This window comes from Corynebacterium occultum (assembly GCF_009734425.1).
GTDB lineage: Bacteria > Actinomycetota > Actinomycetes > Mycobacteriales > Mycobacteriaceae > Corynebacterium > Corynebacterium occultum.
The window spans coordinates 1,888,499-2,003,841 of sequence record NZ_CP046455.1 but is presented as its reverse complement, the minus strand read 5'-3'; the positions used below and the strand labels follow the sequence as shown (position 1 = coordinate 2,003,841).

General features: G+C 63.3%; 102 protein-coding genes, 1 pseudogene and 1 riboswitch (2 of these 104 running past the window's edge). Of the genes and pseudogenes, 68 read left to right on the top strand and 35 right to left on the bottom strand.

Going from position 1 to position 115,343, the window contains the following annotated elements; translation table 11 throughout:
* The 5 genes from ileS to COCCU_RS09270 all read left to right on the top strand — a co-directional run.
* Positions 1 to 2,332: the 3' portion of an isoleucine--tRNA ligase gene (gene ileS, locus COCCU_RS09290; protein ID WP_156231239.1), read on the top strand. It extends 860 nt beyond the left edge of the window; the window shows 2,332 of its 3,192 coding nt (coding positions 861-3,192); its start codon lies off the left edge, out of view; the stop codon is at positions 2,330 to 2,332.
* Between the two features lie 108 nt (positions 2,333 to 2,440).
* Positions 2,441 to 3,295 carry an EamA family transporter gene (locus tag COCCU_RS09285; RefSeq protein ID WP_231598727.1) on the top strand — a complete coding sequence of 285 codons (855 nt, stop codon included), beginning with the start codon at positions 2,441 to 2,443 and terminating at the stop codon, positions 3,293 to 3,295.
* A gap of 42 nt (positions 3,296 to 3,337) precedes the next feature.
* Positions 3,338 to 3,988, top strand: coding sequence for a HEAT repeat domain-containing protein (locus tag COCCU_RS09280; protein WP_156231238.1), 651 nt, complete (start codon positions 3,338 to 3,340; stop codon positions 3,986 to 3,988).
* A gap of 3 nt (positions 3,989 to 3,991) precedes the next feature.
* On the top strand, positions 3,992 to 4,984 hold the full coding sequence (locus COCCU_RS09275; protein WP_156231237.1) for a MerR family transcriptional regulator: 993 nt from the start codon (positions 3,992 to 3,994) through the stop codon (positions 4,982 to 4,984).
* Positions 4,985 to 4,991: 7 nt separating this feature from the next.
* A complete protein-coding gene (locus tag COCCU_RS09270; protein WP_156231236.1) occupies positions 4,992 to 6,377 on the top strand; it encodes a DNA polymerase IV in 1,386 nt (461 codons plus the stop codon).
* 36 nt (positions 6,378 to 6,413) lie between these two features.
* Here the strand turns inward: COCCU_RS09270 and COCCU_RS09265 are convergent, their stop codons facing one another.
* Positions 6,414 to 6,662, bottom strand: a complete 249-nt coding sequence (locus tag COCCU_RS09265) for a hypothetical protein (protein ID WP_156231235.1) — start codon at positions 6,660 to 6,662, stop codon at positions 6,414 to 6,416.
* 13 nt (positions 6,663 to 6,675) lie between these two features.
* Positions 6,676 to 7,665: an asparaginase gene (locus COCCU_RS09260; RefSeq protein WP_156231234.1), complete on the bottom strand. Its 990-nt coding sequence runs from the start codon at positions 7,663 to 7,665 to the stop codon at positions 6,676 to 6,678.
* Between the two features lie 183 nt (positions 7,666 to 7,848).
* Here COCCU_RS09260 and COCCU_RS09255 point away from each other — a divergent pair, with 183 nt between their 5' ends.
* Entirely contained in the window at positions 7,849 to 8,448 is a 600-nt protein-coding gene (locus tag COCCU_RS09255; RefSeq protein ID WP_156231233.1) for a hypothetical protein, read from the top strand.
* Between the two features lie 66 nt (positions 8,449 to 8,514).
* On the opposite strand, the gene COCCU_RS09250 is transcribed toward COCCU_RS09255, so the two are convergent.
* Both COCCU_RS09250 and COCCU_RS09245 read right to left on the bottom strand, forming a co-directional pair.
* A complete protein-coding gene (locus COCCU_RS09250) occupies positions 8,515 to 10,203 on the bottom strand; it encodes an ABC-F family ATP-binding cassette domain-containing protein (RefSeq protein WP_156231232.1) in 1,689 nt (562 codons plus the stop codon).
* Positions 10,204 to 10,367: 164 nt separating this feature from the next.
* The gene (locus tag COCCU_RS09245; protein ID WP_231598726.1) at positions 10,368 to 11,408 is read right to left on the bottom strand and encodes a hypothetical protein; all 1,041 of its coding nucleotides are present in this window, start codon (positions 11,406 to 11,408) and stop codon (positions 10,368 to 10,370) included.
* Between the two features lie 58 nt (positions 11,409 to 11,466).
* Between COCCU_RS09245 and lspA the strand changes: the two genes are divergently transcribed.
* The 4 genes from lspA to COCCU_RS09225 all read left to right on the top strand — a co-directional run bounded on the left by lspA (position 11,467) and on the right by COCCU_RS09225 (position 14,536).
* Positions 11,467 to 12,030, top strand: coding sequence for a signal peptidase II (gene lspA, locus COCCU_RS09240; protein ID WP_231598725.1), 564 nt, complete (start codon positions 11,467 to 11,469; stop codon positions 12,028 to 12,030).
* Positions 12,030 to 12,956 (top strand): RluA family pseudouridine synthase, encoded by a 927-nt coding sequence (locus COCCU_RS09235; RefSeq protein ID WP_197088328.1) that lies wholly within the window; start codon positions 12,030 to 12,032, stop codon positions 12,954 to 12,956. The genes lspA and COCCU_RS09235 overlap by 1 nt, the downstream gene beginning before the upstream one ends.
* The gene (locus COCCU_RS09230) at positions 12,953 to 13,540 is read left to right on the top strand and encodes a hypothetical protein (protein WP_231598724.1); all 588 of its coding nucleotides are present in this window, start codon (positions 12,953 to 12,955) and stop codon (positions 13,538 to 13,540) included. Before COCCU_RS09235 ends, COCCU_RS09230 begins: the two co-directional genes overlap by 4 nt.
* Before the next feature lie 285 nt (positions 13,541 to 13,825).
* On the top strand, positions 13,826 to 14,536 hold the full coding sequence (locus tag COCCU_RS09225) for an 8-oxoguanine DNA glycosylase OGG fold protein (protein WP_331457802.1): 711 nt from the start codon (positions 13,826 to 13,828) through the stop codon (positions 14,534 to 14,536).
* Here the strand turns inward: COCCU_RS09225 and sucD are convergent.
* The 3 genes from sucD to COCCU_RS09210 form a co-directional block, all read right to left on the bottom strand.
* Entirely contained in the window at positions 14,520 to 15,404 is an 885-nt protein-coding gene (gene sucD / locus COCCU_RS09220; RefSeq protein WP_156231229.1) for a succinate--CoA ligase subunit alpha, read from the bottom strand. The genes COCCU_RS09225 and sucD overlap by 17 nt on opposite strands.
* 80 nt (positions 15,405 to 15,484) lie before the next feature.
* Positions 15,485 to 16,654, bottom strand: a complete 1,170-nt coding sequence (gene sucC, locus COCCU_RS09215; RefSeq protein WP_156231228.1) for an ADP-forming succinate--CoA ligase subunit beta — start codon at positions 16,652 to 16,654, stop codon at positions 15,485 to 15,487.
* A 97-nt stretch (positions 16,655 to 16,751) separates the two neighbouring features.
* A complete protein-coding gene (locus COCCU_RS09210; protein ID WP_156231227.1) occupies positions 16,752 to 16,955 on the bottom strand; it encodes a hypothetical protein in 204 nt (67 codons plus the stop codon).
* Between COCCU_RS09210 and dnaE the strand changes: the two genes are divergently transcribed.
* Both dnaE and COCCU_RS09200 read left to right on the top strand, forming a co-directional pair.
* Entirely contained in the window at positions 16,954 to 20,517 is a 3,564-nt protein-coding gene (dnaE, locus tag COCCU_RS09205) for a DNA polymerase III subunit alpha (RefSeq protein WP_156231226.1), read from the top strand. The two genes, COCCU_RS09210 and dnaE, sit on opposite strands and share 2 nt — an antisense overlap.
* Before the next feature lie 252 nt (positions 20,518 to 20,769).
* Entirely contained in the window at positions 20,770 to 21,978 is a 1,209-nt protein-coding gene (locus tag COCCU_RS09200) for a cobalamin-independent methionine synthase II family protein (RefSeq protein ID WP_156231225.1), read from the top strand.
* Between the two features lie 131 nt (positions 21,979 to 22,109).
* Here the strand turns inward: COCCU_RS09200 and COCCU_RS09195 are convergent, their stop codons facing one another.
* On the bottom strand, positions 22,110 to 22,595 hold the full coding sequence (locus tag COCCU_RS09195) for a hypothetical protein (RefSeq protein ID WP_156231224.1): 486 nt from the start codon (positions 22,593 to 22,595) through the stop codon (positions 22,110 to 22,112).
* Between the two features lie 58 nt (positions 22,596 to 22,653).
* A complete protein-coding gene (locus COCCU_RS09190) occupies positions 22,654 to 24,516 on the bottom strand; it encodes a choice-of-anchor I family protein (protein ID WP_156231223.1) in 1,863 nt (620 codons plus the stop codon).
* A 198-nt stretch (positions 24,517 to 24,714) separates the two neighbouring features.
* On the opposite strand from COCCU_RS09190, the gene ilvA reads away from it, so the two are divergent.
* Complete coding sequence (gene ilvA / locus COCCU_RS09185; protein ID WP_156231222.1) at positions 24,715 to 26,019, top strand: threonine ammonia-lyase IlvA; 1,305 nt, start codon at positions 24,715 to 24,717, stop codon at positions 26,017 to 26,019.
* Between the two features lie 116 nt (positions 26,020 to 26,135).
* On the opposite strand, the gene treZ is transcribed toward ilvA, so the two are convergent.
* Positions 26,136 to 27,893, bottom strand: coding sequence for a malto-oligosyltrehalose trehalohydrolase (gene treZ / locus COCCU_RS09180; RefSeq protein ID WP_156231221.1), 1,758 nt, complete (start codon positions 27,891 to 27,893; stop codon positions 26,136 to 26,138).
* 54 nt (positions 27,894 to 27,947) lie between these two features.
* On the opposite strand from treZ, the gene COCCU_RS09175 reads away from it, so the two are divergent.
* Genes COCCU_RS09175 through COCCU_RS09165 form a run of 3 tightly spaced genes read left to right on the top strand, consistent with a single transcriptional unit; the run spans position 27,948 to position 29,213 of the window.
* On the top strand, positions 27,948 to 28,580 hold the full coding sequence (locus COCCU_RS09175) for an IMPACT family protein (protein ID WP_156231220.1): 633 nt from the start codon (positions 27,948 to 27,950) through the stop codon (positions 28,578 to 28,580).
* A gap of 14 nt (positions 28,581 to 28,594) precedes the next feature.
* Positions 28,595 to 28,822, top strand: a complete 228-nt coding sequence (locus COCCU_RS09170; protein ID WP_156231219.1) for a hypothetical protein — start codon at positions 28,595 to 28,597, stop codon at positions 28,820 to 28,822.
* Positions 28,823 to 28,832: 10 nt separating this feature from the next.
* Positions 28,833 to 29,213, top strand: a complete 381-nt coding sequence (locus COCCU_RS09165; RefSeq protein ID WP_156231218.1) for an RNA-binding S4 domain-containing protein — start codon at positions 28,833 to 28,835, stop codon at positions 29,211 to 29,213.
* A 60-nt stretch (positions 29,214 to 29,273) separates the two neighbouring features.
* Here COCCU_RS09165 and COCCU_RS09160 read toward each other — a convergent pair whose 3' ends face one another.
* From COCCU_RS09160 to glgX, 7 genes are all read right to left on the bottom strand, one after another.
* Entirely contained in the window at positions 29,274 to 30,323 is a 1,050-nt protein-coding gene (locus COCCU_RS09160) for an LLM class flavin-dependent oxidoreductase (RefSeq protein ID WP_156231217.1), read from the bottom strand.
* A 218-nt stretch (positions 30,324 to 30,541) separates the two neighbouring features.
* Entirely contained in the window at positions 30,542 to 30,673 is a 132-nt protein-coding gene (locus COCCU_RS14830) for a hypothetical protein (protein WP_269434454.1), read from the bottom strand.
* A gap of 45 nt (positions 30,674 to 30,718) precedes the next feature.
* Entirely contained in the window at positions 30,719 to 31,732 is a 1,014-nt protein-coding gene (locus tag COCCU_RS09155) for a GTP pyrophosphokinase (RefSeq protein ID WP_156231216.1), read from the bottom strand.
* Between the two features lie 14 nt (positions 31,733 to 31,746).
* The gene (treY, locus tag COCCU_RS09150) at positions 31,747 to 34,263 is read right to left on the bottom strand and encodes a malto-oligosyltrehalose synthase (RefSeq protein ID WP_156231215.1); all 2,517 of its coding nucleotides are present in this window, start codon (positions 34,261 to 34,263) and stop codon (positions 31,747 to 31,749) included.
* Between the two features lie 122 nt (positions 34,264 to 34,385).
* Entirely contained in the window at positions 34,386 to 35,180 is a 795-nt protein-coding gene (locus COCCU_RS09145) for a hypothetical protein (RefSeq protein ID WP_156231214.1), read from the bottom strand.
* Positions 35,181 to 35,348: 168 nt separating this feature from the next.
* Positions 35,349 to 36,791 carry an exonuclease domain-containing protein gene (locus COCCU_RS09140; RefSeq protein WP_197088327.1) on the bottom strand — a complete coding sequence of 481 codons (1,443 nt, stop codon included), beginning with the start codon at positions 36,789 to 36,791 and terminating at the stop codon, positions 35,349 to 35,351.
* A 374-nt stretch (positions 36,792 to 37,165) separates the two neighbouring features.
* Complete coding sequence (gene glgX, locus COCCU_RS09135; RefSeq protein ID WP_156231212.1) at positions 37,166 to 39,688, bottom strand: glycogen debranching protein GlgX; 2,523 nt, start codon at positions 39,686 to 39,688, stop codon at positions 37,166 to 37,168.
* Between the two features lie 243 nt (positions 39,689 to 39,931).
* Here glgX and nadC point away from each other — a divergent pair, with 243 nt between their 5' ends.
* The gene (gene nadC / locus COCCU_RS09130) at positions 39,932 to 40,804 is read left to right on the top strand and encodes a carboxylating nicotinate-nucleotide diphosphorylase (protein WP_231598723.1); all 873 of its coding nucleotides are present in this window, start codon (positions 39,932 to 39,934) and stop codon (positions 40,802 to 40,804) included.
* Positions 40,805 to 40,895: 91 nt separating this feature from the next.
* On the opposite strand, the gene COCCU_RS14705 is transcribed toward nadC, so the two are convergent.
* Positions 40,896 to 41,141, bottom strand: a complete 246-nt coding sequence (locus tag COCCU_RS14705) for a hypothetical protein (RefSeq protein WP_231598959.1) — start codon at positions 41,139 to 41,141, stop codon at positions 40,896 to 40,898.
* A gap of 489 nt (positions 41,142 to 41,630) precedes the next feature.
* Here COCCU_RS14705 and COCCU_RS09120 point away from each other — a divergent pair, with 489 nt between their 5' ends.
* Together COCCU_RS09120 and COCCU_RS09115 are read left to right on the top strand one after the other, a co-directional pair.
* Positions 41,631 to 42,344 (top strand): hypothetical protein, encoded by a 714-nt coding sequence (locus tag COCCU_RS09120; RefSeq protein ID WP_156231210.1) that lies wholly within the window; start codon positions 41,631 to 41,633, stop codon positions 42,342 to 42,344.
* 26 nt (positions 42,345 to 42,370) lie between these two features.
* Positions 42,371 to 42,907, top strand: coding sequence for a hypothetical protein (locus COCCU_RS09115; RefSeq protein ID WP_156231209.1), 537 nt, complete (start codon positions 42,371 to 42,373; stop codon positions 42,905 to 42,907).
* Positions 42,908 to 43,030: 123 nt separating this feature from the next.
* Here the strand turns inward: COCCU_RS09115 and COCCU_RS09110 are convergent, their stop codons facing one another.
* Positions 43,031 to 44,410 carry a YbjN domain-containing protein gene (locus COCCU_RS09110; RefSeq protein WP_156231208.1) on the bottom strand — a complete coding sequence of 460 codons (1,380 nt, stop codon included), beginning with the start codon at positions 44,408 to 44,410 and terminating at the stop codon, positions 43,031 to 43,033.
* 264 nt (positions 44,411 to 44,674) lie between these two features.
* Between COCCU_RS09110 and hisD the strand changes: the two genes are divergently transcribed.
* From hisD to glgP, 15 genes are all read left to right on the top strand, one after another.
* Positions 44,675 to 46,006 carry a histidinol dehydrogenase gene (hisD, locus tag COCCU_RS09105; RefSeq protein WP_156231207.1) on the top strand — a complete coding sequence of 444 codons (1,332 nt, stop codon included), beginning with the start codon at positions 44,675 to 44,677 and terminating at the stop codon, positions 46,004 to 46,006.
* Positions 46,007 to 47,137, top strand: coding sequence for a histidinol-phosphate transaminase (locus COCCU_RS09100; protein ID WP_156231206.1), 1,131 nt, complete (start codon positions 46,007 to 46,009; stop codon positions 47,135 to 47,137).
* Between the two features lie 15 nt (positions 47,138 to 47,152).
* Complete coding sequence (hisB, locus tag COCCU_RS09095) at positions 47,153 to 47,755, top strand: imidazoleglycerol-phosphate dehydratase HisB (RefSeq protein WP_156231205.1); 603 nt, start codon at positions 47,153 to 47,155, stop codon at positions 47,753 to 47,755.
* Between the two features lie 3 nt (positions 47,756 to 47,758).
* The gene (locus COCCU_RS09090; RefSeq protein WP_156231204.1) at positions 47,759 to 47,968 is read left to right on the top strand and encodes a hypothetical protein; all 210 of its coding nucleotides are present in this window, start codon (positions 47,759 to 47,761) and stop codon (positions 47,966 to 47,968) included.
* Positions 47,969 to 49,393 carry an MFS transporter gene (locus COCCU_RS09085; RefSeq protein ID WP_231598722.1) on the top strand — a complete coding sequence of 475 codons (1,425 nt, stop codon included), beginning with the start codon at positions 47,969 to 47,971 and terminating at the stop codon, positions 49,391 to 49,393.
* A 19-nt stretch (positions 49,394 to 49,412) separates the two neighbouring features.
* A complete protein-coding gene (gene hisH, locus COCCU_RS09080) occupies positions 49,413 to 50,048 on the top strand; it encodes an imidazole glycerol phosphate synthase subunit HisH (protein WP_156231203.1) in 636 nt (211 codons plus the stop codon).
* Between the two features lie 31 nt (positions 50,049 to 50,079).
* A complete protein-coding gene (gene priA, locus COCCU_RS09075; RefSeq protein WP_156231202.1) occupies positions 50,080 to 50,817 on the top strand; it encodes a bifunctional 1-(5-phosphoribosyl)-5-((5-phosphoribosylamino)methylideneamino)imidazole-4-carboxamide isomerase/phosphoribosylanthranilate isomerase PriA in 738 nt (245 codons plus the stop codon).
* A gap of 76 nt (positions 50,818 to 50,893) precedes the next feature.
* Positions 50,894 to 51,688 carry an inositol monophosphatase family protein gene (locus COCCU_RS09070; RefSeq protein ID WP_407924138.1) on the top strand — a complete coding sequence of 265 codons (795 nt, stop codon included), beginning with the start codon at positions 50,894 to 50,896 and terminating at the stop codon, positions 51,686 to 51,688.
* Positions 51,689 to 51,739: 51 nt separating this feature from the next.
* Positions 51,740 to 52,516 carry an imidazole glycerol phosphate synthase subunit HisF gene (gene hisF / locus COCCU_RS09065; RefSeq protein WP_156231201.1) on the top strand — a complete coding sequence of 259 codons (777 nt, stop codon included), beginning with the start codon at positions 51,740 to 51,742 and terminating at the stop codon, positions 52,514 to 52,516.
* An 11-nt stretch (positions 52,517 to 52,527) separates the two neighbouring features.
* Positions 52,528 to 52,893 carry a phosphoribosyl-AMP cyclohydrolase gene (gene hisI, locus COCCU_RS09060; protein WP_156232757.1) on the top strand — a complete coding sequence of 122 codons (366 nt, stop codon included), beginning with the start codon at positions 52,528 to 52,530 and terminating at the stop codon, positions 52,891 to 52,893.
* A 49-nt stretch (positions 52,894 to 52,942) separates the two neighbouring features.
* A complete protein-coding gene (locus tag COCCU_RS09055; protein ID WP_231598721.1) occupies positions 52,943 to 53,620 on the top strand; it encodes a TIGR02234 family membrane protein in 678 nt (225 codons plus the stop codon).
* Positions 53,621 to 53,810: 190 nt separating this feature from the next.
* On the top strand, positions 53,811 to 54,647 hold the full coding sequence (locus COCCU_RS09050) for an indole-3-glycerol phosphate synthase TrpC (RefSeq protein WP_156231200.1): 837 nt from the start codon (positions 53,811 to 53,813) through the stop codon (positions 54,645 to 54,647).
* A 44-nt stretch (positions 54,648 to 54,691) separates the two neighbouring features.
* The gene (gene lgt / locus COCCU_RS09045; RefSeq protein ID WP_156231199.1) at positions 54,692 to 55,735 is read left to right on the top strand and encodes a prolipoprotein diacylglyceryl transferase; all 1,044 of its coding nucleotides are present in this window, start codon (positions 54,692 to 54,694) and stop codon (positions 55,733 to 55,735) included.
* Between the two features lie 324 nt (positions 55,736 to 56,059).
* Positions 56,060 to 57,487 (top strand): pyruvate kinase, encoded by a 1,428-nt coding sequence (pyk, locus tag COCCU_RS09040; RefSeq protein ID WP_156231198.1) that lies wholly within the window; start codon positions 56,060 to 56,062, stop codon positions 57,485 to 57,487.
* Positions 57,488 to 57,710: 223 nt separating this feature from the next.
* Complete coding sequence (gene glgP / locus COCCU_RS09035; RefSeq protein WP_156231197.1) at positions 57,711 to 60,257, top strand: alpha-glucan family phosphorylase; 2,547 nt, start codon at positions 57,711 to 57,713, stop codon at positions 60,255 to 60,257.
* 76 nt (positions 60,258 to 60,333) lie between these two features.
* On the opposite strand, the gene COCCU_RS09030 is transcribed toward glgP, so the two are convergent.
* The gene (locus tag COCCU_RS09030) at positions 60,334 to 61,587 is read right to left on the bottom strand and encodes an amidohydrolase (RefSeq protein ID WP_156231196.1); all 1,254 of its coding nucleotides are present in this window, start codon (positions 61,585 to 61,587) and stop codon (positions 60,334 to 60,336) included.
* A gap of 181 nt (positions 61,588 to 61,768) precedes the next feature.
* Positions 61,769 to 63,094 (bottom strand): DUF4921 family protein, encoded by a 1,326-nt coding sequence (locus tag COCCU_RS09025; protein ID WP_156231195.1) that lies wholly within the window; start codon positions 63,092 to 63,094, stop codon positions 61,769 to 61,771.
* 30 nt (positions 63,095 to 63,124) lie between these two features.
* Here COCCU_RS09025 and COCCU_RS09020 point away from each other — a divergent pair, with 30 nt between their 5' ends.
* Positions 63,125 to 63,523 carry a hypothetical protein gene (locus COCCU_RS09020; protein ID WP_156231194.1) on the top strand — a complete coding sequence of 133 codons (399 nt, stop codon included), beginning with the start codon at positions 63,125 to 63,127 and terminating at the stop codon, positions 63,521 to 63,523.
* On the opposite strand, the gene COCCU_RS09015 is transcribed toward COCCU_RS09020, so the two are convergent.
* Positions 63,493 to 64,626 (bottom strand): glycerate kinase, encoded by a 1,134-nt coding sequence (locus tag COCCU_RS09015; RefSeq protein WP_156231193.1) that lies wholly within the window; start codon positions 64,624 to 64,626, stop codon positions 63,493 to 63,495. The two genes, COCCU_RS09020 and COCCU_RS09015, sit on opposite strands and share 31 nt — an antisense overlap.
* A gap of 448 nt (positions 64,627 to 65,074) precedes the next feature.
* On the opposite strand from COCCU_RS09015, the gene gdhA reads away from it, so the two are divergent.
* The 8 genes from gdhA to COCCU_RS14695 all read left to right on the top strand — a co-directional run bounded on the left by gdhA (position 65,075) and on the right by COCCU_RS14695 (position 72,123).
* Positions 65,075 to 66,418, top strand: a complete 1,344-nt coding sequence (gene gdhA / locus COCCU_RS09010) for an NADP-specific glutamate dehydrogenase (RefSeq protein WP_156231192.1) — start codon at positions 65,075 to 65,077, stop codon at positions 66,416 to 66,418.
* Positions 66,419 to 66,560: 142 nt separating this feature from the next.
* Entirely contained in the window at positions 66,561 to 67,337 is a 777-nt protein-coding gene (locus tag COCCU_RS09005; protein ID WP_156231191.1) for a DivIVA domain-containing protein, read from the top strand.
* 181 nt (positions 67,338 to 67,518) lie between these two features.
* On the top strand, positions 67,519 to 68,040 hold the full coding sequence (locus COCCU_RS09000) for a YceD family protein (protein ID WP_197088326.1): 522 nt from the start codon (positions 67,519 to 67,521) through the stop codon (positions 68,038 to 68,040).
* Positions 68,037 to 68,780, top strand: a complete 744-nt coding sequence (gene rnc / locus COCCU_RS08995) for a ribonuclease III (RefSeq protein WP_156231189.1) — start codon at positions 68,037 to 68,039, stop codon at positions 68,778 to 68,780. The genes COCCU_RS09000 and rnc overlap by 4 nt, the downstream gene beginning before the upstream one ends.
* Positions 68,781 to 69,719: a bifunctional DNA-formamidopyrimidine glycosylase/DNA-(apurinic or apyrimidinic site) lyase gene (gene mutM, locus COCCU_RS08990; RefSeq protein WP_156231188.1), complete on the top strand. Its 939-nt coding sequence runs from the start codon at positions 68,781 to 68,783 to the stop codon at positions 69,717 to 69,719. It begins immediately after the preceding gene.
* A gap of 119 nt (positions 69,720 to 69,838) precedes the next feature.
* On the top strand, positions 69,839 to 71,317 hold the full coding sequence (locus COCCU_RS08985; RefSeq protein WP_156231187.1) for an alanine/glycine:cation symporter family protein: 1,479 nt from the start codon (positions 69,839 to 69,841) through the stop codon (positions 71,315 to 71,317).
* Positions 71,271 to 71,597: an acylphosphatase gene (locus COCCU_RS08980; RefSeq protein WP_407924136.1), complete on the top strand. Its 327-nt coding sequence runs from the start codon at positions 71,271 to 71,273 to the stop codon at positions 71,595 to 71,597. The genes COCCU_RS08985 and COCCU_RS08980 overlap by 47 nt, the downstream gene beginning before the upstream one ends.
* The gene (locus COCCU_RS14695; RefSeq protein ID WP_269434453.1) at positions 71,584 to 72,123 is read left to right on the top strand and encodes an NUDIX hydrolase; all 540 of its coding nucleotides are present in this window, start codon (positions 71,584 to 71,586) and stop codon (positions 72,121 to 72,123) included. Before COCCU_RS08980 ends, COCCU_RS14695 begins: the two co-directional genes overlap by 14 nt.
* Positions 72,124 to 72,201: 78 nt before the next feature.
* On the opposite strand, the gene COCCU_RS08970 is transcribed toward COCCU_RS14695, so the two are convergent.
* Positions 72,202 to 73,368: a suppressor of fused domain protein gene (locus tag COCCU_RS08970; RefSeq protein ID WP_197088325.1), complete on the bottom strand. Its 1,167-nt coding sequence runs from the start codon at positions 73,366 to 73,368 to the stop codon at positions 72,202 to 72,204.
* Positions 73,369 to 73,802: 434 nt separating this feature from the next.
* Here COCCU_RS08970 and COCCU_RS08965 point away from each other — a divergent pair, with 434 nt between their 5' ends.
* The 7 genes from COCCU_RS08965 to COCCU_RS08935 all read left to right on the top strand — a co-directional run bounded on the left by COCCU_RS08965 (position 73,803) and on the right by COCCU_RS08935 (position 86,891).
* Positions 73,803 to 77,435 (top strand): hypothetical protein, encoded by a 3,633-nt coding sequence (locus COCCU_RS08965; protein ID WP_156231185.1) that lies wholly within the window; start codon positions 73,803 to 73,805, stop codon positions 77,433 to 77,435.
* Between the two features lie 60 nt (positions 77,436 to 77,495).
* Positions 77,496 to 79,388 (top strand): signal recognition particle-docking protein FtsY, encoded by a 1,893-nt coding sequence (gene ftsY, locus COCCU_RS08960; protein ID WP_156231184.1) that lies wholly within the window; start codon positions 77,496 to 77,498, stop codon positions 79,386 to 79,388.
* 228 nt (positions 79,389 to 79,616) lie between these two features.
* Complete coding sequence (locus COCCU_RS08955) at positions 79,617 to 81,098, top strand: ammonium transporter (RefSeq protein ID WP_156231183.1); 1,482 nt, start codon at positions 79,617 to 79,619, stop codon at positions 81,096 to 81,098.
* 1 nt (position 81,099) lies between these two features.
* Positions 81,100 to 81,438 carry a P-II family nitrogen regulator gene (locus tag COCCU_RS08950; protein WP_156231182.1) on the top strand — a complete coding sequence of 113 codons (339 nt, stop codon included), beginning with the start codon at positions 81,100 to 81,102 and terminating at the stop codon, positions 81,436 to 81,438.
* Complete coding sequence (locus COCCU_RS08945; RefSeq protein ID WP_407924135.1) at positions 81,425 to 83,605, top strand: [protein-PII] uridylyltransferase; 2,181 nt, start codon at positions 81,425 to 81,427, stop codon at positions 83,603 to 83,605. Before COCCU_RS08950 ends, COCCU_RS08945 begins: the two co-directional genes overlap by 14 nt.
* Positions 83,606 to 83,658: 53 nt before the next feature.
* Positions 83,659 to 85,314 carry a signal recognition particle protein gene (gene ffh / locus COCCU_RS08940; RefSeq protein ID WP_156231181.1) on the top strand — a complete coding sequence of 552 codons (1,656 nt, stop codon included), beginning with the start codon at positions 83,659 to 83,661 and terminating at the stop codon, positions 85,312 to 85,314.
* A 110-nt stretch (positions 85,315 to 85,424) separates the two neighbouring features.
* The gene (locus COCCU_RS08935; RefSeq protein WP_331457787.1) at positions 85,425 to 86,891 is read left to right on the top strand and encodes an MFS transporter; all 1,467 of its coding nucleotides are present in this window, start codon (positions 85,425 to 85,427) and stop codon (positions 86,889 to 86,891) included.
* Between the two features lie 5 nt (positions 86,892 to 86,896).
* Here COCCU_RS08935 and COCCU_RS08930 read toward each other — a convergent pair whose 3' ends face one another.
* The gene (locus tag COCCU_RS08930; protein ID WP_156231180.1) at positions 86,897 to 87,352 is read right to left on the bottom strand and encodes an ankyrin repeat domain-containing protein; all 456 of its coding nucleotides are present in this window, start codon (positions 87,350 to 87,352) and stop codon (positions 86,897 to 86,899) included.
* 221 nt (positions 87,353 to 87,573) lie between these two features.
* Here COCCU_RS08930 and rpsP point away from each other — a divergent pair, with 221 nt between their 5' ends.
* Complete coding sequence (gene rpsP, locus COCCU_RS08925) at positions 87,574 to 88,077, top strand: 30S ribosomal protein S16 (protein WP_156231179.1); 504 nt, start codon at positions 87,574 to 87,576, stop codon at positions 88,075 to 88,077.
* Positions 88,078 to 88,260: 183 nt separating this feature from the next.
* On the opposite strand, the gene COCCU_RS08920 is transcribed toward rpsP, so the two are convergent.
* Together COCCU_RS08920 and COCCU_RS08915 are read right to left on the bottom strand one after the other, a co-directional pair.
* On the bottom strand, positions 88,261 to 88,611 hold the full coding sequence (locus COCCU_RS08920) for a cupin domain-containing protein (protein ID WP_231598719.1): 351 nt from the start codon (positions 88,609 to 88,611) through the stop codon (positions 88,261 to 88,263).
* Between the two features lie 5 nt (positions 88,612 to 88,616).
* Positions 88,617 to 89,414: a class I SAM-dependent methyltransferase gene (locus tag COCCU_RS08915; protein WP_156231178.1), complete on the bottom strand. Its 798-nt coding sequence runs from the start codon at positions 89,412 to 89,414 to the stop codon at positions 88,617 to 88,619.
* A 148-nt stretch (positions 89,415 to 89,562) separates the two neighbouring features.
* On the opposite strand from COCCU_RS08915, the gene rimM reads away from it, so the two are divergent.
* Together rimM and trmD are read left to right on the top strand one after the other, a co-directional pair.
* A complete protein-coding gene (gene rimM, locus COCCU_RS08910) occupies positions 89,563 to 90,066 on the top strand; it encodes a ribosome maturation factor RimM (RefSeq protein WP_156231177.1) in 504 nt (167 codons plus the stop codon).
* Complete coding sequence (gene trmD / locus COCCU_RS08905) at positions 90,067 to 91,290, top strand: tRNA (guanosine(37)-N1)-methyltransferase TrmD (protein ID WP_156231176.1); 1,224 nt, start codon at positions 90,067 to 90,069, stop codon at positions 91,288 to 91,290.
* Between the two features lie 278 nt (positions 91,291 to 91,568).
* Here trmD and COCCU_RS08900 read toward each other — a convergent pair whose 3' ends face one another.
* Complete coding sequence (locus tag COCCU_RS08900; RefSeq protein ID WP_156231175.1) at positions 91,569 to 93,221, bottom strand: HNH endonuclease signature motif containing protein; 1,653 nt, start codon at positions 93,219 to 93,221, stop codon at positions 91,569 to 91,571.
* A gap of 174 nt (positions 93,222 to 93,395) precedes the next feature.
* On the opposite strand from COCCU_RS08900, the gene COCCU_RS08895 reads away from it, so the two are divergent.
* Entirely contained in the window at positions 93,396 to 95,729 is a 2,334-nt protein-coding gene (locus COCCU_RS08895) for a Tex family protein (RefSeq protein ID WP_156231174.1), read from the top strand.
* Here the strand turns inward: COCCU_RS08895 and COCCU_RS08890 are convergent.
* The 5 genes from COCCU_RS08890 to COCCU_RS08870 are packed head-to-tail and all read right to left on the bottom strand — an operon-like array spanning position 95,726 to position 99,821.
* A complete protein-coding gene (locus tag COCCU_RS08890; protein WP_156232743.1) occupies positions 95,726 to 96,874 on the bottom strand; it encodes a ThiF family adenylyltransferase in 1,149 nt (382 codons plus the stop codon). The genes COCCU_RS08895 and COCCU_RS08890 overlap by 4 nt on opposite strands.
* Positions 96,875 to 96,876: 2 nt before the next feature.
* Positions 96,877 to 97,662 carry a thiazole synthase gene (locus tag COCCU_RS08885; RefSeq protein ID WP_156231173.1) on the bottom strand — a complete coding sequence of 262 codons (786 nt, stop codon included), beginning with the start codon at positions 97,660 to 97,662 and terminating at the stop codon, positions 96,877 to 96,879.
* Positions 97,663 to 97,670: 8 nt separating this feature from the next.
* Complete coding sequence (gene thiS, locus COCCU_RS08880) at positions 97,671 to 97,877, bottom strand: sulfur carrier protein ThiS (RefSeq protein ID WP_156231172.1); 207 nt, start codon at positions 97,875 to 97,877, stop codon at positions 97,671 to 97,673.
* A 52-nt stretch (positions 97,878 to 97,929) separates the two neighbouring features.
* Positions 97,930 to 99,108, bottom strand: coding sequence for a glycine oxidase ThiO (thiO, locus tag COCCU_RS08875; protein WP_231598718.1), 1,179 nt, complete (start codon positions 99,106 to 99,108; stop codon positions 97,930 to 97,932).
* A gap of 20 nt (positions 99,109 to 99,128) precedes the next feature.
* Complete coding sequence (locus tag COCCU_RS08870; protein ID WP_156231170.1) at positions 99,129 to 99,821, bottom strand: thiamine phosphate synthase; 693 nt, start codon at positions 99,819 to 99,821, stop codon at positions 99,129 to 99,131.
* Between the two features lie 76 nt (positions 99,822 to 99,897).
* Positions 99,898 to 100,012, bottom strand: a riboswitch (TPP riboswitch).
* A 324-nt stretch (positions 100,013 to 100,336) separates the two neighbouring features.
* Between COCCU_RS08870 and rplS the strand changes: the two genes are divergently transcribed.
* From rplS to xerA, 8 genes are all read left to right on the top strand, one after another.
* Complete coding sequence (rplS, locus tag COCCU_RS08865) at positions 100,337 to 100,678, top strand: 50S ribosomal protein L19 (protein WP_156231169.1); 342 nt, start codon at positions 100,337 to 100,339, stop codon at positions 100,676 to 100,678.
* 217 nt (positions 100,679 to 100,895) lie between these two features.
* A complete protein-coding gene (gene lepB, locus COCCU_RS08860) occupies positions 100,896 to 101,759 on the top strand; it encodes a signal peptidase I (protein WP_231598716.1) in 864 nt (287 codons plus the stop codon).
* 30 nt (positions 101,760 to 101,789) lie between these two features.
* Complete coding sequence (locus COCCU_RS08855) at positions 101,790 to 102,488, top strand: ribonuclease HII (protein WP_197088505.1); 699 nt, start codon at positions 101,790 to 101,792, stop codon at positions 102,486 to 102,488.
* Positions 102,485 to 102,790: a DUF2469 domain-containing protein gene (locus COCCU_RS08850; RefSeq protein ID WP_156231168.1), complete on the top strand. Its 306-nt coding sequence runs from the start codon at positions 102,485 to 102,487 to the stop codon at positions 102,788 to 102,790. Before COCCU_RS08855 ends, COCCU_RS08850 begins: the two co-directional genes overlap by 4 nt.
* 168 nt (positions 102,791 to 102,958) lie before the next feature.
* Entirely contained in the window at positions 102,959 to 103,333 is a 375-nt protein-coding gene (locus COCCU_RS08845; protein ID WP_156231167.1) for a YraN family protein, read from the top strand.
* 1 nt (position 103,334) lies between these two features.
* A complete protein-coding gene (locus COCCU_RS08840) occupies positions 103,335 to 104,861 on the top strand; it encodes a YifB family Mg chelatase-like AAA ATPase (RefSeq protein WP_156231166.1) in 1,527 nt (508 codons plus the stop codon).
* Positions 104,858 to 106,021 carry a DNA-processing protein DprA gene (gene dprA, locus COCCU_RS08835; protein WP_156231165.1) on the top strand — a complete coding sequence of 388 codons (1,164 nt, stop codon included), beginning with the start codon at positions 104,858 to 104,860 and terminating at the stop codon, positions 106,019 to 106,021. Before COCCU_RS08840 ends, dprA begins: the two co-directional genes overlap by 4 nt.
* A 296-nt stretch (positions 106,022 to 106,317) precedes the next feature.
* Entirely contained in the window at positions 106,318 to 107,226 is a 909-nt protein-coding gene (gene xerA / locus COCCU_RS08830) for a site-specific tyrosine recombinase/integron integrase (protein ID WP_197088324.1), read from the top strand.
* Here xerA and COCCU_RS14690 read toward each other — a convergent pair.
* A complete protein-coding gene (locus tag COCCU_RS14690) occupies positions 107,189 to 107,611 on the bottom strand; it encodes a M23 family metallopeptidase (RefSeq protein ID WP_231598934.1) in 423 nt (140 codons plus the stop codon). The genes xerA and COCCU_RS14690 overlap by 38 nt on opposite strands.
* Before the next feature lie 731 nt (positions 107,612 to 108,342).
* Here COCCU_RS14690 and rpsB point away from each other — a divergent pair.
* From rpsB to COCCU_RS08800, 5 genes are all read left to right on the top strand, one after another.
* A complete protein-coding gene (gene rpsB / locus COCCU_RS08820) occupies positions 108,343 to 109,233 on the top strand; it encodes a 30S ribosomal protein S2 (protein ID WP_156231163.1) in 891 nt (296 codons plus the stop codon).
* A gap of 250 nt (positions 109,234 to 109,483) precedes the next feature.
* Positions 109,484 to 110,311, top strand: coding sequence for a translation elongation factor Ts (gene tsf, locus COCCU_RS08815; RefSeq protein ID WP_156231162.1), 828 nt, complete (start codon positions 109,484 to 109,486; stop codon positions 110,309 to 110,311).
* Positions 110,312 to 110,672: 361 nt separating this feature from the next.
* Positions 110,673 to 111,359 carry a UMP kinase gene (pyrH, locus tag COCCU_RS08810; RefSeq protein ID WP_407924170.1) on the top strand — a complete coding sequence of 229 codons (687 nt, stop codon included), beginning with the start codon at positions 110,673 to 110,675 and terminating at the stop codon, positions 111,357 to 111,359.
* A gap of 134 nt (positions 111,360 to 111,493) precedes the next feature.
* Positions 111,494 to 112,051, top strand: a complete 558-nt coding sequence (frr, locus tag COCCU_RS08805; protein ID WP_156231160.1) for a ribosome recycling factor — start codon at positions 111,494 to 111,496, stop codon at positions 112,049 to 112,051.
* A gap of 232 nt (positions 112,052 to 112,283) precedes the next feature.
* Positions 112,284 to 113,165, top strand: a complete 882-nt coding sequence (locus COCCU_RS08800) for a phosphatidate cytidylyltransferase (RefSeq protein WP_231598714.1) — start codon at positions 112,284 to 112,286, stop codon at positions 113,163 to 113,165.
* Between the two features lie 208 nt (positions 113,166 to 113,373).
* Here COCCU_RS08800 and COCCU_RS08795 read toward each other — a convergent pair whose 3' ends face one another.
* Positions 113,374 to 113,865, bottom strand: a complete 492-nt coding sequence (locus COCCU_RS08795; RefSeq protein ID WP_156231159.1) for a lipopolysaccharide assembly protein LapA domain-containing protein — start codon at positions 113,863 to 113,865, stop codon at positions 113,374 to 113,376.
* Between the two features lie 104 nt (positions 113,866 to 113,969).
* On the opposite strand from COCCU_RS08795, the gene rlmN reads away from it, so the two are divergent.
* A complete protein-coding gene (rlmN, locus tag COCCU_RS08790; RefSeq protein ID WP_156231158.1) occupies positions 113,970 to 115,079 on the top strand; it encodes a 23S rRNA (adenine(2503)-C(2))-methyltransferase RlmN in 1,110 nt (369 codons plus the stop codon).
* 127 nt (positions 115,080 to 115,206) lie between these two features.
* Here the strand turns inward: rlmN and COCCU_RS08785 are convergent.
* A pseudogene (locus tag COCCU_RS08785) lies at positions 115,207 to 115,343 on the bottom strand (IS6 family transposase) (it continues 576 nt past the right edge of the window).

Sequence of the window (115,343 nt, the reverse complement as noted above, 5' to 3'; positions counted from 1 at the left end):
CCAGGTCCTGATCCTGGCTGATGCCCTGCGTGGGGCACACACCAAGGAACTGGGTGAGGACGCCGAGGTGCTGCTGACCTTCCCGGGCGCCGAGCTCGTGGGCTTCACCTACCAGCCGGTCTTCGACTACTTCGCCGAGGAAGCCGAGAACAACGCCTTCCGTGTGCTGCCGGCGGCATACGTCACCACCGAGGACGGCACCGGTGTCGTCCACCAGGCCCCGGCCTTCGGTGAGGATGACATGAGCATCTGTAAGGAACACGGCATCGGCGTGGTCATCCCCGTCGACATGGACGGTAAGTTCACCTCCCTGGTCCCGGACTACCAGGGCCAGCTGGTCTTCGATGCCAACAAGGACATCATCAAGGATCTCAAGACCAACGGCCGGGTGGTCCGCCACGCCACCATCGAGCACTCCTACCCGCACTCCTGGCGTTCCGGTGAGCCCCTGATCTACATGGCGCTGCCCTCCTGGTTCGTCAACGTCACCGAGATCCGGGACCGCATGGTCAAGCTCAACCACGACCAGATCGAGTGGATGCCCGGCCATATCCGGGACGGCCAGTTCGGCAAGTGGCTGGAGGGTGCCCGTGACTGGAACATCTCCCGTTCCCGCTACTGGGGTTCCCCGATCCCGGCCTGGGTCTCCGACAGCGAGGAATACCCGCGCGTGGACGTCTACGGCTCCCTCGATGAGCTGGAGGCAGACTTCGGGGTACGCCCGAAGTCCCTGCACCGCCCGGACATTGATGAGCTGACCCGCCCCAACCCGGATGACCCGACCGGCAAGTCCACCATGCGTCGTGTCACCGATGTCCTCGACGTCTGGTTCGACTCCGGCTCCATGCCTTTCGCCCAGTTCCACTACCCCTTCGAGAACAAGGAGTGGTTCGAGTCCCACGCCCCGGCGGACTTCATCGTGGAGTACATCGGGCAGACCCGCGGCTGGTTCTACCTGCTGCACGTGCTCTCCGTGGCACTTTTCGACCGCCCCGCCTTCAAGAAGGTCGTCGCCCACGGCATCGTGCTCGGTGATGACGGCCAGAAGATGTCCAAGTCCAAGGGCAACTACCCCAACGTCAACGAGGTCTTCGACCGCGATGGCTCGGATGCCATGCGCTGGTTCCTGATGAGCTCCCCGATCCTGCGCGGCGGCAACCTGATTGTCACCGAGCAGGGGATCCGCGATGGGGTGCGCCAGGCGCTGCTGCCGATGTGGAATGCCTACACCTTCCTGCAGCTCTACTCCTCCAGGCCGGCGGAGTGGTCGGTGGACTCCACCAACGTCCTGGACCGCTACATCCTGGCCAAGCTGCATGACCTGGTGGCCAATGTCTCCGGTGCCCTGGACGCCACCGACATCTCCCGTGCCTGTGATGAGGTCCGCTCCTTCTCCGATGCCCTCACCAACTGGTATGTGCGTCGTTCCCGTGACCGTTTCTGGGTCGGCGATGACCAGCACCCCGAGGCCTTCAACACCCTCTACACCGTGCTGGAGACCCTCACCCGGGTCGCCGCCCCGCTGCTGCCTTACCTTTCCGAGGTCATCTGGCGTGGTCTGACCGGTGGTCGCTCCGTCCACCTGACCGATTTCCCGGCAGCCGAGGCCTTCCCGGCTGATGCTGACCTGGTCTCCGCCATGGACGCCATCCGTGGGGTCTGCTCCGCGGCCTCCTCGGTGCGTAAGGCGCATAAGCTGCGCAACCGTCTGCCGCTGCCGCAGCTGACCGTCGCGCTGCCGGATTCCGCCAAGCTGTCCGAGTTTGCCGACATCATCCGCGATGAAGTCAACGTCAAGGAGGTGCTGTTGACTGATGATGTCGACTCGGTGGGCACCTTCGAGGTTGTCGTCAACGCCAAGGTCGCCGGCCCCCGGCTGGGTCGTGATGTGCAGAAGGTGATCAAGGCCGTGAAGTCCGGCAACTACACCCGCGAGGGGGAGATGGTCATCGCCGATGGCATCGAGCTGCAGGAGGGTGAGTTCACGGAGCGCCTGGTGGCCGCCAACCCGGACTCCACCGCCCAGATTGACGGTGAGGAAGGTCTCGTCGTCCTGGACATGAACCTGACTGAGGAGCTCGAGGCTGAGGGTTGGGCCGCGGATGTGATCCGTGGTCTGCAGGACGCCCGCAAGGCCTCCGGGTTCGAGGTCTCCGACCGCATCAGTGTGAAGCTCGCTGTTCCGGCGGATAAGCAGGAGTGGGCCAAGCGCCACGCCGCACATATCGCTGCAGAGGTTCTGGGCACCTCCTTCGAGGTGACCGAGGGCGATCTGGGCGAGGGTGCGCATGACATCCTCAAGGGGGTCACCGCGACCGTCGCCAAGGTCTAGTTGGCTTCGTAGCGGTGAAGCTGCCCAGCCTGTTTCTTCCCCCTGGGGTGAGGGTGAGCAGGCGACAACCCCCGGGGTGAGGGGGGAGTGCAGATAGCATTGGCTCCCATGAATACCCTGCGCTCCGGCAGATCCGAGAACCGCCTGCTGGCCCCGGCCGTCATGGTGGTTTCCGGACTGTCCCTCTATGCAGGTGCCGCCATCGCGGTGGGCCTGTTCGAGATCTTCCCACCGGTGTTGGTCGCCTGGTTCCGGATCGCGGCGGCCGCCGTCATCCTGCTGCTCTTCAACCGCCCCAGACCCCGGGCCTTCATCGGGGAAGTGGGTTTCCGGGCGGCGGTCTACGGGGTGCTCACCTTAGGCATGAACATGACCTTCTATGAGGCGATCGCCCGGTTACCGATGGGAACTGCCGTGGCCATCGAATTTCTCGGTCCCATCCTGGTGGCGGCCTGGGGGTCGCGCTCCGTGCGGGACTGGGTGGCCCTGGCGCTGGGTGGTGTCGGGGTGCTGGTGATTTCCGGGGCGAGCTGGTCCGCCTCCGCCACGGGCATTCTCTTTGCCCTGGCCGCGGGATTGTTCTGGGCGGGTTATATCGTGGCCGGTTCCCGGATTGCCGGGGACGCCGGTTCCTCCCGTTCCTCCATCGCCGTCGGTTTCACCTGGGCTGCGGTGCTGACACTGCCGTTGATGTTCTGGTTGTGGCCGAACCAGGTGGAACTCCCGCTGATCCAGATGATCGGCCTGGCTGCCGGCCTGGGGTTGTTGTCCGCGGCGATTCCCTACAGCCTGGATCAGGTGGTGCTGCGACTGGCGGGCCCGGCCTATTTCGCCCTGTTGCAGGCCATCCTGCCGCTGGTGGCCGCGCTCGTCGGGGCGTTCGCCCTGGGGCAGTGGCTCTCCGGGGTGGAGATCATCGGCATTGTGCTGGTGGTCGCCGCAGTTGCTTTGCGACGCCCCTGATAAACTCCCTGGCTTGACCTTGACACGGTGTCAGGCGGTGTCATGGCAGACATGAACACCGAGAAGCTGAACCAGGCCCTGTCCGCAACCGATGCCAGCATTCGCCTGCGCGCCGCCCTGACCGCCGGCACCCACCCTGACCTTGCCCTGCCTGAGGTGCTTCTGGAGCGCTGCGCCGTGGAGCCGGACTTCTTTGTCCGGGACATGCTCACCTGGGCGATCACCCGGTTGCCCACCGAACTCACTTTTCCTGCCCTGGTGGCACAGTTGGCTGATTCCCGCCCCCAGGCGCGCAGCCAGCACCTCCACACCCTCTCCAAGCTCAGGGAGCCGGCCACCTGGCAGGCCCTGCCGTTGGCTCTGCTCCATGATCCGGAGGTGGAGGTGGCCCGGGCAGCCTGGCGTTGCGCTCTGAGGGTGGTCCCTGCCGAGGAGCAGCCCCGCCTGGCCCGGGAGCTCCTGGGGGAGCTGGGCCGCGGCACCCCGGAGATCCAGCGCAGTCTCAGCCGCGCGCTGGCGGAACTGGCAGATGAGGTGACAGCACTGCTGCACCAGGTGGACACCCCGGATGCGGCGGTGGCCGCCCACGCCAGGGCCACCCTGCACCTGATTGAGGACCCCGAGAGTGATTTCCTCGCTGATCTGGCCGCCGCCCAGAGGGTTGCCGTCCTGGGTTCGGCGCAGGAGAATTAGGAAATGCGGATTGGCGAGTTCTCAGCGCGCAGCGGGGTCAGCGCCCGCATGCTGCGCCACTATGAGAAGCTGGGCCTGATTGAGGCTGCGGAACGCAGCTCAGCCGGTTACCGGGAGTACCGGGAGACCGACCTGGCCCGGATCTTCCACATCGAGAGCCTGCGCACCCTGGGGATGTCGCTGAGTGAGGTCAAGGAGGCCCTGGATGACCCGGATTTCCGCCCCTCGGAGCTGCTCTCTGAACTGATCCGGGACACCCGGGACCGACTCCGCCGGGACCGGGAACTGCTCAGCAGGTTGCGGGCGGTCCAGGAGGTGGGCCCCGCCGACTGGGATTCGGTGCTGGAGCTGATCGGGATGCTCCGCCAGTTGCGTTCCCCCGAAGCCGCACAACGACAACGGGCGGCCTTTGATGCCGGAAGTGGGCAGCACCCCCCGGTGGAGACCTTGGCGGAGGCGGCCCTGCGGGAGGAGAACCTCAATGTGGCGGGCGCCCTGCGCTGGGCGCTGCGCCAGAGCGGGGAAGCCGGCTTGTCGGCCATCGCCCGCCGCAGCAATCACCCCGAGCCACGCATCCGACGCCAGGTGATGCGGATCCTGGGGGAGGAGGCGGCGTCGCCAAGCGCGCGGGTGGGGTTGCGCCACGGCCTGGTGGACCCGGATGAGCAGGTGCGGCAACTGGCGGCCCTGGCCCTGAGGGAACCCGCGGCGGCACCACTGCTGGTGGAGATGATTCTCGCAGGTCACCATGATGTCGAGGCCGCGGAAACCCTGGCCGCACTACCTGATTCAAAGGTGTACCTGAGACGCCTGCAGGTGGAAGTGGAACAACGCACCGCAGGAGACCCGGCGCGGGCACGCCTGACCCAGGCCCTGGCGGAATTCCGGGGCCCGGAGGTCACCGAGGTGCTTCGCGGGTTGTGCGGGGATGCGGAGCGGCAGGTGGCGTTGACCGCGGCCGCCATCCTGAAACAGCGGGGGGAGGGGATACCCTGAGAGGGACATGGAACGCTGGGTACTGCATATCGACATGGACGCCTTCTTCGCCTCCTGCGAACAGCTAACCCGACCGACCTTGCGGGGCCGCCCCGTTCTGGTGGGTGGGGTCAGCGGCCGCGGAGTGGTCGCCGGTGCCTCCTATGAGGCCCGGAAATTCGGGGCGCGTTCCGCCATGCCCATGCATCAGGCCCGGGCACTGGTGGGGTTTTCGGCGGTGGTGGTCTCCCCCCGCAAAGAAGTCTATTCCGCCGCCTCTCAGCGGGTTTTCGAGATCGTCGCCCGGGAGGCGGGGGTCATTGAACAACTCAGTATCGATGAGGCCTATCTGGAACCGGAGGAACTGGTGGGGGCCAGCCCGGCGGCGGTCACCGAATGGGCGCATCATCTGCGGGGGGTGATCCGCGCGGAAACCGGCCTACCGGCCTCCATCGGGGCGGGCAGCGGAAAGCAGTACGCCAAGATCGGCTCCGGGGAAGCGAAACCGGATGGGGTGTTCGTCCTGCCCCGTGCTGAACAGGAGAAGGTGATCGGCCCCATGGCGGTGGAGGCACTCTGGGGGGTGGGCCCGGTGACCCGCAGCAAACTCAACCAGATCGGGGTGGAAACCATCGCTGATCTGGCGGCGTTGAGCCAGAAAGAGGTGGAGATCAGTTTGGGACCCACCCTGGGCGCAGAACTCTGGCTCCGGGCCCGGGGGGTGGATGAACGCCCCGTGGTGCCCCGCGCTGAGGCGAAGCAGATCTCCGCGGAGCACACCTACCTGGCGGACCTGCAGACCCGGGCGCAGGTTGATGCGGCCGTCACCCGCGCCGGGGAGGGAGCCCACCGCAGGTTGCTTATCGACGGCCGGGGTGCCCGCACCGTGAGTGTCAAGCTGCGGATGGCGGACTTCCGCATCGAATCCCGCTCCTTCACCCTGCCCTATGCCACCGATGAACTGGACACCCTCATGGCCACCGCCTTCCGGCTGGTTCGCTACCCGGAGGAGATGGGTCCGATCCGGCTGGTGGGGGTGTCCTTCTCCGGGTTGGAGGAGGCCCGTCAGAATATTCTCTTCCCGGAACTGGATCAACAGGTGGTCACCCCACCACCGGCGGACAGTGACTATGAGTCGGGAATGCGGGCCAGTAGCGACCCAGAGCCGGAGATCAGTGTCAGTGAGCTCAGCGGGGCGGTGGGCTGGCGGGCCACCCAGGATGTCCGGCACCCTGAGTACGGCCATGGGTGGGTACAGGGGGCGGGACATGGGGTGGTGTCGGTGCGTTTCGAAACACGCAGCACCACCAGGGGAATCACGCGTTCCTTTGCCGCCGATGATCCGGATCTGCAGCTGGCGGATCCGGTGGACAGTCTGGACTGGGCTGAGTGGTTGGCAGACCGGGAGGAGTAGAACCCCTGCCGGGGTTCTCAGGGGGGAACAGGCGGGTTATTCCCCCGGGTTTTCCGGATCGCCCTCCACCTCCGGGTGACCGGCCTTGAACACCAGCCAGTAGAACGACACCGCCAGCAGCACCAGTGGAGGAAAGAGAAAAACCAGGCCCGCCATGATCAGGGCCACCAACAGCAACCAGGGCTCCCGGGCACCACGCCGCCAAACACTGATGGAGACCGCGATGATCACCGCCACCACCAGATAGGGGGCGAGGTTCTGGTAGAGCTCACTGAGCAGATCCACGACAGCTCCCCCCTCACATGCCGGAATCCTGGAACACCGCTGCCGGATCCACCCCGGCGGCCAGCGCCGCGGCGAGCAACATCCGGGCCTGGCCGGGACGGTAGTGGGCCGACCCCAACGCCCCCTTCGCCGCCAGGGTGGCACCACCACCGGCACCACCGTAGGAACCATGCACCTCACCCTGGGCAACCCGGGTGCTGATCACCACCGCCACCCCGGCATCCAGTGCCTCACCCAAGGCCACACCAAGTTCGGTACCCACATTTCCGGCACCGAGGGCAGCGACCACCAACCCCTGTGCCCCCTCCGCCAGGGCGGCATCCACCTGGGTGCGGGGCGCGCCGGGCCAGGCGGCGATGATGTCGACGCGGACGTCGCGAAGCGGCACCTGGGTGGGAAGTGGCCGGGGCCGGGGATGTGCTGCCGGGGCGGTGCTGCCAAAACCGTTCAGGGCACTGGTGTGCACCTTTGTGGCACCCCGGGCCGGCAGCACCGCATGACCGAAGACGATCAGGGTGCCGATACCCCGGGCGGCGGGATCGGCGGCAACCACGGCGGCCTCGAAGAGGTTTTCCGGACCATCACCCTCCGGATGATCGAAGGGGAGCTGGGAACCGGTGAAGACCACCGGGCGGGGATCGGTGTGGAAGACATCGACCGCCACCGCGGTCTCCTCCATGGTGTCGGTGCCGTGGGTGACCACCACCCCGGACACCTCCGGATCCTCATATACGCGGTGCACCGCGGTGATGATCTCATCGACATCCGCGAGCGTCATGGAGGAGGAATCCAGCCGGTTCAGTTCCCGAACCTCGAAGGTGGTGCTGGCCGGATCAAAACGGCTCCGCAACCCGGACACCAGTTCCTCGCCACTGACCGTGGGGATCAGGGAACCCTCTGGTCCGCGGGTGCAGGCGATGGTGCCACCGGTGCTCAGAACCACGATCTTCACCGCCGCCGGAGCAGGGAGGGAAGCCTGGTTCAGGGTGGGGGAGGTACTCATGAAACCCAGAATGCCATAGCGTGGGGCGGCGGCGTGTTCGCCCCAGGATATGAAATCGTTACTTCATAACGTGTACGATCACTGTGATCCATCGGCGCCGCCCCAAAACAGCACCCACACGCATCTCAGCTGAGCACTGCACTGCACCGAATTAACCGGGCGTCGAGAATGCGAGGAGATAACGTGAAGCTTTCCAAGATCACCGCCGCCACCGCCGTTCTGGCGGCCGGGCTTTCCCTGGCTGCCTGCGGCAACGGGGAGGAAGAGACCGATACCGGCAGCAGCACCACCGCTGCCTCGTCCTCAGCGACCGCCGCCGCCCCGGAGCTGCCCAGCGCCGCCGATCTCAATGAGGTCATTGCCGTGGCCTCCGACCCGAACCTGCCGACCGAGCAGAAGGTCTACACAGTGCAGGGCGGTGAGACTGCGCCGGAACTCTTCGAGACCATGGCGCTCTCCAAGCAGGAGTCCGGCGCTGATTTCCAGGTCGTTGACCCGGTGCTGCCCGGCTTCACCCCGGACTCCGTCCTGGCGACCGTGAACTTCAGCCTCCCGGAGCGTGACCCCCAGGTCGCCGAGAACGTCGAGTTCATCTACGAGGAAGACACCTGGAAGCTCTCCCAGTCCTGGGCCTGCTCCCTGATCACCAACACCGTCGACCCCGCCCAGGTGCCGGAGATGTGCCTCGCCCAGACCCCGGCGGAAGGTGCCCCCGCAGAAGAAGCCCCGGCTGAGCTCGCTCCGGCCGAGGAGATGCCGGCGGAAGAGATGCCGGTCCAATAAACACAACCGCAGGGGGCCCTGATACCGGGAACCCCCTGCGAAATTGTTCTGCTACGCGGCAGGTCCTTAAACCGATTGCAGGGTGAGGATCCTGCCGCGTTCGTGTTTCTCCCAGCGACGCCGGATCCACCGGTCATGGGTGGCGAGGATCAGGGTGCCGGGGAATTCCAGCAACGCCTGCTCCAGCTCCTCCGCCAAGGCCAGGGAAAGATGGTTGGTCGGCTCATCCAGCAGCAGCAGATCCGGCGGACTGGCCAGGATGATGCCGAGCGAGACCCGGCGACGCTGCCCCAGGGACAACGCCCCGATCGGACGATGCACACTCTCCTCATCCAGCAGACCCATTCCCACCAGATCCGGGCTCTGGGCCGCAGCGCCGGCTTTCTGGGTGTTCTGGGCGGCAGCCTGAGCGGCGTCCTGGGCGGCGGTGAAGATCTCCGCCGGGGTGAGAGAAAGATCCGGCCATTGATCATCCTGGGCCAACCGTGAAATCTGCACCTCCTCCGGAATCAGCAGTTCCCCAGAAGTGGGCTCCAACCTTCCCTCCAGCAGGGAGAGGAAGGTGGACTTGCCGGTGCCATTGGGGCCCTCGATGAGCAGATGCTCACCGGGCTGCAACTTCAGATCCAGGGGGCTGAGTCTTCCCTCCAGCGTGAGCTCCCCGGCCACCACCATCGGAACCCCCAGCGCAGCCAGATTCTGGTGCGGCGGGATGCCATGGAAACGTAACCGCTCCGGGGGAGCGGGGATCTGGTTGCGTTCCAGGTCAGCCAGGCGGTTACGGGCCGAACGCAGCCGATTACCCAACGTCTTGGCAGCCCGGTCGGCATAGAACTTCTGGCTGATCCGTGACTCCGACTTCGGGGCTGAGGAATGGAAGATATCCGACTCCCCCTGACCGGCCTTGCTCCCCAGACGTTCCCGCTCCTGCTCCTGAGCCGCATAGTCGTCGGCCCAACGGCGGCGGGCATCCTCACGGGCGGCCAGATACTCCGAGAAGGCACCACCATAAACCGAACCCTGACGTAGCGGATCCCCCGCCCCACCCTCCGGGCCGAGCGCAGGATCCAGATCCACCAGCCCATCGGCCACCTGATCCAGGAAATGACGGTCATGGCTGGCCACCAGCACCGGGCCACGGTAGGAACGCAGCTCAGCAATCAGAAAATCAACCGCCGCATCATCCAGATGGTTGGTGGGCTCATCAAGCACCAAGGCATCCACCGGGCGCAACAGCAGGGCAGCCAACGCGAAACGACGACGCTGCCCACCGGACATCGCCCCCAGCTCAGTGGCAGGATCAACCTCAGCCAACCCCAACCCGGCCAGGATCGTGGAGATCCGGGAGTCCAGCTCCCAGAGCCCGGACTCCTCCGCCCGGGCCAGCGCCGCATCAAACTCATCCGCGGCACCCGGCTCCTCCAGACGCGCGGCCAGCTCCTCGATCCGGGTTTCAATGGCACGCAGCTCAGCCACCGCCTGCTCAATCAGTCCACTGGCGGGGGAGTCAAAGGGAAGTTCAGTTTCCTGGGCAATGAAACCGGTGGTGGGAGGCGTGGTGATCACACCCCCATCAGGAGTCAGCGTGCCGTCGATCAGATGCAACAGGGTGGACTTACCGGCCCCGTTCTCACCGATCAAACCGATCACCCGACCCGCGGGCACAGAAAAATTAATGTCGGTGAGCACCCTGCGGTCCGGGTAGGAGAAGCTGATGCCATCCAGCTTGAGGTGATGGGAAGAAGAGACAGACATGAAAAAGATCCTTCGGAGGGGGGTGCAGCAGGCAGCGAGTCAAGAGGACTCCAGCCACCGCTACGAAACGAACCGAGCCAGACATCCCCGGTCAGGGAGGGGCTCAGTGAGGGTCGCGTTAATTACCGAAAGATCTTCATGAATGTAAAATCTAGTGCACAGCCTTAACCGAAGTCAAGGACAGAAGAGGAGTCCTGCACCACCCGAACCTCAGAATCCTCACCGCCGTAAATCACCCGGGTGGTGAACTCCACCCGACCCGCCACCGGCAGTGACTGCCCCAGATCAACGCTCAGGGAACCGGTACTGGTGGTGTTGGAGTTGAGCACATTCAAGGTACCTGCCTCACCTTCCGCCATCCCCTCCTGACCCTCCAGGGACAGTGCACCCAGGGCAGGGCGCTGCGTGACACTGACATCCAGCTCCACCCCCTGCCCCGACACCTCCTTCAAGGTATAGGTGGTGGTCTGCAGGAGTGTCGCCTCACCGGTGACCCGGCTGTCCACACTCCAGATCGCGCCGGGGCCCACTGCCTCATCGGGGAAGACCACCGGCAGGGAAAGCACCTTCATCAGGGCCGACTCCGCGGTCTGTCGGCCGACATCGGTGGCCTCGACCGGGGCAGCCAGCTGCACCGTGGTGGCCTGGCCGTTGAAGTTGCTGCGCAGCCCCAGCCGGAAACCGGTGGCCGAGGCCAGATCCTCATTCTGGCTGATATCGCTGTGGGTGGGGGTGCCCAACTGCCATCTCACGTTGCGGTCCGCCTCGACCTCATTTTCATTGTCGGGCTCATCAGCGGCCGCGGCCGTCGCGCTCAACGGCAGGGTGATGGTATCCATCTCGCCTTCCCCGAAGTCCGTGACCGTAGGGGCAGCCGGGTCCACGGCATCCCCGGTGGCCACACTCTGCTGGAAACCCTGGGAAACTTCGATGGTGGTTTCCTGGGGGCTGGCCCCATCCTCATCAGCGGGGATGTCATTGAACTCCAGCACCCGGCCAGGGCCGGCACCGGTGGACTGCAGCATCACCCGGGAGGGATCAACCTCCAGGGCGACAGCTTGTTCCACTTCCGCGCCTTCCTCCTCCTCGGTGCTGCCGCAGGCGCTGAGCACCAGGGCAGAGGTGGTGAGCAGCACCGCCAGGGAACGGCTCAGCTTCCTTCGGGAAGGGCTGCTGTGGGGACGGAAAATCGGGTTAAGACGCACAGGTCCCAAGATACCGTGCCGGTGGTCGGGTGGAGTTTTGAGGTGTTCATGGTGGAAGATGGGAACCGTGCGAACTAAAGGTAGGAGCTATATCCCGATGATGGCCCTGGTGGTCATCGTCATTGCGGTAGTCGATCAGATAACAAAGACCATCATGCTGAACTGGCTGGAACCGGGGGTGCCGGTCAATGTCATCGGAGACTGGTTCCGCTTTTACCTCCTGTTCAACCCCGGCGCGGCCTTCTCCATGGGGGAAGGCTCGACCTGGCTGTTCACCTGCATCCAGATCGCCTTCATCCTCGGAGTCGCGATCTACTCGCCCCGGGTCACCGACCGGTGGACCGGTTTCGGCCTGGCACTGATTGCCGGCGGTGCCGCCGGAAACCTCATCGACCGTCTCTTCCGGGAGCCACAGTTCTTTCTCGGCCATGTCGTGGACTTCATCTCGGTGGGGAACTTCGCGGTGTTCAATATCGCCGACAGTGCGATCACCGTCGGCGTGGTGGTCTTCATCATCGCCATGTTTGTTGAGGAATTCCGCGAGAATGCCAGGGCCCGTGCGGCTGAGGCTGATGGGGATGGCAGCATCGAATCTGTGGTAACCACCGAAGGGGGTAAATAATGAGTCGTGATTCCCGGACTTTAAGTGTTCCCGAGGGTTTGGAGGGCATGCGTGTCGACGCCGCGCTGGCCAAGCTGCTCGGTATCTCCCGCACCGTGGCAGCTGAGTTGGCCACCGCGGGTGATGTGGAGGTCAATGGTGTTGCGGTGGGTAAATCCGAACGCCTGAATGCCGGTTCCTGGCTGGATGTGCTCCTGCCGGAGCCGGAGGTTCCCCTGGTGCCCAAGGTGGAACCGGTGGAGGGCATGGACATCCTCTACTCCGACAATGACCTGATCGTGGTGGATAAGCCGGTGGGTGTGGCTGCCCACCCGACCGTTGGCTGGGATGGTCCGACCGTGATCGGCGGATTGGCTGCCGCCGGTTTCCGGATCTCCACCTCCGGCCCGCCGGAGCGCAAGGGTATCGTCCACCGGTTGGATGTCGGCACCTCAGGTGCGATGGTCGTCGCCGCCTCGGAACGCGGTTATACCGTGCTCAAGCAGGCTTTCCGGGAGCGGACGGTGCTCAAGACCTACCATGCCCTGGTGCAGGGTCACCCGGATCCTTTCAGCGGCACCATTGAAGCCCCGATCGGCCGACACCCCTCCGCCGGTTGGCGTTTCGCGGTGACCTCTGACGGCAAGCCGGCGGTCACCCACTACGAGACCATCGAGGCATTCCGTCAGGCCACCCTGCTCAAGGTTCATCTGGAGACCGGCCGCACCCATCAGATCCGCGTTCACATGTCCTCCCTGAATCATCCCTGCTGTGGCGACCCGATGTACGGCTCAGATCCGGAGCTGGCCAAACGCCTTGGTCTGATCCGTCAGTGGCTGCACGCCGAGACCCTCGGTTTTCATCACCCGGTGGGTGGCCGTTGGATGGAGATCAGCTCGCCCTACCCGGATGATCTGAAGCATGCCCTCGAGGTGCTGCGGGGGTGAGTGAGGATACAGAGGTGAGCGTGGATAAGTGGCGCAAGATCATCGCCATAATCTGTGTGCTTGGTCTGGTGGCGGTGCTGCTGGTGCTCTCCTTCTCGGACCGGACCGCAAAACCGATGAGCCTCAACGGTGACATGCTCGGCCAGGATGTCTCGGAGTCCCTGGCGGACTACCGGGGTCGGGCCGCTGATTCCTTGGCTGCCGCCCCGGCTGATGAGCCGGGTTTCGGGTTGATCACCTTCACTGGGCCAGCCACCCCTGCGGTGGCCGCTGAGGTGCTGGCTGGGCTGGGACGGGTCAACGCCATGATCATGCTCTCTGCCCCTCCGATCTCACTACCGGAGCCGGTGTCGGGGGAGACCCGGGAGGATGTGTTCAACCGGGAGCTTGACCGCATCGACTACAGTCTCGCCGGGGTCGGGGACATCACCGCACCCCGGGAGATCAACTCCATCGTCGCCTGGGATGATGGGGAGGCTTTCCGTGCTGTCGCGGAACATGAGTCGGTCCTGATCGTGGAGGTACTTCCTCCCGACGCATCCTGGGGTCGCTTCGGGATACGCCCCGTGAATCTCAGCTCCTGAGGAAGCAGCCCCCAGGGGGCTGAGAGTGACACCAAAGGCCGGTTCTTTCCTTGATCTGGAGGAAAGAACCGGCCTTCTGCCTCGGGTTGCGCTGCCTACGTCAAGGGCGGTGGGAAGAAGTCGGGTATGAAGCCCCACCGCAGATAGGCGAAAACCGCGTAGACCATGGGTGGAATCCTGCCCCGCGGCCCTGGCATGGTGGGTTGTCAGGTAGGGACTCAGCCCCTATTTCCCTGCGGGTCGCGGAGTTCGGGGATCAAACGTATCCTCGCGGGTGTGGACAGCATGCGGAATCTGGATCCGCCGATCTGGTTGGTGGAGTGGCTCACTGGAGCCAATCCTTCCGTTGACATTTTCCACCAGGGGGTGTGGGTCAACCGGGAGGCGATGGAGGAGGAACTCCGGCGCAATGGTTTCGAACACCGCATCTTGGGGGACTACATCAGCCGTACCCAGCTCTTTGAGCTGGCTGACTGGGCCCGGGAATCCCGGGAGGGGGCCCTGACGCTGCTGTGGAACTCCATGGCCTGGGCGGAAGGGCGGGCCAACCGGAATAACCGTCGGCGTATCCGACGGATCTCCGATGATGCGGAACGTATCGCGGACCTGCTCAGCGCTGCCTCCCGCCTCTCGCTTCTCGACGCCGAGGCGGCCTACACCCGGCTCCTGCATGGTGCTCGCACCCCGGCGATCCCCACCGTGGGGGCTGCGGTGTTCAGCAAGTACCTCTACTTCAGTGGGGGAGGCCGCCCCGGGCACCGGAACCTGATGATGGACGGAGCGGTGGCTGCAGGTCTGGTGGAGGCCGGGTGGGAGGGTTTCCGGCGGAACAACTGGTCAACGACTGAATATCATGAATATCTTGAGCTGCTGGATCGTTGGCAGCAGGTGCTGAAGCCGGAGTTCCCGCGGTTACGGGGAGACATGGTGGAAAGAGCGTTGTGGTTCCGGGGCGCGGGGGAGACCCGCCGCAAGAAGGTCAGAGCGCCGCAATAACGCGTTTCATCAGATCCGCGGTGTCGGTGGGGGTGGTGCCCACCTGCACTCCGGCCGCCTCCAGGGCCTCCTTCTTGGCCCGGGCGGTGCCGACTGAGCCGGTGACGATGGCGCCGGCGTGTCCCATGGTCTTGCCTTCCGGGGCGGTGAATCCGGCGACATAGGCGACCACCGGTTTACTCACCTGCTCCTTGATGAATTCCGCGGCCCTTTCCTCGGCATCCCCGCCGATCTCCCCGATCATGACGATGGCGCTGGTGTCAGGGTCGGCTTCAAAAGCTGCCAGGGCGTCGATGTGGGTGGTGCCGATGATCGGGTCACCACCGATGCCTATGGCGGTGGAGATGCCGATCTCGGCCAACTCGTACATCATCTGGTAGGTCAGGGTGCCCGACTTTGAGATCAACCCGATGGGTCCGGGGCCGGTGATGGTTGCCGGGATGATCCCCGCCAGGGAAACCCCGGGGGTGATGATGCCGGGGCAGTTCGGCCCGATGATGCGGGTACCACCCGCCTGCTTCGCGTGGGCCCAGACCTCGGCGGTGTCCCGGACCGGCATCCCCTCAGTGATGATGACCACCAGGGGCATCCTGGCATCGACGGCTTCGACTACGGCATCCCTGGTGAAGGCGGGGGGCACGAAGATCACCGAGACATTCGCCCCCGTGGCCGCCATTGCCTCGGCGACGGTACCGAAGACGGGGAGCTCGCGTTCATGGATGGTGATGGTCTGCCCGGCCTTACGCGGGTTGGTGCCACCGACCACCTCGGCACCGGAGGCCAGCATGCGGTGGGCGTGTTCGGAGCCCTCTGAACCGGTGATGCCCTGGATGATGATCCGGGAGTCTCCATCGAGGAAGATCGCCATGGTTTCTACACCTCATTCTTCTGTGCCTGGGATTAGGTTGCTGGGTTAGGGTGCGGTGTTCACTCAGGTGCGGTGTTGACTCAAGTATGGTGGGCGAGCTCGGCGGCCTTGTCGGCGGCTTCATCCATGCTGGAGACCAGCGTGAGCAGGGGGTGGGCATAATCCGTGAGGATCGCCCGGCCCTGTTCGACATTATTGCCGTCCAGGCGAACCACGATCGGCTTGGTGGCGTTGTCCCCGAGAGCCTCCAGGGCCCCACGGATGCCCCGGGCGACCACATCGCAGGCGGTGATGCCTCCGAAGACATTGACCAGGACACTGCAGACCTGCTCATCACCTAAGACGACATCCAGTCCGGCGGCCATGCTTTCCGCAGAGGCACCGCCGCCGATATCGAGGAAGTTGGCGGGTTTCTGCCCACCGTGGCGCTGGCCTGCCTCAGCGACGATGTCGAGGGTGGACATCACCAGGCCAGCCCCATTGCCGATGATCCCCACCGTTCCCGCCAGGCGGACATAGTTGAGGTCATGCTCCCGGGCCTTGAGTTCCAGGGGACCCAGGCCATCTGCGATTTCAGCGATGTCCCCCCAGTTCTCGTGGCGGAAGTCTGCGTTGTCATCGAGGGTGATCTTCGCATCCAGGGCGATGATCTCACCCCTGGCGCTCAGCACCAGGGGGTTGACCTCCACCAGGGTGGCATCCTCCTCCCGGTAGACCTCATAGATGTGCTGCAGCACCGGAATGATCTTTTCCGCGGTGTCTGCTTTGAAACCGGTTGCCTTCACGATCTCCCGGGCCTTGGCTTCATCAATGCCCCGGAGGGGATCAACCGCCACCCGTGCCAGGGCGTCGGGTTGTTCCGCGGCCAGCTGCTCGATGTCGACCCCACCCGACATGGAACAAATGGCCAGGTAGGAACGCTCCGCGCGATCCAGTAGTACCGAGAAGTAGAATTCCTCGGCGATGTCCATGGCCGGGGCGAGCATCACCTGCTCCACCCGGTGGCCCCTGATGTCCATGCCCAGGATATCGGCAGCCACCTTGGCGGCCTCCTCCGCACTGTGGGCCATCTTGATGCCCCCGGCCTTGCCGCGGCCACCAATCTTGACCTGGGCCTTGATCACGACGCTACCTCCCAGTTCGGCGGCTGCTGCCGCGGCTTCCGCCGGGGTGGTGGCCACCACCCCGGGTAGCACCGGGACACCGTGATCCTCGAAAAGTGAGCGTGCCTGGTATTCAAAGAGATCCACGTTTAATCCCATCCCTGGTCGGGAGTTCGACCACTTGATCTGGCTCCGATATCAGATGCCGCCGCCCACGATGCCCATGGCTTCGCACCAAACGTCATCAGGAAAAGTGACTCCCATCACTATAGCGTTCGGGGGCTGAGGGTGTCGCGGTGCCGCAGGCCCCGGTTCCTGGCCCCCACTCACCTTCGGGCCTGAAGGTGGGCGTGGCCACCCCGGCGTCGATAAGCGCTTCTTCCTGCCGGAAGTGGGCGACAGCGGTGTAATTTACCTTGTCGAAGGTGCGGGCTAGACTTGCCCGCATGGCCAAGAAATCCTCCTTCGTACATCTTCACAATCACACCGAATTCTCCATGCTGGACGGCATGGCCAAGGTGGATTTGCTGGCGGAAGAGGTCTCGCGGCAGGGGATGCCAGCGGTGGGAATCACCGACCACGGCAATATGTTCGGCTCGGATGCCTTCTACCGGAAGATGACCGGGGCCGGCATCAAACCGATCATCGGCATCGAGGCCTACCTGGCACCGGAGTCGCGCTTCAACAAGCAGCGGGTGCGCTGGGGTGAGCCCCACCAGAAGCGGGATGATGTCTCGGCCTCCGGTGCCTACCTCCACCAGACCATGCTCGCGGAGAACGCCACCGGCCTGCGCAACCTTTTCTACCTCTCCTCCATGGCCTCCTATGAGGGCCAGCTGGGCAAGTGGCCCCGCATGGACGCCGAGTTGATCGCCGAGCACGCCGACGGCATCATCGCCACCACGGGTTGCCCCTCCGGCGATGTGCAGACCCGCCTGCGTCTGGGACAGTTCGACCAGGCCCTGGAGGCTGCGGCGATGTGGCAGGACATCTACGGCCGGGACAACTACTTCCTGGAACTGATGGACCACGGCCTCGACATCGAGAACCGGGTGCGTGCTGAACTGCTGGAGATCGGGCAGAAACTCAACCTCCCCCCGCTGGTGACCAATGACTGTCACTATGTGCTGGAATCCCAGGCCAAGGCCCATGAGGCGATGCTCTGTGTGCAGACCGGTAAAACCCTGAACGACCCGGACCGTTTCAAGTTCGACGGTTCCGGCTACTACATCAAGACCGCCGAGCAGATGCGGGAACTCTGGGATGACACCGTCCCGGACGGCTGCGACAACACCCTCTGGATCGCGGAGCGGGTCCAGCCCTATGACGAGATGTGGGAGTCGCACCCCCATGACCGCATGCCGGTTGCGGAGGTGCCTGAGGGACACACCCCCACCACCTGGCTGCTGCATGAGGTCAAGGAGGGACTGAAGGAACGTTTCAACGGTGGGGAGGTGCCCCAGGAGTACATTGACCGCGCGGAGTATGAGGTCGAGGTCATCGACATGAAGGGCTACCCCTCCTACTTCCTCATCGTCGCCGAGATCATCAGGCATGCCCGCTCCATCGGCATCCGGGTCGGTCCGGGCCGTGGTTCCGCGGCCGGCGCGCTGGTGGCCTACGCCCTGACCATCACCAATATCGACCCCATCGAGCATGGCCTGCTCTTCGAGCGCTTCCTCAACCCGGAACGACCCTCCGCACCCGATATCGACATCGACTTCGATGACCGTCGTCGCGGCGAGATGATCCGCTACGCGGCGGAACGCTGGGGAGAGGACAAGATCGCCCAGGTGATCACCTTCGGCACCGTCAAGACCAAGCAGGCGATCAAGGACTCCGCCCGCGTGCAGTACGGCCAGACCGGCTACCAGATGGCGGACCGCATCACCAAGGAACTGCCGCCGCCGATCATGGCCAAGGACATCTCGCTCTCCGGCATCACCGACCCTGGGCATGAGCGCTACGGCGAGGCCGCGAATGTCCGCGCCCTGATCGAGACCGACCCGGACGTGGCCAAGATCTACGAGACCGCCCGCGGTCTGGAAGGTGTGGTCCGCCAGGCCGGCGTGCACGCCTGTGCGGTGATCATGGCCTCGGTGCCGCTGCTCGACCATGTCCCGATGTGGAAGCGCCCCGCTGACGGTGCGCTGATCACGGGTTGGGATTACCCGGCCTGTGAGGCCATCGGCCTGCTGAAGATGGACTTCCTGGGACTGCGTAACCTCACCGTCCTCGGTGACGCCATCGACAACATCAGGATGAACCGGGGCGAGGAGATCGACCTGGAGAACCTCGACATCGTCGATGAGGAGACCTACCGGTTCCTGGGCCGCGGCGACACCCTGGGTGTCTTCCAGCTCGATGGTGGCGGCATGCAGGAACTGCTCAAGCGCATGCAGCCCACCGGCTTCAATGACATCGTCGCCGCCCTGGCGCTGTACCGACCCGGCCCGATGGGCGTCAACGCGCACCTGAACTACGCGGACCGTAAGAACGGCCGCAAGCCGATCGAACCAATCCACCCCGAGCTGGAGGAACCGCTCAAGGAGATCCTGGGTGAGACCTATGGTCTGATCGTGTACCAGGAGCAGATCATGAAGATCTCCCAGAAGGTGGCCAACTACACCGCCGGTCAGGCCGATGGTTTCCGTAAGGCCATGGGTAAGAAGAAACCGGAGGTGCTGGAGAAGGAGTTCGTGGCCTTCGAGGGGGGCATGCAGGACAACGGCTTCTCCAAGGAGGCCATCAAGACCCTGTGGGACACGATCCTGCCCTTCGCCGGTTACGCCTTCAACAAGTCCCACGCCGCCGGTTATGGCCTGGTCTCCTTCTGGACGGGCTACCTCAAGACGCACTACACCCCGGAGTACATGGCGGCCCTGCTGACCTCGGTCTCGGACAAGAAGGACAAGTCCGCAATTTACCTCGCGGACTGTCGCCACCTGGGCATCAAGGTGCTCTCTCCGGACATCAACGAGTCCTACAATGACTTCATGGCCGTGGGCGAGGACATCCGCTTCGGCCTGGGTTCGATCCGTAACGTCGGCTCCGAAGTGGTGGAATCGATCGTGGCCAGCAGGAAGGAGAAGGGGAGGTTCAAGGACTTCTCCGACTACCTGGACAAGATCGACACCCTGCCCTGCAATAAGCGCATCACCGAATCGCTGATCAAGGCCGGTGCCTTCGACTCCCTGGAGCACCCCCGCAAGGGCCTGATGCTCATCCATGAGGATGCGGTGGACTCGGTGATCACCACCAAGAAGGCTGCCGACAAGGGGCAGTTCGATCTCTTCGCCGCCCTCGGTGGGGAATCCGCCGAGGTGGCCAATAACGCCTTCGCACTGACCATCCCGGATGAGAAGTGGGATCTTAAGCATGAGCTCGCCCTGGAGCGTGAGATGCTCGGTCTCTATGTTTCCGGCCACCCCCTCGACGGTTTCGAGGAGGCACTGAACATGCAGACCGACACCGCCCTGACCACCATCCTCGGCGGGGAACTGCGTCACGGTGCCGAGGTGACCATCGGTGGCATCATCTCCGGCGTGGACCGTCGCTTCTCCAAGAAGGACGGTTCCCCCTGGGCGATCGTCACGGTGGAGGACCACAACGGCGCCTCGGTGGAACTGCTGGTCTTCAACAAGGTCTATGCCCTGGTCTCCTCCCAGATCGTGGAGGACAACATCATCCTGGCCAAGGCCCATGTCTCCATCCGGGATGACCGGATGAGCCTTTTCTGTGATGACATGCGGATCCCCGAGCTGGGCCCGGGCCATGGTGCGGGCCTGCCGCTGCGGCTGTCCATGCGCACCGACCAGTGCACCCCGGGCAACATCAAGAAGCTCAAGGATGTGCTGGTGGCCAATAACGGTGATTCCGAGGTCTACCTGAACCTGGTCAACGGGGAGGAATCCACCGTGATGATCCTCGGCGAGCATCTGCGGGTGAAGCGCTCCGCTTCCCTGATGGGTGATCTCAAGGCGACCCTGGGCCCGGGAATCCTCGGTTAGACAGACGCTTATCGACGCTCCCCGCCCACCAGGCACTGCCCGCCCCCGGCTTTCCCGGCGGCGGGCAGTCCTGCCTGGTATACCGTGCGGTTCAGCCAGGGGGTGGGGGAGTCCGGAATCCCCGGGGTGAGGGGTAAGGCAGGCGATGTCGGGTCGGTATCGGTACTATAGACCACACAGTCTAGATCAAGCCGTCCGGAGCCCCGGGAACGAAGTGCAAGCAGGCTGCGTACATACCGACCGAAAGGGAGCATCTTGACCGATCACATCCGCACCACTCACGTGGGTTCGCTGCCGCGCACCCCCGAACTGCTCGACGCCAACCTCAAGCGCGCCAATGGCGAGATCGAGGATGAGCGTTTCTTCGAGATCCTCGAGAAGTCCGTCGACGATGTCGTCAAGCGCCAGATCGAGCTCGGCCTGGACATCATCAACGAGGGCGAGTATGGCCACATCACCTCCGGCGCCATCGACTACGGTGCCTGGTGGAACTACACCTTCACCCGCCTGGGCGGACTGACCATGACCAATGAAGACCGTTGGGATTCCGCTGAGATCAAGCGCTCCTCCCCGGGCAACATCCAGCTGACCTCCTTCGTCGACCGTCGCGACCGCGTCAAGTTCGACGCTGCCTACAATGACCCGGACTCCGGCATTTTCACCGGCCGCGCCAAGGTCGGCAACCCCAAGTTCACCGGCCCGGTCACCTACATCGGCCAGCAGGAAGTCGACACCGACGTCAAGCTGCTCGCCGATGCACTGAAGAACAACAACCACACCGCCGGTGGTTTCGTCGCCGCCATCTCCCCGGGCTCCGCGGCACGTCTGAAGAATGAGTTCTACGAGACCGAGACCGAGCTGGTCTACGCCTGCGCTGATGCCCTGCACCACGAGTACAAGGCCATCACCGATGCCGGCCTGACCGTGCAGATCGATGCCCCGGACCTGGCTGAGGCCTGGGACCAGATCAACCCGGAGCCCACCGTGGAGGACTACAACGAGTGGCTCTCCATCCGCATCGACGCCATCAACCGCGCCGTCAAGGGCCTGCCCAAGGAGCAGACCCGTCTGCACATCTGCTGGGGTTCCTGGCACGGCCCGCACACCACCGACGTTCCCTTCGGTGACATCCTGGCGACCGTCCTCAAGGCTGAGGTCGGCGGCTTCACCTTCGAGGGTGCCTCCCCGCGCCACGCCCATGAGTGGCGTGTCTGGCAGGAGCACAAGCTGCCCGCCGGTTCCCTGATCTACCCGGGTGTCATCTCCCACTCCATGAACGCCGTGGAGCACCCCCGCCTGGTCGCTGACCGCATCATCCAGTTCGCCGAGGTCGTCGGCCCGGAGAATGTCGTCGCTTCCTCGGACTGTGGCCTGGGTGGCCGTCTGCATCACCAGATCGCCTGGGCGAAGCTGGAGTCCCTGGTTGAGGGCGCCCGCATCGCCTCCAAGGAGCTCTTCTAACCCCCACCTTCCCGCTGCCCCGGTCCCCCCGGGGTGGTGAGGGAAATGAAGGCGGGGCCCACGGTGTGAAAACCGTGGGCCCCGCCTTCGGGCATGTCCGGCCTCAGCTGCTGAGTGCCGGTGAGAACCAGTTAGAGGTTGATGCCGAACCGGTCCAGAAAGCCCCGGAGCTGGTCAGCGCCACCCGGCACCACCTTCGCGTAGGTGCTCAGAGCGGTGATGACGGCGGTGCCGAGGGTGAAGAAGACCTCGAAGCCCAGGAACACCCACTCCATCTCCTCGGTCATCTCCAGCGAACCCAGCGCCACCTCAGGCTCGCAGTCCACCACCTCATCCGCATCGGCGTTCTCGGCGGCGGGCTCATCATCCACCGCATCCTCGCACTCCTCGGGGAGCGGGGGCACCGTGGTTTCCGTGCCCGGTGCAGCCGTCTCCGTGGGGGTTTCGGTGGGGGTTTCAGTCTCTGTGGGAGAACTGGAACCCAGGACGGAACTACCGGCACTGAGCTGGCTGGAGAGCCCGTTGTCCTCGGTGGTGGCGGCCTGAGCCGGTGTCACCAGGGCCAGGGTGGTGGTGGCTGCGGCGATGAGGGCAAGCGAGATGCGGCGACGGGTCACAGAGGACTCCTTCGGGGTAGAGGCAAAAGTCGTCAGTCAGTGTAACCCCTGACGGTAATTAGGGGGTGAATAGCTTCTGGATTTCGGCCTGCAGCTGGGGAATCGTGCCGGAGAAGAAGGCGGCGACCCCACCGATCAGGGCTGCCACCCCGGCCAGGGCAACCAGCGGGCCGGCGGAAGAACCCTGCTGGAAACCGGTGGCACCGCCCGGGGTCTGGTCCTCGACCAGTGAGTCGATCTCGAAGATGGTGGTGGTGCCGGAGACCTCATTGCCCACCGCGAGCAGGTTCTTGCCATTGGGGGAGTCAGCGGCCGGGATGAAGACCAGACCCTCTGGGCCCAGGTCACCGGATTCAGCCCAGTTGTCGACCAGTTCCTCGCTCTCCTCATCGAGGGCGCTGACATCGAAGTCGCGGTTGTTGACGTAGGTGACGTACTCCGCGGACTCCGGGTCACTGACGTCGTAGACGAAGACGCCACCGATGCGCTCCAGGCCGATGAAGGCGTAGGTCTTGCCGTTGATGTCGCCGAGTGCCACACCCTCCGGCTCCGGGCCCTTGTTGTCGGAACGGTTGTCGAACCAGCCCTCATCATGGGAGGCGTTGAAGATCAGCTGGCCGGTGCTGTGCAGTTCCGCGAGCTTCTGCTCGAACTGTTCACCGGAGTTGAAGACCTTGTTGCCCTCCGTGTCGAAGATGGAGAAACCGCGGGCGCCGAAGCTGTAGAGCTCGGTGTAGCAGGAACCGTCCCCGGAAAGCCCCAGGGTGGTGGTGATGTTCAGGCGGCCGAGGTTCTCGTCCTCCTGCAGCTGCGCAATGCTGAGCTCGGAACCGGTGTCGAAGTCCTCACAGATCGGGGGCAGTCCCTCATCCTCATCGCCGAGGTCCTTGATGCGGGCTTCCTCGGAGTAGGCCTCCCAGTCGCGGGCGTCTCCTTCATTGGCCATGACGAGGTAGTTCTTGCCGTTCACGGAGTAGGCCTCAATCGCATCCGGCATGGGGATGGCCTTCAGCGGCCAGTTCCGGATGTTGATTTCTCCGTCCCGGTCGGAGGTGTCGATGCCGAACTCGGTGGCCAGGTCGAAGAAACCGAGGGGGAAGATATTCTCGACGGCCGCGGTGGCCAGGTCGACCACGGCGATGGCGTTGTTCTCCTGCAGGGTGACATAGGCCTTGCCGTCGATCTCGGTGATGTACTCCGGTTCCAGGTTCTGCGCCACGGTGGTGGAGTCACCGACCTGGCCGAAGACGCGGACATCCTCATGCAGGGCGCCGGGGGCGTTGAAGGCCTGGAAATCAGCGACCCGGACATCATCCTGGGTGGGGGCCACAACGGTTCCGAGGGCAGGCAGGGTGACCACGGTGACCGAACCTTCCGGATCGTAGGAGTAGTCCTCGGCGGGTTCACCCTCATTGGCGGTGAAGGCGTACTTGCCGTCAGCGCTGATACCGACCATGTCCGGCAGCGCACCACCGATATTGACCCGACCCAGCTCTTCGCCGGTGTCGGCGTTGAAGAAGAGCATGGCGCCCTCATCGGTTTTGTCCGCCGGTTCAACATTGGCCACCGCCAGGCCATCTTCACGGACGGTGACGGAGTTGATGCCATTGCCGGCACCGGCCTCGATGGCACCCACCTTCTTCGGGGTGGTGGGGTCGGAGATGTCGAGGATGTCGATATTGCCGGAGAGGGCGTTGACCACCAGCAGCTGCTCGGTGGCGGCATGGTAGGCGAGGATCTCGGCGGCGGATTCCTCGAACTGGCCGGAGTCATAGGAGCCGATGGGCTTCATGGCGATCTCGGCGCCCGGGGCGGAGTCAATGACCGGGTTGGGGACAACCACGGCATTGGCGGGGGTGACCAGGGTGAGACTGGTCGCGACAGCGGCACAGAGAGCGATGGCGCTCCGGCGGATAGACACGATGGGAGATCTCCTAGACAGTGGTTTCGGGGCAGGTATGCTCCGGACCTTATGGATTCAGGTGTGGAAATCATCATGCTCCATATAGGTAATATTTTATCCACTTACAGGGGTTTCTCAGGTGTCTGGGCGGTGAATATTGGGTAAACCGGGTTGTGTCTGTGATCGTGTCGCAGGGAGGGACTAAACTCCTGATTCATGAGCGAATCCCCGAACACCGACTCCACTGCCATCTCGGTATCCTCCGAGCCGATCCACGCCGCCGATGTGCAACTGGCTCAGGCCCGAATTTCCTCGGTGATCGCTCCGACCCCGCTCCAGTACTGCCCGCGGCTCTCCGAGGAACTCGGCGTGGAGGCCTACCTCAAACGGGAGGATCTGCAGGATGTCCGTTCCTACAAGATCCGCGGCGCCTACAACGCCATCAGTCAGCTCAGTGCTGAAGAGCGTGCTGCCGGCATCGTCGCCGCCTCCGCCGGCAACCATGCCCAAGGCGTGGCCTACGCCTGTAAGCAGCTGGGCATCCAGGGGCGGATCTACGTTCCCGCCAAGACCCCGAAGCAGAAGCGGGACCGCATCCTCGTCCATGGTGGGGATCAGGTGGAGCTGGTGGTCACCGGGGCCAGCTTCGATGAGGCCGCCGCAGCCGCCCGCGCCGATGCCGCAGAGACCGGCGCCGTGGTGGTCGAGCCCTTCGACGCCCGCGACACCATCGTCGGTCAGGGCACCGTCGCCGCCGAGATCCTCAGCCAGCTGACCTCAATGGGAAAGTCCGCCCACACCGTGGTGGTCCCCGTCGGTGGTGGCGGTCTGCTGGCCGGGGTGCTCAGTTATTTCGCGGACATGGCCCCGCGCACCGCCATCGTGGGTGTGGAACCCTCCGGCGCCGCCTCGCTCCGGGCTGCCCTAGACAACCATGGCCCCATCACCCTGGATGAGGCGGATGGGTTCGTCGATGGTGCCGCCGTCAAGCGCACCGGCGATCTGACCTACGAGATCATCGAACGCAACCTGGGACGGCTGCATCTCCTGGATGTCTCCGAGGGTGCGGTCTGCACCGAGATGCTAGACCTCTACCAGTCTGAGGGCATCATCGCTGAGCCGGCCGGGGCGTTGTCGGTGGCTGGCCTGCGCGAACTGCACCTGACCCCGGGTGAGGTCGTGGTCTGCATCATCTCCGGTGGTAACAATGATGTGCTGCGCTATGGCGAGGTGATGGAACGCTCCCTGGTCCATCGCGGCCTCAAGCACTACTTCCTGGTGAACTTTCCCCAGGAGCCGGGGCAGCTGCGTAATTTCCTGGAGAATATCCTCGGCCCCGATGATGACATCACGCGCTTTGAATACCTCAAGCGCAACAACCGGGAGACCGGTGCCGCCCTCGTCGGCCTCGAGCTCAGTGCCGCCGCGGACCTGCAGCCCCTGCTGGAGCGCATGGAAGTCTCCCGCATCGACTGCCAGCAGCTGCATCCCGGCACCCCGGAGTACTCCTTCCTGATCTAGCCTGGGGGAGAGCACGTCATCCCGGCCACGGCAACAGTTGAAGGCCCCGGAACCCCCAGCCCGGGGTTCCGGGGCCTTCCTCATTTCCGCCTTCCCCCTCGTGGTCCCGGGGAAGATCAGCGGCGTAGCAGCGCAAAACCCCAGGCATCAAGCAGGGTGCGGTCCGGGTGCACCTCCGGGGAGGTGAAACTGTAGATCAATTCTCCGCCCTGGGGGATCTCCACCGGGGTGGCGGAGAGGTTGGCCAGCAGGGTGACATCCTCATGCCCCATCAACAGCCAGGGCTCCTCCTCACTGCCCCCCTGCACCTGCAGCTGATCCAGCCGGGGTCGGGCCAGGCCCCATTCGGTGCGCAGCCGCAACAGGGTGCGGTAAGCCCCGTGGATGCGCTGGGCCTGCTCATCGAAGTCCCAGTCCAGCTTGGCGGATTCGAAGGTGGCCGGATCAGCCGGGTCGGGCACCTGAGATACGTCCCAGCCGGAACGGGAGAACTCCCGGGTGCGCCCCTCCCTGGTCAGTCGGTTGAGTTCCGCATCGGTATGGGAGACGAAGAAGGGGAAAGGGGTACGCGCCCCGAACTCCTCACCCATGAAAAGCATGGGGGTGTAGGGGGAGCAGTAGATCACCGCCGCCTTGAGCACCTGCTGCTCCGGAGTCAGCGTCATGGAGGGGCGGTCACCGCCCGCCCGGTTTCCGGTCTGGTCATGGGTGGTGGTGTAGGTGACGAAGCGGTGCGCCGGGATCAGCTCCCGGTTCACGGCCCGACCGTGGTGCCGACCCCGGTAACTGGAGTAGTCCCCGGTGAAGAAATAGGCCCCCCGCAGGGTCTTGAGCAGGGCCTCCAGCGAACCAAAGTCCGCGTAATAAGCGTGATTCTCCCCGGAGATCAGGGTGTGCAGCCCATGGTGGATGTCATCGGCCCACTGGGCCGCCAGACCATGGCCCCCGGCCTCCGGCGAGCTGATCACCTTCGGGTCATTGAGATCGGATTCGGCGATCAGGCTGCGGGGCACCCCGGTGGTGGCGGTGATCTCATCGGCGATCTGCTGCATCTGCGCCAGAATGGACGGCGCCCCATTGTCATCCAGGGCGTGGATGGCATCCAGCCGCAGGCCGTCGATGTGGAATTCGCTGAACCACTGGCGCACCGTGTCCAGGATGAAGGCGCGGACCTCATCGGAGTCAGGGCCGGAGATGTTGACGACCTCACCCCAGCCGGTGGAACCCCCTGAGGTGTAGGGGCCGAAGAAACCGTTGTAGTTGCCATCCGGTCCGAAATGGTTGTAGACGACATCGAGGTAGACCGCGATGCCGGCGGCATGCGCGGCGTCGACAAGCTTTTTCAGGCCCGCGCGGCCACCATAGCTTTCCTGCACCGCCATCCAGGCCACCCCGTCATAACCCCAGTTCCTTTCCCCGCCGAAGGGCTGCACCGGCATCAGTTCGATGGCGCTGACCCCCAGATCCTTCAGGTGGGGAAGCTTATCGACGACCCCCTCAAAGTCGCCGCGGGCACTGAAGGTGCCCACATGCAGCTCATAGAGCACCGTGCCGGGCAACACCCTGCCCCGCCACTGATCATCGGACCAGTCGAAGGTGGGATCATCGACCCGGCTCAAACCGTGCACCCCATCCGGCAGGGAGGTGGAGCGAGGATCGGGCAGGGTGATGGAGAAACCCTCCCCGGCATCAACCTGGAAGCCGTAGCGTTGCCCGGTCTCCGCTGATATCTCAGCCACCCACCAACCACCTTCGGTGCGGTTCATGGGATGCAGCTGCTCTTGATCGGGGGTTTCCCGGAGAACCAGGCGGACGTCGCGGGCATGAGGTGCCCAGACACTGAACGAAGGGCCCTGGGGGCGAAGCGAAATCATGTGCCCCAGCGTAGGTAAGGGGAGCGGACCCCGCCATCGGTAGAATCCACATCCATGTATCAATTACCCGCCGCCGGAGTCACCACCGCCCACGAATGGGAGATCAAGCGTTCTCGCTTCATCACCCTGATCAGGCGGGTGCGTTCCGAGGCGGAGGCCCGCGACTTCATCGCCGAGGTACGCGGCGACTACCCGGATGCCAGGCACCACTGCAGCGCCTACCTGCTGCATGTCGAGCACGCCAACCCGATCGAACGTTCCAGTGACGATGGTGAACCCTCCGGCACCGCCGGAAAACCCATGCTGGACATGCTGCGTGGCTCCGGAATGCTCGACATCGCCGCCGTGGTGGTGCGCTACTTTGGGGGCATCAAACTCGGCACCGGTGGCCTGGTGCACGCCTACTCCAACTCGGTGGGCGAGACCCTGCCCCTGGTCCAGCGTGTCACCCGGGCGGAACGCGAACTCTACACCGTGGAATTCCCCCATTCCGATGCCGGCCGCTGGGAGGCGGACCTCCGGGCCCGCGGGGTCGATGTTGTGACGATGGACTACGGGGCTACCGTGACCTACACCCTGGCGATTGATCCCGGGGAAGTGGCCGAACTGACCGCCCTGCTGGCGGCGGTGACCTCAGGTCGGGTGACGCCAAAGGAAGCTGGTTCCGCATGGGTGGAAGGCAACTGACTAGACTGTCTCCCATGAGTATGCAGCAGTACCCCCGAAACCCCATCGAGCAGCGCAAGATGGCCGTCCGCAAGTACACCCGAAACGGCGTCATCGCAGTCGGTGGTGGCCTCGTGGGCGGTACCGCACTGGCCATCCTGGCCGGCAGTTCCTTCTTCCTGATCCTCGGCCTGATCATCGCCGTGGTCGGTGGTTTGATGAACTACCGCAAGATCAACCGGATCATCAACCACAAGGACTAGGATCGGAGCGATGTCTGAATCCACTGGCACCCCGGTACGGGTGGACGCCTGGGTATGGGCGGTCCGCCTCCTCAAGACCCGTTCCCTGGCCGCCGAGGCCTGCCGCGCCGGGCATGTCAAGGTCAACGGTGTCTCGGTGAAACCCGCCCAACAGGTCGCCCCCGGTGATCGGGTGCGGGTGTGGAAGGATCACCGCGAAATGGATGTGGAGGTGCTGGACACCCCTCGCAAGCGGCTCGGGGCTCCGGAGGCCCGGCGCTGCTACGCCGATCATTCCCCGCCGCCCCCGCCGAAGGAGATCCTGGCCTCCCAGCCACGCCGTGACCGGGGTGCCGGGCGGCCGACGAAGCGGGAACGCCGTCAACTGGATCAGTTGCGGGGGCGTCCTTAGACGAACGCGGGCCGCGGAGACCAGAGACGGTCTCCGCGGCCCGCGTTGTTAATGAGCTTTCTAGCGCTGCCCGAGGATGCGGCGTACCCGGGGGATGACTTCCTCGCCGTAGAGACGGATGGTGTCCATGGCATGTTCATGCTGCACCGGCCCATTGGAGTACTTCAGGGTGAAGCGGTCCAGCTCCAGTGCCTCGATGGCGTCAACCATCTTGGCGGCAACGGTGTCCGGGGAACCGACATAGAGGGAACCGGAGTTGATCTCCTGGAGGAAGCGTCCCTTGGTCGGCTCCGGCCAGCCCCTCTCGGCACCGATGCGGCGCTGCATGGCCATCCACTGGTAGTAGAGCCTTTCCTGGGCCTCGGCATCGGTGTCGGCGATCAGGCCGGGGGAGTGGATACCCACCGGCAGCTGGGGGTTGCCCAGCTCATTATTGGCCCGTTTGTAGAGGTCGACGAAGGGACGGAAGCGGCGGACCTGGCCCCCGATGACGGCGAGCATCAGGGGCATCTTCTGGCGTGCGGCGCGTACCACGGACTCCGGGGAACCACCCACGGCCACCCAGGGCCGCAGGCCATCGGCGGTCGGCGGGTAGAGCTTCTGGTTCTCCAGGGAGCTGCGCGTGGTGCCCTCCCAGGTGACTCCGGTGCCGGCCTGATCGGCGTCAAGAATCTTGCGCATCAGGTCCAGTTTCTCCTCGTAGAGGACCTCGTACTTGTCCAGGTCGAAACCGAAGAGGGGGAAGGACTCGATGAAGGATCCCCGGCCCAGGATCATCTCGGCACGGCCGGAGGAGATGGCGTCGATGGTGGAGAAACGTTCGAAGACACGCACCGGGTCATCGGAGCTCAGTACCGTGACGGAGGTGGTGAGGATGATCTTCTTGGTGCGGGCGGCGATGGCGGTCAGCACGATGTCGGGGGCGGAGACCGCATAATCATCGCGGTGGTGCTCGCCCACGCCGAAGACATCCACGCCCACCCGGTCGGCGAGCACACCCTCCTCCACGACATTGCGGACCACCTGGTCATGGGGCAGGGGGGTGCCCTCGGCGTCCCAGGTGACATCGCCGAAGGTGTCGAGACCGAATTGGATGGGTGTGGTGGACATCGTTTAGTTCTCCCGTGGAAATGCTCGCAATTACTAACCTAGTTGACATATCAACAATATCAGCTCCCCTGGGGAAATGACAGCGAAGCGACACCGGTGTTCCGGACGGCGGGGCAGGGGACACAAAAACCTCCCCCGGAGCCCCACCTCTCTGGATGCAGAGAGGAAGAAGATGCCGGCGGAGGTCTGGAGAAGAAAGTCCCGGGGGGGAGTGAGACCTACCAGAGACCCCAGGTGGCGGGCGGGAAGTTAACCCCGAACTCGCGGAAGAAATCGGCGGTGGTCAGCGCCCAAACGTGGATCTGGTCGGCGAAGACCGGGAAATCTTCGCGGATGGAAATACTGCTCATACGGTGAATACTCCTTAGTTGATGGGCGCCGGTACCCGGCAGACGTTACCCTTTTTCAGCGGTGATGTGGGCGCGACGCATCTTGGCAAGTCGGGTCTTGAGCTGACGTTCCCGCTGCGTCGCACGTGAGCTGCTGTCCCGGGTGCGGCTAATGTGATCATCCCCATAGCGACGGAGTAGCAGATCATCAATCAGCCGGACCTGGCCGGGGAGGAAACGGTAGTTCATCGCCCGACCCAGGGCTTCAATATCCATGTCATCGAGCAGCAGGCGCAGCTCCGCCACCGTGGTCACCCCATTAGCCAGGAGGATCTCACCCAACCAGCGGAAGAGCTCCGAACGTGGTCGCGGGAAACGGTTCCCCAGCAGGACCGCCAGCACACCGGGCAGCGTCTCCGAACTCAACTCCACCTCATCGTCGGTGGTGCTCGCCCCGGAGGACTGCACCGAGGCGATCAGGTCGAATTGCTGATCCGCCAGCTCAATCAGACCGGCCGCCAACGTGAAAGCGCGGTCCACCGCTGGATCCGGCTCCTCAGGGCCCCGCTTATAACGGATATCATGCTCGAACTCGGCCCAGGCATGCTGCAGGACCGTACGGATCTGCACCTCAAAGCGCATTCCCCGGTAAGCCCGCAACTCCTCCGGGGAATCCTCACTGACCTCAAGGATCAGGTGGTGGGAACCATAACCGAAAGTTCCCGACACCCGGGTCTCGGTGGTCTTGTCCACATTGCGGTGCACCAGGAAAGAATCCCGCAGCACCGTGATCGCGGCTGGGATCTCGGTGGAGTGATACGTGGTCACCCGCACCCCAACCACATCGTGGATGTCTTGCCAGGGTTCCGGATACTGCGGGCTGCCATCAGGGTGCTGCTTACGTGCCTTGGCCTTCAGCGAGGACCATTCCTTCACCCGGGCCCACACCCGGTCATAGGTAACGCCACCGTCGCTGAGGAGATCCTCCAGCGCACCGGAGAATTCTTCAGCTGCATCAGGGTGGGAGCGGGCCCACGCGTGGTAATAGCTCCCCAGCCGGGAGATCACTTTATTGTTCATGGCAGAGTGCGATTCTACCCCTCGGCCGGATCATCCAGTCGACGTAGTAGGGCAGTGGGCAGCACCTCAAGAACCTCCGCCACCGGAACCGTGCCGCTGAACTCCCGACCCGAGAGCTCCTCCCGCCAGCTGCCCGCAGGCAGCGTCAGGGTGGTCTCCCCCCAACCACCATCCTGCTGCAGTGCCAACGGGCGACGGGTGGCCACCGCAATGACCTTCAGGCCGGCCTCCCCGGAGTCCAGACCCCGTGCCAGACCAATCAGGTGGGACTCCGCCGGACCCTCAGCGAAAACCGCCTGATGATCCCCGGCGGTGAAGAGCTCCGGAAACTCCCGGCGCAACTGCAGCGCCGCATGGATCAGGGCCTGCTTGGCCCGGTCAGCATGATCCGCCAGGTGCGGATAAGCATGGAAATTCTCGCTTCCGGCCTCCTCGGAAGCCTCCTCCCGCGCCATCCCGGCGATGGAGAACCAATCAACCCCCTCCTGCAGCACAGTCAGCGACTGCTCGCGGGCGGTGTAATCCACGAAGCGGCGGTTATCCGGATCCACCAGATGGTCGGTGAAGAACTCGGTGCCCTGGTAGGTGTCCGGCACCCCGGGTCCGATCAGCTGCAGCAATTTGCGACCCAGGGAGATCTGCGTGGCACCGCGGTGCAGGGGTGCAATGAACTCGGTGATCAGGCTGGTGACGGGGCCGTCGAGAAGCACATCCGCCCAATCGTGGATGGCTTTCTCGAAACGGGCATCCGGGTCCGTCCAACTGGTGTGCACCCCGGCCTCACGAATCGCCTTGAGTGCAAAAGCCTGGAAACGCTCATGGAGCGCATCAGTGACCTCACCATCCACCGGCCACACCCCGAGCAGATTCTGCAGCAGAAAATGCCCGGTGCCCTCATCGGGGGCCGGCACCACAGCGGTGACCCGCCGGACGAACTCCGCGAACTCACTGGGAAGCTCCGTCAGCTCAATGATCCGCGCCCGGACATCCTCGCCACGCTTGACATCATGGGTGGACAAGGTGGTCATGGTCATCGGCCACAGCCGGGCACGCTCCTGCTGCAGCAGATGGAACTCCGCCGTCGACACCCCGAAACGACCCGGCGCGCCACCCACCTCCTGCAAGGCGATCAACCGGGAAGCCCGGTAGAAGGTGGTGTCCTCCACACCCTTGGCCATCACCGCACCACAGACCTGGGCGAAACGGACCTTCGCCTCAGAATTGGCCAGCAGGCCGGCGGCGATCAGATCCAGGGCATCCCGACGGGAGGGGAAACGCCGGGTCATCTCCGCGACCAGGGTGGCCACCAGCCGGGAGAGCGAGATGTAGTCGGCACGGTAGGCAGGCATCGCCGCCACCAGTTCCACAATGGTGGTGATCAGCTGTTCCTCGGAGACCGAACTGCCGGCGGTGGAGAAATTATCGCGGCGCATTGCTCGGGCCAGGCGGCGTACCTCGGCGGAGAGCTCCTGACGGGCCACCTCCCGCTTGAGTTCCTGCTCACTCGCGGTGATGGCGGACTCATCCCAGGTGGAGCCGGACTGCTGCAGCGCCAGCATGGAGAGACTGTCCTCCGATTCGCGGCTGATGAACACCCCATCCAATTCCCGCAGGGCGTCATAACCGGTGGAGCCGTCGACCGCCAGACGCGGATCAAGGGGTTCCTCCACCCCCAGGATCTTCTCCACCACCAGCCAACGGTCCGGACCGATCACCTCACGCAACTGGGTCAGGTAGGCGAAGGGGTCGGAAAGCCCATCGGGGTGGTCCACCCGCACCCCGTCGATCAGGTCCTCGGCGATCAGCTGCCGCAGGATCCGATGGGTGTGCTCGAAGACGCGGGGATCTTCCTGACGGATGCCGGCCAGCCCGTTGACGGAGAAGAAACGACGGTAGCTGATCACCCCGTCCCGCCAGTACATCAGGCGGTAGCACTGCTTCTCGTAGACCTCGCGGGGATCATCCTCAAGGGTCTCCATGGTGCCGGGCCGGACCGGAAAGATGTTCTCGTAGTAGGCGAGCACCGCCTCACCCTCATGCTCCTTCAACTCGAGCTTATCGATGTCGTCGGGGGCACCCAGGACGGGAAGTCCCAGCTTGCCGCCCGCGCCATTGTCCTCATGCCAGTCAATGTCGAAGTAGTACTCGAACTCCGAGCCCTGACCATAGGTGAGCACATCCCACCACCAGGGGTTCAACTCGGGGTGCTCGATGCCGACATGGTTGGGAACGAGGTCGATGATCAGCCCCAACCCCGCCTCATGGGCAGTTTCCGCCAGCTGGCGCAGGCCCTCGATGCCCCCGAGCTCAGGATTGATCTCGGTCGGATCCAGCACGTCATAGTTGTGGTTGGACTCAGGTGGGGCCGTCAGGATCGGGGAGAGATAAAGATGACTGACCCCCAGTTCCGCAAGGTAGGGGACAAGCTCGGTGGCTTCCTCAAAGGTGAAGGCCCGCCCCAAACCGTCGGGATCTGACTGTGGGCCACGCAGCTGCAGGCGATAGGTGGCGGTGATCGGACGAGGGGTCATGCTCTTCCTCCGGGGATTGGGTTGAACCCGGGGTGATACTTACCCGGGCGAACTTGCTGGAACAAAACTTCAGGGAAACATGCTGCCTCCCGTCCTGATCCGGGAGGCTCACCCCGTCCAGACTAATGAGTAGCGTCTGAAAGTGCCGGGAAACCACATTCATAGGAGATCGCCCGCCCACCCAACAGCGGCCTCCCCAGATCCAGCACGTGCTCCTCCAAAAACCTGCCGAAGCTCTCCAACTCCGGGGCCCGCGCCGGGAAAGCCAGCAGCACCTCCCGGGTAGGAGCCACATAACGTACCTCGGTACGCATCAACCGACGCAGATGGAAATGCATGATGCTGAAAGTATGGGGGTGAGCCAACCAATCAGTGGGGCTCGACCCCGGGGTAGCCACCTGCAGTGCCGGAAGAGGCTGCCCACTGAGCACTGAGGCCGGCCGGGTGTAGAAACGGAAACCCTCCGCCTCCCGGGAACGGTGCAACAGATTCTCCGCCGCCACATCCCAAGCCTGCTGTGGGAAAAGATCCAGCTCACCCAGACCCCGCTGACTGACCGTGATCAGGGGATCAGCATTACCCGCCCGTCTACCCGACGAACCTGTCTCCGGCAGACAATGCAGACCCGCACTGAGCTGCCGGGACAACGCGATCATGGCCGGGCTGTCACTGAAACCATCATCACTGAGCCCCGGGCGTTGCTGCCCGGCGGTCAGGTGCAGGCGGGGCAGCAGGCGCGCCGGGTGGAGGTGGGTTGTCGTCGGCTCCGCCTCATCACCCCAGTGGGGAGCCGCGGGGTGCAGCGCATCGGGTGCGGCGAGCAGAACGGCGTCCGGGGCGGAAATAGTGTCCGTGGAGGGACTCAGGTCGGTGATGGAACTGGGGTGGGTTGCAGCGGTGGTGAAGGCGGTGCTCATCTCGGGGTTCTCCTGGTGGTTGAGGCACCTTGAGGTGCCTTCACCTCCATAGACCCGGATTTCCGGTGGAAGGTTCCCGGTGAGGGGCCACTGGCTGCGTCCCCCGGTGATCAGGTCAGGAACCCTGGCGGGCTGGAACCAGCGGGGCTGGGGTCAGAAGAGCTGGGATCAGAAAGGCGGTTCCTCATCGAAACCGATGGCGGTGTAGAGCTCGGCGGCACTCCAGATCTGAATTTCCTGGCCCTTGGCGATCAACTCCTCCGCCCGCTTCTGCTTGGAGGTCTTGGTGGCCCAGGTACCGGCAACCAGGATGGTGGTTTTCTTCGTCACATTCTTGCCCACGATGCCACCCCGTTCGGCGATCCCGGCCCAGAGGCTGCCCTTGTCATGGGGTTCGAAGTCACCGGAGAGGGTGACATTCTGGCCGAAGAGGATGCCCTGGGGATCTGCGTTTTCATTGGGTTCCGGAATGGCGTCCGGGGTGGCCACCGCAGCCCAGGGGGCGGGGCCCCGGCGCCCACCCTTGGCACCTGCGGCGGCCGGGGACTCCTCGGTGAGCTGGGCCTCGGTGGGCAGATCTGCCGGATCATCCCAGGCGGAACGGGAACCTGCATCCGGGGCGGGGCGGCCGGTGGGGTCTTCTGTCATGTCCCCGATCCGCTCTCCAGCGGCCGTCAACCCCTGGGCCAGCTGGCGCTGCTGCAGAGCGACACCGGCGCCGGAACGGTCGCGGAGTACCGGGTAGACCCGTTCCGGGTTGAGGTTGCCGATGGTCATGCTGCGACTGTGGAAGAGTTCGGCGAGCGAACCCTGGAAGCTGTGTCTGCGGGCCAGGGCGACGGTGATCCCGGCGCAGGCCCGGGCATCTTCGGTGGCATCATGATGTTTCTTCAGCTCCACCCCGAGATGTTCGGCGACCACAGGTAGGGAATGGCTGCGGACATCGAGTTTCTCGCCGCGGGCCAAGGCCAGACTGCAACCGAAGAAGAGAGTGGGGGTTTCGACCCCGGCGGCCGCGCAGGCCCGGGATAGGGCAGTGGCGTCGAATTGGGCGAAGTGGGCCACGAAGGGAAGCTCCCCGATGAACTCCACCAGCTGGGGGAGTCGCTCGGCGAAGCTGGGCTGCCCGGCGACATCCTTCGGGCGGATGCCATGAATGTTGATATTGGCGTCCGTGAAGTTATCCAGGCCGGGCGGTGGGGTGCAGAGCCAGGACTCAGCGGCGACCTCTACACCGTCGATGTAGCGGACCAGGCCGATCTGACAGATCGAGCCCCAGTCATTGTTGGCGGTTTCCACATCGAAGCCGACGAAGTTCAACCCGGGGGTCATCCGCTGCCCGGAAGCCTCACCCCGCAGGGCCGCTTTGACCGCGGTCTCGAACTCAGTGGCGGCAGCCTGCTGATTGGGGGCGAAGGCCACCGTGATGCCTGCCCCCTCCAGGTGTACTACTCCGGAGGTCAGTGCGGTGGGGCTGGACTGGGTGACTCCGGTGACCTTTGAAACCTCAACCTCGACATCGGAGCCGTGGATGGCGGTCAGCAGATCCGAGTAGTGGATCTGGATGGAGTCATTGCTCACTGTCAGCTGCGCACCTTGGGCGGGGATCACGATACGGGGTCCTTCCTGCTGTGTATTCCGGGGCTTGGGGGTTCCACCACCCAGTGGCGGGGGACGGACCTGCAACCCGGTGTTCCCCGGCAAGCTTACCTGCGGCCCCGAACCCCACCTTTCAACCTGGCCCATATCCCGCCTGAAACAGCTCCTCAACTGGGAGGGGGAGGGCACACCACCTCGGTATCTCCAGGGGGTAGGGGGAGGCGATTTGTCCAGCATCTCTGGGACGGTGCCGGAGAATCCTCAGGCGTCGCTGAAGGTAGATGCGGGTCTCAGGGGCGGTGGGCAGCTGAGACGGATTCTGAACAGCCGAAAATGAAGGAAGTGGGTGAGGAATAATCCTCACCCACCTTCGGCCGGTCCCTTAACTAGAGCGGATCTTCCTCGCTGTAGGGGTCCTCCAGGTCTTCGGTTTGAAGCTGCTTATCGGCGTCCCCCTTAACCGGGGTTTTCACCGAAGCCGCTTTTTTCTCCGGCTGGGTCTCCTCAGGCTGGCTCTCCTCGGCGGGAAGCTCCTCAACTGCAGCCTCATCCTCCGCGGATTCGGCAGCGGACTCGGTCTCCTCACCGGATTCGACTAGGGATTCCTCCGGTTCGGTGGCGGCGGCCTCCTCTGGCTGGGCAGCCTCGGAGTTTTCGGTATCCGTAGCTGCTTTCGCGGCGGCCTCCGCCTCCTCTGCAGCGTGCTGCTCCTCGTCTCGCAGGGCATTGAGCTCTGCGGCCGGCTCATAATCATCGTAGATGGCGGGCTCGATCTGCTTGAGCACCATGCAGGAGCGGGCGGGGACCTCGATGGTGCCGGCGGCATTGATGACCTCGGCCTCCAGCGGGTAGCCACTGTCCTCGGTGGTGTCAATGATCAACTGCCACTTCTGACCGAAGTAGGTCGGCGGCAAGGTGAACCTGATGGGCTCATGGTGGGCGTTGAACATCAGGATGAAGGAGTCATCCTTGACCTTCTCGCCACGAGCATCAGGCTCAGTGATCGCATCACCATTGAGATAGACCATCAGGGACTTGCCGAAGGTGAAGTCCCAGTCATCCTGGGTCATCAGCTTGCCGGAGGGCACCAACCAGGCGATGTCACGCTCCCGGACATCGGCACCCAGGGGGCCGCCCGCCAGGAATCGACGGCGACGGAAAACCGGGTGGCGCTTGCGGATATTGAGCAGTCGCTTGGCGAAGCCGAAGAGGTCGGCGTTCTCATCCAGCTGATCCCAGTTGATCCATGCCAGCTCATTGTCCTGGCAGTAGACGTTATTGTTTCCTCCCTGGGTGCGTCCCATTTCATCACCGTGGGAGATCATCGGGGTGCCCAGACTCAGGAGCAGGGTGGTCATGAAGTTACGCACCTGGCGATGACGCAGGGCAGTGATCTCCGGGTCCTCGGTGGGGCCCTCCACGCCGTGGTTCCAGGAGCGGTTATGGCTCTCACCGTCCCGGTTGTCCTCACCATTGGCCATGTTGTGCTTATCGTTATAACTGACCAGGTCAGACAAGGTAAAGCCATCATGGGCAGTGATGAAGTTGATCGAGGCGGTGGGACGTCGGTCATTGTTGGCGTAGAGATCCGAGGATCCGGTCAAGCGGGAAGCGAACTCACCCAGGGTGGCGGGTTCGCCGCGCCAGAAGTCACGGACGGTGTCGCGGTACTTACCGTTCCACTCGGTCCACAGAGGCGGGAAGTTGCCCACCTGGTAGCCATTTTCGCCGACATCCCAGGGCTCGGCGATCAGCTTGACCTGGGAGACCACCGGATCCTGCTGGACCAGGTCGAAAAAGGTGGCCAGGCGGTCCACATCATTGAACTCACGTGCCAGGGTGGAAGCAAGGTCGAAGCGGAAGCCGTCGACACGCATCTCGGTGACCCAGTAACGCAGGGAGTCCATGATCAGCTGCAGGGAGTGCGGATGCCGGACATTCAGGGAGTTGCCGGTGCCGGTGTAGTCCATGTAGTGGTACTTGTCATCGTCGACCAGCCGGTAGTAGGCCTCATTGTCGATACCGCGGAAAGCGATGGTCGGGCCCATGTGGTTGCCCTCGGCGGTGTGGTTGTAGACCACATCGAGAATGACCTCCAGGCCGGCCTCGTGATAGGCACGAACCATACCCTTGAACTCACTGACTGCACTGCCCGGCTTGCGTGCTGCTGCGTAGTCCTGGTGGGGCGCGAAGAAACCGAAGGTGTTGTAACCCCAGTAGTTGCGTAGGCCCTGCTCGCGCAGGTGGTCATCCTGCAGGAACTGGTGCACCGGCATCAGCTCGATGGCGGTGACCCCGAGGTCCTTGAAGTAATTGATGATCGAGGGGTGCGCCAAACCGGCGTAGGTGCCGCGCAACGAATCCGGAACATCCGGATGAGTCATCGACATGCCCTTGACATGGGTCTCGTAGATGACCGTCTCGTTGTAGGCGGTACGCGGGGAACGGTCCGAGCCCCAGTCGAAGAAGGGGTTGATGACCACGGACTTCATGGTGTGGCCCAGGCTGTCCTCAGTGTTTCGGCCATGCGGGTTCTCGGGGTCGGTGATGTCATAGCTGAACAGTGAGGGGTGGCCGTCAAACTCACCGTCAAAGGCGCGGGCATAAGGGTCCACGAGCAGCTTATTCGGATCGCAGCGCTTGCCGTTGTGGGGGTCATAGGGCCCGTGCACCCGGTATCCATAACGCTGGCCAGGCTGAACCCCGGGGAGATAGCAGTGCCAGACGTGGGCATCGACCTCCTCGAGATTGATGCGCACCTCGTTTTCTTCGCGGTCAATGAGGCAGAGCTCCACCTTCTCAGCGACATCAGAGAAGATCGCGAAGTTCGTGCCTGCACCGTCATAGGTTGAACCAAGCGGGTACGCGTCGCCGGGCCAGACCGGAAAAGGGGCTGCAGATGATGTCATGCTTGCTAAGCATAGTGCCCTGAAGCCGGTATCACCCATTAAGTCCTTTATGGGTGAGTCCACAGGTTAAGGGGATTTATTCATCGGCAGGCCACCTACATCCCGGAACCCTCCGAAAGGTGGCTGCCCTTTAAATGGGGGGCACTATGTTCCGGGGCAGGTCGTCCCCCTTAAAAGCTGCCCAGGTGGAGCGGTGGACAGCGTAAGATCAGGTGATAACCACTAAGCAGATGGGGGAGCCACATGGCACCGGAGTTCATCCAGATGGACCTCGACCTGGAGATCGCTGACCGGATCATCGCTGCGGCCCTCCAGGAGGATTTGGCCTACGGGCCGGATGTGACCACCCGCGCCACGGTCGGACCGGATGAACGCAGCACTGCCGTCGTCCGGGCCTGGGCCGGTGGCACCATCGCCGGGGTGGAATTGATGCCCCGGGTGCTCACCCAGGTCGCCACCGGGGAATTCCAGGTCTCCGCCAAGGTTCGCGATGGGGCCAGGGTTTCGCCGGGCGATGAGGTGCTGCGGGTCGATGCCCTCACCCGTGACCTGCTCACTGCGGAACAGACCATGCTCAACTTGCTCTCCCATATGTCCGGAATCGCCACGGAAACTACTGTGTGGGTGGATGCGGTGGAAGGTACCGGTGCCCGTATCCGCGACTCACGCAGTACCCTTCCAGGGCTGCGGATGCTGCAGAAGTACTCGGTCCGGGTCGGCGGAGGGATCAACCACCGGCTCGGGCTCGGTGACCGGGCAATGGTCAAGAGCAACCATGCGGCAGCCGTCGGGGGACTGGTGCCTGCGCTCCGGGCGGTACGGGCCCAGGCACCACAGAAGTGGTGTGAGGTGGATGTCCACAACCTCAGTGAACTCAATGAGGTTCTCAAGGAGCGGCCCGAGGAAATCAAATTGGAGACCTTTGAGCTCTGGGAGGTGCAGACCGCGGTGCAGCGGCGCAATGTGCTCTCCCCGGGAACCCTGCTGGAGGCGGCTGGTCGGATAAGTCTCAGCGATGCGGTGGATCTGGCGAACTGCGGGGTGGACTTCATTGCGGTGGAGGCGCTGACCAGTTCGGTGGTGGCATTGGATCTGAGGTTGGAGTTCTACCTTTGAGTCGACGATCCTGAGTTGGGGGCGGAATGCCCCCGGGGGGGGGATTATTTTATGGGGAAACAAGCTTAATTCCGTCATCTTCGGCGGGAGGTTACTGCTCTTCCAGGGTTTTCATGCCGGTGAGAATGATCTGCAGTCCCCGCTCGAAGTCGGCGGCGTCGGGAAGTTGTGTGGCTGCCCCGCCCGTGGCCTCCGCCGCCTGGTGGGCGGATTGCTCCAGGGCGGTGGAGCCCAGGGTGAAGTGGAGCAGGCTCGCGGCTCCGGTCCGACGTTCCTGGTTGAATGCCTCAAGTTGGGCGGTGAGGACCTCGAGAAGCTCATCATAAAGAGAGGTCATTGATACCGCTGCCACCACCAGCTCTGCCCCATCTCGGTGTAGTAGAAGTGTGCTCCTCAACACAGTGCACCACTTTTCCGGGTCAGGATCCGATGTTGTGGAAGTGGGGCGGAGGGCAGGGGTGAGTATTTCCCGGGCGATGGACTCAATCAACGCCTGTTTATTGGCAAAATGCCAGTACAGGGCACCCGGGGCCACCCCGAGGTGGGTAGCTAAACGGCGCATGGTCATGTCTGCTAGGCCGTAGGAATCGAGAATCTCGAGCCCTGCATCTAGGATCTTTTCCCTGGAAAGTCGCACGGGTCAACCCTAGTCGGCACATCGGGATGGCCGAAACCTTTGAAGTTCTCAGGGCAAATAAAGGTAGTTATACGGAGAGCTTGATAACCTATTTCGGTACGTGCGCAGTGTGCTAGGGAAAACGTGTGTGCGACGTGCAGTTTCCTCGCTTCCTAGCTGCGACCTACCCATCATTCAGGAGATACATTCGTGCTGACTCTTTCCCCTCTCAAGAAGACTTTGGTCGCTTCCGCCCTCATTGTCCCGCTCGCGCTGGTTGCCTGCGGTTCCGATTCTGAGGACACTGAGGCCACCACCACTGCGACCGCTTCCTCCACCGCAGCTGCTGGTGAAGAGGCCTCCGATGAGGAGAACGCTGACACCGCTGCCGCTGGGACCGACACCGAGACTGAGGCTGGTGCTGAGGAGAACGCTGAGGCTGGTGCTAAGGCCCGTTCCGCAGATGGCTCCACGGCTGCCGCTGCCCGGGGTTCCATTGACCCGGCCGCTGCCGCTGCCGACCCCCTGGCCAATAGTCAGCTGACCTTCGCTGAGCTGCCCCCCGTTGAGGGTGGCCAGCCGGCTGGCGAAGAGGAGCAGGCTGCAATCGAGTCATTGGTCAACGGTATGTACGAGGCCGACACCCTGCACGAATTCTTCGGCTACCTCCCGGCGAACACCTGTAACGAGGTCATCCAGGCCAATGGTGGCGCCGCCGCCTTCGATCTGGAGGGTATCCCGGATCTGCCGATGAACAGCATCCCGGGTTATGCCGAATCCAACCCGCGCGTTGAGGCCATCAACGACGTTCAGATCGACGGTGAAGTTGCTTCCGCATCCGTCACCGCTTTCGCTGATGGGGAGTCCACCACTAAGGTCCAGCGCTTCCGTCTTGAGGACGGCGCCTGGAAGTTCTGCAACTAGAACTTCAGGGGGTAGCCTGGTTTTCTATGACCGGAGCTACCGAGACTGCCATCACCCCGCCAGTGAACCGGGGGCCCTTAACCAGGGCCGCCGGTTCACTGGCGGGGTTTCTTGCGCTGAGCCTGGTGGTTTACGCCGGGGTGGGGGCACTGTGGGCCATGCTGCGCCCCACTTATGACGCCACTGTCACCGACAGTGGCGATGTCTACCTGACTCCGGCCTTCAATGTGGAGTTCACCTCCTTCATCTCTTTCGCAGTGGCCACCGGACTACTTGGGGCCCTTCTTGCGTTGGTGATGTTCGTGGTCTCCGATGGGACCCGAGGACTGGGCACCCTGTTCTGGGTCACCCTCTGCGCCTTCCTCGGGGCAGTGGTGTTCCTCGTCGTCGGTGATCAGGTCAGTCTGCTGCTGCATCCGGTTCCGGAGCAGGATGCCCTGGAGGTGGGGGAGACCTTCCGGTTGCTGCCGGGGATGAATCCCGGGACCGCTTTTATCGCCGCTCCGTTCATGGCCTCCCTGGCCTACTGGTGTGCGGTGCTCGTCTCGCCGGAGATCAACTAACTTTCGGAGAAGAGACGGTCCGGAAGGAAATGAACCCCCCAGACTGCCCCATGATTCAGTGAGGGCGGCCCTGGGGGAATTTTTCCTGGCAGCATCCCCAGGAAAGGGGAGTGGGATTCCGGCTCAGTCGTGTCCGGGGCGGGGCCAGTGCACCACGGATTCCCCGATTGCTTCATTGCTGATCGAATCCAGGGCGTGCAGCACCTGATTGATGGCCACCTCGGTGTTGTGGCCGAGCTGGGCGTCATTGAGTCCCCTGCCCACCGGGGCAGTGAACTCCACCCGGACCTGGAGGCCATCACTGTCGGTGTGGCAGAAGGCCTTGGTGTTGATGGCTGACTCATTCCAGTCATTGCAGAGCAGGAAGATCCGCATGAAGTCCCGCTCCGGGTCCAGGTTCGGGTCCCAGTGCCCCTTGACCAGATAACTGGGGCCGTTGTCGAGGAAGAATCCGAAGAGCACCTCATTGACCCAGGCGACGATCACATTTTCATCACCGCGGGTTTTATGCACCCCGAGATCCGCCAGCGCCTCCCGCACCCGGTCCAGGGTGACCTCGAAGGGACGTTGTGGGGAGGAACTTGACTGTTCATCGTTGTAGATCTCCGGAAAGGCGGTCTCATTGGGAGGGAGACTGTGCCTGGTGGAACTGGGCCAGGTCACTTCGCCAGCTGGGAGCTCCGGGGTTTCGCTGGAGCGGGGATCGGTTTCCCGTCGGTGGCGTCCGGTGGTGTCCGTCGACTCCTCCATGTCCGACAGCTGTTCTGCGGCGGAGTCCATCCCCGGGTCTTCGTTCTCGGGGTTGGGGGAGTCTGGGTCATTGTGGGAACTCATGGTCTGGTCATCACCTTCCTTCCGTTCAACGGCGGGCCATTCAGTGACATGGACAGGCGGGGGATCAGAGGTCGGTGGGGGTGAGGTGGTCGGGAGATCCGGGATGCTGTTGTCCCGCAGCGTACCGGGCAAGGGCTCCTGCAAGGCCACCAGATCGGATTCCTGACGGGTGTCCCCCTCTGGTCCGACTTCATAGGAGAGTTCCGGGAACTCGCTGAGCAGAGTGGACACCGCCAGCTGGATGGTTTCCATCAATTCATGGAGGTATTCCGCCAACTGCTCATGACTGAGACCGTGGCGGACCTGCAGCGCAGAGCGGGCATGGAGGATCAGGTTGCCCTCCGGGCCCATCCGGAAGGAAAGGGAGGGCCCCAGGCGCTCCCGGTTCCACTCATTGACCACCCTGGCCAGATCAGCGGCCCGGCTCAGATCGAGCTCCCCCCGCACCAGGGTATCGAAGATCAGGGTCTCCGGGTCATCGGTGGGCAGGCCATTTCCGCCCATGAGGAAGACGGTGACGCGGTGATCATTCCAGGGGAAGATGAGTCGGTCCCCGGCGGGGTGGGAGCTGTATCCGAAACTCTCACCGGCGGCCTTGACCGCGGCCAGGGTGACCGGTTCCGGCCGTTGCTTCCTGGTGGGATCTGGTCCGGGGGTGTGCTGACTCAACGTGGGTGTTCCTCATGATGGGGCCCGGGGAAGTTCGCCCCGGTGGGGCTATCGGTTTTGAATTCCCAGTGTATCCCCTGGCACCTGCGGAATGTATGGATTGTGGGTGGTTTCAGCAGGGTCTTGGCCAAGGCATACAATGAGACCGTGCGGTCTGATTCGGTTTGCCGGGGCCCCGGGGCACTGCCAGGGAAGCCCCATCATGCCAGCGGGTCAAGACCACCCACCGTCCATCGGCTCGAGAACCACAGAAAGCTGTCTTCCATGCTGAACCTGATCGACCTCCGTGGTCGTACCCCTTCGATGAGTGAACTCCGCCGCGCCCTTCCCCGGGGTGGTACGGATGTCAACGCGGTCCTGCCGACCGTCACCCCGATGGTTGAGGAGGTCCGGCACCAGGGTGCTGAGGCGGCCCTGGACTTCGGTGAGAAGTTCGACAAGGTTCGCCCAGCCCAGGTGAGGGTTGCCCCGGAGGAGTTGCGCAGGGCATTGGCGGAGCTGGATCCGAAGGTGCGGGAAGCTCTGGAGGAGGCCATCGCCAGGGTCCGCAAGGTTCACACTGAGCAGGTTCCGAACCCCCACACCACGGAACTGGCCCCGGGTGCCACCGTCACCGAGGTCTTTCTCCCGGTGGTCCGAGTGGGTCTCTATGTCCCCGGTGGCAGCGCCGTCTATCCCTCCAGCGTGGTCATGAATGTGGTTCCGGCCCAGGCTGCCGGGGTGGAGTCCCTGGTGGTGGCTTCCCCGCCGCAGGCGGAGTTCGGTGGATTGCCGCACCCCACCATCCTGGCGGCCTGTGAGCTGCTGGGTGTCAGCGAGGTCTGGGCCGTCGGCGGTGCCCAGGGTATCGCCCTGCTGGCCTACGGCGATGATGCGGCAGGCCTGGAACCGGTGGACAAGATCACCGGCCCCGGCAATATCTTCGTCACCGCGGCCAAGCGACTGGTCAACGGTGTGGTCGGCATTGATTCCGAAGCTGGTCCCACCGAGATCGCCATCCTGGCTGATGATTCGGCTGACCCGGTCAACATCGCCTATGACCTGATCAGTCAGGCCGAACATGATGTCCTGGCAGCATCGGTGCTGATCACCGATTCGGTGGAACTGGCGGAACAGGTCATCGTCGAGGTGGGGGCCCGCTACAGCATCACCCGCAACGCTGAGCGGGTGGCTGAGGCGCTGAAGGGCCAGCAGTCCGGCATCGTGTTGGTCGACGATCTGGAAACCGCGATCGCCGCTGCCGATGCCTACGCCGCGGAACACCTGGAGGTGCACACCCGCAATGCCCGCAAGGTGGCGGAGCGTATCCGCCATGCCGGTGCCATCTTCGTCGGCGACTTCGCCCCGGTCCCGCTGGGTGACTACGCCGCCGGTTCCAACCACGTACTGCCCACCTCCGGTACCGCCCGTTTCAGCTCCGGCCTGACCACCCACACCTTCCTGCGCCCCGTCAACCTCATCGAATATGATGAGCGGGCCCTGAAGGAGATCAGTGAGACCGTGATCGCGCTTGCCGACGCCGAGGACCTTCCGGCCCACGGTGAGGCCATCCGCGCCCGCTTCGAGGATCTGAGCACTGACCGGGAAGGTAAATAGATGAGCGAAACAGCACAGAAGAACACGCTGGCCGCAGAGGTGGAGCTTTCCGCCCTGCCGCTGCGCAGCGAACTGCGTGGCAAGTCCGCCTATGGTGCGCCGCAGCTGGAGGTGACTTACCGCCTCAACACCAATGAGAACCCTTATCCACCCTCGGCTGCCCTGATCCAGGATCTGGTGGCCACGGTGGAGAAGGTGGCCGCGGAGCTGAACCGCTACCCGGAACGGGATGCGGTGGAGTTGCGCGATTCGCTGGCCGCCTATGTCAGCGAACAGACCGGGGTCCCGGTGACCAGGGATAACCTCTGGGCCGCCAATGGTTCCAATGAGGTGCTGCAGCAGCTGCTGCAGGCCTTCGGCGGTCCGGGCCGGAAGGTGCTTGGTTTTCAGCCGAGCTACTCCATGCACCCCATCCTCTCGGCGGGCACCCAGACCGAATTCATCAACTGCCCCCGGGGCGAGGATTTTCGCATCGACCGAGAGGCAGCCCTGGCTGCCATCGCCGAGCACCAGCCTGATGTCATCTTCATCACCACCCCCAATAACCCCACCGGTGACATCACCTCCCTGGAACTGATCCGGGAGCTGACTGAGGCTGCCCCGGGCATCGTCATCATCGACGAGGCCTACGCGGAGTTCTCCCCTTCGCCTTCTGCGACCACCCTGATCTCGGAATACCCGGCGAAGCTGGTGGTCTCTCGGACCATGTCCAAGGCCTTCGACTTCGCCGGTGGTCGCCTCGGTTATTTCGTGGCCGCCCCGGCCTTCATCGAGGCGGTCATGCTGGTTCGCCTGCCCTACCACCTCTCGGTGCTTTCCCAGGCCGCTGCCCTCGTGGCCCTGCGACACAGCGAGGACACCCTCGCGACCGTCGCAAAGCTGGCTGCCGAGCGGGAACGGGTGGTCACCCGCCTGCTGGAGCTCGGTTTCAAGGTCGTGCCCAGCGAATCCAACTTTGTCTTCTTCGGTGAATTCAAGGACCAGCACGCCGCCTGGGAGTCCTTCCTCTCCCACGATGTGCTGATCCGCGATGTCGGGGTGGCCGGACACCTGCGTACCACCATCGGCATGCCCCATGAGAATGACGCTTTCCTGGCTGCGGCCGAGAGCGTCGCCGCAGCCAACCTCTAGTTCTAGGAGTACCCAGTGACCCAACGAATCGGTCGTGCCACCCGCACCACCAGCGAGTCCGACATCAGCGTCGAGATCAATCTTGACGGCAGCGGCCAGGTCGACATCGACACCGGCCTGCCTTTCTTCGACCACATGCTCACCGCCTTCGGTGTGCATGGCAGCTTCGACCTGAAGGTCCACGCCAAGGGTGATATCGAGATCGATGCCCACCACACCGTGGAAGACACCGCCATCGTGCTCGGACAGGCGCTTCTCGACGCCGTGGGGGACAAGAAGGGCATCCGCCGTTTCGGTTCCCAGCAGCTGCCGATGGATGAGACCCTGGTGGAAGCCGTGGTGGACATCTCCGGCCGTCCCTACTTCGTGATCAAGGGCGAACCGGACCACATGATCACCTCGGTGATCGGGGGCCACTACGCCACCGTCATCAACGAGCACTTCTTCGAGACCCTGGCCCTGAACTCACGGATCACCTTGCACGTGATCTGCCACCACGGCCGGGACCCGCACCACATCACTGAAGCCGAGTACAAGGCAGTTGCCCGTGCCCTGCGCACCGCCGTCGAAATGGATCCCCGGGTCACCGGTGTCCCTTCGACCAAGGGCGCTCTGTAAAACATGCCACCAATTGCTAGAGTTGCGCAGGAACAGGCAGCGGAATCCAATAACTGGATGATCTACCTGCTGATGCTCGTGGCTGGCCTCCTCGTGGGAGGAGCCTGGTCGGCCTATAAGAGCGACAATAAATTCCTGACCGTCATCATGGCGGTTCTGGCTGCCGTAGCCACCGTGGGTGCGGTCATGTGGTTGATTGGAGCGATGACTTAAGTGGCGAAGCGGGCTCTTTCTCGGGATGAGATTGAAAAACTCGACAGCATCTGGAAGAGCCCCGGCTTCGTCGCCACCCTGATCGCGGTGGCGGCCGCTTTCGGCAGCTGGTCCATGTTGCTGCCGGTGATCCCCCTGGCGGTGCTCGACAACGGTGGCAGCGACACCCTTGCCGGTGCCTCCACCGGCATCTTCATGGCAGCCACCGTGTTGACCCAGATCCTGACCCCGGCGGCGCTGCGAAAATTCGGTTATAACCCGGTGATGGTCTTCTCCGCCTTCATGCTGGGTGCCCCCAGTCTTGGTTATCTGCTGGGCATGGATGCCGGCGTCGTCCTCTTCTTCTCGGCGCTACGCGGCATCGGTTTCGGCGCCATCACTGTCGCGGAATCCGCCCTGATCGCGGAATTGGTGCCGGTCCGTTTCCTGGGTAAGGGTTCCGGCATGCTCGGCGTGTTCATCGGGCTCTCCCAGATGATCTTCCTGCCGATGGGTCTGGCGATCGGTCGTGCCGCCAGCTTTGACATCGTCTATGGCATCGCCACCGTCATCGCCCTGGTGGCGGCCCTGATGTGTCTGCGGATCCCGCGACTCAAGGCCGCAGCCAAGTCCACCCCGGACACCGGGGAGGGGGCAGAGGTCCCCCAGAAACCGGTGGCCACCTGGCGACTGGTGCTCATCCCGGCTCTCGCCGTGACCTCCCTGTCCATGAGCTTCGGTGCGGTTTCCTCCTTCCTGCCGGCGGCGGTGCGCGAACTCGACCCGGTCACCGGGGCGGTCATCGGTGGTTTCATGCTGTCCATCGCCGGTGCCTCCGCCATGGTGTTCCGCTACCTATCCGGGGTGATCGCGGACCGCCGTGGCAAGCCCGGAGCCACCATGATTCCCGCCCTGATCATCGGTTTCCTCGGGGTTGCCCTGATGTCGTTGATCCTCTACACGGAGGGCTCGGTGTGGTGGCTGATGCTGGCGGCGGTCTTCTTCGGGGGTGGTTTCGGCATGGTGCAGAATGAGGCCCTGTTGTCAATGTTCTTCCGTTTGCCCCGTTCCAAGGTTTCCGAGGCCTCCGCCATCTGGAATATCTCCTATGATGCCGGCACCGGCCTGGGTTCCTTCCTGCTCGGTGCCGCCGCCGCCCAGCTGGCCTACCACGGGGCCTTCGGGATCGGCGCACTGATCGTCCTGGTCGGCCTGGCGCTGACCCTGGCGGATCGTTTCACGGGTCGCCGTCGCATCAGCGAAAGGGGCAACACCGCCGCCCGCCTGCGGCAGCTGCCGATTCTGCGGCGGACGGTGCGCGGCGCCCGTCGGGGTCGGGGAGCGAGCCGCCCGGAGCAGGTCGGAGAAGAGTCGAGCCGCCGCCCGCAGAACCCGGGCTGGAAGCACCGCGAGAGTGGGGAACCCGATACCCGGGAAAACGGGTGAATGCAATAAACTTCAGACCATGACTAAGACTGTCGCCCTGCTCGACTATGGATCCGGAAACCTGCGTTCAGCCCAACGCGCCCTGGAAAGGGTCGGTGCCCAGGTCACCGTAACCAATGACCCCAAGGTGGTGCTCGCCGCCGATGGACTGCTGGTACCTGGTGTCGGTGCCTATGCCGCCTGCATGGATGGTCTGCACCAGGTCTACGGTCCCCGTCTGATCGGGGAGCGGTTGGCCGGGGGCAGGCCGGTGATGGGCATCTGCGTAGGAATGCAGATCCTCTTCGACCGGGGCAGTGAACACGGCGTGACCACCGCCGGGTGTGGTGAGTGGCCAGGGACCGTCGAGAAGCTCCAGACGAGGATCCTGCCGCACATGGGCTGGAACACCGTCAGCGGTGCTGAGGGTTCGAAGATGTTCGCGGGCATTGATCCGGCGGACCGTTTCTATTTCGTGCACTCCTATGGTGTGCGTACCTGGGAATTCGAGGGTGATGACCTGACCACCCCACCGCAGGTGATGTGGGCACAGCAGGATTCCGACCGTTTCGTTGCCGCCGTGGAGAATGGTCCGCTCTGGGCAACCCAGTTCCACCCGGAGAAGTCAGGGGATGTCGGGGCACAGTTGTTGCTTAACTGGGTGGATTCGCTCTAACCCCGGCGGTCAGACGCTACACTGGTTAACCATGAGCTTCACACTTCTTCCCGCCGTCGACGTGGTCGACGGCCAGGCGGTTCGTCTCGATCAGGGCGAAGCCGGTACCGAAAAGTCCTATGGATCCCCGATCGAGGCTGCCCTCAAGTGGCAGGAACAGGGGGCGGAGTGGCTGCACTTCGTCGACCTGGATGCCGCTTTCAATCGCGGCTCCAACCTCGAGATGATGACCGAGGTGGTGGGCAAGCTCGATATCAAGGTCGAGCTGACCGGTGGCATCCGTGATGATGCCTCCCTGGAACGCGCCCTGGCCACCGGCGCCACCCGGGTCAACATCGGCACCGCCGCCCTGGAGAACCCGGAGTGGATCGCCAAGGTGCTGGCCACCCACGGTGAGAAGATCGCCGTCGATATCGCCGTGCGCAATATCGAGGGGGAGTGGCGGACCCGCGGTAATGGCTGGGTGTCTGATGGCGGTGACCTCTGGGAGGTGCTGGAGCGCCTGGATTCCCAGGGCTGCACCCGCTTCGTGGTCACCGATGTCTCCAAGGACGGCACCCTGACCGGGCCGAATGTGGACCTGCTGCGTGAGGTGGCAGCAGCCACCGATGCCAAGATCATCGCCTCCGGTGGCATCTCCCAACTGGAGGATGTCCTGGAACTGGCTCGCTACCAGGATGAGGGTATCGATTCCGCGATCATCGGCAAGGCTCTCTATGAGAAGCGTTTCACCCTCAGTGAGGCACTTGCGGCAGTCGCTGCGCTTTAAGACCCCGGCGGCGTGAGTGCCCCGCCCCAGGGGATATGTGGTCTGATGATTTCCGCAGAGGAGGGGGAACCCCGAGGTGACTGATCCCAGCACGATGCTGCGCATCGCCGAGTCGGCCGTCTCCGCAGCGGAACGCAGCTTCATTCATGGCCTCGGGGCGGATCCCCACCAGATCAAGGAACGCGGGGATTTCGCCACCAAGGTCGATCTGGAGATCGAGGAAAAGCTGCGGTCGAGTCTCAGCGACCAGACCGGCATCCCGGTCTACGGTGAGGAATCCGGTGGTGACCTCAACCGGGATCGGGTGTGGATCGTCGATCCCATTGACGGCACCGCCAACTATGCCGCCGGCAACCCGCTCTGCGCCATCCTGCTCAGCCTGCTGGTGGAGGGACAGCCGATGGTCGCGGTCACCTCCATCCCCATGCTGGGCCGAAGACTCAGCGCCCATGTCTCCTCCCCGCTCTATCTCAACGGCCGGGCACTCAAACCGCTCCGTGACCCGGATAAGATGATCGCCCAGATCGGTTTTTCCTCGGTGGCCTCGCCACTGAATTCCCGTTATTCCTCCCAGGTCCGGCAGGGGTTGCTGGCAGATCTCGCTGAAACCTACCTGCGGCCCCGGATCACCGGTTCCGTGGGAGTTGACCTGGCATTCACCGCCCAGGGCATCTTCGGTGGTGCCCTTTCCCTTTCCCCGAATGTGTGGGACAACGCCGCCGGTGTGCTGCTGATCCGGGCAGCTGGTGGGGTGGTCACGGGCACCGAGGGAGAACCGTGGACCATGAACTCCGAGGGCGTGATAGCGGGCAATGCGGAAGCCCATAAAGCCATCATGGGTACGATGAACAAGATCCTGAACCAGCAATGAAACCCTGGTGAACAGGCAACTAGATTCCAGTGGAAAGGGGAGCGACACCTCATGGCAGTCGCAGTCCGCGTAATCCCGTGTCTCGATGTCGACAATGGCCGAGTGGTCAAGGGCGTCAATTTCGAGAACCTCCGCGATGCCGGTGATCCGGTGGAGCTGGCCAAGCGCTACAACGAGGAGGGGGCGGATGAGCTCACCTTCCTCGATGTCAGTGCCTCCAAGGAAGGCCGGGGAACCATGCTCGAGGTGGTGCGTCGCACCGCCGAACAGGTCTTCATCCCGCTGACCGTGGGCGGGGGTGTCCGCAGCGTCGAAGATGTTGACCAGTTGCTGCGTGCCGGTGCCGACAAGGTCTCCGTCAACAGCTCCGCCATCGCCCGTCCGGAACTGCTCACCGAGCTCGCTGAGCGTTTCGGGGCGCAGTGCATCGTCCTCAGCGTCGACGCCCGCCGTGTCCCCGAGAATGGAACCCCGCAGCCCTCCGGTTTTGAGGTGACCACCCACGGTGGCACCCGCTCCGCAGGCCTGGACGCCATTGAATGGGCCTGTCGCGGTGAGGAACTCGGGGTGGGTGAGATCTTGCTCAACTCCATGGATGGTGACGGCACCAAGAACGGTTTCGACATCGAACTGCTGGAGAAGGTCCGTGCGGTGGTTTCCGTACCGGTGATCGCCTCCGGTGGTGCCGGTAAGGCGGAGCACTTTCCGCCCGCTGTCGCTGCAGGTGCCGACGCCGTGCTCGCGGCCAGCATCTTCCACTTCGGCGAGGTCTCCATCCGTGAAGTCAAGCAGGCACTCGCTGACGCGGGTTATGAGGTACGCCAGTGAGCGAGACCGGAATGGACCCGGTGATCGATGACCCCTCCGGGTTCGAACTGGATCCGGTGATCGCCGCCCGGCTCAAGCCCAATGAAGCTGGTCTGGTGCCGGCGGTGGTGCAGGCCGCAGGTAGCGGTGAGGTGCTGATGATGGCCTGGATGGATCAGCATGCCCTGGCCTACACCCTGGCGACCCGCCGCGGCACCTACTACTCCCGTTCCCGCGGTGAGTACTGGATCAAGGGGTTGACCTCCGGTCACACCCAGGAGGTCACCGAGGTTCGCCTGGACTGTGATGGGGACACCCTCCTGCTCAAGGTCAACCAGGTCGGCGGTGCCTGCCACACCGGTGACCGCACCTGCTTCGATGCTGATCAGCTGCTCTGAATATTGTGGTTGAAGCAGTCCCGCACATGCAGTACGGAAGGAATCATCTGTGAGTACCACAACTGCCCCTGACCGCCGGAATTCCCGGATTGCGGCGCTGTTGCTGGGGTTGGGAGCCCTCGTTCTGTGGGGGGCCTCCCGGATGAGCTGGCTCCGTGTCGAGGCCTTCGACGACAAGTCCGGCGCACTCAGCCACGATATCGTCGGGGCCACCTGGTCCACCGAGGCCACCGCGGTGACGCTGCTTCTCCTGGCGGCCTGCGTTGCGGGTTTCGCGCTTCGCCGGATCGGCCGTCGCGTGGTCGGCATCGTCGGGGCTCTGGCTGCCGTGGGGGCCAGCTGGGCGCCGCTGAACCTGTTGGCCGGAGAACCGGATGCGGAACGGGCCCGAACCATCCTCACCTCCGCGCAGTCCAGCCAACGGGCCAGTGACACTGCGGTGCTCTCGGAATGGGCGGAGCTGGTGGATCTCCAGGTTCTCAGCTCTGGTCCTGTGGTGGCGATGATCGGTTGCGCTCTGGCGCTTTTCGGTGGGGTGATGCTGGCGGTCAAACCCGGCCAGGATTCCGCCCAGCTGAACAAGTACGAACGTAAGCGCAACCGTGAGGCCCGGATCGTGGATGATCTGAAGTCCACCCCGGATTCTGGTCGGGTGATGTGGGACGCGCTCGATGCAGACATCGATCCCACCGATGACCTACCGGGGGAGAAGCCCCGGGGGAACTGATCTTCGGGGGTATCGGGATTATCGCGCCCGGACACCGGCTGTACTGAAGAAGCCGGGCATCGGGGCTGGAAGAGGGTACCACCTTTTTTCAGCCCCGATTTCTTTGTGTCCAGTGGCATTGGATAGCCTTGAGGATATGAGCTTGACGTGGTCTGAATCACGATTGGCTGAGAGTGGAAGCAGGGTAATCATGAACGCAGCAGCGCACGTGGAACGAATCCTTGCTGAGGTCACTCAAGATGTGGCGGCCAGGGAAGCAGTGGTTCCATTCAAGGAGATCAAGGCACTTTCCCGGAGCGTCGATCCCGCTCGGGATGCCGTTTCAGCGCTGCTGTCCCGTGGTTGTGGGGTGATCGCCGAGATCAAACGGGCGATCCCGGGCCGTGGGCCGATCGCCGAGGTGGCGTCCATTCCGGATCTGGCACGGGAGTTCGAGAAGGGTGGGGCGAGTCTGATCGCCTGCCACACCGACCGCCTGTATCACCAGGGTTCCCTCAGCGACATGGCAGCGGCCCATGATGCGGTGTCGGTGCCGATCATCTGCCGTGATCTGATTGTGGATCCCTACCAGATCCACGAGGCCCGTTTCCATGGGGCGGATGTGGTTCCGCTGCAGGTTGCGATGCTGGATCAGCACCGCATGGAGTCCCTCTTCGATCGCATCGAATCCCTGGGAATGCTCGCCATGCTGGAGGTCCGTACCCCCGCTGAGGCAGAGATTGCCGTCGCCCTGGGAGCCCGGTTGATCGGGGTGAACGCCCGCCGCCTCGGTGGGGTGGAAATCAACCGTGCGGCCTTCGCTGAGATCGTGCCCCTGCTTCCCGCGGAAAACATCCGGGTCGCCATGTCCGGGGTCAGTTCCCCGGCGGAGTTGCTCTCCTATGCCGCCGCCGGCGCGGATGCGGTGGTCATCGGAGAACGCCTGATGACCTCTGACACCCCAGGTAGCCTGACCCGCACCCTGGTGGCCACCGGGCAGCACCCCTCCTGCCCGGGGCGTCGACCCCCGGAGTCGCACATCGCCTGACCCCCGCCCTCGCGGCGGCGGGGAGCATCAGGCAGACTGGGAGGGTGCACGTCGACTATCTGGCAAATATTCCCTCCCCGGCCCAAGGTGTCTGGCAGCTGGGGCCCATTCCGCTCCGCGGTTACGCCCTCTCCATCATTGCGGGCATGCTCGTCGCGTTGTGGTTGACCCACCGACGCTATGTCGCCCGGGGCGGTGATGGTGAGATGGTCTGGGACGCGGCCATTGTGGCCATCCCGGCCGGCATCATCGGTGGTCGGTTGTACCACGTCATCACGGATTATGACAAGTACTTCTGTGATGGCTGCAACCCCATGAACGCCCTGAATATCACCGCCGGTGGCCTCGGTATCTGGGGTGCGGTGGCGCTCGGCGGTCTGGCGGTCTGGGCACTCTTCCGTTATAAGGGGCTCAAGCTGGGGCCCTTCGCTGATGCGATCGCCCCCGGCATCATCCTGGCGCAGGCCATCGGCCGCCTGGGGAACTGGTTCAACCAGGAGATCTACGGCCGGGAAACCGATGTGCCCTGGGCCCTGGAGATCTACTACCGGGTGGACGCGAATGGGGATCCCGCCCCCCTCAATGGGCGCTCCACCGGGGAGGTCCTGGCCACGGTGCACCCCACTTTCCTTTATGAGCTGTTGTGGAATGTGCTGATTTTCGTGCTGCTGATCTGGCTGGACCGCCGCTTCCGGATCGGCCACGGACGTCTCTTCGCCCTCTATGTCGCCGGCTACACCCTGGGTCGGTTCTGGATCGAATTGATGCGTTCCGATGCCGCAACCCTGATCTTCGGCATGAGGGTCAACACCATCGTCTCGGTGGTGGTCTTCATCGCTGCGGTGATCATCTTCCTGATGTTGCCCAAGGGCAGGGAAAGCGAGGCGGAGGTCCGCCAGATCAGGCCCGGGCGCCTTAAGGCGGGCTCCGCTGAGGCAGCTGCTTCGGGGGAGGGGAGCACTGAAGTCTCCGCTGGTGAGAAGGCCCACGGTGCCGCGGGCGGCCGCACAGCGTTGAAGAAGCCCACCGCAGCCGGGGAGCCAGGGAACACCACACCGGAGCAACCAGGTTCCGAGGACTCCAAATAGTCTTCACCTGAGGCTGGGCCGATTCCGGAGAGCATCGGGCAAAGCTGAATCAAACCCCCACAGAGTAATGATGTGATCATTTTGCTCCGTGGGGTTTAGTATTGACCCAGACTATGGTTTCGGCAGTGTTTCCGTCCCGAAAAATGCTGAAAGAGATAAGACGGGCAAACAAGAGTAGTTTGGGAGTCACGTGTCCGTTCGCGCCCCCCTATGTGAACTGGAAACCGAGGGAACTCGGTGGAAAGTCACCCGATCGGGCACATACTGACTATCTGGGCGGAATCGTGGCCCGAAAAACACGACTGAAGGATGAGGTTGTAGATCGTGGATAGAAGAACAAAGATCGTTTGTACCCTGGGCCCGGCCGTTGCCAGCAAGGAGGGCATCCTGGGGTTGGTTCACTCGGGAATGAATGTTGCCCGCCTTAACTTCTCGCATGGTGACCACCCGGATCATGAGCAGAACTACCAGTGGGTCCGTGAGGCCTCCGATGAAACTGGTAAAGCGGTGGGCATCCTCGCAGACCTGCAGGGCCCGAAGATCCGCCTCGGCCGTTTCAAGGAAGGTGCCACTGTCTGGGAGAACGGTGAGACCGTCCGGATCACCGTCGATGACGTTGAAGGCACCCATGACCGGGTGTCCACCACTTATAAGAACCTCGCCCGGGACGCCAAGCCCGGTGACCGCCTGCTCGTCGATGACGGCAAGGTCGGGCTGGTCTGCATCGAGGTAGACGGCAATGACGTCGTCTGCGAGGTCACCGAGGGCGGCCCCGTCTCCAATAACAAGGGTGTTTCCCTGCCCGGTATGGACATCTCCGTCCCGGCCCTGTCCGATAAGGACAAGAAGGACCTCCGTTTCGCACTGAAGCTGGGTGTCGACTTCATCGCACTCTCCTTCGTCCGTTCCCCGGCGGATGTCGAACTCGTCCGCGAGATCATGGATGAGGAGGGGCGCCGCGTCCCGGTGATCGCCAAGCTGGAGAAGCCGGAGGCCGTTGATGCACTCGAGTCCATCGTCCTGGCCTTTGACGCCATCATGGTGGCTCGTGGTGACCTCGGCGTGGAGGTTCCGCTGGAGCAGGTTCCGCTGGTGCAGAAGCGTGCCATCCAGATCGCCCGCGAAAACGCCAAGCCGGTCATCGTGGCCACCCAGATGCTCGACTCCATGATTGAGAACTCCCGCCCGACCCGCGCCGAGGCTTCGGATGTCGCCAATGCGGTTCTCGACGGCGCTGACGCAGTGATGCTCTCCGGTGAGACCTCGGTGGGCAAGGATCCGGGCAATGTGGTCCGCACCATGGCCCGCATCGTCAAGCACGCTGAAACCGACGGTCACGTGCCCTCCCTGAACCACATCCCGCGCACCAAGCGCGGTGTGATCTCCTATTCGGCACGCGATATCGCAGAGCGTCTCAATGCCAAGGCACTGGTCGCCTTCACCACCTCCGGTGACACCGCCCGCCGCGTGGCACGACTGCATTCCCAGCTGCCGTTGCTGGTGTTCACCCCGGACCAGGCAGTGCGTTCCCAGCTGTCCCTGACCTGGGGTGCAGAGACTTTCCTCTGCCCACAGGTCCAGGACACCGACGGCATGATGGCAGAGGTCGACCGGGCCCTGCTGGCCATGGAGGAGTACCAGGAGGATGACATGATGGTTGTCGTCGCAGGTACCCCGCCCGGAGTCTCGGGCAACACCAACATGATCCACGTCCACCTGCTCGGTGAGGATGTGAACGTGGCCAAGCCCTAGATCAGGGCCGCGCACCTTTCCGGCATCTGCCGCCACTGTGGCGCCAGTCTCTGACCCCGCCAGAAACAGGAGAGTGAACTTCCTGTTCCTGGCGGGGTTCTGCCTTGTTTAGAGGCCATTTTATGCGTTCCGGGTATTTTTCCTCGGGCCTGATGAGATACCCTTCGGGGCTGACTTTTCGATATCGGTAGCGGAACTGATCACGGGCGCTTACCTTAAGGGAGTGAATTACTCTGGAACCGTTAACGTCCGTACTAACCTGCCTGCGGAACTCGCTGGCCTTGAGCGCCTCGCCATGAACCTGCGCTGGTCCTGGCGTCGAGAAACCCGGGAGCTGTTCCGGGACATCGACCCTATCCGCTGGGAAGAGGCCGAGGAGACCCCGAAGGCCCTGCTGGCGAAGGTCCCGGCCTCCCGCCTCTTCGAGCTTGCTGAGGATTCCGACTTCCGTTCCCGCATTGAGAAGGAGCTCGCTGAGCTCGAGGACTACCAGAGCTCCGGGCTCTGGTACCAGCAAACCCTCAACGGTGAAGGCGACCTGGGTCCCACCGACCCGGCAGTGGCCTACTTCTCCATGGAATTCGGTATCCATCCCTCCCTGCCGATCTACTCCGGTGGTCTCGGCGTCCTGGCCGGCGACCACCTGAAGTCTGCCTCCGACCTGGGCCTGCCGCTGATCGGCGTGGGGCTGCTCTACACCCACGGTTACTTCACCCAGTCCCTGACCAGTGATGGCTGGCAGCAGGAGACCTACTCCTACCACAACCCCGCTGATCTGCCGGTCTCCCCGGTGGTCGACGCGCAGGGTGAGCATCTGACTGTCACCGTTGCCCTCCCCGAGGGCCGTGAGGTTGTCATTGCGCTCTGGGAGGCCAATATCGGCCGTGTCCCGCTGCTGTTGCTCGACACCAACATCGAGGCCAACTCCGACGACCTGAAAAATATCACCGACCGTCTCTACGGCGGTGACACTGAGCACCGCATCAAGCAGGAGCTGGTCCTCGGTGTCGGTGGCGTCCGCGCCGTCAACGCCTACTGTGACAACGCCGGCCTGCCCCGCCCGAGCGTCGCCCACCTCAACGAGGGCCACGCCGGTTTCCTGAGCCTGGAGCGCATCCGTGAGCGCATGGATGCGGGCCTGGACTTCGAGGCCGCCCTCGCCCAGGTGCGTGCCTCCAACATCTTCACCACCCACACCCCGGTTCCTGCCGGCATCGACCGTTTCGACATCAACCTGGTCCGCCGCTATGTCACCGAGCGACTGGTCCCGAATGTCCCGCTTGACCGGGCTCTGGAACTAGGACGCGAGTCCGATCCCTCTCTCTTCAACATGGCACACATGGGACTGCGTTCCGCCCAGCGCGCCAATGGCGTGGCCAAGCTTCACGGCCAGGTCTCCCGCAACATGTTCGCCGGCCTCTACCCGGGTTATGAGCCGGAGGAGGTGCCGATCGGTTCGGTCACCAACGGTGTCCACCTGCCCACCTGGACCAAGCCGGAAATGGCACAGGTCATCAACCGCATGGCCGGAAATATCGACCTGGCCAGCTCCGATACCTGGGAAAATGCTGATGCCGTCACCGACACGGAGCTCTGGGAGGTGCGTAATAAGCTGCGCAGCGACCTGGTCGACGTCGCCCGTGAGTCCACCAAGGAGTCCTGGCTCAAGCGCGGCCACCCCGAGGCCGAGCTGGGCTGGACCTGCCGGGTGCTGGACCGCGATATCCTCACCGTCGGCTTTGCCCGCCGCGTGTCCACCTACAAGCGTCTGACCCTGATGCTGCGCGACCCGGAGCGACTGCGCTCCATCCTGCTCAACCCGGAGCGCCCCGTGCAGTTCGTCATCGCCGGCAAGGCACACCCCAATGACATGCCGGGCAAGAAGCTGATGCAGGAGATCGTCCACTTCGCCGACCAGGCAGGACTACGTGACCGTTTCCTCTTCCTGCCGGACTATGACATCAACCTGGCCAGCTATCTGATTTCGGGCACCGATGTCTGGCTGAACAACCCGATCCGCCCGCAGGAGGCCTCCGGCACCTCCGGCATGAAGTCCGTGATGAACGGCGGCATGACCCTGTCCATCTCTGATGGATGGTGGGATGAAATGCCGCAGGAGCAGCACGGCTGGACCATCCCGACCGTGGAGAACGAGGACCCGAACTACCGCGACAATCTCGAGGCTCATGCCCTCTACGACCTGCTTGAGAACGCTGTCGCCCCGATCTTCTACGACCGTGACGAGGATGGCATCCCGCACCGCTGGCTGGAATGGGTCCGTCGCTCCCTGAGCACCATCTCGCCGAAGGTCACCTCCACCCGTATGGTGCGTGACTACATCACCGAATACTACCGTCCCGCCGTGGTCGCCCAGGCCAAGATCCACGCCTCCGATGAGATCGCCCAGGAATACGTTGCCTGGACCCAGAAGGTCCGCCAGAACTGGCACGGCATCTCCCTGAACAACCTGCGTTGCAATGGCACCCTCTTCACCGATGCTGCCGAAGCAGATGCCGGTGAGCTGCTGGTCATCAGCGTCGATGTTGATCTTGGCGAACTCAAGGACAGCGATGTCAAGGTTCAGGCCGTGATCGCAAATGAGCAGGGTCAGCGCAAGATCATCGACCTGGTCCGCGAGGAGGAGTCCTACACCGCAGCCTTCGCCGTGGATCTGCCGGGGGCCTTCAGCTATACCGCCCGCGTGGTTCCCCAGCATGAGCTGCTGGTCAATCCCGCTGAGCTGGGTCTGATCACCAATTACGCCAACTAATTGACCCAGTAACAAAAGAAACCGCGGTGATCCCCAGGGCAGGGGGTCACCGCGGTTTTTGCTTAGTCTGATCTGCTCAGCTGGCGAGATAGCTGAGCGCTGCGGCGGCACCAGCCTTGGTGGTGGCATCCACCGTGGGAGCGAACTCCGGCAGGAAGTTATTCATGTGGTTGACCGGCACATCCTGCTCCACCCGGTTCTCCGCCACCGCCTTATCCCATTGCTGCTGCGGGGTACAACCCACCACCCAGAAAAGGTAGGGGGCACCGAAGGCGCGCGCCAGGTTGGAGAAATCCTCCGAAACAGTGGTGCGTTTCGCATCCACCGAGGCAGACCCGAAGACCCGGTCAAAATTGGGTCGCACCGTATTGAAGACCTCAGGATCATTGTCGATCAGCGGACCATGGGCGAAGAACTCCATCTCCGGGTCCTTCGTCGCACCGGAGGCCGCAGCCTCAGCAAACACCACCCGTTTGATGGCGGCATAGATGCGACGTTTCAGGGTGTTGTCATAGAAACGGCAGTTGAGCACAAGTTCCGCAGTATCCGGAATGATGTTGTTGGTGTTGCCGGAACGCAGACTCCCCACCGAAATCACCGCGAAATCCTCCGGACTGACCTCTCGGGCCACAATGCTCTGCAAGCGCACCACGATCATCGAAGCCATCAGCGTCGGATCAATGGATTTATGGGGCATCGAACCATGGGCGCTGCGACCATAAAGCTTGATGCGGATGGAGTCACAGGCGGCAAACTGGGCGCCAGGCATGGTCTGCACCTCCCCGGCCCGGCCCGGCATGATGTGCTGACCCAGGCAGACATCCGGGCGGGGCACCTTATTCACCAGACCATCAGCGACCATGGCATTGGCACCCTGGGCATTTTCCTCCGAGGGCTGGAAGAGAGCGATGAAAGTGCCCTGCCATGCCTCGCGGTGGGTATCCATGATGGCGCAGGTTCCCAGCAGTGCCGTGGTGTGCATGTCGTGGCCGCAGGCATGCATGACACCGACCATTTTTCCATCCGCACCGGGACGCACCCTCGTGGAGGCGAAGGGGACACCGCTTTCTTCCCTGATCGGCAGGGCGTCGAAGTCGGCGCGCATCAGAGCGGTGGGTCCTTCACCATTGCGGAATACGGCGACGATACCGAAACCACCGATCGGTGAAATAACCTCGCAGTTGAAGCGTTTGAGCTCCCGGAGAATCCTCTGCGAGGTCTCCTGCTCATGACCTGAGAGTTCGGGGTGTTCGTGCAGATCCTCATAGAATTCACGCTGCCAGGAAAGATCGGCCTGGTGGTGGCGTAATAGTTGAGCAATTTCGCTCATCGGGGAAGGTCTCCTCTAGGTTCTCGGTTGCTGCCAAATATAGCGGAAGTGACCGGGAGCACGGTGGAGACCATGTGCCTCGGGAAGAAGAACGCCCGCCTCAGAGAGAACCCCGTGGAGAGCGCCCACCGCCTCCCGGGGAGAACCTGCTGGGGGAGGACACCGCAGGAGGAAAATACGTTCAGCGCACCAGCGGATGGTACTTCAGCGAGTTCGGGGGGATCTCACATTCCGCACCAATCTGAATGTCTTCGGCGATGCTGCCCTCTTCGCGTAACCGCCGCAGGGCGGTGACCATGCGGTTGCGGATGTTGGCGGGGGAGAGGGTGTTGACGAAGATGCTGGTGGAACCCTCGAAGCCCGCCAGGGTGGACACCCGCCACTTGAGGTTGATCCGCCAGGGCATGGGCAGATCCAGACCCGGCGAACGGTGCTGCCATTCCTCGTTGCAGGCGACATCTGCTCCGGTGGCCGCATGTGCGGCATGGAGCAGATCGCTCATGGCGTGCACTTCCGGGGTGCTCTGGAGCCAGGGTTCGCAGGTCTCCGAGCGGGAGTAGAGCTCCAGGGTGGGGTAGCGGTGCCCCAGGCCGGCGATGAGGATGGCCTGTTCATTGGCCGCGATCACCAGGTTCTGGCGGTTGGCGTAGTCCACGCCCCATTCGTTGTAGAGGTTGGGGTTGGCACGTAACCGGATGATCTCCTGTTCCGCGCGGGTGCCGTGTTCATCAATGGCTACGACCTGTTTGTGCAGGTGATCGAAGGAGGCTCCGGCGGGGCGCAACCAGTTCTGGAAGGCAACCACATAGCGGGCGTAACGGTTGTGTCGGTAGAGGTCGGCGATGGCGTCGATGGTGAATTCGATGAAGGCGCGGTGTTCGGCCACACTCAGGGTGCCGGAGGAGGCTAATTGGGAGGAATCGGTGGCATCGGATTCATAGTGTCTACGGGCGATGATGACATCGTGGCCGCCGCCGAAGTAGCGGTTTCCCAGCTGCAGCAGTTCCTCCTCAGGGAGATCCTCCTCCTGCCCGGAGGCCTTCAGCCAGGTCTGGACGATATTGATCACATGCTGTCGGCCGGCTTCATCGGCGAGGTAATGACGTTGCCGCTCCGTATTCTCGGCATCCATGGTGTAGCCGAAGTTCAGGGCCCAGTACTCATAGGAGACGATCTCGAAGAGGTTGGGTACCCGCCGAAATTCGGCGGGATGATCGGCCAGCTCCCCGGGGAGCAGGCCACGCTTGATCTCCCCGCCTTCCGTGGTGCGCACCATCCGGGCCTTCTCCGGCGGGGTGGCCAGCGGGGTGGATTCACAGAAGTTACAGGTGCCGGTGTGTTCCGATTCCTCCAGCTGGCGGGGCTTTTCCTTCGGAGAGGACAAGGGGCGGTTACCTCTTCCCGGTACGGTCCAGACCTCGGTGCCACTGAAGGGGCTGACCTGCTTGATGGTGCCGTCGGCGAGAGTGGTCAACGGTGGGAGAGGAGAATGGTTGGGAACACTCATGGAGCAAAGATTATTCGCTAAGCTCGTGGTATGCCTGTCATTCAATTTGATGTCCTGGTCCCACACTCCGATGCTGAGCCGCTGCGTGAAAAGTTCGCCGGTGCCGTTGAGAGCCTGATCGAGAACGAGAAGTTGGAAAAGGGGGAGGTCACCCATGACCATTCCCCCCGGGTGGATAAGGAGGTGGAGGCGCAGCTGCGGCAGACCTACCGCGATGAGCATGAGGGTCGTGATCTGCCGGACTCCACGGTGCACCGCTACGCCATCGACATTGAGGGTCTCAAGGGTTCGGTCAATCAGCTGACCATGGCGCTCTCCCGGTTCCTCACCCCACAGAATGACCTGCCGGCGGATCCGGTGCTCCTAGAGCGGGAGACCGCCTGGGAGGTCCCGGCGACCTATCCCTGGACGGTCGACATTCTGCGGTAGTCCCGCACCAGTCGAGCCCCGGCTTCGCGCAACTGTTCTGCAACGTCCTGGGTCTCGATCAATTCTGCGCCGATTATTCCTCGGGGGAGCTCGGTGTTGATTTTCCCGGCAGCCACCGCCAGGGTGGCGGGGGTGTTTTCGGCCAACTTGGCGAGGGTGCCCACCACCTTGCCCTGGAAGGACTGCTCGTCCAGGGCTCCTTCCCCGGTGATCACCAGGTCCGAGGCGGGGATCAGTTCCTCGAGGCCGCGGATACGGGCGATCAGGGGGGCGCCGGGGAGCAGATGGATGTGTTCACTGCTGCCGTGCAACAGGGTGGAGAGCCAGAGCAGGCCCACCGGCAGGGCACCGGCTGCGCCGGTCCCGGGTGTCTCCGGGTTGACGCCGGTGACTTCGCAGAGCCGGGTCAGTGCGGCGTCGAGAAGCTTCACCTCTTCGGGGTTGGCACCCTTTTGTGGCCCGTAGACCCAGGCGGCGCCGAGTTCCCCGGTGGCGGGGGAAATGACATCGGTGAGCAGGATGTACTCCAGGGCGGCGGCACGGATGTTGAGCTGGGCGGTGTCGATATTGTCCAGGTCGATCAGGGCGGCGCCTCCCTTAGGGAGGGAGAATCCGGCGGCATTGAGGGGTTCGGCACCTAAGGCGACCAGGATCCCGGTGCCGCCATCGACGGTCGCTGAACCTCCGAGGCAGAGCACGAGGCGTTTCGCACCCCGGGTCTCTGCATCAGCAATCAACACTCCAGTCCCATAGGTATCGCCGGTCAACGGTACCGGCTTGTCTGCGACGGCTGGCAGGCCGGAAGCTGCGGCCACATCGATATAGGCGGTCTTGGCCTCGCGGTCGAAGACATAGGTGGCTTCGGTCAGCCGGCCCGCGGCATCTGTGGTGGGCAGGGTGATGCGCTGGCCTGGGAAAGTGTCGGCGGTGCCCTCCCCGCCATCCGCCATGGGGGCAAGCGTGATCTCAGCCCCGGGATCCTCGGAGAGCGCTCCCTCGGCGAGGTATTCCGCGGCCTGGGTGGCGGTGGCGGTGCCCTTGAAAGAGTCGGGGGCGACCAGGATCCGCAGGGGTTCTGGGATGGAGGGGGTGTCGGTGCTCATCGCGGTGGCGGGCCTTTCCGGGGTGGTTCCAGGCGGAGTGTGGGGGATGGTTTTGGTCTTTCTATCAGCCTTTTAGCCTATCCCGCTACTGTCCCGGCCCGGAGATCGGGAGTGTTCGGGCATGGTGGACGGGTTGCCGGGGGTAGCCGGGCGGGCTGGGGGACCTCGTGGAGATAAACCGGAAAACTTCCCCTAAAACCCCCGGAAGCTCCGGTTTCCCTGCGCCTCAGCCTGGGGGAGAATTTCTATAGAGTGTTCCATATTACATTCGTTTGGGTTGCGAATCTCCGCTGAGTGATCAAAACTATTAAACGTTAGAAACCTCTCCGAAAGGGGAAGTGTCTCTTTTCTGGCAGGTTGTAGCTTTCGCCGCCCGCAGTAATATTTAAGATTTCTATAAGAATGTGCGGCCGCCCCCCAGCGGCGCCGAGATGGGAAGAAGTGACGCATGAACGTAGATGAGCAGGTCTCCAACTACTACAATCTGCTTCTCAAGCGCAACGCCGGCGAGCCGGAGTTCCACCAGGCAGTGTCCGAGGTGCTGGACTCCCTGAAGATCGTGCTGGCCAAGGATCCCCACTATGCCGACTATGGCCTGATCCAGCGTCTCTGTGAACCGGAGCGTCAGCTCATCTTCCGTGTGCCCTGGGTCGACGACAAGGGACAGGTTCACGTCAACCGCGGTTTCCGTGTTCAGTTCAACTCCGCACTCGGCCCCTACAAGGGCGGTCTGCGTTTCCATCCCTCGGTCAACCTGGGGATCATCAAGTTCCTGGGCTTCGAGCAGATCTTCAAGAACTCCCTGACCGGTCTGCCGATCGGCGGCGGCAAGGGTGGTTCTGATTTCGACCCCAAGGGTCGCACTGATGGTGAGATCATGCGTTTCTGCCAGTCCTTCATGACTGAGCTGCACCGCCACATCGGGGAGTACCGCGACGTGCCGGCGGGTGATATCGGCGTGGGTGCCCGCGAGATCGGTTACCTTTTCGGCCAGTACCGTCGTCTGGCCAACCAGCATGAGTCTGGTGTGCTGACCGGTAAGGGTCTGACCTGGGGCGGTTCCCTGGTCCGCACCGAGGCTACTGGTTATGGTTGTGTCTACCTGACCAACGAGATGATGAAGGCCCATGGTGAGGACCTGGAGGGCCAGCGCGTCATCGTCTCCGGTTCCGGCAATGTCGCCGTCTACGCCATGCAGAAAGCGCAGGAGCTCGGGGCCATCGTCATCGGTTTCTCCGACTCCTCCGGTTGGGTTTCCACCCCGAAGGGCGTCAACATGGAGAAGCTGCGCGAAATCAAGGAGCAGCGCCGCGAGCGTGTCGCCGTCTACGCCGATGAGGTGGAGGGCGCCACCTTCCACTCCGAGGGAACCATCTGGTCCCTGGCAGCGGATGTCGCGCTGCCCTGCGCCACCCAGAATGAGCTGAACGCGGAACAGGCTGCAATGCTGGCCGATAATGGTGTCCGTTTCGTCGCCGAGGGTGCGAACATGCCCTCCACCGCTGATGCCATCGAGATCTTCCGCGAGCGGGGTATCCACTTCGCCCCCGGCAAGGCCGCCAACGCCGGTGGTGTGGCCACCTCCGCGCTGGAGATGCAGCAGAACGCCTCCCGCGACTCCTGGACCTTCGAGTACACCGATGCTCGCCTGCAGCAGATCATGTCCAAGATCTTCAAGAACATCGACAAGACCGCCCGGGAGTACGGCCACGAGGGTGACTACGTCATCGGCGCCAACATCGCCGGCTTCAAGAAGGTTGCTGACGCCATGCTTGCCCAGGGTGTCATCTAGGCCACGTGCTTATCGACGCCCGCCGCACCGTGAAGGGGAGCACGGCGGGCGTTTCTCTTTTTTTGCCGGTTCCAGGGGATAAGTGCAACACCCACGGCCGCGGCTAAGTGCACAACCCCAGGGCACTCAGTACTATTTAGGTATGTACCGCGTTTTCGAGGCCCTTGATGAACTCGTCCAAACCGTAGAGCAGGCCTACGGGGTCCCCATGACCTCAAACTGCATGGTGCCACGCAATGATGTGCTGGCCCTGCTCGACGATCTCCGGAACGCGCTGCCGGTGGAGATCGACGATGCACAGGATGTGCTGGACCGTCAGGATGAACTGCTCCGCGGTGCTGAGGAACGTGCCGCCGAGATTGTCACCGATGCCGAGGCACATGCCAATGATCTGGTCGCCCGGGCTGGGGAAGAGGCTGACAACATACTCAATGAAGCCCAGCACCGTGCCACCACCCTGGTTGCCCAGGCCGAGGACGAGGCAGACCACACCGTCACCACCGCCCGTCGTGAAGCGGAGGACACCGTCACCCGTGCTCAGGCCGATGCCGAGCGACTCATTGCCGATGGCAATGATTCCTACCAACGCAGCGTGGAGGAGGGGCTGGCGGAGCAGCAGCGCCTGGTCGATGATTCCGAAGTGGTGCGCCGCGCGAATGAGGAGGCACACCGGGTGGTCGATGCCGCGCACTCCGACTCCAAGCGCCTGCGCCAGGAGTGCGATGACTTCGTCGACTCCAAGTTGGGTGAATTCGAGGAGACCATGTCCACTCTGTTGCGTACCGTCACCCGTGACCGACAGGCGCTGCGCCGCGGTGCCGGGGTCGGCGGTGCCGGCGGGGAAGCCCTGCCCCGGGAGCGGGAGCCGCGCAGTTACAGCCGGGAGCCGGGGTACCGTTCCCAGCGCCGGGAGGCCTGAGTCCTGGCCGGGTGTGCTTCCCGGGGTGCTCACCGGCTAAGTTCAATGCAGTAATAAACACCGCAGTAACAGATACCCCGGCCCAGTTCCGGGGGTTCGGCCGTTGCCGGAGACGAGGTCGCCACCCCAGAAGGTGGCGAGGACGTCTCCCTGACAGTGGAAGAGTAGGCTCCCAATGGTCATGACTTCACCTTTTATTTTTAATGTGCTCACCCTGCTTCGCGCGGGTGGCCTGCCGGAACAGCGCACGCAGACCGGCCCCAGCCCGACCCGTATCGGTCCCGAGATGATCGCCATCCCCGAAGGTGGGGAGGTCCGCGTCGATGCGACCCTCACCCCGCTCGGCGAAGGGATCATGGTGGATGCCGAGATCAGCGCCACCCTCCAGGGGGAGTGTGCCCGCTGCCTGCGTCCACTCAGCCCTGAGCACACCCTACGGGTCAGTGCCGTCTTCTCCGATAGTGATGACTTCATCACCGGGGAGGTCGATGAGGACGGTGACAATGATGAGCTGCCGCGCGTGCAGGGCGACAATATCGACCTGCTGCAGCCTGTCATCGATGAGGCAGGACTCTCCCTGCCCTTCAACCCCGTCTGCCGGGGTGGCTGCCCCGAGGATGCAGATGTGCCCGCACCAGATGGGATCTCCGGGGAAAAGGTCGGCGTGGATCCGCGCTGGGCCGGACTGGAGAAGTTCAAGTGAGCCGGAAGAAGAACCGCCCCACGGGTTTTGAGGCCCTCGAGGCGGCCTATGAGGCGGTAGATCACACCCCGCTGCGGGAACATATCGGCGTGGAGCTCAGCGATGAGCTGCTCCGACTTTCCCTGACGCACCGTTCCTTCGCCAATGAAAATGGCCATCTGCCCAATAATGAGCGCCTGGAATTCCTCGGTGATGCCGTGCTCGGGCTTTCGGTGGCCACCCAGCTCTATGTCCAGTACCCCTCCCGCCCGGAGTCCGATATCTCCAAGATGCGGGCCTCCATCGTCAGTCGCTATGGTCTGGCTGATATTGCCCGGGAGATCAACCTGGGTGAGCATATCCTGCTGGGTCGGGGTGAGCTGGTCACTGAGGGACGCAACAAGGAGTCCATCCTGGCAGACACCACCGAGGCCATCCTCGGCGCCATCTACCTCCAATATGGTTTCGAGACCGCCCGGGATGCGGTGCTGCGTCTTTTCAAGGAGAAGATCGATAACGCCACGTCCACCGGGGTGCACCAGGACTGGAAGACCATGCTCCAGGAGCGTCTGGCGGAGCGTAAGTTTCCCATGCCGATCTATGAATCCACCTCGGTCGGTCCCGATCATGAGCGAGTCTTCACCGCCAAGGTGATTGTCGGGGAAAAGGACCTGGGTACCGGGGTGGGGCAGAATAAGAAGCTCGCCGAGCAGGAGGCCGCACGTCTGGCCTACCGGGCCCTCCGGGGAAGCATCTCTTAAATGCCGGAACTTCCCGAGGTCGAGGTGGTTCGCCGTGGCCTGGCGGAACATGTGCTGGGGGCGGAGTTCACCGCCACTGAGGTCCTGCACCCCCGGGCGAACCGGGGCCAGGAGGGATCCCTGCCCGCACTGCTCCAGAACGCGGTGATCACCGGGGTGGGACGGCGGGGCAAATACCTCTGGCTCAACCTGGGCGATTCCTGGGATTCCGAGGATGCCGGGAATACTGGGGATGCTGTGGCGGGCGGGGAAACCCGCGGCGTCGATAAGCAGCCGGCTGAAGGTGGCGGACATGAGGGAACGGCTCTTTTTGTGCACCTCGGGATGAGTGGGCAGATGCTGGTGGGCGAACCCGGGAAGGTGACCTCACCGCACCTACGGATCCGTTCCGAGCTGCGCACCCCCACCGGGGAGCTGCTGGAGCTGGCCTTTGTTGATCAGCGTACTTTTGGACGTTGGCTGCACACTGAAACCACTCCGGGGGGTGTCCCTGAGCCCGCGGCGCATGTCGCGATGGATCCCCTGGAGGCGGGTTTTGATCCGGTGGCCACCGCCCGGAAGATCCGTACTAAACGTTCCGAGATCAAGCGGGTGTTGCTGGATCAGACCGTGGTGTCCGGTATCGGCAATATCTACGCCGATGAGGCACTCTGGGCGGCCCGGGTGAAACCGATGCGCCGCGCCTCCGCTCTGCGACAGCGTGATGTCCTCAATCTGCTCGTGGAGTCCCGCGCTGTGATGGAACGTGCCCTGGCCGCCGGTGGCACCAGCTTTGACTCCCTCTACGTCAACGTCAACGGGGCCAGCGGTTATTTCTCCCGCTCCCTCAATGTCTACGGCCAGGAGGGAGAGCCCTGCCCGCGCTGCGGCACCCCGATCCGCCGGGTGATGTGGACCAACCGTTCCACTCATTTCTGCCCGGAGTGTCAGGTGCTCTGAGATACGTGACCGGGTGGACCATCAGCAGTTGATTTCTGAAAAAGTTTGAGTATGTCTTTTCGGTAGCTTTTGCCTGGAAGTGTTCCCACAATGAATATGTCCTGGGTAACATTCTGCGCATGGGCGCACTCGAAAGCTTCGTCACCGAGATCATCAATGACAACCTCTGGATGGTTCTGCCTTTCCTGCTCGTGGCAGCCGGCCTCTACTTCGGTGGCCGCACCCTGCTGGTGCAGATCAGGATGATCCCTGAGATGTTCCGGGCGGTGGTGGAAAGACCCGCCCGGGAGGAGGGGGACGAGAAGCGTCAGGACATCTCCGCCTTCAAGGCATTCACCATCTCCGCAGCCTCCCGGGTGGGTACCGCCAATGTGGCCGGTGTCGCCCTGGCCATCACCCTGGGCGGCCCCGGCGCCGTCTTCTGGATGTGGATCATCGCCCTGGTCGGAGGTGCCACCTCCTTCATCGAGTCCACCCTGGCGCAGCTGTGGAAGGTCCGGGACGGGGATGGCTACCGTGGTGGCCCCGCCTACTACATGACGCTGGGGCTCAATGCCCGCTGGTTGGCGGTCATCTTCGGTGTGGCGATCACCATCACCTTCGGTTTCGTCTATAACGCCCTGCAGTCCAATGCGGTGGTCGAGGCGATCACCGTCTCCACCGGCACCCCCTCCACCACGGCGAAGGCGATTGTCGGCCTGATCATGGCGGCACTTTCAGCGTTGGTGATCTTCGGTGGGGTGCACCGCATCGCCAATGTCACCCAGTGGATGGTGCCTTTCATGGCGGGTGCCTACATCATCGTCGGGGTGGTGGTCATCGTCATCAACTTCGAGATGGTCCCCGGCATGATCAGCGATATCATCGCCGGCGCCTTTGGTTTCCGCCCGGTGGCCGGTGCCTCGGTGTGGGGTGCCTTCTGGCTGGCCTTCATGAACGGGATGCGCCGCGGGCTCTTCTCCAATGAGGCGGGTGAGGGTTCTGTCCCGAATGCCGCGGCCACCGCGACCGTCTCCCACCCGGTTAAACAGGGCCTGGTGCAGACCCTGGGCGTGTATTTCGACACCCTGCTGGTCTGCTCGATCACCGCCTTCATCATCCTGCTTTCCGGGGTGGATTATGCCACCGGGGATGTGCAGTCCTCCTCGCTGACCCAGGAGGCACTGGCCAGCGTGGTCGGCGGCTGGGGTACCCACTTCATCACCGTGGTGATGTTTTTCCTGGCGTTTTCTTCGGTACTGGGCAACTACTATCTCGCCCAGGCCAATATCCAGTATTTCACTGGCTCGAAGCTCATTCTCAATATTTTCCGGGTGGTGGTCCTGGTCTGTGTTTTCCTCGGTGCGATCAGTTCGGTGCCGCTGGTGTGGGCCTTGGGCGATACCTTCGCGGGCATTATGGTGGTGATCAACCTCTGCGCGATCATCCCGCTGGGGCATGTCGCGGTGAAGCTGCTGCGCAATTACAACCAGCAGAAGAAACGTGGCCTGGACCCGGTCTTCCACCGTGACATGATGCCGGAGGTGCGGAATGTCGCCTGCTGGACCGGTGATGATCCGGCGACCCGACGCTATAAGGAGGCAATGGACAGTGAGTGATCAGGTGCGCATGACCGCCTGGGTGCACGGGCATGTTCAGGGGGTGGGTTTCCGTTGGTGGACCCGGGGCCAGGCCATGGAACTCGACCTGGCAGGCTCGGCGAAAAACCTTGTCGACGGCCGCGTCTGCGTCGTCGCGGAAGGCCCCCGGGCGGCAGCGGAGGAATTGTTGCGCCGCCTGGAGACCCGGCCCGCGGAGCACCACCGTCCCGGAACGGTGGACAAGGTCATTGTGCAGTGGTTGGAGCCGAAGGGGGAACGGGGCTTTGTGGAGGGCTGAGTACTGGGATCTCACCGATGCCGCCGGGAACCCCACGGGTGAAGTCATTTCCCGGGGTGAACAGGACTGGCCGGCCGGTGTCTTCCATGTGGTGTCCACCATCTGTGTGCACCGCGCGGATGGGAAGGTGCTGCTCAGCAAACGTGCACCCACAAAAGACATGCCGTTGACCTGGGAATTTCCCGGTGGGAGTGTGCTTGCTGGGGAGAGCAGTGCCGAGGGCGCAGTTCGGGAACTCCGGGAGGAGACCGGATTGAGGGTGTCGGAAGCGGACCTGGTGGCGGTAGGCCGTTACACCGAGGAGGATGCCCTGATCGACCTCTATGCGGTGGCCTTCGAGTCCGTTGAGGCACCCCCGGAACTGGATCCGGATCCCGCTGAAGTGGCCGCGGTGGAGTGGTCAAGTCTGAATGGGGTGAAAGGCAGGTTGGAGTCGGGGCAGATGGCGCAGCCCTGGTTTGGGCGGCTCGCCGAACTCTGGGGGCCGTTGCTGCGGGTGCTGGACAACCGGGAGCCGGGGGTTTAATCCCGAACTACAACCCCATACCTTGGGGGTCGTAGTTCCCTGGGCAGGGGGAGAAGAACCGGGGCACCGTGCCTGCTCCTAGCGGAAACGCCAGGTGATGGGGAGTGTTTTCATCGGGAAGAGCCCCTCCCCGGCCTGGAGAATCTGCCGCAGTTCGGTGTCCACCTCATCGCTGAGCGCGATATTCAGCCGGGAATCACCCTGCAGAGTGACCTCATCGGTTGCTGGTGCGTGTTCATGCCCGGGCGGGTAGAGGGTGAAACCGGTGGTCTGGTGCTGCTGATTGATCATGTGGAAGTGCCGTCCGAAGGGGATCCGGTAGTCCAGTGCCCCGAGCAGTTCCGGGATGATGCGCAATTCGGTGTCGATGAGGATCCGTTCTGCACCTTCGCGATGGATCTCCAGGTGCTCGGTGAAGAAGGAGTCGGCGGCGGATCCCTCCCGTTCCAGCCCGGCGGTGATCTGTTCCGCCACGAGGAGGTCGGAGCGTAGATCGGGGCGGCCCGGGATGGTCAACCCCAGGGGGATCAGGGGACGGCCGGCGGCGATCAGTGCCCTGGTGTTCCACCTGTGGGCGTCGTCGCGGTCCTGTTCAGTCGCCCCGATGACCTGAATGAAGGTGATTTTCCCGCCAGGTGTGTCAATGCTGCCGAGCACCGGATCCTCGAGGAAGAAGAGTTCGCTGAGATTGGCGGGGTCCCCGGCCGGGGTGAAGGGGCCCCCGTAGCTCAGGTGGTCACCGGAACGCAGGGGCGTGTTTTTGTCCGCGACATACCGGGCCAGGTGTTGCAGCAGCTGCACCGGCCACTGGGGTGGGTTCGCCGTGGGATCGGCGGCGGCTGGGTCAGCCAACCGGAAACTCAGTTCCAGACCGTAGCCGCAGTGACCCTCCTCGAAGACCTCGCCCTGGGTGTCGGTGAGTCCGATGCCGACATAGTGCCAGTGTGGCTGGGGTTCACTGAGGCGGTAGGGGGCGACGAAGTCCAGGCGGTCCGGCCCACCCTGCCGCCAGTTCGTGGCGGCTTCCCAACCCTTCAGGTTTCCCTTCTTGGGGTAGATCCGGGCCAGGTGCTCATCCACGGCCTGACCTGGGGACCATTCCGGGTCTGTCCGGGATCCGCGCGGCCCCGCCGGGTTGGCCCCAGCATCCCCGCTCCCGGGCTCCAGTTCTGTGGTCTCCTGTCCCTGAGTAGTTTCCGAACCAGTTTCCGAACCCTTGCCGAAGATGCGCTTAAAGAATCCCATGGTCTTCATCCTGCCTGTTCCCCGCCACTGAGGGGGCCGTTTTCCCATAACCTTAAATCTTTGAGTTGAAGAATATCGGGGTGGGATGCCCTCAGGGCCCTCCTGCTGGCCGGCCCTTCGCGCCTGAGCCAGCAATCCGTGTCGGTTCAATCACTTTTTCCCGGGGAGGTGGGCGGTGACCCCTGGGGGCGGTGAATTGATATCACTGAAGGAAACTTCCTGGGTTTGGGGCGGCCCAGGGGACCTCCTGAAGTCACATCAGAGCCTGATCGGCACTACTGTGTTCAGTGATCATGGGTGCGCTCCCCGGCATCGGGGACCGGACCAGTAGAGTGGAACTCTTGACCCATCGCTGCCGGAGAAACGGGGGACCGGACTCCGGCGGTGTCGAACCTGGACCTGAAAGCGTGGATGTGACCACCCCATTTGCGGACATGACCGACTCATTGCTCGGCTGGGCCTCCCAGACCGAGCTCAAGCTGACCCAGCGACTGGCGGAGCACCCTTACTTCCCGGAAACCGGTTTCAACACCGATGAATTGGAGCGGCTTGACCGCCTCTTCGGAACCTTCCTCAGCCGGCAGGTTTCCGCCGGGGCCAATCTGGCGGACCTGCTCGAGATCACCCCGGCGATGACGGTCTGCAGCCTCATCTCCCGGGCCTCCCGGATGCTAGATCGGGATGCCTTCTTCCAGGAGTACCTCGTCGGGCTTGGTCTGGTGCCCCAGGCCTCCTGGACCGAGGACGTGGCAGTGCGGGTGCCGGAACTGCTGACCAAGGCCGGTCTGGAGGTGCCCGGCCCGGCTGATCCGGTAGATCTGCTGGCGTTCCATGCCGGTGTCACCAGCTCCGAGGTGGCTACCCTGCTCAGCCTGCTCGACCAGCTGCCCCCCGACACCAGCGGTGAGGCGGTCACCATGATTCTTGTCGATGACAGCTACCTGGCGCTGATCGCCGAGGAGGACCTCGAGGAGGAAGATCAGCCTGCCCTGCCGCTCACCGCGGCCGTGGCGATGCTGGCTCCGGCCCGCCTGGCCGGCCTGCTCGACGGGGTTCAGGAACTACGCCGCTTCTCGACGACCCACCCCACCTCCTGGCTGGACCGGGACCGCTCCCACCTCGTTCCGTTTCTGCCGGAACTGGTCGCTGAGTCTGTTGAGGCGGAGCTGCGGGAACGTCCCGTGGGCACCCCGGGGCGCCAGCACACCGTGGGTGTGGCCACCCGTGAGCTGCGCCCCCGCCTGATCCTGGATATCCGTCGTCGCAAGGTCTGCCTCCGCCTGCCGGAGCAGCGCGTCGCTCCCGGCACGGAGGGCGACGGGGGAGAGGTTTCCTGGCGGGTTTCCCTGGAGGGCACCACCCGCATCTTCCGCACCGGCCGCCCCTGGGGTGAGCCGACCTATGCCGCCGCCCTGGATGTGGCCGTCGAGCACCAGACCCGTGAAGCCACCGTCCAGGACATGACCAATGGCATCACCTGGGTGGTGCCCCTGGTCGACAATGAGGACCCGGTCCTGATTTTCGCCGCCAACGGCCAGAATCTCAGCGACAAGGTTTCCCTGCACCACGCTGAACTGCTGGTGCTCACCCCGGCTGATGCCACCCTGGTCGACGTGGTCACCGGTGATGAGGTGCCCGTCATCGAGTCTTTCGAGGTGGAGGGCTGGAACTCCTGGATCTGCCGCCGTCTCGAGACCTCACAGGTCGCCTCCCTGCAGGTGGTGCGCCCCGGGCAGTCACCCTCGGCAATGCACCAGCTGCGCAGCATCGACCCCCGCCAGCGGGTCCGTTTCCACCACCCCGCCCCGGCGCTGAAGGACATCCGTTCCACCGCCGGGCTGGAGGTGTACCCGGAGTCCCTGGTCGCCGAGTTCCCGCCGACCCTGTCCGGTTCCGAGGAGATGTGGTACCTGTCCATCTCCGCTTACTCCGGCATCGGTGAGGCCGGTGAAGAGGTCGCCGAACCGGAGCCGCTGGCAGTGCCCGCCGCCGGTGGTGTCTTTCATATCTTCGACCCTGAGGCCTATGAGGTGCCCTGGGTCGGTGAATACCTGATCCGCCTGCGTGGCCCCCGCAACGAGTCCTTCCGCCACCGCTACGCCATCGTGGAGGGCATGTACACCCAGACCGACATCGCCGGGCTGTGCCACTCGGTGCGCATCCCCGCCCTGGGTGGGCTCAGCGAGGCCCAGCTGACCGTCGGCCGTGGTGAAAAGCCCTTCGAGGTGGAACCTCGCCGCATTTCCGTCGCCCCCGATGAGGCGGGTGCCGATTTCAGCATCATCACCGAGGAAGGGGATCAGCTGCCGCTGCGTTTCACCCCGCCGCGGCTGGCTTTCGAGGTGCCGCTGCTCAGCTACCCACCGATGTGGCGCACCACCCGACTCGAGCTGGGTCCGCGCCAGTTCGACCCCTCCGGCCAGCTGCGTATCCGCGGTACCGGTGACATGGGCAACCCGCGGGTGTCCATCATCAACCACCATGGTTCCCCGCTACGCTCCATCAAGTTGGAGAGCCATGACGGTGGCATCACCTGGACAGCCCCGATGGCCGCCATCGCCGCGTCCACCGCGGTGCTGCCCTCCGGCCGACTGCAGTTCGAGTGGACCTGTCTGCGCAGCGATAAGCGGGTCACCGTTTTCCTCGCCGCCATCAACAACACCCCGCACGCCTCCGCCGTCGAGGTGGTCGAGGGCAAGTTGAGCTTCAGTGACCTGGCCACCGACCGCCAGCTCGCCGCCTGGGCCTGGCCGGAGACCGCCCCCTGGGCCGCCGCCCGCACCATCGAGCTGGAAGGCCCGGAAACCCCGCTGCCGGAGGCGCTTATCGACGCCGGCCCCCTCCTGGTTCAGCTGCACACCGCGGACCCCTTCACCAACCTCCGTCCCCCGCTCAACCCCGGGGTGGGGGCCCTGCGTGCCGAGCAGCCCGGCCACTTCGCCGAGCAATCAGCTGCACTGCAGGAACTCTCCGCCTTCCTCTCCGGGGAGAGCGAGGTACCGCCCTCCGACCCACAGGTTTTGCCGGTCCTCTGGGACCATATCGCCGCCTGGGCGGACAGTGACGGTGGCGAAGGCATAGTCAACCGGGGCAGCATCCAGGCAGTTCTGGAGGCCCAGCCGCAGGCCGCGCTGGCAGCGCTTTCCGCCTCCCTCGTGCCCGCCGATAAGCAGCCCGGCCGGATCATCGCCTCCGGCCTGGTCAACATCACCTTCGGCAGGGCAGCAGCAGAACCCGCCGGGAATTCGGATGAGGAACTCGCCGCAGCGGTCCTGGGGTCTGACTCCGCGGCAGAACCTGTTGCCGCAGTTGACTCGGCTGTGGGGGAGGGGGCCGCCGACTCCCACCGGGCTGCCTGGATCGGATCTTTGGAGATGCTCGGCCAGCTTCCGGAGCTCTTCGTCGCCCTGGAAGCGGAATCCGAGGCCGGTGATCCCCGGGAGGCCAAGGCCGCGGTCCGGGCCCACCTGGCCAGCCTGGAGAAGATCGCCGGCAAGACGCTGATCAACACCCTGGGCACCGGTCGGGACTCCACCCTTGACTCTGCCTGCATTGACCAGTCCACCGTGATGATCGCCCAGATGGAGAAGTCCCAGCAGGAGACCCTGCTGCAGATGTTCTTCGCCAACGCGGACATCGTGCCTGGCCCGATCATGGCTGACAGTCCCCGCCTGCTCGCCGTCTTCGAGACCTTCAAGAAGCGGGAGCAGTTGATCGAGTTGCTCACCAGTGAGGGTCTGATCAAGCCGGCGGTTTCCCTGCTGCGCGCCCTGCGCAGCGCCAACCGTTCCCTCTACTCCGCGGCACGTATCCGTTTCGACAAGCTCGACGGTGTCAACACCGAGGATCGTTCCAACGCCTGGGCCCTGGCCCCGGTGGTGTCCCTGGTGTTCGCGCTCTCTGCGCGTATGCACGCCCACGGGCTGATGGGTAAATCACGCACCCTCGACAAGGCGGCACGTGGCTGGGCTCAGCTGGCGGATCTGGTTCCGGATCTGGTCACCGGTGACCTGATCTCCGCCGAGGCTATGGTCCTGGCGGCGAAATATCCGGGAATCATCGCCTAAAGCCAGGAAAAAGGCACCCTGAGCGTGAGAATTCGCGCTCGGGGTGCCACTATGGAGGGCATGAACACCACTGTCCTGATAATCGGCATTGTCGTCGTCCTCCTACTGATCGTCCTGCTGCTCATTCTCTTCGGCATGCAGCGTCGCAAATCCAAAACCGTCAGCTTCGAGAAGCCGGCCGAGGATGAGCCCAAGGAGCTCACCCAGCAGGAGAAGTCCGGTAACTATCAGGCGGCCGGTGGATTCAACTTCGCCCCGGCTAAATCCCCCGAGAAGGAACCCGAGGTCCTGCCCGGCCAGAACCTCAAGCCCAGCGGATCCCGGCCGGTGAGTCAGGCTGATGCCCAGGCGGCGGCCCAGCCGCGCCCGGAACCGGTGGCACCGGAGGTTAGTGAGACCCCGAAGAAGCCGGTGGCCCCGCAGGCTTCCGAAACTCCCGAAGCCACTGAGGGTCGGGCTGCTGAGACCCGGGCCATGGAGGAACGCGCAGACGCCGAGACCGAGGTGGCCCCGGCCGTTTCCACCGCACCGGACGCAGCATCCCGGAAAACCGAGCCGGTGGAGGTCAAACCCCCGGCGGAAACCCCTGTTGATACCCCTGCCGAAAAGGAACTGACGGCCGAAGCGGTCGCCGGTGACCTGGCTGAAGCGGAAGCGGCGGCGAAGGATGATTCCTACCACGTGGTGGAGGAATCAGCCCCGGAGGCACCTGTCGAGAATGCCTCCTACCAGGTGGTGGAGGAGTCCGCACCGGAGATTCCGGCGGAAACGAAGCCCCGGGCTGCCGCAGCGCCCAGCGACATCCCCGTGATTGTGCCGGTCGAGACTTCCACTGACACCCCGGCCGAGGAGCCTGTGGAAGCCGCGCCGGTGGAGACCCCCGCGCAGCCTGAGCCGGTCGTCGTCAAGCAGGAAGCCGAGGAGGCTGCCGCCGCCGCGGCAGTGACCGCGGAGGGGGTTGAGGCCGCACTGGAGCAGACCCCGGTTCCGGATGCTCCGGCGGAACCTGCCCCCACGCCGCGAGATGAGATCGCGCCGGCTGCCGGCCGAATCGGCAAGCTGCGCAGTCGCCTCTCCCGTTCCCAGAACGCCATCGGCCAGGGCGTACTGGGTATCCTCACCGCCGGTGACCTCGATGAGGACGCCTGGGAGGAGATCGAGGACACCCTGATCATGGCTGACCTGGGTACCACGGTAACCATGCGGGTGGTGGACAGCCTGCGGGAGAAGATCGCCGAACGTGGTGTCTCCAATGAGGCTGAGGCCCGCGCCATGCTGCGGGAAACCCTGATCGAGGCAGCCCGCCCCGAGCTGGACCGCTCCATCAAGGCGATGCCCTATGAGGGTAAGCCCGCGGTGGTGCTGGTCGTCGGAGTCAATGGCACCGGCAAGACCACCACCACGGGCAAACTGGCCCGGGTCCTGGTGTCCATGGGACATAAGGTGCTGCTGGGTGCGGCCGACACCTTCCGTGCGGCGGCCGCGGATCAGCTTGAGACCTGGGGTTCCCGCGTCGGCGCCAAGACGGTCCGGGGTGCGGAGGGTGCTGATCCCGCCTCCGTCGCCTTCGACACCGTCGCTCGAGGCATTGAGGAACAGGCTGATGTGGTGCTCATTGACACCGCGGGCCGGCTCCACACCTCGACGGGTCTGATGGATCAGCTGGGCAAGGTCAAGCGCGTCGTCGAGAAGAAGGCTGCCGTGGATGAGGTGCTGCTGGTGCTGGATGCGACCGTCGGCCAAAATGGCCTGATCCAGGCCCGTACCTTCCGTGAGGTTGTCGACATCACCGGCGTGGTGCTGACCAAGCTGGACGGGACCGCCAAGGGTGGCATCGTCTTCCAGGTGCAGGAGGAACTGGGTGTCCCGGTTAAGTTGGTCGGCCTGGGCGAGGGTGCGGATCACCTGGCACCCTTCGAGGTTGAAGGCTTCGTGGACGCGCTGCTGGGTTAAGTCAGCGAATATGCCCCTGGATCAGGGGTAGGGCCCGCGGTGGCCCCAGGGGAGGATTACCTGGGGCCACCGCGGTTTTTCATTGCCTTTCAAGGTGACCGCTTCCCCTTGAAATTTTTATACCTGTAGAGCTACCGGAATTTATACCTATAGGTCTATAGTTAGATTTCAGTCCAGCTGGGTCAGTGGACCATGAAATTCAAGAGACAACTCAAGGAGGCGAAAAACATGAGTGCAGAAGAAACCATGATGGCCTCGGGGAATGCCAGCTGGATGCTGATCTCCGCGGCCCTGGTGCTGTTGATGACACCGGCGCTGGCCCTGTTCTACGGGGGAATGTCCCGGCAGAAATCCGTCCTGAACATGATGATGATGTCCTTCAGCACCCTCGGGGTGGTCACCGTGGTGTACATCCTCTGGGGCTGGTCCATGTCCTATGGCAGCCAGTCCCTGGCCGGGATCTTCGCCAATCCGCTGGAATTCTTCGGACTGCGCGACTCCATCCTTGATGCCGAGGGCAACTATCTGATGGGTTCCGCCGGCTACGCCAACACCATCGACATCGCCTTCCAGCTCACCTTCGCCGTGATCTCCACGGCCCTGATCTCAGGTGCCCTCGCGGAGCGGGTGAAGTTCTCCACCTGGATGGTCTTCTCCGGGGCCTGGGCCACCCTGGTCTATTTCCCGCTCGCCCACATGGTCTGGGGTGGGGGACTGCTCTCCCACAGCGGAAACAGCCTGGCCGCCTGGCTCTTTGGCACCACCGGCGGGGAGGCCACCATCGCCCCCATCGACTTCGCCGGGGGCACCGTGGTCCACATCTCCGCCGGCACCGCAGCCCTGATACTCGCCCTGATCATCGGCCGCCGCCGCACCTTCCCGCACACCCCGCACCGCCCCCATAACCTGCCGCTGGTCATGCTCGGTGCCGCCCTGCTGTGGTTCGGCTGGTTCGGATTCAACGGCGGCTCCGCCTTTGCCGCTGATGGCCTGGCTGGCCTGGCCTGGTTGAACACCACCGCCGCGACGGCCGCCGCCATGCTGGGTTGGCTGGCGGTGGAAAAGCTTCGCGACGGCCAACCCACCTCCCTCGGTGCGGCCTCCGGGGTGGTTGCCGGTCTGGTGACCATCACCCCGGCCGCAGGCGCTCTGACCCCGATGACCTCTCTGCTCCTCGGACTCGTCGGTGGTGGCCTGGCCTGCCTGGGCGTGGGCCTGAAATACCGCTTCGGTTTCGATGATTCCCTCGACGTCGTCGGTGTTCACCTCGTCGCTGGTCTCTGGGGAACTGTCGGGGTGGGCCTGCTGGCCACTGACATCGGCTGGTTCAGTGGTGGTGGTTTCGCCGGACTGAAGCTCTTCCTCGTCCAGATCCTCATCGCGGTGGTGGCCATGCTCTTCACCGCCTCACTCACCGCAGTGCTCGCCCTGGCGCTGAAGTTCAGCCTGGGTTGGCGCCTCAGCAAGGAAGCTGAATTCAACGGGGTGGATCTCGATCAGCACCGTGAATCGGCTTATGATCAAGGTGGAATCCAGTTTTCCCGGACCGTCGTTCTTCCCACCCTGCCGGGAGACACCTTTTCTGCGGACGCGGGGGAGGAAGTTTCCGCAGCACCGGGTGAGGGGAAGGTAGAATCATCCCCAGTCGGCGACACCCCCGCAACCCGGGAGTCGGATGCCACCCTTGACGCAGAGAAACAGGAGATCTGACATGAAGCTTGTCACCGCAGTGGTCAAACCCTTCACCCTAGCGGATATCCGGGAAGCCCTGGACCGGCTTGGTGTCCACGGCATGACCGTCACCGAAACCCAGGGGTTCGGCCAGCAGCACGGCCACACCGAGGTCTACCGCGGGGCGGAGTACGCCACCGAATTCGTGCCCAAGGTCAAGGTTGAGATCGTGACCAAGGATGAGATCCTCGAGGATGTGCTCGACGCGTTGGTCGGTGCCGCCCGCACCGGCAAGATCGGTGACGGCAAAGTGTGGGTCAGTGAAATTTCCACCGTGATCCGGGTGCGCACCGGGGAACGGGACGATGACGCCATCTGATTCCGGCGGAGCTGGCACCCCGGGCCCGATGCCACCCGCCCTGCTGAGAAAGCAGGCGGTGGATCGGGCCCGTGCCCTTCTGCTTTCCCTCCCCCTCCCGTCCGGCACCGCACTGGCCGCCACCGGATCCCTGGCGCGGGAGGAGATGACCCCTTACTCGGACCTGGACCTGATCCTGCTGCACCCACCGGGGCAGGAGCCCAGCAGTGCGGAGCTGCAAGCCCTCTGGTACCCGATCTGGGACCGCAAATACCGTCTCAACCACGCCTTGCGCACCCCCGTCGAGTGCGCGGCGATGATCACCGCGGACTCCACGGCCGCTCTGGCGCTGCTTGACCTGAAGCATGTCGCCGGGGATGAAAATCTCAGTGCACACACCCGCCAACTGGTGCTGCGTAGCTGGCGGGCCGAAATCTCCCGCAACTTCGACGCCCTCGCCGAACTGGCCATCACCCGCTGGAACCGTTCCGGGTCGGTGGTTTCCATGACCCGTCCCGACCTGAAAAACGGCCGCGGGGGACTGCGAGACATCCACCTGATCAAGGCTCTGGCGCTGGGTAATCTCGCCGACTTTCCCGACCTTGGCGCTGAGCAGGAACTCCTGTTGGATGTCCGCACCCTCCTGCACCAGAGTGCGCGCCGCAGCCGGGATGTTCTCGACCCCGAATTCGCCGCTGACCTGGCCATCGACCTCGGCTACCCGGACCGCTACACCCTGGCGGCCGCGCTTGCCGACGCCGCCCGCACCATCGACGAGGCCCTCAACCGCACCATGGGCATCGCCCGCGGGGTGGTCACCCGCCGCGCCCTGGGCGCGGTCAGCAGCCGTCGGGCCGGCGTCGGCAATATCCACACCCCGGGACTGAGGCGACCCCTCGACGTCGATGTCGTCGCGGCCGGGGAATACATCACGCTCAGCCGGGACCCCGACCTAAACGATCCTGGACTGCTGCTGCGCGTCTCCTCCGCGGCAGCACGCACCGGCCTGCCCGTCGCAGATTCCACCTGGCAGGCCCTGAGGGTGCTGCCACCCCTGCCTGAAAAATGGATGAAGGTGATGGTCGATGATTTCATCGCCACTCTCTCCTCACCGGAATACACCCAGAAGGTGGTCAACCGCATGGACCAGGAAGGGCTGTGGGCCCGGATCGTCCCCTGGTGGGACCATGTCCGCGGCCGTCTGCCCCGGGAACGCAGCCACATCCACACCATCGACCAGCACTCCCTGGTCACCGTGCGACACTGCGCCTCCGCCTCGGTCACCGTCGCCCGCCCCGATCTGCTGCTGCTCGCCGCCCTCTTCCACGACCTCGGCAAAGGTTATGGCCGACCCCATGAGCAGGTCGGCGCGGGCTTCATCGCCCGCATCGCCTCCGAGATGGACTTCAACCACCGGGACCGGGTGTGCCTGCAGACCCTGGTCGCCGAACACACCACCGTCGCCCGTCTGGTCGCCCGTCGCGATCCCCATGCCGAGGACACCCTGGAGGAGCTGCTTGCCGCCCTCAACTATGACCTGGTCACCGTCAACCTGCTCGGCGTGCTCACCGAAGCCGACGCCAAAGCCACCGGGCCCGGGGTCTGGAACCGTCAACTCGCCTCCGGATTGTCCATCCTGCTGACCCGGGCCCGCCACCGCCTCCACGACCTCCAGCCCCGCCAACCCATCGTCTTCTCCGGCTCCGAGATCGGACTCCGCGAAATCGCCGGTGACCCTGGCTCCGCGGTGGTCAACTGGCGTGGCGACTACCTGCGTGGCAGCGTCCGGGTCCTCGCCGCCATCGCCGCCCAATCCTGGAATATCGAGGCCGTGAAACTCGCCCAACGTGAGGACGGCATCTGGCACGGGCTCTTCGAGATCCGCTCCCTGGTCACCATGTCCCTGGACGCGGATGTCTTCGTCCAGTCCTACCGCTCCGGTGTCCACTCCACACTGCCTGAGGTGCTGCCCGGACCCACCGCCTACTTCTGGCACGGCCGGGTCCTGGAGGTCCGCACCGCCGACCGGCTCGGTGCGGTGGGTGCCCTGATCTCTGTGCTTCCCGAGGTCACCTGGTTGACGAGCCAGAAACTAGGTGCCACCATGCTGGTGCAATGTGCCCTCGCCGGGGACATCGACCGCGCCAAAGTGGAGCGTGACGTGACCCGGGCACTGGCCACCGGCTAGCATGGGGGAGTTATAGCAGCTAGCACAGCAATGGATCCCAGGGGAGTGCACACGTGTTTGAGTCTTTGTCCGATCGGTTGACCGGCGCCCTCAAGGGGCTGCGTGGAAAGGGCAAACTGACTGAGGCGGACATCAGCGCCACCGCCCGGGAAATCCGCCTTGCCCTGCTCGAAGCCGACGTCTCGCTCAGCGTCGTCCGCGGCTTCATCAAGCGCATCAAGGAACGCGCCGCCGGTGTTGAGGTCTCGGAGGCGCTGAACCCGGCGCAGCAGGTCATCAAGATCGTCAACGAGGAGCTCGTGGAGATCCTCGGTGGCGAAACCCGCCGCCTGCAGCTGGCCAAGAATCCGCCCACCGTCATCATGCTCGCCGGTCTCCAGGGTGCAGGTAAGACCACCCTGGCGGGTAAGCTGGCCAAGCATCTCACCAACCAGGGGCACACCCCCATGCTGGTGGCCTGTGATCTGCAGCGTCCCGGCGCGGTCCAGCAGCTCCAGATCGTCGGTGAGCGGGCCGGTGTCCCCACCTTCGCCCCCGATCCCGGCACGGCCCTCGGTTCCGCGGATCATGAGATGGGCACCTCCCACGGTGATCCGGTTGATGTCGCCCGCCGCGGCATCGAGGAGGCCAAGCGGCTGCAGCATGATGTCGTCATCGTCGATACCGCCGGTCGTCTCGGCATCGATGAAACCCTGATGACCCAGGCCCGCAATATCCGTGAGGCCGTCAACCCGGATGAAGTCCTCTTCGTCATCGATGCGATGATCGGCCAGGATGCCGTCACCACCGCTGAAGCTTTCCGCGAGGGTGTGGACTTCACCGGTGTTGTCCTGACCAAGCTCGACGGTGATGCCCGTGGTGGTGCCGCGCTCTCCATCCGTGAGGTCACCGGCAAGCCCATCATGTACGCCTCCACCGGTGAGAAGCTGGAAGATTTCGATATCTTCCACCCGGAGCGCATGGCCAGCCGGATCCTCGGCATGGGCGATGTTCTCTCCCTGATCGAGCAGGCCGAAGGGGTCCTCGACCAGAAGAAGGCGGAGGAGACCGCCGCCAAGCTGGGTAGCGGTGAGCTCACCCTGGAGGACTTCCTCGACCAGATGCTGATGATCCGTCGCATGGGCCCGGTGGGCAATCTGCTGAAGATGCTGCCCGGCGGCAAGCAGATGAATCAGATGGCCGACATGGTCGATGAGAAGCAGCTCGACCGCATCCAGGCCATCATCCGCGGCATGACCCCGGCGGAACGCGACAACCCCAAGGTCCTCAACGCCTCCCGTCGCAAGCGCATTGCCACCGGCTCCGGTGTCACCGTCGCCGATGTCAATCAGCTGGTGGAGCGCTTCTTCGAGGCGAAGAAGATGATGGGCCAGATGGCCAGCCAGTTCGGCATGGGTGGCCCGATGCGTAGCGCCACCAAGAAGAAGCCCAAGGGACGTAAGGGCAAGAACGGAAAGCGCAGGCCCGCAAAACAGACTCGTGGGGGCGGCATGCCCGGTGGCGGTATGCCGGGTATGCCGGGTATGCCGGGCGGCGGGATGCCGGGAATACCGGACATGGCACAACTGCAGCAGCTTCAGAAACAGATGGAAGCTGGCGATGGCGGGATGCCGGGTCTCGGTGGTGGGATGCCGGGAATGCCGAAGTTGCCCAAGGGCATGGAGAATATTGACCTGGACAACCTGGATTTCGGGCAAGATAAGAAGTAGCTGGCCCAGGGTCTGCCTCATCTCCCTCTCTGGGGAGATGAGGTTTTCCCTTGTCTTGGCCCGCTGGACGACCCGGCGCAAACCTCCGGGGAAATTTAGGAGTGGTGAGGATGCGCAGGGATCGTGAAGGGCAACGCCCCAGAGCGGCGGCAGGGATGCCGGTTAAGGTGTCCGGTACCGCCGGATTAGACCAACTCAGCGACCGGGGCAGGATGATCCTGCTCTACACCTGCTGTATGAGTGTGTTCATCATCAGCATGGACTCCAATGCGGTTAATGTGGCACTGCCCGCCATGGGTGTGTCCCTGGGTGCCAGTGTCACCCAGTTGCAGTGGGTGATCAGCGCCTATTCTCTGGCGCTGGCAGGATTTCTCATGCTCTCCGGCTCTGTTGCCGACCGCATTGGTCGCCGTCGGGTGTTTCAGGCCGGACTGATCTTCTTCGCGCTGGGTTCCCTGCTCAGTTCTTTCGCCCCCAACGCCGAGATACTCATCGCCGCGCGGGTGCTGCAGGGGCTGGGTGGGTCCATGCTCAACCCGGTGGCACTGTCCATCATCACCAACGCTTTCACCAACCCCGCCCAGCGGGCGAAGGCATTGGGAATCTGGAGTGGTGTCATCGGCGTCGCCATGGCGCTGGGCCCCCCGATCGGTGGCCTGCTGGTGGATCTGGTCAGCTGGCGTGCCGTCTTCTGGATCAATGTGCCCATCGCCCTGCTGGCGGTGGTGCTTGCTGCGCTCTTCATCCCGGAATCCAATGCCGGCACCCACCGCCGTCTGGATCCGCCCGGCCAGATCCTGATGATTGTCTTCCTGGTCAGCATCAACACCGCCCTGATTCAGGGTGGCTCGCTCGGTTGGTCGCACCCCCTCGTGGTGGGTTGCTTCATTGGGGCGCTGGGGGCGCTGGGGGTTTTCCTCTGGTGGGAGACTCGCACTGACACCCCTTTGCTCGCGCCCTCGCTTTTCCGTTCCCGGATTTTCAGCGTCGCGGTGATCTGTGCTCTGGTGGCTTTCGCCTCCACCAGCGGTTTCCTTTTCGTCATCAACCTTTTCCTGCAGCAGGCTCGGGGACTCAGCCCGATGAGTGCCGGGTTGCTGCTGCTGCCGCTGGCGCTGATGGTCGCCATCTGCGCCCCAGCTTCCGGCCGGCTGGTGGCCGCCCGAGGCCCCGCCCCGGTCCTGATCTTCGCGGGCGCGGTGATGGCCCTGGGTGGGTTATTGCTCAGCTTCATCGACCTGGACAGCCCGCTCTGGTATCTCTGCCTCGCCTTCGGCGTCTACGGCATCGGCTTCGGCAGCGTCAACACCCCCATCACCAATGCCGCTGTCTCCGGCCTGCCCAAGGCGCAGGCCGGTACCGCAGCGGCGGTCACCTCCACTGCCCGGCAGATCGGCAATGGTCTGGGTGCCGCGATTTTCGGTTCCCTGGTGGTCGCCCGGCTCGGTGCCGGCGGCCCCAGCGGCTTTGAGGCAGCTGCGCAACCGGTGTGGTGGTCCATGGCCGGCATGGGGGTCGTCATCGCCATCGCCGGATGGTCGGTACGTTCTGGCATGCGTGAAGCGCAGGCAGCTTAGCGCCCCTAGATCATGTCCTCTGGGCAGACCCCGTGGATATCCCGCTTCCGGGGATCCGCCCCGGCCCGCAGCAGCACATCCACGATCGCGGAATCGGGGAGATGCTGGGAGGCGGCGTGCCACAGGGGAGTGCGCAGCTCCTGGTCGGTGGCATCGACGGGGGCGCCGGCGTCCACCAGCAGCTCGGCGGCGGCATCATTGCCGACAATCGCGGCATGATGCAGGGCGGTGCGGGCGCGGTCGTCGACAAGCGAAGGGTCGGCACCACCGGAGAGCAGGTGCGCCAGGACCAGCAGATTGAATTCAGCGGCTGCACGCATCAGGACCGTGTGCCCCGACCGGTCCCGGGCATCAATGCCGGGGCCCAGGAGAAAAGCGTCCAGAGCATCGAGGTCCCGGTGTAGGAGGAGGGCATCGATACGCGACTCGTCGAAATACCTGATCAGCTCATGGGAAAGCACAGATACATCATAGCGGCACCACTGATTTCTTTCTGCCTGACCGGGAAGGTATAGTTATCCGGGTTGTGGACATGCTTGTCTGCATCAGAAACTTTCCTGCGTAACACCGCAACCGACCACGGTCGGCCGGTGCGTCACCCGCAGGTTAAAACCAAGGGTTGAACCGGCCCGCCGAAAAGTGGCGGGTGTCTGAACTGCCCAGTGACCAAAAGGAGCCACACATGGCTGTCAAGATTAAGCTGCAGCGCCTCGGCAAGATCCGTACCCCGCACTACCGCGTGGTCATCGCCGATTCCCGCACCCGCCGCGACGGCAAGGTCATCGAGAACATCGGTGTCTACGAGCCGAAGCAGAACCCCTCCCTCATCCAGATCGACTCTGAGCGTGCCCAGTACTGGCTGAGCGTTGGCGCACAGCCGACCGAGCCCGTTCTCGCCCTGCTCAAGGTGACCGGCGATTGGCAGAAGGCCAATGGCCTCGAGGGTGCCGAGGGCACCCTGAAGTTTGCCGAGGAGAAGACCTCCAAGCTGGATCTCTTCAACGCCGCCCTCTCCGAGGCCAACGACGGCCCGTCCCTGGAGGCAGTCACCGCCAAGAAGCAGAAGGCCAAGGAAGAGGCTGAGGCCAAGGCTGCTGCCGAGAAGGAAGCTGCCGAGAAGGCTGCTGCCGCTGAGGCCAAGGCTGCTGAAGAGGCTCCGGCCGAGGAAGCTGCCACCGAGGAGTAATTCCACCGGGGTGGAAACCCGTTGAGGCCGGTGTCCCTCAGGACAGCACCTCAGCGAGTGACACCCCACCGGGCAGAAGCTTAAAGAAACCGTGTTCAGGGAAACCTGGACACGGTTTTGTGCGTCATAGCCCCCTGGGGTGTCTTTAGCCGGGGGACCTGCCTTCAGGACTACAGGGGTCGCTCAGGGGTGTCGTTCCCCAGTGAGCATGCTCAGCAACAGTACTGCCTCACCTTCAGAATCCGCTGGGCAATCCACCCGATGCACCACATGGTCAGGCAGATGAATCAGGGTTCCCGGTTCCAACCGGACTTTCTCCCCATCGCAACCGAAATCCAGGGAACCGGAGAGACACTGCACCACGATGGGGTGTGCGGCCTGATGGTCCGGCAGGGACTGGCCGGGGGAGAAGGTGAACACAATCAGGTTGGCACCATCGCCCTGCAGCAGGCGTTTCACCGCGGGCCGGGGTCTGGCTGGCTGGGCCGGCGGGGCATCTTTAAGTACCTGCAGGATATTCATGGGGGTGGACATGGCTGCTACTCCTTTAAGGTCAGGATCAGGGCGATGGCGCCGAAATTCCTGTGATGATCGATGTTTTCTTCCGATTTCCTTGCTCGCCGCAACAACTTGAGGGCAGTGTGGGCGAGGGCTCCCAGCCCCTGTCCCGGTTCAGCCAGGGGTAGGTCCGACACCCGCTTCTCGACGAGCGCGAAACCGGCCTTTTCAATCAGCTCAGCCCATCCTGCGCCGCTGAGGGGGTGGGCCTCCGCGCCCAGTAACTGGCTGAGCTCCTCCCGTCGGGTGGCGATGAGTGCGGGGTCCAGATCATCGGGCCGCAGAATTGCTTCGTGGAGAGCGAAAAACCCGCCCGGACGCAATAGCCGCCCTGCTTCCCGGAGGACCCGGAGCTTCTCATCCTCCGGATTGTGGCTCAGGAAAGACTCGGAGAGCACCACATCGGCGGAGGCGGCGGGCAGGCCGGTGTTTCGGAGGTCGGCGCTGAGCAAGCGATTGGGTGGCTCTTTTCTTCCCTGGAGGGTGCCCCGGGCGTTGGCACGGTTGATCAGATTCTGGAGTCCGGTGGAGGTCGGGGAGCCATCAGTGGTGCCAGGGTGATGGATTCCGAGGTAGCCGGCAGGGTTGTGACGCAGCAGTCGCCGGGTGGTGGAACCCTCCCCGGGGGAGAACTCGATGATCTGCTTCCGGGAGATCGGCAACCGTCCCAGAATCCACTCGGTCATTTCCCCACCGCCGGGGCGCAACTCCCGTGGAGCGCTGAAGATGGGCTGCGCACCCTCCTCAGGTGTCGGCCGGGACGGGGGTGTGGTGTTCATCAGCGACTCCAAAATGATCTTGATCTGGGTTCCAACTCTGCCTCAGTGGTTTATGTACCGACCTGAGCCCCATTATTACCTGTAATCCAAGGGATTGGTTTTGTGCGGATGTGGGAGCTCCACCATCGGGGCGCTAAACTCGGTGACCATGGAATTAATGATCGGACGCGTGGTCAAATCCCACGGGATCAGGGGAGAGGTGACCATCGAGGTCACCACCGACGAACCGGAGATCCGCTACGCCGTAGGCGAAGTGCTCAATGGTCGGCAGGGCAGGAAGGAGCACTTCCTGACGGTGAAGGCCGCCAGGGTGCACCAGGGCAGGTTGCTGGTGAAATTCGAGGAGGTTCCGGACCGTAATGCCGCGGATTCGCTCCGCGGCACCCAGTTCTTCGCAACCCCACTGGAACGTGAGGAAGAAGAAGACGGTTTTTATGATCATGAGCTGACCGGGTTGAAGATCGTCCACGAAGATGCGGAGATCGGCGAGGTCACCGGGGTCATGCATGGCCCGGCGGGGGAGATCCTTGAGGTCAAGCTGGACAATGGAAAGGAAGTCCTGATTCCTTTCGTGCACGCGATCGTGCCGGAAGTTGATCTGGATTCCGGCACCTGCACCATCACCCCGCCTGAAGGACTGTTGGAGCTTTAAATGCGTCTTGATGTTCTCACCATCTTCCCCGAGTACCTTGAGCCCCTGCGCCATGCCTTGCTCGGCAAAGCCATCGAGGAGGGGAAGCTGAGCGTCGGGGTCCATGATCTGCGACAGTGGGCCACTGATGTGCACCGCTCGGTAGATAATGCGCCCTATGGCGGGGGTCCCGGCATGGTCATGAAACCCGGGGTGTGGGGACCTGCGCTCGATGATGCCGCAGCAGGTACCGGGCCGGTTGCGGCTGCGGTCACACTGGAAAGTTCCGCACCCCACCTGGATAAGCCACGACACGATGACCTGGAGGGCGTGGCGAAGCAGGCTTACTCTGCGGGTGACACCGCCGGTGAGAACCCTGATCTGCCCTTGTTGATCGTACCGACCCCGGCAGGCAAGCCCTTCACCCAGTCGGATGCCCAGGCCTGGTCCAATGAGGAGCACATTGTCTTCGCCTGCGGGCGTTATGAGGGAATCGATCAGCGGGTGATCGATGATGCCGCGAATCGTTATCGGGTCCGCGAGGTCTCCATCGGTGACTATGTCCTCATCGGTGGGGAAGTGGCGGTACTTGTCATCGCCGAGGCAGTGGTTCGGCTGATTCCGGGGGTGTTGGGCAATCAGCGCAGCCATGAGGAGGACAGCTTCTCCGATGGTCTGCTGGAGGCACCCAGCTACACCAAACCGCGGGAATGGCGTGGCCTGGAAGTACCTGAGGTGCTCTTCTCGGGTAACCATGCCGCGATTGAGCAGTGGCGTCGTACCCAGTCCCTGTTGCGCACCCAGACAGCCCGCCCGGAGCTGCTGGAGCGGGCGGAACTCACCAAATGGGACCGCCAGCAGCTGGCGATGCGTGAGGTCTCCACCGACCTCAACATCCTGATTGCCCCGGTGGAGTGGGAACGGGTGGTGGCCCGGATGCCGAAGAAACTGCGCCGTGCCGGTTTTGAGGCTACCGAAATTCACGCCCAGGTGGTTGATCTGACGTGTGAACCGGACAATATGCTGGTCACTCAGTTCGAGCAGAATGAGGGGCATGTTCCGGTGGTGGAGGTGCTGCATCGCGTGGTGGTCAACGGTAATTCCCACCTGGATCTCAAGGAGCTGACCCAGGTGGTGGTCCGCTCCCTGCCGCAGGGGGCTTATTGGTACGGCACCTCGATGGAGGGCAGTGCGGAACCTGGTGTCTCCGCCTCCTGTGCCTGGCAGGATCCCTCGGCGAATTAGTGCTCTTAGGCCATTTAGGGGGTAGTTGGGGGATTTCTGAGGGATGACACTCCTGTTCAACTGGAACAAATTACTGAGAATGAGATAATAACTTTCGGGGCGAGCCAATCCCGGGACACCTGAAGGCAGATGATGCAGATGGTTATGCTGCTGGTCTTCAGATGTCCCGGGTTTTTTATCTCTCGGCGGAGGCCTGGGAGTCGAGTGCTTCTTGCAACGCCCCCGACACCCGCAGGGAAACAGCCCCATTCTTTCGGGAACCAGTTCAGAGAGCCCCCTCATGCCACATCCTTCCACGGGAATAGCGGGGGTTGTTCGGGAGTCGTCGGCGGAGTGGGGTCCCCGGAACCCTTCATGGACGTAGGTGTGCCGGGGGCGGGCTCCGATGACTCTTCCCCCTGGTTTTTCCGGGGTGCCGAGGTTTGATCCGGCCAGGGTTGCGATCTGACCTTCGCTCCACCGGAATGTGATTGCCTCTCAGTGTTGTTGACTTCGACTCCCGGATGCGGATTTCCGGGCCGCGGTGGTGGACGATAACCGACTCTTCCGCTCAAGGGATCTCTTTCCGCATGGCCGCGAGCTCCGGTGCCATCGCGGTGGTCATTGTTGTTGCCGTGGTGGGTGCGGCATAGGGCAGCCAGATTCCAGATATCGGTCGAGCCTCCCAACTGCCAGGCCTCCAGGTGGTGGATATCGCAGTTGCAGAAAGGCTGGGTACAGTCCGGGTTGGCACAGACCAGCTGGGATGCGAGAAGAGCGATGCGCTGCTCCAGGGTGGCCAGCCGTTCAGTGCGGGCGACATGGAGCGGGTCGCCGCTCTCAGGGTCGTGGACCACCGCAAAGTTGTACTTGGCTGCACCCAGGCGCAGGATCTCCTGGGGGCTGAGCATGGCATTGGTGTTGGTGGGGAAGCGGTGGTCTGCTTCAGGGTTCCCCAGGTTGTCGATATCCTTAGCGGAGAGGCTGATGACGACGGTGCCGACTCCGGTGCGGTTCATCTTCTCGACGCTGTGGTGGCGCAGAATTATTGCCAGCGCATCATGGCGTCGCTGTGGGAGGGTCCGGTTATCTTCGATATTCGGATCCTCGATGAGGTGACCCGGGCGGTTGGCGGGTGCCAGCGCGCTCTCCAGAAGGGCGAGCGTGTCGGCGGTGATATAGCCGTAGATATTGGCTCCGCCATCGCTGTCAGGGCGTCCGATCTTGAGCTCCCGCTTCTTCCAGGCGGCATGGGGATCCCGGCTGCCGGCATTTTCCCGGTTCACCTGGGTGCGCACCCATTCCTGCAGATCCTCGGGAGTGCGCTGGCTGGACTGGGCCACCGCCCGAACATACAGCTCATTCCGGCTGCGACGGGCATCCCCGTTGAGCTTGGCGAGTTCCCGGTCGATGAGCTTGAGCTTTTCCTGGCTGATCCGGCTGCGACGGGCCTGCTGGCGGGCTTTTTCCCGGGCTGCCTCTTCCTGGCGGAGCCGCTCAGCCTCGGCACGTTTGCGCTGCTCCTCCTGCTCCCGGGCCTGCTTGGCGGTTTCTGCCATCCTGCGCTCCTGCTCTGCGGGGGAAAGTCCGCTGGTATCTGGTTCAGTTGTCTTCTCCTCGGAAGAGGGCACGGCGGGTTCAGGCAGGGTGATCTTGCCGTGGTTCTGGTGGCCGAGGCGCAGGCGTGCCATAGCTTCATGGAAGGAGAGGCCGAGCTCCTTGATCAGGTAGTCGATGGTGCGGGAGGAACCCACCCGGTCACCGGCCCGCGCCTGATCTGCGGCATAGGCGATCGCGGCGTCGATACCCGCCTTGAGGTTGAGGGCGCGCTCGAGAGCCGGGAGCATGTCGGCGTTGGCGAGGAAATCCGAGGCTTTGGGATTGGCGAAGATATCCGCGATGGCAGACAGATGTTCCTCGATGGCTTCGACATGCTGCTTTATCAGTGTCATTGTCAGATCCCCCTGATCTCCTCTGAAGTTGTTTCCAGACTAACCTGTCATGTCGAACATGTGTACCAATTGCAGGTGAACTTAGGGGAACATCTGTTCTAACTTATTCTAGATAAGGGCAGATCAAAGCATCCCATTGCTCCCGTGGTTGAAGATTTCGCTAGAATTGCAGGAATGTCAGCTACCTCGATCACCGCCACCATTGCCCGCGAACTCGACGTGAGGGAAGAGCAGGTGGCAGTCACCTTCAGACTCCTGGATGAGGGCAACACGGTGCCTTTCATCGCCCGCTACCGCAAAGAGGCCACCGGTGGTCTAGATGACACCCAGCTGCGCCAGCTGGAGGAAAGACGGACTTATCTTCAGGAGCTGGAGGATCGCAAACAGAGCGTGCTGGCCGCTGTCGAGGAACAAGGCAAGCTCAACGATCATCTTCGCGCCCTTATCCTCAACTGTGACACCAAGGCACGATTGGAGGATCTCTACCTGCCCTTCAAGAAACGCCGCAAAACCAAGGCGGACACCGCCCGGGAAGCTGGCCTGGCACCCCTTCTGGAGCAACTCATCGACAACCCCACGCTGGATCCGGCCAAGATGGCGGAAAGTTTCACCACCGAAGGTTTCGAGGACACGAAGAAGGCGTTGGAAGGCGCCCGATCCATCCTCATCGACCGTTTCGCCACGGATCCAGATCTGGTCGGGGAAGTCCGGGAACAGATGTATGGCAGGGGCAGCATCAATTCCAGCGTGGCGGCGGGAAAAGAACAGGAGGGAGAGAAATTCAAGGACTACTTCAACTTTGCTGAACCCTTCACCACGCTTCCCGGCCACCGCATCCTGGCTCTGCTGCGGGGCGAAAGTGAAGGGGTGCTGCAGCTGAATCTCGACGCCGGTGCAGATGAGCTCTATGAGAACCTCATCAGCGATCGTTTTGAACTGGACACCCGGACCTCAACCTGGCTGGCGGATGCCGTCCACCGAGGCTGGCGCACCAAGCTCTATGTCTCCTCCGGACTGGATGTACGGACGCGCCTGAAAGAAAAAGCGGAGGAGGGTGCCCTGGAGATCTTCGCCACCAACCTCCGCGATGTGCTGTTGGCGGCACCGGCAGGCCAGCGAGCAACCATCGGGCTGGACCCGGGGTACCGCAATGGAGTGAAGGTGGCGGTCGTTGACCCCACCGGCAAGGTCCTGGACACCACCATCGTCTACCCGCATCAGCCGCAGAACAGGTGGAATGAAGCGGTGCAGGAGCTCGCCGGACTCTGCGCCACCCACTCAGTTGATCTGATGGCGGTGGGTAATGGCACCGCCTCCCGTGAAACCGAAAAACTCAGCCATGAAATCGCGGACCTGATCAAGCAGGCCGGTGGCAGGCGGCCCACCCCAGTCATGGTCTCGGAATCCGGTGCTTCGGTATATTCGGCCTCCGCGATCGCCGCCGCAGAATTCCCGGAGATGGATGTCTCACTGCGTGGCGCGGTCTCCATCGCCCGCCGACTGCAGGACCCCCTGGCGGAGCTGGTCAAAGTTGACCCGAAATCCATCGGCGTGGGCCAGTACCAGCATGATGTCAACCAGCAGGCCCTGGCGAAAACCCTCGACACCGTGGTGGAGGACGCGGTGAATGCGGTGGGGGTCGACCTCAACACCGCCTCCGCCCCCTTACTGACCCGGGTCGCCGGGGTCAGCTCCACCCTGGCGGAAAACATCGTCGCCCACCGCGATGAAAATGGCCGTTTCACCAACCGCCGGGAGCTGAAGAAGGTTCCCCGCCTGGGGCCCAAGGCCTTCCAGCAATGCGCCGGCTTCCTGCGGATCAGCGGCGGTTCCGACCCACTCGATGCCTCTGCCGTACATCCCGAGGCATATCCGGTGGTCCGGAAGATCACCACCGCCACGGGGCTGAAGGTCGCCGACCTCATTGCTAATACACCTGTGCTGGAACAGCTGAACCCGGCAGACTTCGCCGATGACACCTTCGGCATGCCCACAGTCACCGACATCATCGCGGAACTGGACAAGCCGGGTCGGGACCCACGCCCGGAATTCAAGACCGCGACCTTCAGGGAGGGCGTCGAAAAGCTCTCTGACCTGAACCCCGGCATGATTCTTGAGGGCACGGTGACCAACGTCGCCGCCTTCGGCGCCTTCGTGGATGTGGGGGTCCACCAGGACGGACTGGTCCATGTCTCCGCCATGTCGGATACCTTCATCTCCGACCCGCGCGAAGTCGTCCGTTCCGGACAGGTGGTGAAGGTCAAGGTCATGGAGGTTGATGTGGAGCGCAAACGCATCGGGCTCTCCCTCCGCCTCAACGATGAACCCGGTACCCCGGCACCCAAACGAAAGCGTGAGGATGCCCCGAAACGCCAGCGAAGTGCCCGGCCCACCCCCGACAGGAAGGCAGCGGACCCCGAGAAGAAAAGCCGGGGCGGGCAAAACCGCAACCAGGGTGGCGGTGCCATGGCGGATGCCCTCACACGCGCCGGGTTCAAGAATCGCTAGCCCCGCAGTACAGCCTTAGGCATCCCATTCACCCCGCCGGGCAGACTGCGCAGTGAAAGACCGAACTCCTCCGCCACTCCGGACCAGGTGGCCAGGAAATCATCGCTACGTCTGCCCGCGGCGCAGTAAACCACCACGGTGTCGCTGAGCTGCGCGGCATCCTCCAGCACCCCGCGGACTGTCGCTGCCGAGGCCACAGAGGTGGGAAGATGAAGTCCCGGCAGTTTGCCCGGAAGATCAGCCACCAGCTTCTCATGGTCCTCTCTGACATCCAGCCCCACAGCTTGACCAGAGCTGAGAAGTTCCACTGCGGCAGGTAGCTCAGGAGTTAATGCAGGGAGCTGACACACCGCAGCCCCATAATCATCACGCAGCTCAGTGACACGCTGCCGGCCGGGATCCGCACCGACCCGGAAAGAACGCAGGGAAGCACCCAGGGCGTCATAACTGAGCATCTCCCCCGGCAACGATTCACCAATTCCTGCCAGATGCTTGACCACCTCGGTCGTCATCAGACCGGCAACCACAGACGTGGTCACACCCAATACCCCGGCGGTGGCGCAATCCGGAACCGAATCCGCATCCGGCTGCTCAGGAAAGAGGTCTCTTAACCCGACGCCTTCCCCCGGCGCGCCGGGCCCGGACCACCACAGCGCCACATCACCCCGGTAACGCAGGACCGTGCCCCAGACCAGGGGAGTGCCGGTGATCTCCGCGGCATCCGCGGACAGATATTTGGTGGCGAAGGTATCCGAGCCGTCAATCACCAGATCGACCCCTTCAAAGAGCTCCACAGCGTTTGCGGTGGTCATCCGGAACTGCAGGGGGGTGACGGTGATGTCAGGCTGTAGTTGGCGAAGTCTTTCCTCGGTCACCTCCACCTTGGGGCGGCCTTCGTCCTGCGCCCCGAAGAGGATCTGACGGTGAATATTGCTCAGATCCACCACATCATCATCAATGACGGAGATGTGGCCGATCCCGACCGCAGCCAGGGACTGCATGGCTGGGCAGCCGAGCCCACCGGCACCGATGACCAGCACATGGGCTCCGGCCAGCTTTTCCTGCTCGGCCAGACCAAAGCCGGGCAGTGCCAGCTGCCTGGCGATGCGACGCAGCTCAGTCTGGGAAAGCGTGCTCTGCTTCATCATCACAGCACCTGCTCCGCCCAGCTTGCGATCCCCTCGAAGGTGGAGGATGCGGTCGCATGCTCGCGCTTCGGTATCCTTCCCGCTTCCTGTGCCAGTTTTCCGGCCTCCACCGCATGGCGCATGGCCCGGGCCATCGTCTCCGGATCCTGACAGCGGTTGATGGCGCTGGCCAGCAGCACACCATCACAACCCAGTTCCATGGCCAGGGCCGCATCTGAGGCGGTGCCCACCCCGGCGTCCAGCAGCACCGGCACCTGCGCCCGGCTGCAGATCAACTCGATATTGTGGGGGTTGAGAATACCCAGGCCAGTGCCGATGGGGGAGCCTAAGGGCATCACTGCCGCCACTCCGACATCTTCCAGTCGGGTGGCGACGACCGGATCATCAGAGGTGTAGGCCAGCACCGTGAAGTCATCAGCGACCAACTGCTCGCAGGCGATGAGTAGTTCTGTGGTGTCCGGCAGCAGAGTGTGCTCATCGGCGATCACCTCCACCTTCACCCAGTTGGTGCCCAGCGCCTCCCGGGCCAACTTCGCGGTGATCCTCGCATCCCGGGCGGTCCGGCATCCTGCGGTATTGGGCAGCAGATCAATGCCGAGCCTGGTGAGCAGTTCAAATACGGATTCACCGGAGGAGCGGGTGCCGGCGGCATGACGTCGCATGGCCACCGTGGTCAGCTGCGTACCGCTGGCTTTCAATGATTGCTCAAGTAATTCCTGGGAGCTTGCCCCACCGGTTCCCATGATCAGGTGGGAATCGTAGGTCCGGTCAGCAATTTTCAGCATCGGGGGGATCAACCTCCCTGGACCGCGGTGAGCACGTCCACCGCATCGCCCTCGGCCACCTGGCGATCCCAGGCGGAACGGGGAATGACGTTCTCATTGACGGCGACCGCCACCCCGCTCGGGTTCTCGGATCCGGTCAGGGACTGCACCAGCTCAGCGACGCTGAGGGAGGCTGCGGTGGTGTCCTGTGTTTCACCATTAAGTGTGTATTTCATGAAAGTGCTCCTTGGCATCGAAAAAACCTGTGGGGAGGTGTTGGGGATGTGTTCAAAAGGGAGGGGTTCCAGGGTGCTGCGCAGCCCCGGAGTGTGCAGCCGGTGCGCTGCCACCGACGTGCCGCCAAGGGTCGCAGGCGGTCAGATCCACCCCGGCTGGCAACTTCTTCCCCAGCAGGAGGTCCACCACTGCGTGGGCACCGAGGGCAGAGAGCAGGATGCCGTGCCGGAAATAACCGGTGGAGATGATCAGGTTCCTGCCCACCCTGCCGAGGTAGGGCAGATCATCCGGGGTGCCGGGCCTCGCCCCGACCCCGACCTCCAGCAGCTCGCATTCCTCCAGCCCGGGCAGCAGTCGGATCCCATCACGCAGCAGCTCATGCACCGCCCCGACGTTGGGTAGGGCACTGTCATTTTCCCGGCTGCTGGCACCCAGGGTGAGGGTGCCATCGGAGCGGGGGATCAGGTAGACGGGACGATCCTCAACAAAACCCCGGATCACCCGTTCGCTTAAGGGGCGTAGATATTCAGGTACCCGGAGGTTCATGATGTCGCCGTACACCGGTCGCAGCTGCAGGGGATTGTCTTGGGTATACCAGCCGCTGACCTGGGCGGCACCCAGCCCGTTGGCCAGGATCACCTGGGCGTCGCCGGTTTCGATGACCTGTGTTTCAGTGTGCACCGCGAGGCAGGGATCAGCTCCCTCCAGATGCCTGACCCGCTCCCTGATGATCTTCACCCCACGCTGCTTCAGCACATCCAGAAGTGCGGCCGCGAAGAGTCGGGGAGAGACCTGATGGTCATCGGGAATGCTCACTGCTCCGCTGATCCGGGGGGAAAGAGCTGGCTCCAGCCGGCGGGCCCGGGTAACGCTCAGCTCCACCGGGGACATCCCGTGGAGCCGTTGGTAGTCACCCAGCTCCTGCAGGTGCCTGGCGTCCGCTCGATCTGCTGCCACCACCAGGGTTCCCCGGGGCCGATAATCAATGGGTGATGCGCTGGCCCGGGAGACCCGCTCAATCAGGTCCGGATAGAGTGCCGCTGCCTGCAGCATCAGGGGAAAGAGTGCTTCCTGCCGGTACTGTACCTCGGCGATCGGGGCGAGCATGCCGCCGGCATAATGGGTGGCCCCGGAGGCCGGCTCCGGGTCAATCAGAGTGACCTGGAAACCCTGTTCGCTCAACTCGAAACAGGTCACCAGGCCAACCAGACCACCACCGATCACGATCATCCGCCCAGTCTGTCTCTCCCTCATTTCTGATCACTCCGCCCAGCCATAAAACCCGCGAGGACCTCTGCTGCCACCACGTCAGGGGCCGCTGCCTCCATGAAACCCCGAGAGATCGCCACCCCGGCAATTCCGGTGACAGCCAACTCAGGCACATCCGCCGGTGTGACATCCCCGATCGCGACCACCGGCACCGGAGATTCCGCCACCAGTGGGGGATAACCCGCAATGCCGAGCGGGGGACGGCCGGAGTCCTTGGTCGGGGTGGGGCGGAAGGGGCCGGCCCCGATGTAGTCCACCACATCCGCCACCCGGTGAACCGCCTGTACCAGTTCCAGGGTTCCGGTGGTCAGGCCGATGATCGCTGCCGGGCCGAGCAGTTCCCGGGCATCCCGGACCGGCAGATCCTGCTGGCCGAGGTGGACCCCGTGGATCGGCACTCCGCGCCGCATGAGTGCTGCCGTGACATCCACCCGGTCGTCGATAAGCACGTGGGTACCGGAACCGAGGGAGGCCACGGCATAGGCGATTTCCTCAGCCAGTCGGCCGAGTTCCCGGGCGGTGATCGGTTTGGAGCGAACTTGGATCACTCCGGCCCCGCCCGCCGCCGCTGCCCGTGCCACTTCAACGGTGCGGCGGTGATCTGCTGTGCCGGTGACGACATAGCAGCGTAGATCAAGTGTTTTCTCAGAGCCGTGCACGGGCAAGGAAATCATCCTCCAGGAAGCCGGTAAAAGGTCCTGCCTGGTGTGCTCCGCAGGTTCGCGGGAACTGAGGGGTGATCCGGGCATCTGCGCCATGATCCTCGCTTCCTCCGCTGGTGCTAACCAGACAGGTTCAACGGTCCCGCGCGGGGGTGGTGCAGCGCGATCTCAGCCCGATACCTCGGGCACCCGTGGGGGTCGAGGCACAGTGTAGAACAACCCGCTCAAGACTGGCCACGGGAAAGTGGGGAAGTGGGGGTGGGGGCGCTGTGAAAAAGTTCGGGGACCATGGTGTGCTGCCACCCACATTCAGACATTTCGCCCCGTCGATGATCCGTTGTCCTGAACCTGGGGCGGCGGATTTTGGTCTGACTGGAAAAACATGGCACAATATCGAGGTTGACTGTGCGTGCCCGTTCGGGGACCTCAGCTGCATACCTGTTTCGGATATGAACCGGCCGAGCGCCCCAGCAGGGGAAGTGCCGCCAGGCTCCTCTTTCCAGTGCAACCATAAGGATTGTTTAAATATGAACCTCATCGACAAGATTGATGCAGCACAGCTGCGCGACGACGTCCCGGCTTTCCGCCCCGGCGATACCCTTGACGTCCACGTCAAGGTCATCGAGGGCAGCAACACCCGTACCCAGCTGTTCAAGGGTGTTTGCATCCGTCGCCAGGGTGGCGGCATCCGCGAGACCTTCACCGTCCGTAAGGTTTCCTTCGGTATCGGTGTCGAGCGTACCTTCCCGGTTCACTCCCCGAACATCGAAAAGATCGAGATCATCCGCCGCGGCGATGTCCGTCGTGCGAAGCTGTACTACCTGCGCGAACTGCGCGGCAAGGCAGCGAAGATCAAGGAGAAGCGCTGATTTCACACCTCTTCCGGAGGTTTGTCTGAAGCTTTGACCTGGACCACCCCGGGCAGCGAATTTTCTCGCTGCCCGGGGTGGTTTTTCCGGTCCGCCAGGCCTGCTCCGGTATATCCCCCCGGTTCAGGCCGTGCTTTGCGACGCCCACCCCTCCCCGGATCGACGCGGGCCATGTTGCGGCGGGTAGGGGAAAGGGTGCCTGCTAGAGTTGTCAGGCGTGACTGATTCATCCCGCCCGAACCCAGCCGGCCAACCCGGTGGCCTGAACGCTGACCAGAATAGGGGCGCGGTGCCCGAAAACCATCGGGACGAGGATAGCCCGGCACTTTCCGCGGACTCTGCGAAAGCGGAGGAAACCGGGGCGGAAGAGGAGCCGGAAAAGAAAGGCACCCCCTGGTACATCGAGGTGCCGGTGGTCATTGTCCTGACCCTGCTGCTCATTTTTGTCTTCCAGACTTTTGTGGGCCGGATGTACCTGATCCCCTCTGCCTCCATGGAACCCACCCTTCACGGTTGTGAGGGCTGCACCGGTGACCGTATTTTCGTGGACAAGATCTCCTACGCCCTCTCCGATCCGGAGCCCGGTGATGTCGTGGTCTACGAAGGCACCGAATCCTGGAACACCGCCTATATTTCCCCACGCTCGGAGAACTCCGTGATCCGGGGTCTGCAGAACTTTGGTTCCTACGTGGGGCTCGTCGCCCCAGATGAGAACAACCTGGTCAAGCGCATTGTCGCCACCGGTGGCCAGACGGTGTCCTGCCAGGCAGGAGATCCCGGGATCATGGTTGACGGGGCCCAGGTTGATGATTCCTACACCCTCCAGCCGGCCCAGTTCGCGGTGGACCCGAACACCGGTTCTGAGGAGTGCGGGGGTAACTACTTCGGTCCGCTCACGGTGCCTGAGAACCACTACTTCATGATGGGCGATAACCGCACCAACTCCATGGACTCGCGCTACCACATCGGCGACCAGTATCAGGGCACCATTCCGGAGGAAAATATCCGCGGCAAGGTTCAGTCCATCATCTTCCCGCTGGGCCGTATCGGCGGGGTGGATGACCCGGACATCCAGGACTGACCCCTCCCAGGAACAGGTTTCTTGATCCCCATGGTGCGGGTGCGTCGACTCAAACAGCTGCGGACCTATGAGGTTGCGCTCTCCCGGCAGGGACTGGGCCCGGTCGCCGGGGTGGACGAGGCTGGCCGTGGGGCCTGTTGCGGTCCCATCACCATTGCGGCCTGCATCCTCCCGGACAGGCCAATCCCGGAACTGGATCGCTTGACTGACTCCAAACAGCTCAGTGCGAAGTTAAGGCAGGAACTCATGCCGATCATCAAGAACAAGGCCCTGGCCTGGTCGGTGATCTCCATTTCCGCGTGGGAGGTTGATTCCCGGGGCATCCAGCACGCCAATATCTCCGGGATGCGGCGTGCGGTGGCCGCCTTGGAGCTGCGGCCAGGGTATGTCCTCACAGATGCGATGCGGGTACCGGGGCTGGGGATTCCGAGCCTGCCGGTGATCGGCGGTGATGCGGCTGCCCGATGTATCGCCGCAGCCAGTGTTCTGGCCAAGCAGACCAGGGATGATTATATGGTGGAACTTGATGGGCGCTATCCCGCTTATGGTTTGGCTTCGCACAAGGGTTATGGGAGTAGTTCCCATATGGCTGCGGTGCGCCGCCACGGCGGCTCCCCCGAGCACAGATATAGTTATGCGAATGTGGCGCAGTCTCATCAGGAATGGCTGCGTGAACAGGATGGGGCGACCCGTGAACAGGACGGGCAACGAAGGGAAGGCAGGTCATGAGCGCTGAAGAACTCGACAATTATGAGGCTGAGGTCGAGCTGTCGCTCTACCGTGAGTACCGCGATGTCGTCAGCCAGTTTTCCTATGTCGTGGAAACCGAGCGACGCTTCTACCTCGCTAATGCGGTTGAGCTGATCCCGCACAATAACGGCGGTGATGTCTACTACGAGGTCCGAATGTCGGATGCCTGGGTGTGGGACATGTACCGTTCTGCTCGCTTCGTCCGTTATGTCCGGGTGATCACCTACAAGGACGTCAATATTGAGGAGCTGGACAAGCCGGATCTGATCATGCCGGATTAGTCGAGGAAAGCTCTGGTGGCAACTGTCACCCGGCCATGTCTGTGGATGGACCATGTTTATCCACAGACATGGCCCTTGTCTATTTTCCCCCCTTGAAACCCGATGGCCGCTGGATGATCTTGAAGAAGACAGATTCAACAGCAGGTAGAGATCAAGGGGGAAATATCCATGGGGGATCAGCACAACAGAAGAGTGATGCTGGGGAAGCAAGGGGAGGCCTACACGGCGGATTTCTACCGGGAGCGGGGAGCGGAGATCATCGGCCGCAACATCAGTTATCCGATCGGGGAGATAGACATCATCGCCCGCGAACCTGATGGCACCTGCGTCTTCATTGAGGTGAAGACACGCAGCACCCTGGATTTCGGTGGTGCGGAGTCCGTGACCCCCGCTAAACGACGCCGCATCCGGGCCGCCGCTGCCCGCTGGCTCGGCGAGCGGAGCGGCCCCGCTAAAGCAGGGGTGAACATCCGTTTTGATGTGATGCTGCTGGTGTCGAATCAACAGGGCGGCTTCCATATCGACCTGATCGAGGGGATCTGAGATGGCACTCGGCAGAACATTCACCACCGCGCTGACCGGGGTGAGGGCGGACATCGTCAGCATTGAAGCCAATATCGGGCCAGGCCTGCCCGGCACCCACATCGTCGGCATGGGGGACACCGCCATCAATGAGGCCAGAGACCGGATGCGGACCGCGGTCATGAACTCCGGTCTGGACTGGCCCCGGTCCAAGATCATCCTCAGCCTCTCGCCGGCCTCCCTGCCAAAATCGGGTTCCCACCTTGATCTGGCGATGGTCATGGCGGTGTTGACCGCCCGGAATGAGGACCCGGAGGTGGCCATCCGGCTTGGCGAAACCCTCCTGCTGGGGGAGGTTGGATTGGATGGTTCGATCAAGACCGTCCCAGGGATTCTGCCGGGGCTTCTCGCGGCCAGAGAACAGGGTTTCGTCCGGGTTCTGGTGCCTCCGGGAAACGCTGCGGAAGCGGCCCTGCTGGATGGGGTGGAGGTGCTGCTGGCTCCCAGTCTGCGGGCGGTCTACAGCTGGGCCACCGTGATGGCTGAGCTACCCGGGGTCGATCACGATGAGGAAGGCGGCCATGCTGAAAAGATCCCGGACATGGCCGATATCGCCGGGCAGGAGGAAGCCCGTTTCGCCGCTGAGGTAGCAGCCACCGGCGGGCATCACATGTTGATGACAGGCCCACCGGGCTCCGGCAAATCCATGATCGCGGCCCGCCTACCGGGATTGTTACCACCCCTGACCCCGGAGCAGGTCATCGAGACTTCCGCAGTCCACTCCGTAGCGGGCTCCGGTTTCCGCGGCGCAATCCGGCGAGCACCCCTCATCGCCCCGCATCACAGCATCACCCGGGCAGCACTGCTCGGAGGAGGTTCCGGACATCCGCTGCCGGGTGCGGTGAGCCTGGCACATCATGGGGTGCTCTTCCTTGATGAGGCCAGTGAAATTCCGGCGGCTATTCTCGACGGTCTGCGGACCCCACTGGAACAGGGTTTTGTCCGCCTGCTGCGATCCCGCCGGGAAGTGCTGTTCCCGGCCCAGTTTCAGCTGGTTCTGGCGGCGAATCCCTGCCGCTGCGCAGCGGAGGAGGCCCACCGTTGTCGCTGTACCCCCCGGCAACGGTCAACCTATCTGGATAATCTCTCCGGGCCGTTGCGGGATCGCCTCGATATTCGGGTGCGTATCAGTGGTCGGGGTGCGGTCATCAGTTCCGATGACGCGGAATCCACTGCGGTGATCGCTGATCGGGTGGCGCAGGGCAGGGATCGTGCCCGGGAACGTTGGTCCCGGCATGGCTTGGGGCATCTTCATAATGCGATCGTCGATCCGCATGTGCTGCGTCGTTTTTTCCCGGCGGATGAGGCGGCGATGGCTTTGCTCGGGGCGCATCTGGGTGATGCGGAGGTCAGTCAACGTGGGGTTGACCGGGCGCTGAAGTTGGCCTGGACGCTATGCGATCTGGAGGGCGGAAACCTGCCGAATCTAGATCATATGGCACGGGCCCTGGAGCTGCACGGCACGGTTGAACTGGTGGAGGCGGCGTGAGTTCCCGGGAGAGTTGGGCTTATCTTTCCCGGGTGGTGGAGGGGCCGAGCAAGCATCTTTCTGAACTGCTCAATAAGGGGCATGCGGCGGCGGAGATCGCGGAGGGTGTCCGGCGTCGAGAGTCCTGGATCGGCCCGCTGCTGGGGGAGACCGAGAGTCGTTATTCCTGGGATCGGGCGCAGGAGGATCTGGAGCAGATTGCGGCTCTCGGGGGTCGGCTGATCACCAGGGAGGATGCCGAGTGGCCGGAAGCGGCGTTCAGTCAGGCCTTTGGTTTCGCGGCTTCCGGGGTCAGTGAGCATCTACGCACCTATCGTTCTGATGCGGTGGAGCCCCATGCACTCTGGGTGCGGGGTGCTCCGCTGGCACCCTTGCTCGCACAATCGGTGGCGGTGGTGGGTACCCGGGCGCAGAGTCGTTATGGGGTGGAGGTGACCCGGCAGTTGGTTGCTGGTCTGGTGGCACACCAGTGGACGGTGGTGTCTGGCGGGGCGCTGGGGATTGACACCGAGGCTCATCGGACTGCCCTGGATCAGGGTGGGGCCACGGTGATGGTGGCTGCCTGCGGCCTTGATCATTCCTATCCGGCACGCAATGGGGCACTATTTGAGCGCATCGCGGAGCAGGGGAGTGTGGTCAGTGAGTATCCACCGGGGGTGACCCCACAGCGGCACCGTTTCCTCACCCGCAACCGTCTGGTCGCTGCCATGACGGGTGGGACGGTGATTGTGGAGGCGGCGTGGCGGTCGGGTGCCTTGAACACCTTGAGCTGGGCCAGCGCCCTGGGCAAGGTGGCGATGGCGGTGCCCGGACCGGTGACCAGTGCGAATTCCCTGGGATGTCATGAACGCATCCGGGATGGTCGGGCGCAACTGGTGACCGGCTCCGATGATGTCCGAGAGTTGCTCGGTGCCCTGGGAGAGGTTGATGTCGCAGCTCAGTATGAGCTGATGTACGCAGGTACACCGGTCCAGCAGCTCAGCCACAATGAGTTGAAGATCTTTGATTGCCTGGAACCTGATGCGGAGGTGGAGACTGAGGTGGTGGCGGCTGCGGCTGGTCTGCCTCTGGCATTGACGGTTCATCTGCTGGTGGATCTGAGTAAGCGGGGTCTGGTGCGACGTTCCGGTACTAGCTGGGCCCGGGGAGAGTCCGCCTGAGCAGGGGATTTGAAGAATTTTCTCGAATCTCTTGCGTTAATCAAAAAGGCGACCTAAAGTAGGCCAGGCAAGCCTAAGTTAAGTTGCTGAGGCATCGGGCTGGATGTCTCAGTAGCCCCGCCGGGGGAATAAATCCCGACCGTTGTCTTTTGAGAGGAGATCACGGTCGAGATCCCCAGGGCGACTAGGGTTGTGGATTATGGGTGAGTCAAATGGGGAAGGCGACGCGGAGGCAACGGACCGCGTCGCCTTTTTCCGTATTCCAGGAAGATCCCCCAAGTCCGGAGGTGTCAGCCATGTCGCAGAAGAAAATAAGTGAAACCTTCCGAAACAGCCAGCTGCTCGAGGCCATCGAAGACTTTGCGGAGCATCAGCTCCTGGTGGCCGGGCGTTCCCAGGCGACCGTGAAAAGTTACCGTTCGGATCTTCGGGGACTGGCAACGAAGGTCGGAACTTTCAGCGAGTTCACCCTGAACAACCTTCGGGCCTGGTTGGCGGAAGGTGTCGATGCCGGACTTTCCCGCGCTACGCTGGCAAGACGTACCGCCTCCCTGCGTTCCTTCAGCTCCTGGGCGGTGAAGCAGGGTCACCTGGAATCTGATGTCGCCGCTCGCCTGGTCAATGCGAAGATCAACCGCCCCCTGCCACAGGTGCTGGGGGAGCGGCAGGCTGGGGAACTCATGGGCAATGCCGCCTCCGCGGATGAACCGGAATTTCTCCGTGACAGTGCCATGCTGGAACTGCTCTACGCCACCGGCGTGCGGGTGGCGGAACTCTGCGGGCTGAACCTCGAAGACGTTGACCTGCAACGACGCACGGCCAAGGTGCGGGGTAAGGGTGATAAAGAACGGGTGGTGCCTTTCGGTGCGGCTGCTGCCGATGCTCTCGACCAGTGGCTGGAGCAGGGGCGACCGGTCTTTGTGCGGGATAACGATGCACTCTTCCTGGGGGTTCGGGGTGGGCGCATTGATCCCCGCCAGGTGCGTCGGGTGGTGTCCCGGGCTGCAGAGCTGACCGGGGTCAATGGGCTGACACCCCACGGTTTGCGACATACCGCTGCCACCCACCTGCTGGAAGGTGGGGCGGATCTGCGCGTGGTGCAGGAGATGCTCGGCCATTCCTCCCTGCAGACCACCCAGATCTACACCCATGTTTCTGCTCAACGACTCAAGGATGTCTACTCGCGGGCGCATCCACGGGCTTGAGCCGGATCACCACCTCCGCCAGCAGGCTCAGGGGGTTCAGGTACTCTTCACCCCGCCGCGCGCCCCAGTGCAGGCCAGGCCCATGGTCCACCGGATTCGCCAACTTGCCGATCTCCTGGCCGCCCCGGACCTCATCTCCCTGGCGCACTGTGGCGAATACCGGTTGGTAGGTGGTTCGGATCCCGTCAGGGTGGTCAATGGACAGGGTTGGGGTGCCGGCGACCTGTCCGGCGAAGGCGACCACCCCATCCCCGGCGGCCATCACCGGAGCGCCCACCGCCAGGTCGAGATCCACACCGCGGTGCCCGGGAAGCCAGTTCTGGGCGGGTTTATCGAAGGCCCTGAGCACCGCCCTGGCATGGGGGTCACCGCTGCTCGGATCCACATAGGAATGCCTCTCAACCCCGCCGTGTGATTCAAGCGCTGCCCCGGCAGCAAAATCCGTCTCGGTGGGGGAGTTGAACCCGGCAAAAAGGCTGCGCTCATGGATGAAAGGGGCTCCTTCATTGAGCTCCTGCAGCTCAACCACGGATGCCGTGGTTTCCACAACCACCCCCGGTGGTGTTGCTTCGACATTTCCTGGCCCGACATTCAAGTATCCCGCATTTAAACATTCGGCAAGCAACACCCCCAGCAGCAGATAATTGGCGGGCACCGCTCTGGGGTGGGGATGCCGAGTCCTCATCATCTTTTCCAGCATCATCCGCATGCCTCTGATTCTCTGCTCCCAAGGCACATCTTCCCACCCAGCCTCCTGTCTGGCTGTGGAATATGGGGTGGTTGGTGTGGAAGTGGTTTCAACTGTGGATGAAACCAGGATCTGTTTGGAGAGACTGTTGCTTCGCGGTATAATGCTGCACAGCAGTGTGTCCGAATCGGATCTCGTGACAGATGAACATGCCTTGAGCAGGTTCAACCGTTCTGGGATCTCCATTCAGAAGCATTGACTACGCGCGGCCGAGCCCCCTTGATTCCAAGGGGACCGCTCCTGACGAGGTCCCGCTCCTTCATTGGAACGGGTGTCGGGTGTGTCCTCGATCGCCAGGGTGCGGGACAACTCCAAAACCCGCACATGTCATGAAAACCAAAAGCACAACTACAGAAAGGGAGCATCCCATGGCAGTTGTAACCATGCGCGAGCTTCTCGATGCCGGTGTCCACTTCGGCCACCAGACCCGTCGTTGGAACCCGAAGATGCGTCGTTTCATCTTCACCGACCGTAACGGCATCTACATCATTGACCTGCAGCAGACCCTGACCTACATCGATCAGGCCTTCGAGTTCGTCAAGGAGACCGTTGCCCACGGTGGCAGCATCCTCTTCGTCGGCACCAAGAAGCAGGCCCAGGAAGCTGTCGCAACCGAGGCTTCCCGCGTCGGTATGCCCTACGTCAACCACCGTTGGCTCGGCGGTATGCTGACCAACTTCCAGACCGTGTCCAAGCGTCTGCACCGCATGAAGGAACTGCAGGCAATGGACGAGGCTGAGGACGGCTACGAGGGTCGCACCAAGAAGGAAATCCTCATGCTGACCCGTGAGCGTACCAAGCTGGAGCGCGTCCTCGGCGGTATCGCTGATATGACCAAGGTGCCTTCTGCACTCTGGATCATCGATACCAACAAGGAGCACATCGCTGTCAGCGAAGCTCACAAGCTGAACATCCCGGTTGTCGCCATCCTGGACACCAACTGTGACCCGGATGTCGTTGACTTCCCGGTTCCGGGCAACGATGACGCAATCCGTTCCACCGCTCTGCTTTCCCGCGTGATTTCCACTGCTGTGGAACAGGGCAAGCAGGCTCGCGAAGAGCGTCAGCTCGCCGCAGCCAAGGATGCCGCCGGCGAGTCCGCCGAGAAGGATGCCGAGGCTGTCGCAGCTACCGAAACCCCTGCCGAGACCCCCGCTGAGGCTCCGGCCGAGGTTGAGGCTCCGGCTGAAGAGCAGACCGAGGCTCCGGCCGAGGAGCAGGCTGCTGCACCCGCAGAGTCGGGCGAGGCAACCAACTAATTTAGTTGCTGCTTAAAAGGTGGCCTGACCCCCGGTAAGGCCACCCTGGACCCTCATGAACCCACGACTCACACGTGATCCCCAGGATCTGCGTGAGGGTGAGTGGGAACGTGGGGGCCTTTCCCATCTATATTGGGAAGTTGTGCCGACTGCCCCATGCCCCCTGCGGGCGGGTCTCCAGCACAGACTGGAAGTGTCGAGTACGCTTTCCAACGAAGAATATTCCTACTAAAGGAGGATCGCCCGAATCATGGCGAACTACACCGCTGCAGATGTCAAGAAGCTCCGTGAGCTCACCGGCTCCGGCATGCTCGATTGCAAGAAGGCTCTCGATGAGACCGACGGCGATTTCGAGAAGGCCGTTGAGATCCTTCGCATCAAGGGCGCCAAGGACGTGGGCAAGCGCGCTGAGCGCAACGCCACCGAGGGTCTGATTGCCGTTTCCGGCAACACCATGGTCGAGGTCAACTCCGAGACTGACTTCGTGGCCAAGAACGCCGATTTCAAGGAGTTCGCCGCCAAGATCGCTGAGGCTGCAGCTGCTGCCAAGGCTAACTCCCAGGAAGAGCTGGCTGCTGCTCAGTTCGAAGGCAAGACCGCTGGGGAGGCTCTGCAGGAGTTCTCCGCCAAGATCGGCGAGAAGCTTGAGCTGCGTCGCGCCGCCACCCTCGAGGGTGACAAGGTCGCTGTTTACCTCCACCACCGTTCCGCTGACCTGCCCCCGGCAGTCGGCGTCATGGTCGCCTACACCGGCGAGGGTGAAGAGGCTGAGGCTGCCGCACGTCAGGCTGCTATGCAGGTTGCCGCGCTGAAGGCTGGCTACCTGACCCGTGAGGACGTTCCGGCTGAGGTAGTTGAGAAGGAGCGCTCCATCGCCGAGCAGATCACCCGCGAGGAGGGCAAGCCGGAGCAGGCTATCCCGAAGATCGTCGAGGGTCGTCTGAACGGTTTCTACAAGGACGTCGTCCTCCTGGAGCAGGCTTCTGTCGCCGACTCCAAGAAGACCGTCAAGGCACTGCTGGATGAGGCTGGCACCACCATCACCTCCTTCGCCCGCTTCGAGGTCGGCCAGGCTTAAGTTCGCCTGGACTTCACACCTTTGAAGTCTTAAACCCCCGGATTTGCAGTACGCTGCGGACCCGGGGGTTTTGCTTTCCACCACTCGAATCCAAGCTGGGAATCCACCCTATGGCACCCACCCAAGCCTGCCCCGGGCAGGCGCCCCGCCGGGGCCCCTGCGGGGCGTCGTAAAGCAGGAGGGTGTGGTCGGTGAGGATCATTGTCAGGTACTCACGGTAGGATTGAGGCGGAATTTCCGGAACACCCCCGCAACACCGGGGTCCGGAGCCTGAAGTGCCCGTCCCCTTGCCCCACACAAAGGAGTGCCCAACGTGACAACCTCCCCTGAAAGCGACCAGAAGACCGGCTATAAGCGGGTCATGCTCAAGCTGGGCGGTGAGATGTTCGGCGGGGGAGAAGTCGGCATCGATCCGGATGTCGTGGAGAACGTTGCCCGGCAGATCGCTGAAGTGGCCAAGAGCGGCACCGAGGTGGCCGTCGTCATCGGCGGTGGCAACTTCTTCCGTGGGGCGCAGCTGCAGCAGCGTGGCATGGACCGTGCCCGCTCCGATTACATGGGCATGCTGGGCACCGTCATGAACTGTCTGGCACTGCAGGATTTCCTGATCCAGGCCGGTGTGGAGACCCGCGTGCAGACCGCGATCAACATGGCGCAGATCGCTGAGCCCTACCTGCCGCTGCGTGCCGCCCGTCACCTGGAGAAGGGCCGGGTGGTCATCTTCGGTGCCGGCATGGGTATGCCCTACTTCTCCACCGACACCACCGCCGCCCAACGTGCCCTGGAGATCGGCTGCGATGTGCTGCTGATGGCCAAGGCCGTGGACGGTGTCTTCTCTGCTGATCCGCGCACCAACCCGGATGCCGAGCTCTACACCCGGGTCACCCCGCGTGAGGTCATCGAGAAGGGGTTGAAGGTCGCTGATGCCACCGCCTTCAGTCTCTGCATGGACAACGATATGCCGATCATGGTGTTCAACCTGCTCACCGAGGGCAATATTGCCCGGGCGGTTGCGGGGGAGCCGATCGGCACGCTGGTGCGTTCCTGATAGAGCTGGTGCGTTCCTGATAGATTTGGACAAGTAGGACACCTCGGGGTGTGGCATCCTGAAAGCGGTGCGAACCCGCTGCCGCACCACCGGAGTGTGCCCGATAAAAAGAAGCAGACAGGGAATTAACTGACATGATTGACGAGATTCTTTTCGAGGCCGAGGAGCGCATGGGCGCCACCGTGGAGCACACCCGTGACGATCTGACCACGATCCGTACTGGCCGTGCCAACCCCGCCATGTTCAACGGTGTGACGGCCGAGTACTACGGCTCCATGACCCCGATCACCCAGATGGCCACCATCTCGGTGCCGGAACCGCGCATGCTGCTGATCAAGCCCTATGAGATGTCCTCCATGGGTGATATCGAGAAAGCAATCCGCAACTCTGATCTCGGTGTCAACCCCACCAATGATGGCCAGGTGCTGCGTGTGACCATCCCGCAGCTGACCGAGGAGCGTCGCCGCGACATGGTGAAGCTGGCCAAGGGCAAAGGTGAGGACGGCAAGGTAGCCATCCGTAACGTCCGCCGCAAGGGCATGGACCAGCTGAAGAAGCTGCAGAAGGACGGCGACGCCGGCGAGGATGAGGTTCAGGCAGCCGAGAAAGAACTGGACAAGGTCACCGCCACCTACGTCGGCCAGGTCGACGAGGTCGTGGAGCGCAAGGAGAAGGAGCTGATGGAGGTTTAACTCTCCACTGCTCCCCGGGTCTGTTGAAAATAGACCAACTTCGGCCGCATCCGGCCGACTTGCTTGCCGATTCCACTAAAATCGGCGGGCTCAGCAGGCACAGCCTGCCCGTGATTTCCTCACTCATTGATTAAGATGTGGGGGAACTACCGGTTAACCGGTGAAAAGCGGGCGGCCGTGCCTTCTTTATCTTTGCGGCGCCGTTGGCCAGAGCTTTGAGGAAAGGGTCCAGTTGAGCGAAGCAGCCGCAGGCACCGGTATAAGACGGTTTCCCAAACCGAAACATTCCGCCGGTCGTAATCTCAAAGCCGCCATCGGGGTGGGTGCCCTTCTGGGAGCACTCGTCCTGATTGCGGTTTTCGTTGGCCCGGTGGCCTGGTATCCGCTGGTGGCGGTGGCCATGGCCCTGGCGACCTGGGAGGTGTGTACCCGCCTGCGGGAGGGTGGTTATGTCCTGCCACGCACCCTGATGATCATCATGGGGCAGGCGATGATCTGGGCCTCCTGGCCCCTCGGCACCACCGGTCTGGTCGCCGCCTATGTCATCGGGGTGCTGGGGATGATGGTCGGCAGGCTCTTCCACCACGGTCGTAACACCCCACCGCAAAACTATGTGCGCGATACTGCGGTCAGCATCTTCGTCCTCACCTGGATTCCGATGTTCGGTACTTTCGCCGCCATGATCGCCCTGATTGAGGGAAATGGGGTGGCCGGTGGCTTCTACATCGTCACCTTCATGCTCTGTGTGGTCGCCTCCGACACCGGCGGCTATATCGCCGGCGTCAGCTTTGGCAGTCATCCGATGGCACCTGCGGTCAGTCCCAAGAAATCCTGGGAGGGTTTCGCAGGTTCGGTTGGTTTCGCCATGCTCGCCGGTGCCCTGTCGGTCCATTTCCTGCTGCACCAGGACTGGTGGTGGGGCACCCTGCTCGGGCTGCTGCTGGCCTGCTGCGCCACCTTAGGTGACCTGGTGGAGTCGCAGTTCAAACGCGAACTCGGCATCAAGGACATGTCGAATCTGCTGCCTGGCCACGGCGGCATGATGGACCGTATTGACGGCATGCTGCCCGCAGCCACCGTGACCTGGTTGATTCTCAGCCTGATCGGTGGCTAACCACGCCGCTTAGCAGCACCCCCGCACCATCCCGCAGCACCTCGAACCACCCCGCGCCACCCTGGTCTCTTCCCGAGATGAGAAAGTGCCACCATAAGGCGCCACCACAAAGTGTCACCACAGCGAAGCCCCCTGGATCATCAAGATCAGATCCCAGGGGGCTTCCCACTACTTTTCCGGTGACAGCTGCTGCCGGAAGCATTCAGTTTCAGTGCTGCTGGCGCTGAGCCTTCCTGACCTGGCGGCGCAGCTCGAGCATCCGGACCCCGCCGACCATGGCGACGATCAGTCCACCGGTGATCGCGGTGATCAGATATCCGATACCGGCGGGGAATTGGAAGGACCAGGTGAAAAGGTTCAGTTGCACCTGCTGCTGGTTCTGCATGATGAATACGATCAGCAGGATCAGGAGCAGCAGGCCCACGATCAACGCCACCCAGGTGCTGCCGGCCAGGGAGCCCTGCACCTTCTCCGGCGGAGACTGGATCTTCTTGCCGGCCCTACCACCCTTCTTCTTGGTGGTTTCCACCTCTGTGCTGAGCTCCTCCTCCGGAGGTGTTTCCTGCTGCTCCGGGAGTGAGGAAACCGCGGGCAGGGAAGTGGTTTCCACCCCGGAGTCGAACGGATCCGAGAACTCCGGTTGCTGGATAGTGGGCTCTTCCCGGGTGGGGTCTCCGGGCACTGGGTTGTGCTTAGTCATATGTCCCATCTAAGTCCTTAAAAATCGAACTCGCCACAGATTGGCCATTCTTTCGCCTAACAATTCGGGAACGGTGCACATCTCATGACATGATGGTATGCACCATGGCTGAACCTGTGAAACTGCAATTCGCCGCCCCAAAGCGCGGCATGCCTCCGAAACATTTCGCCGACCTAGACCCCGAAGCCCGTATCACGGCTGTCACTGAGCTTGGCCTCCCCAAGTTCCGGGTGGATCAGATCGCCCGTCACTACTACGGCCGTTTTGAGGCCGATCCCTCCACCATGACCGATCTTCCCGCCGCCGCGCGGGAGAAGGTTCAGGAGGCTCTCTTCCCGAACCTGATGACCCCGGTCCGAGTCGTCGAGACCGATGACGGAGACACCCAGAAGACCCTCTGGAAGCTGCATGACTCGATTCTCCTGGAGTCGGTGCTGATGCGTTACCCGGAACGGGCGACCCTGTGTATCTCCTCCCAGGCGGGCTGCGGCATGGCCTGCCCCTTCTGTGCCACCGGCCAGGGTGGCCTGGACCGTAACCTCTCCACCGCTGAGATCGTGGATCAGGTCCGGGCGGCGGCCGCCACCATGCAGGCTGAGGGATCCCGACTGTCCAATATCGTCTTCATGGGCATGGGCGAACCGCTGGCCAACTACAAGCGTGTGGTGTCTGCGGTCCGGCAGATCACCTCACCCAGCCCGCAGGGTTTCGGCATCTCCCAGCGCAATGTCACCGTCTCCACGGTGGGGCTGGCCCCGGCGATCCGCAAGCTTGCCGATGAGGAACTCTCGGTGACCCTCGCGGTCTCCCTGCACACCCCCGATGATGAGCTGCGCGACACACTCGTCCCAGTGAACAACCGTTGGTCGGTGCAGGAGGTACTTGATGCCGCCCGCTACTACGCCGATAAGTCCGGTCGTCGCGTCTCCATCGAGTACGCCTTGATCCGTGACATCAACGATCAGGGTTGGCGCGCTGACATGTTGGGTGAGAAGCTGCACAAAGCGCTCGGTTCCCGTGTGCACGTCAACCTCATTCCCCTGAACCCGACTCCCGGCTCCAAGTGGGATGCGTCCCCGAAGGATCGCCAGGATGAGTTCGTCCGCCGCGTCATCGCCAAGGGTGTTCCCTGCACCGTGCGTGACACCAAGGGCGATGAGATTTCGGCTGCCTGTGGTCAGCTTGCCGCCGAAGGGGAGCCGGCCTCGGCTTAACAGCCCCGCTTGGCGACGTCGCGTCAGCCCCGGCGTCGCCAGCTCAAGGTGGTGCTGTTGCAAACTTGGGGCGGGAGCCAAGAAGGCTCCATTTTTATTGTGCGATCAGCGCTATGCGTCTGTGTTGTCAGGCCGTCTCGAATACCCGGCTGTCAATCACTGCATCCGGGTTCGGGTGACCGTAGGCAAACATCGCACCCTGCACCTTTCCGTGCATCGTTTCCATCCCTTTCACCGTCCGGTAGGCGGACGTCCGGTTTTTGA

Excerpts from the sequence above, each read along its gene's own strand:
- COCCU_RS08955 (WP_156231183.1), top strand. The coding sequence starts at position 79,617 with ATGAGTGCAGAAGAAACCATGATGGCCTCGGGGAATGCCAGCTGGATG.
- COCCU_RS08855 (WP_197088505.1), top strand. The coding sequence starts at position 101,790 with ATGGTGCGGGTGCGTCGACTCAAACAGCTGCGGACCTATGAGGTTGCG.
- tsf (WP_156231162.1), top strand. The coding sequence starts at position 109,484 with ATGGCGAACTACACCGCTGCAGATGTCAAGAAGCTCCGTGAGCTCACC.
- COCCU_RS09160 (WP_156231217.1), bottom strand. The coding sequence starts at position 30,323 with ATGTCCACCACACCCATCCAATTCGGTCTCGACACCTTCGGCGATGTC.
- COCCU_RS09020 (WP_156231194.1), top strand. The coding sequence starts at position 63,125 with ATGCCTGTCATTCAATTTGATGTCCTGGTCCCACACTCCGATGCTGAG.
- COCCU_RS09285 (WP_231598727.1), top strand. The coding sequence starts at position 2,441 with ATGAATACCCTGCGCTCCGGCAGATCCGAGAACCGCCTGCTGGCCCCG.
- thiO (WP_231598718.1), bottom strand. The coding sequence starts at position 99,108 with ATGATCGTGATCGGTGGTGGTCTGGTTGGCCTGGTGACCTGTTTCGAG.
- COCCU_RS09235 (WP_197088328.1), top strand. The coding sequence starts at position 12,030 with ATGAGTCGTGATTCCCGGACTTTAAGTGTTCCCGAGGGTTTGGAGGGC.
- COCCU_RS09175 (WP_156231220.1), top strand. The coding sequence starts at position 27,948 with ATGTATCAATTACCCGCCGCCGGAGTCACCACCGCCCACGAATGGGAG.
- treZ (WP_156231221.1), bottom strand. The coding sequence starts at position 27,893 with ATGATTTCGCTTCGCCCCCAGGGCCCTTCGTTCAGTGTCTGGGCACCT.
- COCCU_RS08950 (WP_156231182.1), top strand. The coding sequence starts at position 81,100 with ATGAAGCTTGTCACCGCAGTGGTCAAACCCTTCACCCTAGCGGATATC.
- rpsP (WP_156231179.1), top strand. The coding sequence starts at position 87,574 with ATGGCTGTCAAGATTAAGCTGCAGCGCCTCGGCAAGATCCGTACCCCG.
- nadC (WP_231598723.1), top strand. The coding sequence starts at position 39,932 with ATGGCACCGGAGTTCATCCAGATGGACCTCGACCTGGAGATCGCTGAC.
- COCCU_RS08845 (WP_156231167.1), top strand. The coding sequence starts at position 102,959 with ATGGGGGATCAGCACAACAGAAGAGTGATGCTGGGGAAGCAAGGGGAG.
- COCCU_RS09210 (WP_156231227.1), bottom strand. The coding sequence starts at position 16,955 with ATGCGGGCAAGTCTAGCCCGCACCTTCGACAAGGTAAATTACACCGCT.
- COCCU_RS09225 (WP_331457802.1), top strand. The coding sequence starts at position 13,826 with ATGCGGAATCTGGATCCGCCGATCTGGTTGGTGGAGTGGCTCACTGGA.
- xerA (WP_197088324.1), top strand. The coding sequence starts at position 106,318 with ATGTCGCAGAAGAAAATAAGTGAAACCTTCCGAAACAGCCAGCTGCTC.
- frr (WP_156231160.1), top strand. The coding sequence starts at position 111,494 with ATGATTGACGAGATTCTTTTCGAGGCCGAGGAGCGCATGGGCGCCACC.
- COCCU_RS08870 (WP_156231170.1), bottom strand. The coding sequence starts at position 99,821 with ATGATTTCCTTGCCCGTGCACGGCTCTGAGAAAACACTTGATCTACGC.
- COCCU_RS09005 (WP_156231191.1), top strand. The coding sequence starts at position 66,561 with ATGTACCGCGTTTTCGAGGCCCTTGATGAACTCGTCCAAACCGTAGAG.
- lspA (WP_231598725.1), top strand. The coding sequence starts at position 11,467 with ATGGGAACCGTGCGAACTAAAGGTAGGAGCTATATCCCGATGATGGCC.
- hisF (WP_156231201.1), top strand. The coding sequence starts at position 51,740 with ATGGCAGTCGCAGTCCGCGTAATCCCGTGTCTCGATGTCGACAATGGC.
- COCCU_RS08850 (WP_156231168.1), top strand. The coding sequence starts at position 102,485 with ATGAGCGCTGAAGAACTCGACAATTATGAGGCTGAGGTCGAGCTGTCG.
- COCCU_RS08920 (WP_231598719.1), bottom strand. The coding sequence starts at position 88,611 with ATGTCCACCCCCATGAATATCCTGCAGGTACTTAAAGATGCCCCGCCG.
- COCCU_RS08900 (WP_156231175.1), bottom strand. The coding sequence starts at position 93,221 with ATGACACTGATAAAGCAGCATGTCGAAGCCATCGAGGAACATCTGTCT.
- COCCU_RS09030 (WP_156231196.1), bottom strand. The coding sequence starts at position 61,587 with ATGAGCGAAATTGCTCAACTATTACGCCACCACCAGGCCGATCTTTCC.
- COCCU_RS14705 (WP_231598959.1), bottom strand. The coding sequence starts at position 41,141 with ATGACCTCTCTTTATGATGAGCTTCTCGAGGTCCTCACCGCCCAACTT.
- mutM (WP_156231188.1), top strand. The coding sequence starts at position 68,781 with ATGCCGGAACTTCCCGAGGTCGAGGTGGTTCGCCGTGGCCTGGCGGAA.
- ftsY (WP_156231184.1), top strand. The coding sequence starts at position 77,496 with ATGAACACCACTGTCCTGATAATCGGCATTGTCGTCGTCCTCCTACTG.
- COCCU_RS09250 (WP_156231232.1), bottom strand. The coding sequence starts at position 10,203 with ATGTCTGTCTCTTCTTCCCATCACCTCAAGCTGGATGGCATCAGCTTC.
- COCCU_RS09000 (WP_197088326.1), top strand. The coding sequence starts at position 67,519 with ATGACTTCACCTTTTATTTTTAATGTGCTCACCCTGCTTCGCGCGGGT.
- hisI (WP_156232757.1), top strand. The coding sequence starts at position 52,528 with ATGGACCCGGTGATCGATGACCCCTCCGGGTTCGAACTGGATCCGGTG.
- hisH (WP_156231203.1), top strand. The coding sequence starts at position 49,413 with ATGACTAAGACTGTCGCCCTGCTCGACTATGGATCCGGAAACCTGCGT.
- COCCU_RS08840 (WP_156231166.1), top strand. The coding sequence starts at position 103,335 with ATGGCACTCGGCAGAACATTCACCACCGCGCTGACCGGGGTGAGGGCG.
- treY (WP_156231215.1), bottom strand. The coding sequence starts at position 34,263 with ATGACCCCTCGTCCGATCACCGCCACCTATCGCCTGCAGCTGCGTGGC.
- COCCU_RS09170 (WP_156231219.1), top strand. The coding sequence starts at position 28,595 with ATGAGTATGCAGCAGTACCCCCGAAACCCCATCGAGCAGCGCAAGATG.
- COCCU_RS09275 (WP_156231237.1), top strand. The coding sequence starts at position 3,992 with ATGCGGATTGGCGAGTTCTCAGCGCGCAGCGGGGTCAGCGCCCGCATG.
- thiS (WP_156231172.1), bottom strand. The coding sequence starts at position 97,877 with ATGAAATACACACTTAATGGTGAAACACAGGACACCACCGCAGCCTCC.
- COCCU_RS08945 (WP_407924135.1), top strand. The coding sequence starts at position 81,425 with ATGACGCCATCTGATTCCGGCGGAGCTGGCACCCCGGGCCCGATGCCA.
- COCCU_RS08885 (WP_156231173.1), bottom strand. The coding sequence starts at position 97,662 with ATGCTGAAAATTGCTGACCGGACCTACGATTCCCACCTGATCATGGGA.
- COCCU_RS08895 (WP_156231174.1), top strand. The coding sequence starts at position 93,396 with ATGTCAGCTACCTCGATCACCGCCACCATTGCCCGCGAACTCGACGTG.
- trmD (WP_156231176.1), top strand. The coding sequence starts at position 90,067 with ATGCGTCTTGATGTTCTCACCATCTTCCCCGAGTACCTTGAGCCCCTG.
- COCCU_RS09155 (WP_156231216.1), bottom strand. The coding sequence starts at position 31,732 with ATGAACAATAAAGTGATCTCCCGGCTGGGGAGCTATTACCACGCGTGG.
- COCCU_RS09100 (WP_156231206.1), top strand. The coding sequence starts at position 46,007 with ATGAGCGAAACAGCACAGAAGAACACGCTGGCCGCAGAGGTGGAGCTT.
- hisD (WP_156231207.1), top strand. The coding sequence starts at position 44,675 with ATGCTGAACCTGATCGACCTCCGTGGTCGTACCCCTTCGATGAGTGAA.
- COCCU_RS09260 (WP_156231234.1), bottom strand. The coding sequence starts at position 7,665 with ATGAGTACCTCCCCCACCCTGAACCAGGCTTCCCTCCCTGCTCCGGCG.
- COCCU_RS09145 (WP_156231214.1), bottom strand. The coding sequence starts at position 35,180 with ATGAGCACCGCCTTCACCACCGCTGCAACCCACCCCAGTTCCATCACC.
- pyrH (WP_407924170.1), top strand. The coding sequence starts at position 110,673 with ATGCTCAAGCTGGGCGGTGAGATGTTCGGCGGGGGAGAAGTCGGCATC.
- COCCU_RS08935 (WP_331457787.1), top strand. The coding sequence starts at position 85,425 with ATGCGCAGGGATCGTGAAGGGCAACGCCCCAGAGCGGCGGCAGGGATG.
- COCCU_RS09050 (WP_156231200.1), top strand. The coding sequence starts at position 53,811 with ATGAACGCAGCAGCGCACGTGGAACGAATCCTTGCTGAGGTCACTCAA.
- ilvA (WP_156231222.1), top strand. The coding sequence starts at position 24,715 with ATGAGCGAATCCCCGAACACCGACTCCACTGCCATCTCGGTATCCTCC.
- rlmN (WP_156231158.1), top strand. The coding sequence starts at position 113,970 with ATGGCTGAACCTGTGAAACTGCAATTCGCCGCCCCAAAGCGCGGCATG.
- COCCU_RS09015 (WP_156231193.1), bottom strand. The coding sequence starts at position 64,626 with ATGAGCACCGACACCCCCTCCATCCCAGAACCCCTGCGGATCCTGGTC.
- COCCU_RS08980 (WP_407924136.1), top strand. The coding sequence starts at position 71,271 with ATGATCCGGCGACCCGACGCTATAAGGAGGCAATGGACAGTGAGTGAT.
- rplS (WP_156231169.1), top strand. The coding sequence starts at position 100,337 with ATGAACCTCATCGACAAGATTGATGCAGCACAGCTGCGCGACGACGTC.
- COCCU_RS09115 (WP_156231209.1), top strand. The coding sequence starts at position 42,371 with ATGACCGGAGCTACCGAGACTGCCATCACCCCGCCAGTGAACCGGGGG.
- glgX (WP_156231212.1), bottom strand. The coding sequence starts at position 39,688 with ATGACATCATCTGCAGCCCCTTTTCCGGTCTGGCCCGGCGACGCGTAC.
- COCCU_RS09025 (WP_156231195.1), bottom strand. The coding sequence starts at position 63,094 with ATGAGTGTTCCCAACCATTCTCCTCTCCCACCGTTGACCACTCTCGCC.
- sucD (WP_156231229.1), bottom strand. The coding sequence starts at position 15,404 with ATGGCGATCTTCCTCGATGGAGACTCCCGGATCATCATCCAGGGCATC.
- gdhA (WP_156231192.1), top strand. The coding sequence starts at position 65,075 with ATGAACGTAGATGAGCAGGTCTCCAACTACTACAATCTGCTTCTCAAG.
- rpsB (WP_156231163.1), top strand. The coding sequence starts at position 108,343 with ATGGCAGTTGTAACCATGCGCGAGCTTCTCGATGCCGGTGTCCACTTC.
- COCCU_RS14830 (WP_269434454.1), bottom strand. The coding sequence starts at position 30,673 with ATGAGCAGTATTTCCATCCGCGAAGATTTCCCGGTCTTCGCCGACCAG.
- dnaE (WP_156231226.1), top strand. The coding sequence starts at position 16,954 with ATGGCCAAGAAATCCTCCTTCGTACATCTTCACAATCACACCGAATTC.
- COCCU_RS08795 (WP_156231159.1), bottom strand. The coding sequence starts at position 113,865 with ATGACTAAGCACAACCCAGTGCCCGGAGACCCCACCCGGGAAGAGCCC.
- COCCU_RS08890 (WP_156232743.1), bottom strand. The coding sequence starts at position 96,874 with ATGAAGCAGAGCACGCTTTCCCAGACTGAGCTGCGTCGCATCGCCAGG.
- COCCU_RS09270 (WP_156231236.1), top strand. The coding sequence starts at position 4,992 with ATGGAACGCTGGGTACTGCATATCGACATGGACGCCTTCTTCGCCTCC.
- COCCU_RS08965 (WP_156231185.1), top strand. The coding sequence starts at position 73,803 with ATGACCGACTCATTGCTCGGCTGGGCCTCCCAGACCGAGCTCAAGCTG.
- COCCU_RS08915 (WP_156231178.1), bottom strand. The coding sequence starts at position 89,414 with ATGAACACCACACCCCCGTCCCGGCCGACACCTGAGGAGGGTGCGCAG.
- COCCU_RS08970 (WP_197088325.1), bottom strand. The coding sequence starts at position 73,368 with ATGGGATTCTTTAAGCGCATCTTCGGCAAGGGTTCGGAAACTGGTTCG.
- COCCU_RS09090 (WP_156231204.1), top strand. The coding sequence starts at position 47,759 with ATGCCACCAATTGCTAGAGTTGCGCAGGAACAGGCAGCGGAATCCAAT.
- COCCU_RS09280 (WP_156231238.1), top strand. The coding sequence starts at position 3,338 with ATGGCAGACATGAACACCGAGAAGCTGAACCAGGCCCTGTCCGCAACC.
- COCCU_RS08985 (WP_156231187.1), top strand. The coding sequence starts at position 69,839 with ATGGGCGCACTCGAAAGCTTCGTCACCGAGATCATCAATGACAACCTC.
- COCCU_RS09165 (WP_156231218.1), top strand. The coding sequence starts at position 28,833 with ATGTCTGAATCCACTGGCACCCCGGTACGGGTGGACGCCTGGGTATGG.
- priA (WP_156231202.1), top strand. The coding sequence starts at position 50,080 with ATGAGCTTCACACTTCTTCCCGCCGTCGACGTGGTCGACGGCCAGGCG.
- rimM (WP_156231177.1), top strand. The coding sequence starts at position 89,563 with ATGGAATTAATGATCGGACGCGTGGTCAAATCCCACGGGATCAGGGGA.